Raw genomic sequence first — 115,343 nt, forward strand, 5'->3', positions numbered from 1 at the left:
TATTAATCGCAATTTATTTTGTCACAAATAATTTAGATATAAAATTAGTACATGAAGAAGCAGAAAATGTTATTTTAGAAATTGCAGAAATATTTTTCTTTTTGTTTGTTGCTATGACATATATTGAATCACTACTACATATGAGAGTTTTTGATAGGTTAAAATATAATCTTGTATCAAAAGGTTATAGTTATAGAAAACTTTTTTGGCTTACTGGGCTATTATCATTTTTTATATCACCCTTTGCTGACAACCTTACTACCGCTCTTATTTTATCAACTGTACTTTTTACAATTGAAAGAGATAAAAAAGAATTTTTAGTCCCAGGAGCTATTAATATAGTTGTTGCTGCAAATGCAGGTGGTGCGTGGAGCCCTTTTGGAGATATTACCACTCTTATGGTGTGGACATCAGGGAAAGGTGACTTTTTAGACTTTTTATACTTATTTCCTTCATCTATTTTAGGTTATTTAGCAACGGCATTTTTATTATCTTTAGTAGTTCCAAAAACAAAACCTGCTTTTGATAGCGAAGTTGAAATTCCCTTAATGAAAGAGGGTGCTAAAACAATTATTTTTTTAGGTGCTGTAACTATTGTCATGGCAGTTATTTCACACCAAGTGTTAGATTTTCCAGCAATGTGGGGTATGATGTTTGGTTTAGTATTATTAAAAGCATATTCATTTAAATTGCAAAAAAAATTTGGTAAAAATCACTTTGATGTATTTCATTCAATGGCAAGAATTGAAAATAATACTTTGATGTTCTTTTTTGGTATTTTATCAGCAGTTGGTGCTTTATATTTCTTAGGATGGTTAACTTTAGCTTCTATTGTGTACGAGCCAAATTATTTAGGACCTATTTATTCAAATATTGCTGTTGGATTCTTATCAGCGATTGTGGATAATGTTCCTGTAATGTCTGCAATATTAAAAGCAAATCCAAATATGGATTTATCAAATTGGTTATTAGTTACTCTAACTGCTGGTATTGGTGGTTCATTAATATCTTTTGGAAGTGCTGCTGGTGTTGGAGTAATGGGTAAACTAAAAGGTATATATACTTTTTCTAGCCATATGAAATATGCTTGGATGATATTAGTTGGTTATTTTATTTCTATAGTTATTTGGTATTTTCAATTTGAGATGTTAAAAATTTATTAATATATAAAAGCTTTCTATAAAAGAAAGCTTTTATTATATTGTATTTTGATATTTTGTAAATAAAAACAAACCTACCATAATAAATGAAAGTCCTACAATTGAAGTAAGATTTAATGATCCACTTCCTAAAAATATTATTCCCCCAATTAAAGCAAACACTACTTCACTAGCTTGAGTGGCATCAACTGCTGCTATTTCATTTGAATCTTTAGCTATGTTTCTAGTATATAAAAAAATTGAAGTAGCCAAAACACCAGAAAACAAAGCTACAAGTGCAGTATTAAAAATCTGAGAGTCACTTGGAGTAGCTGGTTGAATAATTGCTACTAATACAAACCATAAAGGTAAAGAACCAACAGATAGTAAAAAGACTTTATTAAAAGCATTATTTAATAACTTTGATTTTATTTGTGGTACATTTTTATGATTTCCGTTTTTTGCTTCCCAAACAAGCTGATTTCCAATAGGATAACAAAAAGAAGCAATTAGAATGGGAAACCCACCTAATAACAAAGCATTTAAATCAAAAGATTCCATATGCGATAGATTTACTAAACAAACACCCATAAATACAAGTGCAGAGAAAAACCAAATTTTTTTAGGAAATTTTTTGCCAAAAAACATTAATACAAAAAGTGTAGCCACAACTGTAAATTGCCAAGTTGCAGCTATAACCCAACCTGGAGAAAAATCAGCACTAAAACAAATTAAGGCATAAAAAAATCCAAAACCAATAGTCCCACTTATTGTCCAAAAGATATAATTAGATATATATAATTTACAAACATCAATAAGCCTTCGTATTCCACCTTGAAATAACAAAACTAAAACCAAAAATAAAATCATAAAAAAGTATCTAAGGCTTGCAGACCAAAGCCAATGTCCACCCGATACACTCATTAGCTCATTTAATACAAAAGTTGTACTAAAAAAAGCTCCTGCAATAATTCCTAAAACAATCAATTTAAACATAAACATATCCAAGAAAATAATTTTTATGAAGTCTAACACAATGTCACTTTATCTTTTTTGTGTTATAGTACTAAAAAATTTGATAATGGTTATAAAATGAAAACAATAGGCTTATTAGGTGGTATGAGTTGGGAAAGTACTGCTTTATACTATAAACAGATAAATGAAGAGATAAAAAATAGATTAGGCTCTTTACACTCAGCAAAAGTAATTATTTATAGTGTTGATTTTGATGAAATTGAGAAGTTACAACATACTGAACAGTGGAATAAAACAGCTGATATCTTAACTACTGCTGCCCAAAATATAGAAAAAGCAAGTGCAGATTTTCTTTTGATTTGTACAAATACTATGCATAAAGTTGTACCTCAAATTCAAACTAAGATAAATATACCAATAATTCATATTGCAGATGCAACAGCAAAAGTTTTACAAAAAGAAAATATAAAAAAAGTTGGCTTGCTAGGTACTGCTTTTACTATGAAAGAAGATTTTTACAAAAATAGAATAAGTGAAAACTTTGGTATAGAAGTTCTTGTACCAAATGAAGAAGATATAAAAATCATACATAAAGTTATATATGAAGAGTTGTGTCTTGGTATTATAAAAGAAGAATCAAGAAAAAAGTATCTAAAAATCATTGAGAAATTAGTATCAAATGGAGCAGAAGCTATTATCTTAGGTTGTACAGAAATATGCATGTTAATTTCATCAAATGATACTGATGTAAAACTTTATGATACTACAAAAATACATGCAATAGAAGCTGTGAATTTAGCTTTAGACTAAAATAAGGAGAAAAATATGAACAAAATATTATCAAAAATAATATCACTAAAAGTTGGAAAAGCAAAAGAGTTAATAAATAAAGAAAAAATAATGCAATCAGCTATAAATAAAACTACTGTAGAAGAATCATATCTTACAGATATAGGTTTTAAGGGCGACGATCAATTTAATAAAAAATACCATGGTGGACCAAATAAAGCAGTACTTTTTTACTCTTCTTTAACTTATAAAAAAGTAAATGAAGTATTAAATATAAATTTAGACTATAAAGATATTTCACCTTTGGGTGAAAATTTACTTGTATCAGATATTACTGAAGATGATATTTGTGTGGGAGATATTTTAAAGTTAGGCGAGGCTATAGTTCAAGTAACACAACCAAGAGAACCTTGCAATGTATTAAGTATAAATACAAAAAATAAAGAGATGTTAAAAACTGTAATGAAATATGGATATACAGGTTGGTATGCAAAAGTTTTAGAAGAGGGGATTGTAAAACAAACTGATAATGTAGAACTTGTTGAAAGATTATTCCCAAATCTAACAATATCAAAATTAAATAAAGCAAAATCAAATCCAAAAGATAATCTTGACTTTATACAAGAATCTATATCTTGTGAAGTATTAGGTGCACCTTTTAAAGAGGCTTTAGCAAAACATCTAAGATAAAATAGTATTAAACTATTTTATCTACTTCATAATGATAACATTCTTTTATATTGCTATATTCAAAATCTTTATATTCACTTGAAATTATCTCATAATTGAGTCTTGTTAGTTCATCATTTAGACTGATTTTTGAAAAGTCCATTGAAAGTAATTTGGGAAAATTCTCAATTATATTTCCAATAGTTGTAATACTATCAAAACTATTTGGGTCAAAAGGTGCTTTACTTTTTTTACTCATAAATATCCTTATTTGTAGTATATTTATTTAGTATGCATTTTTCATTCTTTTGATTTCAATCTAGCCTTTAATTCTTTTGATGCAAGAGCATAACCACCATTTGAACTATCCACAAAGTGAATATGTTTTCCATGTCTTTCAAAAATAAGACAAGTCATAAGAGCTGAGTTTGATTTATGAATACCATAAGCTAAGTTACCTATTTGATATTCTTGTTCTAAATACTCTTCAAGCTCTTTTGTTTGATCTTTATCTGTAGAGATAACCATTCTAAGCATATCATCAAACTTTTCAGTGTCAGTTGTTCTTATAACTCTATTTTTATAATCACTCCATTGTCCACTAGAATACTTCATAAGAAGAACTCCTAATAAATTTTCAATGAGTAATCGTAATATTAAAAAAAACCTAGAAAATATATTTGAAGAAAAAACTGAAGCTTCTGCATTTAAAACCATAGGATTAAAAGAAATAACAAGTTGATTTATCTCTTTTATAGGATTTCTTTGTGAATATGAACCTGCTATTTCATGTATTTTATTCAAAGTATTTTGGTAAATTTCATTTGATTTTTCAGGATTTGTACTTTTAATTAATAAGGAACTTGTTTCATCTTTTGGACTTTTTATATCTTCCCAGCGGCACTCTAATCCAACAAAATCAGGTGTATAATCATAAGTAAAGTTTTCATCTATCTTAAAATTTGTATACTCTTTTTTTAGTAAATTTTCTGCAAGTTCTAGACCATTTCCTCTAACTATTGCTTGCGTAAAATCTTTAGAAACTTTAAACTTGGTGATTTCTATAAAAGAGCCTCTTTTAACAATCTCTTTTATACTTATAACTCCCACTCTTAGGTCTAAATCAAATGATTCTTTTGCTTTTTTGGCAGTTTCTATTAAAACAACTTTTGACTTATCAAGTAAATGGGGAGGTATAATTAAACTTGCACCATCTCCTCCAAATATATATGGAAATTCTGAATTTTTATCAATATTTAATATACCAATAATAGTTAAAGCAGCCACAAAATTTACTTTTTTGTACATACCTTCTTCTATTGCTTTTGTAGAATCAACAATATCAGAGACTATTACAAACCAATCATCTGGAATTTTATGGTAATTATTATTATCCATAATTAAAGAGAAATCTTTTATCTCTTTAATCTCTTTATAAAAAGTTGTTGTGTTCATAGAGTCTATTTACAAAGATTTGTTTTGCATTGATCATCACTAGTTATCTCACCACATTCTTCAACATATGATATTCCCCATTTGTACATTTCTTCAAGTACTGGTTTTAATTTCTTTCCACATTCTGTTAAGCTATATACTACTTTTGGTGGAACTTCTGCATATACCTCTCTGTGAATAATCTTTTTCTCTTCTAGTTCTTTTAATTTTATAGTTAATGTTTTTTGAGTTATCTCACATACAGTTTCATGTAAATCTTTAAATCTCATGTCACCATCTAAGAGGTGCCAAATTATTCCTAATTTCCATCTGTCATTAAATATGTCAAGAGTAACCGAAACTGAACATTTATACTCTTTGTCATTTATATAATACATAATAAATCCTTTTATAAATTTCATTATATCATAAAGTTTATAAATTACCATTACTTTACTTTATGTAAGTAAGAGTGAATTAAGTTTATTGCATATATAATTCTCAAATATACTCAAGGAGAGAAAATGAAAAAAGTATTAATTTTAAATGGACATCAGCATTATGATGGAATAGCAGAAGGTAATTTAACTAATAGTTTTATAAATAAAGCAAATGAATTTTTTATTAAAAATGGATTTGAAGTAAAACAAACACATATTGAAAAAGGTTATGAAAAAGAAGAAGAGATAGAAAAGTTTGAATGGGCTGATTATATTTTATTTCAATATCCAGTTTATTGGATGGGCCTTCCTTGGATAGCAAAAAAATATATTGATGAGACATTTACTCATGGACGACATTATGCAAGTGATGGGAGAAGTAGAGAAGATGCTTCAAAATTATATGGAAGTGGTGGATTACTAACAGGCAAAAAATATATGCTATCTTTGACATATAATTGTCCTGAATCTGCATTTAATAATAAAAATAGTTTATTTGATGGAATGTCTTTAGACGAAGCTCATGTTGCAGTTCATAAAACTTTTCAATTTTGTGGATTAACACCTCTTGAAACTTATGCAGTGCATGATATTTTCAAAGGTGATTTAAATTTAGAGTTAGAGTTAGAAAAATTTGAAAAAGTTTTGACTAAAAACTTTTTATAAAAAGGAATTTTTTATGCCAATAGCTTTATTTGCATTAACTTTAAGTGCATTTGCAATAGGAACAACAGAATTTGTTACAGTTGGATTGGTTCCAACTATATCAAGTGATTTGAATATATCTGTTCCTTCAACTGGTCTTTTAGTAACAATGTATGCTTTAGGAGTAGCTATTGGTGCTCCTATTTTAACAGCATTAACAAGTAAATATAATAAAAAATATATTTTGATTTGTGCAATGGTTGTCTTTTCTTTGGGTCATGTTGTTGCTGCTCTTGCACCAAATTTTACTACTTTATTAATAGCAAGAATTGTTACAGGACTAACACATGGTTTATTTTTCTCTTTAGGTGCTACAATTGCAACAAGTTTAGTTTCAAAAGAAAAAGAAGCAAGTGCAATTGCTGTGATGTTTGGAGGTTTAACTGTTGCAATGGTGACAGGAGTTCCTTTAGGTACTTTTATTGGGCAAAACTTTGGTTGGAGAGAGACTTTTATGTTAATTTCTATTTTGGGAAGTGTTGCCTTTATTGGTATGGCATTTTTAATACCAAAAGAAGTTAGAACGACAACTCCTGCAAAATTTTTTCAACAATTAAAAATATTGGGAAATCCAAGATTATTAATTGCTTATTTAATCACAATTTTTGGATTTGGAGGAGCTTTTATAGCTTTTACTTTTTTAGTACCCATTTTACAAGATATTACAAAATTTTCACCTAGTATTATTTCTATAATTTTATTAGTTTTTGGTTTATCAACTGTTGTTGGAAATTTTATTGGTGGAAAACTTGCAGATGTATTTGGAGTAAATAAAGTTTTATTTGGAGCTTACTTTTGTTTAAGTATGGTTCTTTTATCTTTTAATTTTTTTGTTCAAAACCAATATATCACAATAGCAATTTTGATTTTATGGGGAATCTTTGCCTTTGGAAGTAGTCCTGCTCTTCAAGCAAATGTTGTAAAATTAGCCAAAATAAATGAACCTCATGCTGTAGATGTAGCATCAGGTTTTAATATATCTGCTTTTAATGTAGGTATTTCATTGTTTTCATTTTTAGGCGGTGCAATAGTTACAAACATGGGATTAGTACAAACAATTTTATTTTCATCGGGTGTTGTATTCTCATCTTTATTTTTAATCTGGATTGGATATATGATTAATAATAAAGTAGTATTATCACAAACAAATTAAAAAGGAGAATTTATGAACGAAATTATAAAACAATTAAGTAATAGAAAATCAATAAGACAATTTACAGGTGAAATTATAAGTGATGAAGACCTTGAACTTATCATAAAAACAGCACAAAGATGTCCTACTTCTATAAATGGGCAACAAATATCTTTAGTGTATACAAGAGATAAAAATAAAATTAAACAAATAGCAGAACTTTGTGGTGGACAACAACAAGTGGCAACAGCTGATGTATTTATTTTTATATGTGTTGACTTTAATAGAACTATTTTTGCAGTTGAGCAAACTGGAGAAGAACATCAAATTGATAAATCAGCTGAAGGTGTACTTGTGGGTGCCGTTGATGCTGGAATCATGTTAAATGCAATACAAATAAGTGCAGAATCACTTGGTCTTGGAACAACTGCAATTGGAGCTGTAAGAAACCAACCAGCTGCTATAATTGAGTTATTAGGACTTCCACCAAAAACATTTCCAATTGTTGGAACTACTATTGGAGTACCTACAAAAGAAGCAAAAGATGCTCCACTTAAACCTAGAATTCCAATTGAAAGCTTTGCTTTTGAAGATAAATATGATGATAAAAAAGTAAAAGATGGTGTTTTATTATATGAAAAACAAATGAAAAAATTCAGAGTTGATAATAATATGAACTATTTACAATCATATTGTGAGCAAACTGCAGGTTATTATAAAAATATCTATTTTAGAAAAATTGAAGAAAACTATACAAAACAAGGTTTTGTATTTAAAGATTAAAAAGGATATATCATGAAAAATATAGTAATCGTAGCTAACGTTAAAGTAAAATATGAATTTAAAGATGAAGTTTATAATGAACTTGTAAAATTACATGAAGCAACTCATAAAAATGATGAGGGTTGTATTCAATATGATTTACATAAAAACTTAGAGGATGAAAATAGTTTTACTTTTGTAGAAACTTGGCAAAATGCAAAACTTTTAGATGAGCATATGCAAAAAGAACATTTTTTAAAATTTGCCCAGTTTGTAGATGGAAAATTAGAAAGTATGGATATACAAAAATTAGAAAAAGTAGAAGCTTAATATGATTATTGCAATTGTAAAAGCAAAAATAAAAAATAATAAACATGATGAGCTAAGAAAAATAGCAAATATTTTGCAGTATGAATATGCAGTAAATGAAAAAGGTTGTGAACAATATGAGTCATTTATTGATGGTGATACTTTTATCACCATTGAAAGATGGAGTTCTCAAGAATTGCTTGATTTACACCTTGAAGCCCAGCATGTAAAAGTTTATGTACCTAAGTTAAGAGAGTGTGTTGTTGATGAAACATTTGATGTACAATTTATAAAAAGTGATGATGTTTCTTTCGTAAAAATATAAAAAGATTCAAAGGAAATTTATGAGTTTACTATTTACAGAAGGACAAATAGGAAATTTGAAATTAAAAAATAGAATAGTTATGCCTCCTATGTGTATGTATTCAAGTGATAATAGTGGTGAATTAAAAACTTTTCATAAAGGACATTACTTAGCAAGAGCCATTGGTGGTGTTGGTTTTATTATTGTTGAAGCAACAGCTATTGAGCCAAGGGGAAGAATATCTGCTAATGATTTAGGTCTTTGGGATGATTCTTTAATTGATGCTCATAAAAAACTAAATGAACAAATGCACTCATTTGGAGCAAAAACTGCTATTCAAATAACTCATGCTGGTAGAAAATGTACAGTAGAAGATGAAACTCCTATTGCACCAAGTGCTATTGCTTTTAGTGATAATAAACCTTTTAAAATGCCAAAAGCTGCAACACTTGAAGATATAAAAAATATAAAAGAGTTATTTGTTAAAACTGCACTTAGAGCTAAAGAAGCTGATTATGATGCAATTGAACTTCATGGTGCACATGGATACTTTTTATGTGAATTTTTATCACCATTAAGCAATTTAAGAGATGATATTTATGGTGGAAGTTTAGATAATAGATGTAGATTACTTTTAGAAACAGCAAAAGAGATTAAAGAAAAAGTTGATTTGCCTTTGATTGTAAGAATTAGTGCTGATGAATGGATGAATGAAGGTTGGAATATAGAAGACTCAATTTATCTATCAAAAGAGCTTGAAAAAGTAGGAGTTGATTCTATACATGTTTCATCTGGTGGAAATCAAGAAAAACCAAATAAACCAATAAAATTAAAACCTATGTATCAAGCTGATTTTGCAAAAGATATAAAAGAAGAAGTAAATATTCCTGTGATTGCTGTTGGACTAATTACAACAGCACAAGAGGGTGAAAAACTTTTAGAAGAAAGATATTGTGATTTTGTTGCATATGGTAGAGAATTATTGCGTTCTCCTAATTTTGCATTTCTTGCAGCAAATGAATTTAATGAAAAAGAGTTAATAAACTCTTCATATATGAGGGCATTTTAGTGCATAAAGAAGAAAATAAAACCAAATATTTTATTGGTATGTTGATAGCTATGTTACTTTGGGGAGTTGCATGGACTTCTGGAAAAGCAGCAGTTGAACACTCAAATATACAAGTGGCATCATTTTGGAGATATACTATTTCTTTTATTGGAATGATACCTGTTATGATTTATATGAAAAGATCTTTAAAAACTGACTTTCTAGGATATATTTATATGATTTTGGCAGCATTATTAAGTGCAGCTTTTAGTTATCTTTTTTTTGCAGGTCTTGCCCATGGAGAAGCTGGATATGGAGGGACTATGGTAACTTCATTGGTTCCTTTAATCACTTATTTTTTGTCTATACTTATATTTAGAACAAAAGTATCAGCTAAGCAAGTATTTGCCTTGGGTATTGGTGTATTTGGGGCTATTGTATTATTGAAAATTCCAATGGAGGGATTAGGCTTTTTAAATCTTGATAGTATATATTTTTTAGTCTGTGCTATTGTTTGGTCTTTTGTTACAGTTTTAACACAAAAGGCTTCAAAAAGAGTTGACCCTATGTTTTATACTTTAGTAATCTTTGGTGTAACTGCCTTTACAAATATGATTTTCGCCTTACCACATCATCCTTTTGAAATAGGGTTGTATGATTCTATATTCTGGTTAAATATATCATTTGTAGGATTATTCTCAGGAACTTTTGCAATGGCAATATTTTTTGCAAGTGCAAGCAGAATTGGTGCACATAATACTGGAGTATTTATGTTTATAGTTCCAGTTGGAGCTATTATATCTAGTTATTTTGCTTATGATGAAAAAATTGCTTTGTCTACTATTCTTGGTTGCTTGTTGTCTCTCGTAGCAGTAATTTTATTTAATAAAAAAAGTAAATTAGAAAAAATGAGATTAAAAGAAGAAGAACTAATTGTTTAATAATTGTTAAATAATTTAAGATAAAATAACATCTTTTAAAGATGTTTTAATTTAATATAAAAGGAAAAATATGGAAAAAACATTTATGGAAGCTATGGATTTTAGACATGCGTGTAAAATCTTTGATGAGACAAAAAAGATTAGTGATGAGGATATGCACTTTATATTAGAAGCTGGTAGAAAATCTCCATCTTCATTTGGTATGGAAGCTTGGAAATTTTTAGTTATAACAAATGAAGAATTAAAAGCAAAATTAAAACCTTTTTGTTGGGATCAAGCTCAAATTACAACTTGTTCTCATTTAGTAATTGTATTAGCAGGAATTGAAGGTGTTAAACCAGAAAGTGGAATTCCTGAAAAAAGATTTGCAAGAAGAGAAATGCCTAAAGAAAAATTGGATTTTTATTTAAATCTTTATGCAGAACATTTAAAAGAGACTTTAAGTAATGACAAAAATATCTACTCTTGGACAGCAAGACAATCATTTATTGCATTGGGTAATATGATGACAGCTGCTGCTATAAAAGGAATTGATTCTTGTCCTATTGAAGGTTTTGATAAAGAGGGGGTTGAAGGTGTATTAGGTCTTGATACTTCAAAATTCCAACTAACTTGTGTTCTTCCTTTTGGATATAGAATTAATGAACAATCAAAACAACAAAGAGAAAAATTCGAAGATATAGTTGAATTTATAAAATAAAAGGCTAGTTTTACTAGCTTTTTATTACAGGGAAGAAGAAAGTACTTTGAAAGAAAATAATTTAGAAAAAGAAGCATATAGATTAAGATTTGAATATTACAACCTATATGAAAATAAAGAATCAAAATGGCATGAAAAGTATAAAAATCATGAACTGTATAATATCGTAGTTGAAGGATTTAAATACAGATTTCACGAAATTGCACAAGAGATGCCAAAACTATTAAAAAATTTTTAATTAGTATAAAAAAATATCATAAGTGGTATATAAAATAAAGATACCAAGGTAGAAATAAATACTGCTAAAGACATCTTTTGGGGTTTTACATTTAATAAAGTAGCAACTGTTACAGTGTTCCCTGCCAGAGGTACAATAGAAAATAAAAACATAACCATATAAAATCCATCATTTAAAAAATGTATAAAGTTTTTGTCTATAAAAATAAATATCAAAATAAGTAGTGGCCAAAGTATGAATTTGATAGCCAAAGTATAAGTGATAAATTTTTTATCAAGAGAATTATCTGTTTTTATATTTTCCATCCCCATACCTAAAAGCATCATTCCTAAAATTGCATATGCACCTTTTAAATAGTTACTATAATCCACAAACATCAAAGGCATTTTAATATCAAGTAGATTAAATGTTATACCTAAAATAAAAGCATATATTACAGGTAGTTTTAGTGCCTTCTTTAAACTTTCTTTTGCACTAAAAGAGCCTTTTGCCGTTATATAATATCCAACAGAATTTTGATATAAGATAGAAGCTAAAACTGTGAAAATAAATACATCTACTAATTTTGGTTCTAAAAATAATATAGCAAGAGGAATACCAATATTTCCCGTATTTCCAGTAGCTGTACTAAAAGCTAATAAATTAGAGGTGTTATCACTCCACATATTTTTAAATATTGTCAATAAAACAAAAGCCATAATAGAACTTAAAATAAAAAAGAAAATAGGCATAAATAAAACTGAAGGGATAAGTTTTACATTTATTGTTGCATTAAATACTATCAAGGGAGCTAGAATAAAAAGTAAAATTTTAGCAACGGTATCTTTGTTACATTTTAAAATAGAAGTACTTAAAATACCTAGTATAATACTAAAGTATAAGGGTAAGATTTTTCCTAATAGGGTTAAAAATATGCTCAATTATTGACCTTCAATTGTGATGATAGATGCTATCAAATATACACTTGTAATACAGTTAAATTTTTCAAAATCAAAACTTATAATTGTAGTATCTACTTTTCCACTTAGTTTATTTATAATTAAATATTTTTTACTTAATCTACTTCTTATGTAATATTAATTTTCAATTATTATTCTTATGATATAATTGCGACTAATTAAAAATAAGGGTTTAACTAATAATGGAAATTTCTCCAATAAAGACGCAAAAATTTATAATAAAACTTTTTCCAGAAATAATGATAAAAGGAACATCAGCAAAAAGGCAGATGGTAGCTAGATTACATGGAAACTTACAAAGACTTTTTTCTCGAATTTCAGAAGATATTACAATTAGAAAATTTTTTGACAAAATAGAAGTAGTTTGTCCAATAGAATTTGTAACAGAAGTAAGAATTAAACTTTTGGATACTCCAGGTATTGAATTAGTTTTAGAAGCATTGCAGTTTGATAAAATAAATACAATAGATGAAATAAAAGAGATAGTAAATACACATATGGCAAAAGAGATAGTAAACAAGTCTTTTGTAATAAGAGTTAAGCGTTCAGGAACGCATGATTTTAAATCTATTGACATAGAACAAACTGTTGGTGGATACATGTTAAATGAAAATAGAGATTTAACTAAAGGTGTTGATTTAAGAAATGCTGAAGTTACTATAAATCTTGAACTTATAAATAATCAACTAAATATCATAACACTTAGACACAAAGGTCTTGGTGGATTTCCTTTAGGCTCTCAAGGTGAAATTTTATCTCTTATGTCAGGTGGATTTGACTCAACTGTTGCTTCTTATCTTACTATGAAAAGAGGAATTAAAACACACTTTGTATTTTTTAATCTTGGTGGAGTAGCACATGAAATTGGTGTAAAACAAGTGGCTTTATATCTATGGAATAAGTTTGGTTCTTCTCATAGGGTTACATTTACTTCTATTGCTTTTGATGATGTTGTTACTGAGATATTTAGATCAACACATGAAACATACATGGGTGTAACACTAAAAAGACTTATGCTAAAAGCAGCTGAGAAAATAGCAAATGATCTAAAAATAGATGCTCTTTTGACAGGTGAAAGTGTTGCTCAAGTTTCTAGTCAAACATTAAGGAATTTAGCTTTAATTGACCAATCAACAAATAAATTAGTTTTAAGACCGCTTGCTACTATGAATAAACCAGATATTATAAATATAGCGAATGAAATTGGTACAAAAAGATTTGCAGAAACTATGCCTGAATATTGTGGTGTGATTTCAAAAAATCCAACTATTCATGGCTCTTATGACAGAATGGAAAAAGAATCTAAAAAATTTGACTATTCAGTTTTAGACAAAGCAATTGAAAATGCTATTCAAATAAATGTTGATGAAATTAACGAAGATATAAAAGATATTGGAGAAATGGAGATTGTAAGCGATATTTCAAATGGAAAATATGTTATTATTGATATTCGACAAACACCTGAGTGTATAGAGACATCTTGTGAAACTTTAAAGATTCCTTTTTATAAATTAAAAACAGAGTTTGAAAAACTTCCACAAGATAAAGAATATTTGTTTTATTGTGAGAAAGGAATATTAAGTCAATTACATGCTCAGTATTTAAAAGATGCAAAGAATTTTAACAATATAAAAGTATATAGACCAATAAAATAATAAAAAATGTATAAAAGAATTAATTATATAATTAAGAATATTTAGATATAAATTCGTTTTTAAAAAGAAAAATAATAAAATAAGAAGAAGAAAGAAAGACAAGGTAAAGTATGAAAAATTCAGCTGATGTTGAAAAATGGCTAGAAAGACATTCAATTGGTAATTATTTTATTTCAAAAGATTTAAAAGTAACTGTTCATGGAAATGTGAACTTAAATGGCAAGATAAAAGAATTTAAATTACCAGTAAAGTTTGATGTTGTTGATGGATATTTTGATATTAGTCATAATACATTAACTTCATTAGAAGGGTGTCCAGAAAAAGTAACTGGAGACTTTAATTGTTCTTATAATAATATAGACTCTTTAAATGGTTCACCAATAGCAGTTGCTGATTTTAATTGTTCTCATAACAAATTAACAACACTGTCTTATTGTCCAAAAGAGATATTAGGATATATAGATTGCTCAAACAATGAAATTAGTTCAATAAAAGGAAGTCCTCGAACAGTAAGAGGGTATTTTAATTGTTCTGAAAACAAGATACACACCTTAAAAGGTGGGCCTAAATATGTAACTTTATATTTTGATTGTTCTCATAATATCTTAAGAGAATTAAAAGGTGGACCAATAACTGTTGGTGAAGATTATATATGTAATGGGAATGAAATACAAGATTTAGATGGTATTTCTGATGAAATTGGTTGGGATTTAATTACTGATGTTAGATTAAATCACTTAGTACATAGTTTTGATGAAATTACAACTACTTGGAGATACAAAGGTAAAGATGTTGTTGAGCATGTTTATAAACCAATTGTTTCATTACAAAACAAAGAAGATATTGCAAGATGGTTGCATAAGCATGACATAAAAGATTATAAAATATCAGATGATAATTCAGTTTCAGTAAATGGAAGAGTTAAATTAAATGATAGATTAGCAAACCTTTCAAGACTTCCATTGAAATTTAATGAAATAAATGGTGATTTTGATATAAGTGATAATGAATTAACTTCCTTAGAAGGATGCCCAAGTATTATAAAAGGTGATTTTTTAGCTTTTAAAAATGAAATTTATTCTTTAAAAGGTGGACCTAAAGAAGTTCATGGAAATTATGTTATTTTAAAAAATAATATTACAAATTTAAAATATGCACCAACAATTGTTAAAGATGATTTTATCTGTTCTCATAATCCAATAGATAGTTTAGAAGGATTAAATTTAGTTCAAGGTTCAATCTTCACTAATGTTTCACTTCCTGATTTAAAGTCACAAAAATTTGTTTATAATAAAATAACAACTTATAAATATTCTGGTGATTTGGTATGTGAATATTTAGATAGAATATATGTAACATTAACAGATGAAGAGAAGATTTTTGAAAATACAAGAAAAAAACTTCATAATGGAATCACAAGATTAATCAATACAAATGGATTAAAAAAAGAGATGGTAACAGATACTTTGCTTAAAAATTTAACAAAATATAATTTAAATGATTTAAGAGAAAAAGTGCTTTGTATCCGAAATCCAAGTGATACTGAAAAAGAAAAAGAACTATCAGAAAAAGAACTTTTAAAGTTAGCTTTTGATCAAGAGCTTTAATCGTTTTACTTTCGGTTTAGTTTACTTTAGTTAAAATCGCGAATTACTAAAACAACAAGTAGGGAAAATATATGGTTCAAACAGTCAATTTAAAAAAATCATTTGGTGCAAGAGTTTTATTTCAAGAAATAAATCTGAAACTAGATGCTGGTAAAAGATATGGGTTAATTGGTGCTAATGGTGCTGGAAAAACTACATTCTTGAAAATTTTATCTGGAGAAGAAGAAGCAACAGAAGGTGAAGTACAAGTTCAAAATGGTAAAAAAGTTGGAACTTTAAGTCAAAATCAATTTGCTTATGAAACATATAGTTTATTTGATACAGTTTTACTTGGAAATAGAAGATTATATGATGCTATTAAAGAAAAAGAAAAACTTTATATGGAAGAGTATACTGATGAAATTGGTGAAAAGCTAGGTGAACTAGAAATCATATGTTGTGAAGAAGACCCAACATATGAATATGATGTTAAAATTACTAAAATATTAGAAGAATTAGGTTTCCCTGCATCAACTCACAATGATTTAATGTCAACTCTTACTGGTGGAAATAAATTTAAAGTTTTACTAGCTCAAGTTTTATATCCAAAACCAGATGTGTTATTTTTAGATGAGCCCACAAATAACCTTGATATAGAAACAATTGGTTGGTTAGAAAATCAATTGCAACACCATGATGGTACAATGGTAGTTATTTCACATGATAGACACTTCTTAAATGCAGTATGTACTCATATCTTAGATGTGGATTATAAACAAATTAGAGAGTTTAGTGGTACTTATGATGATTGGTATATTGCTTCAACTTTAATGGCTAAACAACAACAAGCTGATGTAAACAAAAAACTTAAAGAAAAAGACGAGTTAGAAAAATTTATTGCTAGATTTAGTGCAAATGCATCAAAAGCTAGACAAGCAACATCAAGACAAAAACAACTTGATAAATTAGATGTTGGTTCTATTCAAGTCTCAAGTAGAAGAGACCCTTCTATTATTTTTAGACAAAAAAGAGAAGTGGGTAAAGAATTACTTACTGTTAAAAATATCTCTAAATCATATGATGGTGAACAAGTTTTAAATGATATCTCTTTTACTGTTGAAAAAGGTGATAAGATTGCACTTATTGGACCAAATGGTATTGGTAAAACAACTTTATGTGAAATCATGATGGAAAAAGTAAAACCAGATAGTGGTGAAGTTTTTTGGGGTGCTACAATTCAAAATGGATACTTTCCTCAAAATGCAACAGATATTATCAAAGGTGAAATGACATTATACGATTGGTTACGAGATTTTGATAGGGATGCAGATATCTCTGAAATAAGAAATTGTCTTGGTAGAATGTTATTTAATGGTCAAGAACAAGAGAAAAAAGTTAGTGCTTGTAGTGGTGGAGAAAAACATAGAATGTGGCTTTCTAAAATCATGCTAGAACAACCAAACTTTATGATATTAGATGAACCAACAAACCATTTAGACCTTGAAGCAATTATTGCATTAGGTGAAGGACTTTTAGAATATCCAGGTTCTGTAATTTGTGTATCACACGATAGGGAATTACTTGATGCTTATGCAAATAGAATTATTGCCATTCAAAATGATGGTTCTATTGTAGATTTTAAAGGTACTTACGAAGAGTATATTGAATCAAAAGAAGCCTAAGCTTCTTTTGTAAAAAAACTAATAAATAGTCTTTAATGCATGTTTTGAAGACATTCTTTGCTCTCTTCTTTTGATAGCATCGTTATATCTTCTTTTTTCATCTTCAGTTACTGGTTCTAATTTTGGAACTGGTAATGGCTCCCAATTTTCATTAACTGCTACCATTGTAAAATAACAAACATTTGTGTTTTTTATTGTATGGTCTTTTATATCTTCAGAAATGACTTTTATACCAATTTCCATTGAAGTTCTTCCAACATAATTTACTGATGCATGAAATGTAACTAGAGAACCAATTTTAATAGGGTCTTTAAATAAAACCATATCAACAGAAAGTGTTACAGCATATCCTCCTGAATATCTTGCAGCACATGCATATGCTACATGATCTAACATTTTTAAAATTTCTCCGCCATGTACATTTTTACCACTAAAATTTGCTTTATCTGGTGTCATCAACATCGTCATTGTAAGAGATTTTTCACCTTTTACTGTATTGCTCATATATAACCTTTGTAAAATATCTTTTAATTATAGACTAAATATATATAAATACATTATAAAAACTTATTTTAAAGGAGTGCAAAATTTGAAATTTATTAAAAAGTAACACTTGATAAATATTTTAAATCATTGCATTCATTTCATCTTCATTTATAGTTTTAACATTGAGTTCAACTGCTTTATCATATTTACTTCCAGCTTCTTCCCCATATATTACATAATCTGTCTTTTTAGATACACTAGAGCTAACTTTTGCTCCTAAAGTTTCAAGTTGTTTTTTTATCTCACCACGACTTACACTCATAGTTCCAGTTATTACTACAGTTTTGCCTTTAAAAGCATTTTCACTTACTTCTACTTTTTCTTCAACTGTTGGGTTTATAGTATCTATTAATTTTGTGACAAGTTCTTCATTTACTCTCATAAATTCAACAAATGAGTTTGCCATTTGTTCACCTATACCATCAAGAGCTACAAGAGAATCAAAATCTATTTTTAGTACATCAAGTCCAAACTCTAGACATATTTGTTTAGAGGCTACTTCTCCAATATGTTCAATTCCAAGTGCATTTATAACTCTATGAAGTGAACTGTTTTTTGTATTTGTTATTGCATTTAAAAGGTTATTTATCTTTTTGGCTTTAAATCCTTCAAGATTTTCTAAATCTTCATATTTAAGTGAATATAAGTCAAGTATGTCATATATCTTTTTTTCTCTTACTAAAGTCTCAACTATTTTATTTCCAAGTCCATCTATATTCATACAATTCTTACTTGCAAAATAGATTATTGAGTTTACAATAATTGAAGGGCAATCAAGATTTTGACACTTTATTAGTGTACCTTCATCTAAAAGTTCACTTTGACACTTTGGACATAAAGTAGGGCGACTTATCTGCTCTTGTGTTCCATCTCTTCTATCTGTAAAGACTTTTGTTATTTTAGGAATAATATCACCACTTTTTATAATAATAACTTGGTCATTTATTCTTAAATCAAGTCTTGCTATTTCATCATAGTTGTGTAAACTAGCTCTCTCAACAGTTGAACCATCTATAAGTGTAGGTTCAACAACTGCTACAGGAGTTATAACACCTGTTCTTCCAACTTGTTGGATGATATCTTTAATTGTAGTTGTTTTTTCGACAGCTGGAAACTTATATGCACAAGACCATCTAGGAAATTTTACTGTATATCCTAACTCCTCTTGTGTTTCTATATCATTGATCTTTATTACCATTCCATCAAGCATCATTTCAATACTATTTCTTGAAGCAATTATTTTATGATATAACTCTTCTATACCTTTGACTGTTGTAGTTTTTGTAGTCATTGGAGGATGAACAAATCCAAGGGAATAAATATATTCCATCATATCTGAGTATTTAGTAAAGTCTAAAGAGTTTTGTCCTACTCCCCAAACATTAAAAAATAGTTTTCTCTTTGCTGTAATACTTGGATCTAATTGCCTTAAACTCCCAGCTGCTGCATTTCTAGGGTTTGCAAATAGTTGTTCACCATTTTTTGCTCGCTCTTCATTAATCTTTTCAAAATCAGCTTTTTTGATAACTATTTCACCTCTTATTTCTATAAGAGATTGTTCTTTTATTTGTAGGGGAATAGAGTGTATTGTTTTTACATTATTCGTAACATCTTCTCCAATACTTCCATCACCTCTTGTTATTGCTTGTTTTAATACCCCGTTTTCATAGATTAAGTTTAAACTTGCCCCATCAAATTTTGGTTCACAATAAAACTCTAGATTTGTATTTACTTTATGTGCTCTTTTTATCCAATCTTCTAATTCAATTGTATTAAAAACATCTTCTTGTGACCACATACGTGAGAGGTGAGAAGCTTTTTCAAAGCCTTCTAAAACAAAACCACCAACTCTTTTATTTGGTGAGTTTGGATGGGAAAGAGTAGGGTTTTCTTGCTCATATGCTAAACACTCTCTTGATAATTTATCATACTCTTCATCACTAGCTTGGGGATTATCATCAACATAATAGGCTTTTGCCCACGATATTAAAATATTTATTTTTTCATTGTATTCGTTTTGTGTCATTATTCTCTTCTTAAATTTTTTGTAAAATATCAACCCTGAAAGGTTTTTTAAATGTTATTGGATTATTTTTTTGTGCATATTGATTAAATTTCTTTTCAACTTCTTTTTCAAGTTCTTTTGTGATATTGTAATTGTTAAAGGTTGCACTCATATGTCTTGATTTAAACTCTTCAAAATCTCTGTATGTATCCAATGAATAGAAAAATATCTCTTGGAATAGTTTAAATTCTTCATTTTCTACAGCTTTTTTTATTGCATTAAAAGCTTCACTTCGAACAAGTTCTTCATTATGAAACATTGCAATCATGTCACTTAATTCACCTGTAAAAAGAGGTTCAGATATATAAGCTAAACCATTTGGTTTTAGTACTCTTTTTATTTCACTTAGAGCTTTTGGCATAAGATTTATAGGTACATGGTGAAAAGATTTAAACATAAAAACCATATCCACACTTTCCTCTTCCAAATGAATATCCTCTGCACCACAGAGTTTAAATTCTATATTTTCATAAGATTTTTGAAGATTTTTTTGATGTTGTATTTTATCTACTTCACAAGCGATAATTTTCCTATCAAATCCATTTGTAGCAATATCAATAGTCTTTGATGCCTTGCCACAGCCTAATTCTAGTATTGTTTTATTGTTTAAATTCAGAGTTTCAATAAGATAATCTTCATTTAACTCTTGTTGTATATTTGATTGAATTAATTCCATAAGAAATTATATCATTTTAAACTAATATTTTTTTTGATATAATTCTGCACTATGGAGAAAATATGAGTTATTTAGATATTTGTATACTGGGTTGGAACTTAAATGCTTTAATGTTTGTCATTAATTTATTTCTTGCTATAAAAGTAATAAAAGCAACAGATGTTGAAGTAATACAAGAACAAACTAGATTATTAGAAGAATTAAAATTTGAATTTGATAAATATTACCCAAATCGAAAAGTTGAAGTGAGTATTTCATATATTGTTCCATTTACTGCATTTTTTAGAATGACTTTAAGAATTTTAGAAATGTTCTTCTTTTTCACAAGAAATAAAAATACTACAATGTATGATTTTATGGTTTATAAATATTCTTATGACATCCAAAAAGCTAAATCAAAATAATATTTAGCTATTATCTCATTCTTTAAAATGGTCGCATAGCTCAGTTGGTAGAGCACCACCTTGACATGGTGGTGGTCGTAGGTTCAAGTCCTATTGTGGCCACCATACAAATTAGTTATAAAATTTCTTAAAAGTCTTTTTTGCAAGTTTTATGACAGTCTTTCGTGCTATAATTTAATAATATATTTTCTTAAAGGATTTTTTATGATTTACAAAAAAATGTTTTTTCCTATTGGTGGTGGTGAAGAGTTAAAAGAGAGATTATTTGCAGCTTTATTAATTGCAAAGTATTTTGATGCAAATTTAGAAATTTTAAAATGTTTACATGATAGCGGTAAAAAAATGTATAAAAATTTGGGGATTTCTAGTCATATAATGAAAGAAATTGATGATGTAATTGCTCTAAAAGCAAAAGAAGAATCAATTGAATTTGAAAAATCTTTAAAAGAAATTGGAAAAATTGTTGGAATGGACGTTTCAACTACTCCAATTCCAAATAAAGTTCATGCTCTTTTAACTGTAAAAGAGGGAAATAGAAGCCTTTTAGTTGAAGAAGAATCTAAATTTTGTGATATAGTAATTGCTGCTGCTCCTCCATCTGGAATAGCAACTGCTACTTTTGAAACATCAGTTTTAAAAAGTGGAAAACCTGTTCTTATGTTTCCAAGAAAAATGAAAACTTTTAACACTAAATCAATACTTATTGGATGGAATAATACAGTTGAATCATCTCGAGCTATTACTTCATCTATAGAATTACTAAAACAAGCCCAAAGAGTACAAATAGTATCTTCGGATGAATATAGTGGTGATATGGTAAAAATTAATCAATTAATTGAGTATTTAAAATTTCATGGGATTGATGCTAGTTATAAAATTGTAGAAACAACAAGAATACCTGGGCAAGCGTTATTAAATGCTGCACTTGATGGAAACTTTGACTTAATAGTTGCAGGTGCTTATGGTCATAAAGGATTGAGAGAACTTATGTTTGGTGGTGCTACTAGATATTTATTAGAACATTCTACTTTACCAGTATTTATGTCTCACTAGATTAGTGTAAAATATTGCTATGAAGATATTATTACTTGAAGATAATAAAACATTAGCAAAAGGAATATTTAATAAATTAGTGCAACATGGTTATGTAGTAGACCTCTTCTATGATGGAGAAGAGGGTCTATACTCTTTAAATACTTCTACTTATGATCTTCTTATTTTAGACTTAGGGTTACCAAGTTTAGATGGAATTGATATTATAAAAGACTTAAGAAACTCTCAAAAAAATATTCCCATCTTAATCATTTCCGCTAGAGATAAACTTGACCAACGAATATTAGGATTAGATAGTGGAGCAGATGATTATTTGTGTAAGCCTTTTGAACTTGATGAAGTTATCGCTAGAGTTCAAGCATTATTAAGACGAAGTAAAAATCAAATCTCTAAGTTGATTAAGTATAAAGATTTAGAATATAATTCTTTATCAAAAACTTTAACTAAAGATGATATTGTTATAGAATTAAGTAAAAGAGAGATAAATATCTTTGAACATATGTTATTAAATTTAAATAATGTAGTTAGCAAAGAAAATATTGTAGAACATATTACATCTTTTGATGATGATTTTAACCCAACCGCTGTTGAAACTTATGTTTCCAGACTAAGAAAAAAGCTAAGTAATTCTATTAATTTAAAAACAGTTAGAGGCTTAGGGTATATACTTAATTCATAATGGCTAAAAATACACAATCTATTAGTTATCGTTTAGTCATTTGGCTAACCATTCCTTTAATTATATTTTCTATTTTATTATTTTCTGTTATATATTTTTTTGTAAATGAAAAAGTAAATAAATTTTATGATAATAATCTATATGCAACTGGTAAAAGTATGGAAGATAGTATTGGTATTAGAAATGGACATTTACTTGTTGACTTACCTTACTTTGCCATTGATTTATTATCTTCTAATAATGAAGGTTCAGTTTTTTACTCTATAGTAGATGAAAATAATAAATTGCTTGTTGGATATAAAGGTTTAGTTAATAAAAAAGTCTTAGAAAAAAAAGATAAAGTTTTTTATAATACATCATTTGCAGCTGCACAATTGAGAGCTGTATCTTTTAATGTATCTATTAATAATTTTGGTAAAAAACATAAAGCAATAATAACTGTTGCAGAAACTCTAGAAGGAAGAATTTCTGCAATTAATGATATTTTAATAGTATTACTTGTTTTAATTGGTGTAGTTATTATTTCTACACTAATCATATCTTTAATTGCAGTTAGAAAAGGACTTAGACCTTTATATAATTTACAAAAAATAATAAAAAAACGAGATTTAAAAGATTTATCTCCTATAAGTTTTAATGCACCAAAAGAAATTGAAGAAGTATTAAATAGTATTAATATTTTATTAGAAAGAAGTAGAGACAATATTAAGTACATAGAACACTTCAATTCAGATGTTTCTCATCAATTAAGAACTCCTTTAGCAGAATTAAAAGTTAAAATAGAAGTGTTATATAAAAAAGATGAAAAAGAATATATTACTTTCATGAAAATTATTGATTCTATGAGTCATATTACGGAACAACTTCTTTTATATGCTAAAACAAATCCAAATTCAATAAATATTAATAGATTTAAAAAAATAAATTTAACTCAAATGTGTAAGGATTATTGTCTTAAAACTGCGCCAAGAGTCTATGCAAAAGGTTTTGAATTTGCATATGAGAGTTTTGATAAAGATGTATTTATTAATGCTGATTCAATTTTACTAGAAAGTATGTTAGATAACATTATTAATAATGCCTTATATTATGCAGTTGATGAAAAAAATAATCCAATGGGAACTATAAGTGTAAATATAAAAAGACATAATAATACTATTTGGTTAAATGTAAAAGATGAGGGTTATGGTTTAAATACTAAAGATTTAAATCATATTTTTGATAGATTTTATAGAGTGGATTCAAATAAAAAAGGTAATGGATTAGGACTGAGCATTGTTAAACAAATTGCACAGTTACATAATGCAACTGTACAAGCTTCAAATGATGAAGGTTTGGTTATTTCTATAGTTTTCCCTATATAATTATTCTTTTACTAAATATGAATAAGATTTGAAAATATCATATGATTCTTGAATCAAATGATTTGATTCTTCTGGTCCTGTCCAAGTATAGCCAATGTCATTTGATTTTAAGAACTTTTGAACATCTTTTCTAGCTAAAGTTCTTTTTATTGCATTAGTCAATTTCTCATATCTCTCTGGATATTTTTCTTTAAATTCTTTTCTAACTGCAAAACCTCTTGTAGAACCAGTGAATACTGGAATTTGAAAGCCTAAAGGTTCAAGTGCTTCATTTAGTGTTGGAGCATCCCATTGTTTTACTCTCTTATCTTTTACGATTGCTAAAGGTTTTATAAATTCTTTAATATTTTCACTTCCTTGCGCCGAAATTGCTATTAAGTCAACTTGTCCACCAGCAACTGCTGTTCTAGCTTTTCCACCACTACTGTATGTAACAAGATTTAAATTTTCTTGAGGAATGTTATATTTTTCTAACAATAATTTTAAAATTAAATGTCCACCAGAACCTTGAACCACAGTAGCTTTTACTGTTTTTGGGTGTTCTTTAATTGCATTTAAAACTTCTACCATATTATTATATTTTGAATCTTTATTAACAGCAAATAATTCAAAATCAAGCCATTGTAAATTGATAAAATCAAAATCACTTATTTTATATTTAGCACCACCTGTTAAAATTGTATTAGCTAAATAAGGTGAAAAAGTTGAAGTAAATACCGTATAACCATCTGCAGGTCTATTTAATATATAATTTGCAGCAATTTGTGTACCCGCACCTTTTTTATTGATAACTTTTATGATACCACCTAACTCATCAGATAAAAATGTTGACATAGATCTAGCCATCCTATCCGCACTTCCCCCAATACCAAATCCAACTACTAAGTTTACTGGTTTAGATGGATATTCATTTGCTTGTAAACTTGTAGAAAATAAGTTTAGTCCGAATATTAAGATTATAGAAGATTTAATTACTGATTTTAGTATGATTTTATACATATAAGCCCTTTATTATTAGCAGCAAAAATTTTAACACACAAAGCTGTCATGAAACTTGCATATAAGGATAGTGTAATGAAAATAAAAAAGTAGAGGATTTTACACAGTTACATAATGTAACTATGTAAAATAATTGTATTGTTTATTTTTATTTGGCTTTCTTGGTTAATTTTTCAATTAATGAAGAACCAAATAAAGAGAAAATTAATAAAACTATAATAGCAATAGTAATTGGTCTTTGGAAAATATATGAAAAATCACCACCTGATATCTGTAAGGTTTGAACTAGTGAACCTTCTGCCATTTTTCCTAATAACATACCAATAACTGCTGCTGGTACAGAGAAATTATATCTTCTAAAAACCCAACCAAGCAGTGCAAATACTAAAACAGTAGCAGGACCGGACATATTTCCTGTCAATCCAAATGCCCCAGCTGTTGCTAAAATTAAAACAGATGGTACAAGATATGTCATCTTGACTTTAATGATTGATGCTAATATAGGTATTAATAAAAGTCCTAATATTATTAATAAAAATGCTTGTGCAAAGTTTGCAAATATAATTGCATATACAACATCCATTTGTTCTCTAATAAATTGTGGACCACCTGTAATATTATGCATAGCAAAGGCAGCTAACATAACAGCCGTTGCACCACCACCTGGAATACCAAGAGCTAAAAGTGTAGCCATAGAACCAGCTTCAGATGTGCTATTTGCAGATTCTGAAGCAATAACACCTTTTGGATTTCCTTTTCCATAACTATCTGGATCTTTATCTCTTCTTTTAGTTTCTATATAAGATAAAAGATTTGATACTGATGAACCAACACCTGGAACTGCACCGATAATTACACCAATTAAACTTCCTCTTATCAAAATAACAGGATAAGAAAATGCTTTTTTAAAGCCTTTTACTATGTATGAAATTCTTACTCTTCTTTGGCTTTCATCTTCAACTAAAAATTCAGATTTAACAAGTTTAAATAATTCAGAAGCTGCAAACATCCCCATCATTGCTGGAATAACAGGAATACCATCTGCTAAGATTTCTAAGCCCATTGTTCCTCTTAAAATACCATTATCACTAAATCCTATAGTACCAACTAATAAACCTACAAGTCCTGCAATAAGACCTTTTACAACATGTTTCCCTGTTAAACTGGCAATTAAAGTAAGACCCCACAAAATAACAATAAACATTTCAGAAGGACCTAATTTTAAAACAAAAAGAGACATTGGTTTTATTAAAAAGAAAAGTAAAACATATCCAAGTAATACACCAAAAGTAGAAGACCCAAGTGCTAGACCTAAAGCTTCATTATGTTCACCTTTTCTTGCCATTGGATAACCATCAAAAGATGTAGCAATAGCTGAGGAAGTTCCCGGTATATTCATCAATATAGCAGGAACACCAGCTCCAAACCCACTACCTGTAAATATTGCAGTTAAAAATAACATTGCTTGTAAAAAATCCATATACATTGTCATTGGCAAAAATATCGCCATTGCCATTGATGTTTGTAATCCAGGTGTTGCTCCAAAAAACAATCCAATGATAATACCAGGTATTACAACTAACCAGTATTGAGGTTCTGAAAAGAGTAGGGCAACTGCTTGTTGCGCTGAATCTAAATTAACTATATCCATTTTTCTTCCTAATAATCAGTTGGCAAAAATGTCATAGGCATTGGATAAGGAAGCATCATTGAAAAAAAGTATGCAATAACAAAACCATAAACCAAACTATAACCAATTACCCATGGTAATCTTTTCTCACCATGTATATATAAAGATACGGCTAAAAATAAAACTGTTCCAAGGTCAAAACCTAAGTATTCTAAAGTAAAAACATATATAGCAAATAGAACCATTATTGGAAGTACAGTAATAAAATCATCTTTTTTTTCTAAATCTTCCTTTTGAGTAAAAAACTCAAAAATGCATAAGCAAAGTGTAATAGCAGCAATAGGAAGAATAAGAATCATATTTTCTAAGCTACTAGATGCATTATGTGCATTTAATGCATACCATAGTACAAATGCAGCTAAGCATAGGATTACTATGCTATTAGCTATTTTTTCTTTTGATAAAGCCATCTCTTAACCTAGTCGTTCAATAAGTAACCGTATTGTTTAAAGAATTGATACGATTCATCTATTAATTTATTTGATTCTTCTGGTCCAGTCCAATCATAACCAATTTGATTTGATTTTAAGAATTTTTGAACATCTTTATTATCCAAAGTTCTTTTTATTGCATCAGTTAATTCTGTATATCTTTTTGGATATTTTTCCTTAAACTCTTTTTTAACAGCAAATCCTCTCATCGAACCACTAAATACTGGAACCTGGAATCCTAAAGGTTTAACCGCTTCATTTAATGTTGGAACATCCCATTGTTTTATTCTTTCATTTTTTAATATTGCAAGTGGCTTAATAAATTCTCTAATATTTTCACTTCCTTCTGCTGAAATTGCTATTAAGTCAACTTGTCCACCAGCAACTGCTGTTCTAGCTTTTCCACCACTACTGTATGTAACAAGATTTAAATTTTCTTGAGGAATGTTATATTTTTCTAACAATAATTTTAAAATTAAATGTCCACCAGAACCTTGAACCACAGCAGCTTTTACTGTTTTTGGGTGTTCTTTAATTGCATTTAAAACTTCTACCATATTATTGTATTTTGAATTTTTATTAACAGCAAATAATTCATAATCAAACCATTGAATATTAATAAAGTCAAAATCAGTCATTTTGTATTTAGCACCACCTGTTAAAATTGTATTAGCTAAATAAGGTGAAAAAGTTGAAGCAAATACCGTATAACCATCTGCAGGTCTATTTAATATATAATTTGCAGCAATTTGTGTACCCGCACCTTTTTTATTGATAACTTTTATGATACCACCTAACTCATCAGATAAAAATGTTGACATAGATCTAGCCATCCTATCCGCACTTCCCCCAATACCAAATCCAACTACTAAGTTTACTGGCTTAGATGGATATTCTTTTGCTTGTGAGCTTGTAGTTAAAAGCCCTAATCCTAATACTGAAATTGCAGCAATTTTTATTGCTGACTTCATAATACTTGTATACATGATTACTCCTTGTTTATTTATTTGAGCATCTTAACATACAAAGCTGTCATGAAACTTGCAATAAATACCAACTAGGATTAAGTAATTTGCCTGTATAATCATACTCTTAATTAATTTAACTACTGCTATCAGGATGATAATGTTTTATAAAAACGAAAAAAAATTAATAGATACAATCAAATATGCTCCAATAATTTTAATTATAATTTTATTTTTAATTACTACTTATTTTGTGGAAAAATCAAATACAAAACAATTTAATGATGAAACTAAAAGAATAACAAAATTTTATAGGGATTATAATAATAATGAAATTAAACAGATTGTACATAAAGTCAATGAGTACATTAAAACAGAAGATAAAAATGCTTTAGATAATTTAAAAAAATCTTTAAAACTACAAGTTTATGATGCTTATACAATAGCAACAAAAATTTATTCAGATAATAAAAATAGAAGAACAAAAAAAGAGATTCTTGAGTTAATAAAAATTACTCTAAAAAGTATAGGGAAAGGTCAATATTTTATTATTAAAGGAGAACATTTTTTACTACAAGCTTCAAATGAAAAAATAAAAGATACTCAAAGTCTTAAAATGATTTTAAACTCCATAAATGACAATAAAGAAGGAATTATTACTTATTCTAATTATAAAAATTCTAAAGAAACACCTTCTGAAAAAATAAGTTTTTATAAAAAATTTGAACCCTTGAATATCTATATTGGAAAAGGAGAGTACTTAGACACTTTTGAAAATAATTTAAAAAAAGAGATTATTAAATCTATACAAAATCATAATTTAAATATTAAAAAGTACATCTTTATAATAAATTCAAATGGTATTATTTTAGCGAGTAATGACGAAAAAAGAGTTGGAAAACAAGTTAATCTGGATTTAGCATTGAAATTAAAAGACATGTTTAATAAAGATGAAGGACTATTTAATTATGAAAAATATAACGAAGGAGAATCTTTTAAAAAAACTTCATTTATAAAAATATCTAAAAAATGGAATTGGATATTAGGAAGTGGATATGGAGATGATGAATTAAATAATTTAATTGAAGATGCAAATAAACAGTTACAAATAATGAATAAAAATAACTACTACAATATTTTATATTTTGGTATTTTTATTACAACTCTTTTATTAATTATTTCAATTTTTATTAGTAAATATATAGAAGACATTTTATTAAACTACAAATTAAAAATAAAAGATGAAGAAAAAGAGTTTAGAAATTTATTTGAAAATAGTAATATAGGTTTAGCAATAAGTAGTAGCACAGGTAAACTCTTAAATGTAAATTCAAAATTCTCAGAAATCTTAGGCTACAACTCTTCAGAAGAGATTGATAATAGATTCTGGCACGAATTGTCAAATATAAAGCAAGACGATAAAGAATTATATTTTTATAATAAGCTTTTAGAAGAAAAAATATCTAATTATAGTCTTGAAAAAGTTTTCACAAATAAAGCTGATGAACGAAAAATAGATATCTTGATTAATGCAAACTTATTTAAAGAAAACAATAAAATAAAATATATTTTATTTTCAATTACTGATATTACAGAAATAAAAGAAAAAGATAATTTGCTTTTTCAACAATCAAAAATGGCTTCAATGGGAGAAATGATAGCAAATATTGCACATCAATGGAGACAGCCTTTAAGTATGATTAGTACATTATCTTCTGGTCTTAAACTTCAAAAAGAACTTGATAACCTAAGTGATAGTTATTTTAACGATTCATTAGAATCAATTACAAAATCAACACAATATTTATCTCAAACAATTGATTATTTTAAAGATTTTTTTAAACCGAGTGAAAATAAGTCTAAATTTTACATAAAAGAAGTTGTGGATAAGACTTTAGTTCTTTTATCAGCAGAATTAAAAAATAAAGATATTGAAATTCTTCAAGATATTGAAGATGTTGAATTAACATCATATGAAAATGATATAATTCAATTATTTATTAATATAATTAATAATGCTAAAGATGCCTTTGAAAGTTCATCTGTTAAAAATAAAATCATAAGTTTAAGCACAACTTTTAATAAAGAAGAAAATATTCTTATAATTTGTATAAAAGATAGTGCAGGGGGAATTAATAGTAATATTATTGATAAAATATTTGAACCTTATTTTACAACAAAACATAGAAATATGGGTACGGGAATTGGATTATATATGGTTAGTCAAATTATAAACAAGCATTTAAAAGGTTTTATTGAGGTAAAAAATGTTAATTTTACACATCAAAATCTAGAATTAATTGGGGCAGAATTTATAATTACTATTCCTACAAATATTAAATAAGAGGACAAAATGTTATATATTGAAAAAAGTGAAAAAAGTGTACAAGAAGTAGTAGATAAAATACAAGAAATATGTTCAAATTATAAATTTGGAGTTCAACATATTCATAAATTAAAAGAGACTTTGATTTCAAAAGGAATAGATTTTAAGAATGATTGTCAAGTATTAGATGTATGTAATCCTAATGTTGCAAATGAGTTTTTAACTGCAGATATGAGTCTGAGTTCAATAATGCCTTGTAAAATTTCAATCTATAAAGAAGATGGACAAACTATAATTGCATTAAACTCTATTGTTCAATTAGTAGATGATATAAATCCAGATTTAATTGATCTAGCACAAAGTACTCAAAAAACTATTTTAGAACTTATTAAAGAGGCTAAATAACCTCTTTATTGCATTGTTTTATATAATGCTTCATATTTAGTAATTTCACCTTGAGGAGGCTTTCTTCTACATGACATAAAACACTGTTCTCCTTTTTCATTTTTATAGGGATAAATAGTGGCACAAACCCAATAAAATCCTCCAGATTTTGTTTTATTTTTAACAAAACCTTGCCAAACTTTATTATTTTTTACTGTTTCCCATAGGTCTTTAAATGCTGCTTTTGGCATATCATCATGTCGTATTATATTATGTGGTTTTCCAATTAAATCATTAAGTTCATACTCTGCAATACTACAAAACTCTTCATTTGCAAAAATAATGTTTCCTTTAGAGTCTGTTTCACTTACTAAAAAAGCATTATCTTTTAATACAGTTTCTTTATTTAAACCCATAATTAATCCCTTTTCTTAAATAAATTATCACAATGTATTTCTTTCATCTTATCCATTAATGTAAATACATCTTTCATAGATTCTTCTAAATTTTGTGCTACTGAAATGATTTGACCATTTTTATAATTTCCAGCATATAAATCAGCAGAATCTTGAACCATAACATGAACTTTTTTATGTTCTTCATATAAAGTTTGCCACTCTTTAGATTTTGCTAGTTGTGTCTCTTTTGTTGAATTCAACCATTTACCTAAATCACATTCATTATGATTTTTAACAATTATTCTCTCTCCACCAGAAATGCATTGGCTAAATGCATCATTTTTAAATGAAACATGATCAGTCTTGAGTTTATTTAGTTTAAATACAAAAGCTGTATCACAGACTCTTCTTTTTGCATTTGTATCAAAAGTTGTTGAATCAACTGCTTCTTGTAACTGTTTTGATAAAGATTTTGTATTAGCAGCCATTTCATTGATTTGATTAGCTAAAGATGCATTTTTTTGTGTTGCTTGATCAAGTGCATTAACCGTGTCATTTATTTGAATCATTGCAGACTCTTGCTCTTTTGTTGAAGTTGCTACTTCGTTAATTATTTTTTCAGATTGTGCAATATTTTCATTAAGATCTTTAAAACCAGTTATCATTTTAGAGGCAACTTCTTTACCTTCTTTTGATTTTGCATTAGCGCTTTCAACTAATCTTTTAATTTCATTTGCCGCTTCTGCACTTCTTGTTGCTAAATTTCGCACTTCTGCTGCAACAACAGCAAATCCTTTTCCAGCTTCACCAGCAGTTGCTGCTTCAACTGCTGCATTTAGACTCAAAATATTTGTTTGAAATGCTATTTGGTCAATTATTGTAATTGCTTCATTTATTGTAGTTACTTCTACACTAAGTTCTTCCATAGAATCAGAGGTCTTCTTAGCCAATTCAATACCTGCATTACTAGAATTAGCAACTTTAGCTGAATATTCAAGCATTTTAGAAGTATTTACATTCCCACTTTTTATTGTAGATGTTACCTCTTCAATTGCTGCAGCTGTTTCTTCTAAAGCAGCTGCTTGTTCATTTGAAGATCTACTTAATTCAAATGAAGCACTAGAAAGTTCATCTGCACTAAAGGCTAATCTTTTAGTTGAATTATCTATTATTGAGATAACTTCATTAATAGCTGTTTGTGTAATTTTTGTCCCACCAAATAATGATGAAACAAGACCTGTTATATTAGGAATTTCTGGTATTTTATAAGTATAATTTGCTTTTGATAATTCAATTAAGGAATCAGATAAAATAATCAGATTATTTTTTGTTGTTTCTATCATTCCATTAATTTCATCAATTAAATCATTTAACTCACTAGTTGCACCTTTTATTAATACTTTATCATTAAATAATCCAACATTAACTTTTCCAATAACATCTTTAACATTGTCTATGGCTAGCTTATCTTGGATTATATTTTGTTCAACTTTATTAATATAAAGATTAAAATTATTAGCGATATTGCCAAGTTCATCATTTGTGTGAAGTTCAATTTTTGTAATTTCATTACTATTTGCAAGTTTTTTAACTCCCAAATCAAGTTTTTGAATACTTCTTAATATATTATTAACAACAAAGAATAAATAGATAACAGAACTTATAAAAATAATTGATAGAAATATAGAAACTAATCGAAATGTATTAATTATTTCGATATCTTCCTCAATTGATTTTGTTAAATTATCTTTTTGCAAAGTTACAAGGTTTTCAAGATTTTCTTCAAGTGTTGTTGTAAAAGTATCAACATCTTCCATGTTTTTTTCAACATCAATTGAAAAGTTTATAAATTTAGTAAAAGTTTCTTTATCTTCTTGTGATATTTCATTTGTATTTGAAAAGTTTTTTATTAATATATCTCTATTTTCTACAGCTAATATACCATTTTGAGCCATTTTCTTTAATGAAAATACATAATTATCGAAAACCTTATCTATATTTTTTAAAAAAATATCATTTTTAGCATTTATATTTTTATTACTAATATTTTTTCTAATAAGTCTGTATTTCTTTACAATAATATCTATTTCTTTAAATCCATTTTTGTCACCCATAAGTGAAATATCTGTACTTAATTCTTGTATACTTTTTATTAAAAACTTCATTTCCTTAAATAATGAAGTTAGTTTTGTCCCTTCAATTAAATGTTTATTTGCATTCTCTATTTTTGACAAAGACACAAATAATCCAGCACCATTAAGAATAAGTACAATAGTAAATATCGTAATTAAAATATTAGATTTACTTCTAATTTTCATAAGTCCACCTTTTTTATAAAGTGACATTGTATTAGAAATAATATAAATATTTACATAATTATATTAATAAAAAAAATTTATTTTAAATTAATTTATAATTCGATAACTTCTTTTACAATTTGAAATAGATTATTAATAGAACTAATACTTACTTTTTCATCATATGAGTGTGGATTATAGATATTTGGTCCTATTGATGCAACTTTTAAATGCGGAAACTTCTCTTTAAAAATAGCACACTCTAATCCTGCATGAATAGCTCTAAATTCTGCTTTTTCATTATGTTTTTTATATATTTCATATACTGTTTGGGTAAATTCATTTTTATCTGGCTTCCATGCTGGATATTTACCTTTTGTTTCAACTTCAAAGTTATATTTTTCTAATGTTTCTTTTGTCTCTTTTTTTATAGTATATAATTTATCATTATCCATAGATCTAGCACTTAACTTGACAACTATTTCATTAAGTTGAGTTTTTGCAATTGCTAAGTTAATTGAAGTTTCTACTACATTTAGTTCAGGATTAAACTCTCTTACTCCATTTTCAAAATTATAAATGAAATCAATTATTTCATCACTATATATATTAAAGTGTTCAGGTACATCTTTTACTTCTGTTATGCTCATATTTTCATGGTTTATTAGTGGTGGAGTTTTAGCTGCAATTATTGCTTTTGCATTTGCAGGAATTGAATTAATTCTTTCCCCTCCATTTAAATCTAATAATTTACCACCACATTCTTTAATTGATTTTGCAATTAGTTTTAAGGCATTTGGTATATTTTCATGGATATTTACACCACTATGTCCACCTCTTAGTTTTGAAATAGTTATTTCATATATTTTTAACTTATCATTATTGGCAATCAATTTATGAGAAGAGTGTTTAGCTATTATATCAACACCTCCTGCACATCCTATGCAAATTTCTCCTTCTTCTTCTGAATCAATATTTAACATAAAAGGAGATTTGATTTCAAGATTTATATCATTTGCTCCAATTAAACCAATCTCTTCATCAGATGTAAAAAGATACTCTAAATCTTTATTTTCAGCCATAAGTGCTAGCATATAAGAACATCCAATACCATTATCTGCACCTAAAGTTGAATTCTCTGCCTTAAAAAAGCCATTGTCTTCTATTATTTTAGGAATAGTATTATCTATTAAACAAACAATATCATAGTGAGATTGTAAACAAATCTTAGATTTTGAGTTTTTCTTTTTACAAAGGATATTATTAACTTCATCAACAAAACACTCATAATCATATTCTAAAGCGTAATTTTTAACATAATTTATAAATTCATTGTGTGTACCACTGCATCTTGGTATGGTTGTTATTTCTTTAAATATATCTAATACTAAATTCAAAATAGACCTTTATTTTTTTATAATTATATCAAAAAGATTTAAATACATCATTATTATTTTATTTCTTTTTAAGATATAATAATTGTAAACATATAATTTTTAGGAATGACTATGAAACTATCATTAAAAACACTTCTTTTAATTTCTTTTTCTTTTATTATTGTTATATCAATGAGTATTATATCAATGATGTCATATTATTCTACAAAAGCCAATATGGCAGAACAATCATATAAGATAATGCAAAATATATCAGACTTTGCAGTTGATAAATCAAAAACATATATGAATGTTGCAACTGATGCTTCTAATTTGACGAGAAACTTAGAAAATAAACATGTAATAAATATGGATAATGAAAAAAAACTAGTTAGTTATTTCTTTGAACAAATGGCTATAAATCAATATTTTTCAGGACTTTATTACGCTTCTACTGATGGAAATTTTTTGATGCTTTTAAAAGATAAAAATGGATATTTAAAGAAAAAGATTTATTTTAACGATGAACAAAAAAGAGTAGTTACACTTTCCCATAATGATAAAAATATGAATTTAGAAAAAGAAGAAATACTTCCTAATGACAAATATGAACCAAGGCTTAGGGCTTGGTATATAAATGCGATTCAACATAAAAAATCAACTTGGACCGAGCCGTATATTTTTTATACTACAAAAAAAACTGGAATAACAATATCAACACCAATTTATAATAATAAAAATGTACTTTTAGGAGTAATAGGGATTGATATAGAAATAGAAAGTTTATCTACTTTTATTAATAATCTAAAGCTAGGAGATAATGGAAAAGTATTTTTAATAAATAAAGCCTTAAAAATATTATCATTGCCCACAGAAAAAAATAAGATTATTACAATGGATAGTTTAGAAAAAAATAGTATTATAAAACTTGCATATAATGAACTAAAAAAACAAACAGATGTTAAGTCTATAAAAAATAAACTTTTTTTAACACTTAAAAAAGGTGATGATACTTATCAAGCCATGTTTTTACCTTTTAAAATTGGGGAATTACAATGGACGGTTGGTATGTATGTTCTAGAAGATGATTTTTTAGGAATATTAAAAAATAACAATATTTTTAATATTTTATTTATAATAATTATTGGATTTATATCTTTATTTATTAGTCTTAAAATATCAAACTATATTTCAAGTCCAATATTAAAATTAAGAAATATGACTAAAAAAATTGAGGTACTAAATCTAAATCAATCAGATGTTCATCCAAATCCAATAAAAGAAATAAATGAGTTAATTACTTCATTTAATAAGATGAAAATAAATCTAAAAGAGTCATATTTAGATACTTTGTACAGATTAGCTGTAGCCTCTGAATATAAAGATAGTGATACAGCAGAACATATAAATAGAATTGGATTATATTCTGAAACAATAGCTAGAAGGCTTAGATTGTCTGAAGATGAAATATATATATTAAAACATGCTAGTGCCATGCATGATATAGGAAAGCTTGGTATTCCAGATAGAATATTGTTAAAACCAGGGAAATTAGATGAGCAAGAAAGAAAGATAGTTGAAACACATCCTGCAATAGGAGCTGCTATATTGAAGAATCCTACTTCTAATATTATGAAAATGGGAAGAGATATCTCTTTATATCACCATGAAAAATGGGATGGGACTGGTTATCCAAAAGGCTTAAAAGCAGAAGAAATACCATTATTTGCTAGAATTGTATCTATTGTAGATGTTTTTGATGCTTTGATGTCTAAACGATGTTATAAAGAGGCATTTAGTGAAAATAAATCTAAAGATATTATTTTAAAAGGAAAAGGTACATTCTTTGATCCAAAAATTGTAGATGCTTTTGAAGAGTGCTTTGAAGAGTTAGTTAAAATATCAAAAGAAAATTCATAAAAACCTAAGTAAAAACTTAGGCTTTTAGATTTCTATTTCTATATGCAGCTGCAATTGTAACTAATACAAAAGTTGTTACAACATAAACCCACATAGGGATTGGCACAGGATCTCCTGTCGCATATGAATGCATTCCAGATAAATAGAAGTTTACTCCAAAATATGTCATTAAAATCGTACTAAATGCTAAAACAGAAGCAGTTGTTAAAACAAATGGATTATTTAATGATTTAACAAATCTTAAGTGAATAACTATGGCATAAACAACTATTGATACATAAGCCCAAGTCTCTTTTGGATCCCAGCCCCAATATCTTCCCCAAGATTCATTTGCCCAAACTCCACCTAAGAAGTTTCCAATTGTAATTGCACTTAATCCAATGATTAAAGACATTTCATTTATATAAGTTATATGTTTAATTGTCTCATCTAAGTGAGGTCTATTTTTTCTAAATATAAAGAGTATAAGTGTCATAAATCCAATAATAGCACTTAATCCAAAGAAACCATAAGATGCTGTTAAAATTGAAACATGGATTGTTAACCAATATGATTTAAGTACTGGAACCAAATTTGTAATTTGTGGATCTATGCTTGTTAAGTGAGCTGTAAACATAAATATAGCAGCCACTATAACTGAGGCACTTAAAGCAAGTAATGATTTTCTAAAGAAAACTACACCTGCAAAAACACCAGACCATGATATATAAAGTAAAGATTCATATGTATTTGACCAAGGAGCATGCCCAGCAATTAACCATCTAAATCCCATTCCAAAAGTGTGAGTTGCAAATAATATTGCTAAAACAATAAATGCCACTAATGTAGTTTTCTTAGGTTTTATTTTAGGGTTAAATACAACAATAAATGATGTAATTAACATAATAAATCCTACAAATAAATAAGCTAGTGTTAGTTTTGGAAATATATCAATTTTATTAAATAATATTTCATTAGAGATTTCTCTTTCACTAGGAATAATTTTCTCACCAACTTTTCTTTGATAAGAGTTAATAAAATCTAAATATTTTCCTGCATTCTCCCAATCTTCAATAATTATTGTATTAATAAATCCTCTAACCATCGTTTCAACAGCTTTTTGAGCTCTTCCTTGAAAAGTTTGCATTGCATCTACTGGATTAAGCCATTTTGTTGACTTATTATCATCAGGGTTAGGGAACATGTTAAATAAGTTTGCATTATAAGTCATATAAGCGATATTTAATCTTTCATCAACTCTAATTACATCTTTTTCATATGTACCTCTATCAGAAGGTTTTGTTGTAATTGCTTTATTTATTTCGTTAGCTAAAATATATTTTCCATCTTTGAAAACTTCCGAAAATGCAATATATTTTCGTGAATTATCAATTCCTAAGAATTTTTTTAATCTTGGAGTAGTGATTTTTATCATTTTCACATCTCTCCAGATTTCTGGTCGAGAAATCATTCCTAGAACTATTTGATCAGCATTTAGATCAAACATACTTGTTTTTCCTGATAATTTTAAAAGTATTTCTCTATCTAATGTATCAATAGGTTTCATTCTTCCTGCATTACTTTGAACAGTGAGTAATCCAAATTTATTTGCCACAGAAGATGAATCTTTTTTAAGCATATTTATATATTCTTCAGGATTTTTGTACTCTTTTATTACTACTTGATGTTGAGATTGAGATGTTTGTTCTTCTTGTGTTTGTTGTTCTGCTGCATGTAGATTACAGGCCGTAAAAGACAAACTTAGAGCAACAACCAACGATGCAAAGTTTTTATTTTTTAATTTATTAGCAAGTATCCAAAATCTCGATTGTTTACTAAATAGGTTTAAAATAAGTCCTAAAGTTAAGAAAAAATATCCTGCATAAGTTGGCCATTTACCTGGATCATTGTTTACTGACAAAACTGTTCCTTTTTCATCTGGGTCATAAGAACTTTGGAAGAATAAAAAATTGCCTTGGTGAAGTGTTCTATTCATAAAAATTCTATAATCATATGATTTTCCATTTGCTTCATTAACTGTAACTTCTGAAGCATAAGAAGAAGGGGACATACTTCCTGGATATCTATCAAGTTGAAAGTCATTTAGTTTAATTGAAAAAGGTAATTTTAATAATTTAGAACCATATTCTAAAGTTACAATAGTATCACCAAAGTCTTCAATTTTTGGAAAACCTTTTTGTCCTCTTTTACCTGGTAGTCTAACTGTTTTAGTTACTCCATTTAAAGTTAAGTCAACAGATAAGATACCCATTTCTGATTTGCCTTTTTTACTTACAGTATAATCAATATAATTTAAATTCAAATCTTTATTGTTAAATTTTATGTCATAACTAAAATTATTTAACTTTTGGGCAAAATATTCAACTAAGCCTGTATTATAACCATCATCCATACCTTTTCTTAAAGTTGATGCTGCAAATTCTAATGGATATTCTTTGTAAAAAGAACTTCCATCTTTTTGTTTAATCTGTACTTGTAAGTATGGATTTAAAGAATACATTAAATCTTGAGTTTGACCTTCTCTTATTTGCATAATACCTTCATATCCTGCAAATCTTGTAACTGCGGCACCTATTAAAATCAAAACAAAAGATGAATGAAACAAAAATTTTGCTTTTTGTCTCCACATTTTTCTTCTGTATATAATTCCCATTAAATTAACTGTTGTAAGAACTAAAATAGCTTCGTACCACAAGTTATCATAAACTAAAACTCTAGCAGTTGAAGTTCCATAATCATTTTCAATAAATGTAGCTACAGCTGCACCAATTGCTAATAAAGCAAGCAGGGAAAGTGTAGTTTTAAATGAAAATAATATATCTAATATCTTATTCAAAATATAAGTCCTTTTGTATCTTTTTTCTGTTTCATTATAATGATGCATTATTAATAAAATATTAACTATTTCAAGTATAATAAGATTTTGTAATTATATCAAAAGATATTTAAGAAATTATGATTATAATTGCATTATGAATGAACAAAATAAACAATTAGAAGAATTACAAAAAAAGAGAATAGAGTGTCTTTCTTGGAAAAATATTAAACCATGGCATGAGCAACTTTTAAAAGCACAAGAAATCCAAAAAAGACCTTGTGAAGTTAAACTTGAAGATTGGCTTACTATTGGAAAAGAATCAGATTTAAATGATGAAGAAAAAGAGATTATTTTACAAACAGCAAAAACATTAATACCTTGGAGAAAAGGACCTTTTAATCTTTTTGGATTGGAAATTGATAGTGAATGGCAAAGTAATATAAAGTATAATCTTATTCGACCACATTTTAATTTAAAAGATAAAGTTGTCGCTGATATAGGTTGTAACAATGGTTATTATATGTTTAGAATGCTTGAGGATAAGCCTAAAAAACTTATAGGATTTGACCCAAGTCCACTTACTATGCTTCAATTTGAGTTTATTAATCATTTTATAAAAAGTGATATAGTTTATGAAAAACTTGGAGTTGAACATTTAGAAATATATAATCATAGTTTTGATTTTATTTTTATGTTAGGTGTTTTGTACCACAGAGCTGATCCTGTTGGGACATTAAAGCTTTTAAGAAACTCTTTAAATAAAGATGGTGAAGTTTTAATTGATACTTTTATGATAGATGGTGAAGATGAAGTTGCTTTAACTCCAAATGGACGATACTCAAAAATACCAAATATCTATTTTGTACCTACAATCCCAGCACTTAAAAATTGGTTAAATAGAGCAGGGTTCTGTGATATTGAAGTTCTTGCAGTCACAACTACTTCAAGTGAAGAGCAAAGAAAAACAAAATGGTCTTTTGATCAAAGTTTGGAAGACTTTTTAGACCCAAATGACAAAAATAAAACAGTGGAAGGTTATCCAGCACCTAAAAGGGTATATGTAAAAGCAAGAAGAAAGAATTAGAATAAATCTATATTATCTTCTTCTTTTATATCAGTAAAGGCTAAAAATGAACTTCTTCCTTTATTTTTAGCTTCATAAAGTGCTGTATCAGTATTTTTTATAATTTGATCTAGTGATGAATGTTTTGTATTAAACTTATCATAACCAATACATATTGTTTTTTTAAGAGTAGCTTTTTCATTTATTTGTATTTCAACATTTGCAAAGTCTTCAATAATCTTTTCGCATATAACTCTGATTTCATTTTCATTGTCACTACTTAAAATAGAAACTAAAAATTCATCTCCTGAAAGTCTTGCTACTAAATCAAATTCTGAGATATTTGTATGAATAACTTTCGCAAGTTCTATTAAAACCTTATCTCCAATATCATAATCAAATTCATCAATTACAGCTTTAAATCTATCTATTCCTATCATTAAAAAGAATATATCACTTGTATCAGTATGTGATAAGTTAATCAATTTATTAACATGTTCAGTTAGATATTGTCTATTATAAACATTTGTAACAGAATCAATTGAGTTTGATTGAACATAGTTTTTCTTTAAAATACCACTTTGGATAATAGGTGATATTTGAAAAAATGCTGACTCAATTGCATTATATTCAGCTTCTAGTACTGTAAAATGAGTTTTTGAAGTAGAAGAGAAAGATACTATAGCATTTTGAGAAGTGTGAGTATTAATTATAAAGAAAAAAGATTTATCATCATCTAAATAAAACTCTTCTCCTTTTACATAAATATTCTCTTTTCTATTGTTTTTCATATCAAATAAAGAAAATGTCACATTGTCGACATTATAATTTCTATTTAGCCACAAATAAATATCTTCTGCCATTTGTTTTAGGTTTGAAGAGTATTGTAGTTGTTCATATAATTCATAAATCTTTTCTAAAGAAGTAAAATCTTTTTCATGATTGCATGATGATTTAATCAAATTTAGTATAGAATTTTTTAACATGACTCTTCTTTCTCTAATTTTATATATATTATAAGTATTTTTTATTGAAAATAGGATTAAAACTTAATTTTAATCCTATTTATAAATAATTTAACCAACCTTTTAATGAATGATTTTCATCCCTTAATGTTGTACTTTCACCATGTCCTGGATGAATCTTAATATTTCTTTCCCAAGATAAAACTTTTTTAATACTATTTTTCATATCTTGAGGATTTGAAAAAGGAAAATCTACTCTTCCAATTGTGCCTTTAAATATAAAGTCACCACTAAAAAGATTACCTTCTATTTCTATAGCAGAACAACCAGGTGTATGTCCTGGAAAAAAATGATATTTTACAATTGTACCATCAAAATCAAACTCTTCATCTTCATTTACTAAAATATCTGGATGACTTGGTGTCATTCCAAATCCATATGGATCTTTTTCAAGTAAAAATGCATCATCTTTAGGACAATAAATTTTCAACCCAAATTCCTGACTAACTTCATAGTTTGACCACACATGATCAAAGTGTCCATGAGTATTTAATATAACAACAGGATTTGTAACATTTTGTTTTATCCATTCTATTGCATCAACACCTGGATCTATTATAAAGTCTTTATTATCAACTGTCGCAATATAACAATTTGTTTGATACTCACCCATTGGTTTTCTTTTTATATCCATTTTAAACCTTATTAGATAGAATCTATTTTATTTTTGTGATTATATCAATTTAGAGGTAATAAGTGAATTATTTTAGGGATTTAGAAGAGATTTTATTAACAGTTAATCCAAATGAAAAGTTTAGAAAATTTAATTTTTTTTACAAAGAATTTATAAATGAAGATGTAGATTTTAATGATAATTATAAAGTTGTTGAGTTAAATGAACCGTCGTATAAAGATTTTATGAAAATTGTTCTTCCAAAAAATGTAAAAATAAGAAAATATTTTAATACAGATGAAGGTAAAGCTAGTTTACTTCACACTATAGCTCATATTGAATATAGTGCTATTGATTTAGCTCTTGATGCTGCATTAAGGTTTAAAAACTTACCAAGAGAGTATTATAAAGATTGGTTAGAAGTTGCAAGTGATGAAATTAGACATTTTTTAATGATAGAAGAACTTATGGAAAAGATAGGGTATAAATATGGAGATTTTGAAGTGCATACAAATCTTTTTGAAGCTATGAAAAAAACTAATACATTAGTTGAAAGGATGGCAATTGTTCCACGATATTTAGAAGCAAATGGACTTGACCAAAATCCCAAAATTATGAAAAAACTAGAATCAAACCCTGATAAAATTAATAATGAGATTTTAAAAGCACTTAGTATTATATTAGAAGAAGAAGTTGATCATGTATATAAAGGTGATAAATGGTTTAAATATGCTTGTAAAAAAAATAATCTTGATACTGAAAATACATATTTGGAATTATTAGAAAAATATTATCCAGGAAGTACACAAGGAAAAAAACTAGATATGAATTTTGAAGCTAGAAAAAAAGCTGGATTTTCTTGTGATGAATTAAAAAGACTATCAAATAGAAATGAATGCAACTAATATTTTATATTAAATAATAAAAAGAAATATAATAATCACTTAATATTAAACTCTATATAATAATTTCAAATTTATATAAGTTAATCAAAATAATATAATGAATTTAGAAAAGGTCACTTATGAATAATAATTTTTTAAATAAAATAATAATATTAATTGTAGAAAATTCACAAATAGATAGAAAAATATTAGTTGATGCTCTTCTAAAATATTTTCCAAATATTTTAGAAGCTTCAAATGGCGAAGAAGGTTACGAAATTTACAAAGAGAATAAAAATATAGATATTATAATTTCAGATTTAAATGTAGAAAAATTATCTGGAATAAATTTTCTTAAGTTAATAAGAGCATCTAATTTAAATATTCCATTTATTGTTACAACTGCTAGAATTGAAGTAGATACAATGATTGAAGCTATAAATTTAAATGTTAGTTCTTATATTCCTAAGCCAATAGATATAGGAATTCTACTACAAAAAATAGATTCACTTTGTGAGAAGAAACACTTTGAATCAAGATTAGAAGAAAAGAGAAAAGAAATAGCTTATTTACTTGAAGCAGTGGATGTTGCAGCTCTTATTTTTAGAATGAATGCTAAAGGTGAAATTTCATACATGAATACTGCAATGTGTGAAGTTAGTGGATATGATAAAGAAGAAATTACATCATTAAATTTTGATGATATTATTCATCCTGAAATACCTAAAAAATATATTAATAGAACATGGGATGAATTGAAAAATGGAAAATTATGGAAAGGAAATACAAAATTTATAACAAAAGAGGGTGAAACTTTTTACCTAAATAACACTATTTTTAAGACAAATATGGAAGATTTTATTACTATAGCTTTTTTAACAACAAAAGAAAATTTAGAAAAAAGAGATTTTCAAAGAAAAGTAATATTGAAATTTCAAGAATCAAATAAAAGAGAATTTGAACTAAAGACTCAAAATAGTGAATTAGAAGAAAAATTTGAAAAATTAAAAAATTTGTATGAAGGCACATTAAATGCATTAAAAGTCCTTAAAGACAAAAACATATCAAATGTAAGACAATTAAATCATTATGAACTTCAAGGTGATAACTTAACTCAAAAATATGAAAAATTTATGAATTCAAAAAAAGAAGAAGTAGAAGTTTATATTAAAAGCTTAAATATTGAAAAGAAAAAAAATGAAAAATTAATATTTAAATATGATGAACTTTTAGAATTAGTAAATAATTTAAAAGAAAAAAACACTAATTTAGAAGAAGAGATAAAAAATAAAAATATTAAAATAAATGATTTAAATGAAATACTTCTAAATAAAGAAAATGAGAAATCAAAAAAAGGACTTTTTGATTTTAATAAGAAGTAGTTTACAAGTTCAATCTTCTAATTGGCTCAGCTAAAGGTTTTGCATAATAGTACCCTTGTATATAATCAACTCCAATTTCTTTTACGGTATTTAACTCTTCAATCGTTTCAACACCTTCTGCTAAAAGTTTTATTCCATTTTCATGTGATATTTGTCTAAGAGCTTTGTAAATAGATTGTTTCATAGTATCATTTTGTATATTGTCAATTATATTTCTATCTACTTTTAGAATATCTGGTTTTATATCGATAATCATATTTAAAGATGAATATCCTTCCCCTACATCATCTAATGCAATTAAAAAGCCTTTTTCTCGGTAAAAATTAAGTATTTTTTTCAAATGCTCTTTATCTTGTACTTTTTCTGTTTCAACTACTTCAAAAATGATATTTTTGGGATCATAATCTAATTGTTTTGCCCATTTAACTGTGGCTTGAAGACAAAATTCAGGATCGTATATAGAAGTTGGCAAGAAATTAATAAATATTTTTTTATTTATTCTTTTAGTTGCAGCTGTTTTAAGAGCTGTTTCTCTACATATTTGATCAAGTTTAAAGTTTGTATTATTTCTAGTTGATTTTTTAAAAATTTCATCTGGATACATTAGTGATCCATCTGGGTAAACACCTCTTATCAAAGCTTCATATCCAAAAATAGAGTTTTTTTTCATATCAATGATTGGTTGAAAATGTGAAGTAAAACTTTTACTATATAATATATCAAAAAAAGAAGCATCTTTTATAAAATTTAGATATAAGAAGAGTGGTTTTGACTTTAATACAGTATTTATAGTAAGTGGATGTCTATGATTTTCTATAAAAACTCTTATCTCTTTTTGTTCTTCTTCTGAGAACTTTTCAATTAATAAATTAGCATTTTCTTCAAAAAACAAATTTGGATTTAAAGAGATAAAAGAGCATATATTTTCATTTATATTTGTTTCTAGTCCTAATTCATTCACATACATCTGTGTTTTTTTTAATAACTCATCTATATTTGAAATAAAATGAACAGTTGATTCACTTCCACAAATATTAAACTCTTCTTTACACGAACATTGAATCATAGTATCTCCTTTATGGTGCTAATCTATTTATTTCCCAATTATTTTTCTCATTTAATTTATACTCAAATCTATCATGAAGCCTATCTTTACCACCTTGCCAAAACTCAAAAACTTTTGGTTTTATTATATATCCACCCCAAAAAGAGGGGAAAGGTATTTCTCCTTTTACAAATTTATTTTTTATTTCATCAAATTTTGCTTCAAGTAGACTTCTTGAAGTAATAATTTCACTTTGGTGAGAGACCCAAGCTCCTATTTGACTACCTTTAGGTCGAGAAAGAAAGTATTTTAAAGAATCAGTTTTACTAATCTTTTCAATTGTTCCTTCTATTTTAACTTGTCTTTCTAATCCTAACCAAGCAAAATGTGCAGCTGCATATGGATTTTCTTCTATTTGCCAAGCTTTTTTACTTTTGTAATTTGAAAAAAATACAAACCCATTTTCATCATATAATTTCAATAAAACTGTCCTAATAGATGGTTTCATGTCTTTTCCAACTGTTGCCAAACTCATAGCATTTGGTTCTAAAATTTCTGCACTTAATGCTTGTTCAAACCATACTTCAAACTGTTTGATTGGAGAGTTAAGTAAATCCTCTCTTCTTAAACCTTTTGTTGTATACTCTTGTCTTAATTTAGATAGGTCTTTCATTATAATTCTTTACTGTTTTATGATTGTAATAACTAACTCTCCAACCGTAAAACCAAACTTTTTCATTTTCGAATGATTTATTATTATACCATCTTCTTGTAAATGTAACCAATCTTTTACATTTATATCTATTGTTCCACTTCCATAAGGAACTCTCATAGTGTAGTCCATCATAACTGTATTTCCTAAGCTTCTTAAAACAGCATCACCAACTATATCAGAAGCAGTTCCTATGTAAGTACCATCTTTTTGGGGAGTTAAAGTCCAAATTCTTGTTTGTTTTGTACCATCACTATAAACAAATCTTTCATCTAAAGTTCCTACACCATTTTTATCCCAAGAACCATGCATATCAGCTTTGAAGCTTTTTATGATTTTTCCACCCATATCTTTTACTATTCCATAAGCTTTTAAATCTCCATTAAAATAATCTTTTGGAATAAACACTGGTTTTGTATCTTTAAAGTCACTCATTTTCATAGAAGTACATCCTGTAATTAATAAAGTTAAAACGATAAGTAAAGTGTATTTTATAAATCTCATGCTACTAATCCTTTGTTTAAATCTATATTTTGGTCTCTTGTTAATGTAACTTGTACTAAGTTTACATTTCTAGTTAAAAATGCAGCTTCGCAATAGTTAAGATACATCTCCCACATCCTTAAAAAATAGTCATCAAAACCAAGACTTTTTATCTCTTCTTTTTTATTTAAGAAGTTTTGATACCAGATATTCAAAGTCTTCGCATAATCTTCTGTAAACTCTTCCATATGAAGTAAGTTTAAATTGGTATGTTTTGTAGTTGTTTCTAGTATTTTAGAAACACTTGGTAAATGACCACCTGGGAAGATGTATTTTTGTATAAAATCTGTACTATTACTATAGTGCTTATATCTTTGGTCTGGCATGGTAATTATTTGTAACACTACCACTCCAGAAGGTTTTAATAAAGCTTCACATTTTTTGAAGAAGATATCAAAGTACTCTTTCCCTACTGCTTCAAACATCTCCACAGCAATAATTGCATCAAATTTACCTTCTAAATCCCTATAATCTTTTAACAAAATGTCTATGCTTTCTTCTACATTATTTTCTTTAAATTTTTGTTCACAAAGTCTTTTTTGTTCAGTACTAAGTGTTACTGTTGTTACTTTACATTGTTTTTCTTTTGCTAAATGTAAAGCCATAGAACCCCAACCTGAGCCAATTTCAAGTACATTATCACCTTTTTTTAGGTTTAATTTATTGGCAAGGTGTTCTATTTTTCTTTTTTGTGCTGTATATAAATCTTCATCTTTGTCTTTAAATATTGCAGCTGAATACATCATTGTATCATCCAAAAAAAGTTTATAAAAGTCATTTGATAAATCATAATGCTCTGAGATATTTTTTCTCGAATTCTTTTTTGAATTTTTTCTTAAGAGATGTTTTACTTTGTTAAAATGAGGAAGAAGATTTATTAAGAAATTTTTTGCATTATCTTCACTTTTTATTCCTATGTGTTTTGAATTTAATAAAGCTATTTTTATTAAATTTGTTAAATTACTTACAGAAAATTCTTTATTCATATAACTCTCTGCAAAGCCAATATCTCCATAAAAAAGAAGGTTTTTAAAGAAACTATAATCATGTATTTCTAAACAAATTTCTTCATCTAACTTATTCCCATAATATTTTATTTGACTATTTGGGTATATTACTTTTAAATTTCCTATTTGAATTTTTGATAATAAATTCTCACCAAATTTATGCCATAACTTTTTCACTAGTATCTCCTTATTTGATCTTCTTTTATAGGTTTTTTCCAAACTAGTCCCAATCTTTTTAGTTTTATTGATTGCCAGATTGTTCGGGTTACTACAAAAAAAGTTAAAAATGTATGTTTTAAGAATAGTTTTAATACATTCTTTGATGAAAACTCCAATGAGTTTCCATTAAAATATGCACAAAGTACTCGATTTTTATTTTCATACAAATCGATTTTTACTAACATCGATTTTTCAGCATACTTAAAAGTAAATTCATACTCTCCAACTCTACTAAAAAAAGGAGAGACATACATATCTTTTTTTACTATTGCTTTATATTTATTTCCTTTTGTTTCTTCTAAGTCAAGATTATAAATAACTCTACCACCATTGTAGTTATGTACTTCTGCTAAAAGTTTACTTGGTTTATTGTTTTCATCATTTATAATTAAAAGACTTATTGGATTAAAAACAAAATTCATTATTCTAGGAAGTGTTATAAAATGCATTCTTAAAGATTTTTCCACATTATGGGCTTTTAATAGATACTCCACATTATCTAAAAAACTTTTCTTTTGTCCAAAATGATCTTTTGATAAAAAAGAAAATAAATTAAATTTATTAGTCGAAAATAGGGTGTTTTTTAATGAATTTATATCGCTTAAATCAATGTCTAACATAAAAAATTTATACTTAAAAGTATGCTCAACTGGTAAAAATCTTTTATGATATATTATTCCATCAAAAAATTTATGACTCATAATCCACATCCTAAATCTTGAGCAATAGTATTAGCACTCCATAAACCATCTTCGTGGAAGCCATATCTCCAATAAGCACCTGCAAAATATGTATTGTTTACTCCATTTATTTCTTCTCTTCTTTTTTGCATATTTATTGCATTTATGTCAAAGTGAGGATGAGAATATTCAATTTTTTCAATAATATTTTCTACATTATCTATCTCATTTAAAGATACAAAATAATCCTTCTTGCTTTTTAAATTTTGCAATCTATTTATCCAATATGATAAAGTAACATTTGCATTTCCATTATTACTTTTATAGTTCCAAGCTGCATAGATTTTTTTATTTGGATATAAAACATTATTATCATTATGAAGTAGGGCACTATTATTTTTATATTTAAAAGTACCTAATATCTCTTCTTCAATAGAAGTTGTATCTTTTATTAACTCTAAAGCTTCAGGAGCATGCATTGCAAATATTACTTTGTCATAGATTGATTTTGTATTATTTGCATGATGTAAAACCACTTTATTATTCTCTCTAGTAACAGAGATAACATCAGAGTTTAATATTGTTTTTCCTGAGATTTTTTCAATGATTTTATTTACATAATTTATACTTCCATTTGATACAGTTAACCATTGATGATGACTATTTACTCCCAGTAATCCATGATTTTTGAAAAAGTTTATAAATGTATAAGCTGGAAAGTCATGCATTTTATCACTAGGCGTTGACCAAATAGCTGCCCCCATAGGAATTAGATATCTATTTTTAAATGCTTCTGAGTAGTTTTCTATATATTCACCTAATGCTTTGTTTAATTGTGGTGAATTTATTTCTAAATCAAAATTTGCTCTTTCATTAAAATTTAATATATCTTTTATCATTTTATAATGAGTTAGAGAAAATAGATTTTTCTTTTGAAAAAACATTCCTTTTAGTGATTCTCCATTGTAAGCTACATTTGATTTAGTATCCCAAAAGCCAAAACTCATATCTGAGTTTTCTATTTTTACATCAAGATCCTCAAATAGTTTTGTAAGAAGAGGGTAGGTTGCATGATTAAATACTAAAAATCCAGTATCAACTCCAAATTTCTTACCATCTTCTTCAACTTGTGTAGTTCTTGCATGTCCACCAAATCGATTATCTTTTTCATATAAATCAACTTCATGTTTACTACTTAATAAATAAGCGCTTCCAAGTCCACTTATTCCAGCACCTAATACAGCAATTTTCATATTTAATCCTTATGAATGTTTTGAGTAAATAAGTTTTGAGGTATCCATAAAGCTACCTAAAAAATCCAAAATCTTATTTAGTTCTTCTTTTTCTATATCTTTTGATTTACTCATTATCCAAATATTCTCAAAATCACTACTTGCCATTACGGCAGTTTGATAGTCATTTATATAAATAATTCTGTATTCACTTGTAAATATGAAAAAATATGTCATATCTATCTTTGACATAGAATCTTTTTCTTTTGCAACTGCTTTGCCTTCATACTGAATAATATTATTAGTATCATTTTTGTCATAACACCTATTAAATACTTTAAACGCATTGCTATCGACTAGTTTATATTCAACAGTAGGTGACAAACAATTTTTCTCAAAATAATTATATGTGCGTGCAATCTCAAACCAAGTGCCACTAAAAAGTTTAGGGTCAACAAAACTAACACTTTGTGGAGTTTTTGAATATAAATAAATGAAAAAAAATATTAATACAAAAACCATGCGCATATTAACTCCTAAAATTCTATTATTATGATTATATAAATAGAATAAATACTTTAATAGTTAGTTTTTGTCATTTCATAAATTATTATTGGTCTTTGTACTTTTTTATAAAGAATACTGCTAAAAGTTTAAATAATATGGGAAGAATAGAATAAAGCATTATAAGAGTATTTAAAGCTATGGTAGAGACATTATTTGCATCAAAACCAACTAATTCTAACACAATAAAAGTTATAAATACAGCTAAGGCTAAAGATAGTTTTGTAATCATATTCCAAAAACCAAAGAGTACACCTGATATTTGGTTGCCTAAGGTTTTTGATTTTTGAGCAATGTCAGATTGAATGGAAGCTGGTATTGCCATATCTGCACTTAGACTTATTCCTGTACAAAATGAGATTATTCCAAATAATATATAGTTTTGTTCTCCTAAAAATGGAACAAAAGAAAAAGATATAACTGCAAAAAGAATTGAACTTATCCAAACTTTTTGTTTATTGATTTTCTTAGATAAATATATCCAAAAAGGCAAAGCAATTACAGCTGATAAAAAATAAACTAATAAAAGAGCTCCTGTATATTCTGGTGTTTTAAGTACTAATTGCACATAAAATAAAAACAAAGTTGCAGGAATAGCATTTGCGAGATTATTTAATATAAAAGCTATAAAAATATTATTTGCTTTTGAAAAGTCTTTTTTAAACTTTTTCAAACTATCAAAAAAAGCTAAGGTTTCAATTTTATCTTTATCTTCTTTTATAGATAAAATAAAAATTAATATAACTATAGGAAAAACTATTACAGAACTTTTTAAAAGTAAATTCAAACTCTGCTTTGCATCTTCAGAAATACTATAAATGTAAGGTAATAGAAGTGCTATAACTACACCAACTATTGTAAAAACTTCCCTTGAAAATGATAGTTTTGTATTATCATAATAATCTTTTCCAAGTTCTGCATTTAAAGCAAGATAGGGAATATTTATAAAACTCCAAGAGATATAAGTTAAAGCAGAAAAAAGAAATAACCACCAAAAGGAGTTTGAACTTGCAGGATGAATAAGAAAATAAAAACTGAAAAGTAAAACTATACTTCCTCCTGCTATTAAATAGCTTTTTTTTATTTTTTTATCACTAATAAGTCCAATAAAAGGATCACTAATCATATCAAGTAATCTTGATAAAAAAAGTGCAATACCCACAAGTGCAATATTCAATCCTACTTCATTTACATAAAAATTTGGTAAATAAATATATATAGGTAGTCCCAAAAAAGCTACTGGAATAGCTAGTATTCCATAAGCAATCTTTTCAAATATTTTATTCATGCTTTTAGCTTATTTTTTATATATTTAATAATATATTTTAATAGCGGTATCTTTTCATAAATGTTTACTCCACTATCCCAATAATCAATATGTGAGATAACTTTACCTTTTGAAGAAAATTCAACTCTACTTACACCTATGAACAGTTCATATTCTTTACTTTCTCTTGAAGTTTTATATTTAAAAATCCATCTAAGATATGCAATATTATCTTTTGTAATTATTTCAGTAACATTAAAACTTGGTTCTTCTAATGTTTGATACATATGATTAAAGATTCTTATTAAAGAACTTAAATCATTTATTTTTTGAAAGGGATCTTCAAAATAGATATCTTCTGCAAATATAATTTTATAATCATTTATATCTAAATCTTTATTCAAATTTTCAAAAAATAAAGCGTAATTTTGGGCATGTTGTTTATAATTCATTTTAATAACTTCTTATTTATTGCAAGTGATATTTTATAAGGTAACATTGCCATTAATCTTAAAAATAAAGATATCTTAAAAGGAAATCTTATCTCAAAAAAGTATTTTTTATTTATTCCTTCATAAATATTCTTTGCAGCAACTTCACTAGTAATTAAATCAGGCATTTCAAAATCATTTTTTTTGGTTAATCTAGTTTTTACAAAACCATGATTGATAATTTGAACTTCAATATTTTTTACGATTAGTTCTGCTTGAATAGATTGGGCAAAGTTTACAAGAGCAGCTTTACTTGCACTATATCCTCCACCATAAGGAAGACCAAAATAACTTGATAAACTGGCATTAAAAACCAATCGTCCATATCCTTGTTTTTCATAAAAAGGTATAAGGGTTGTAGTTACTCTTAATGCTCCTAGATAATTGATATTTGTCATATTTTCATAATGTTTAATATTCCAATTTTCCATAGACATAACTTCATAAACAGCTGCATTAAAAATAGTAATATCAATTGTATCAAATATATTAAAAACTTTTTTTACAGATGATTCTACACTTTGTGTATTAGACACATCAATATTTAATAAATTTAATTTTTTTGGGTATTGTTTTTGTAAAGTTAGTAATTCTTTTGATGATTCTATTGTTCTAGAAGAGGCTATTATCTTGTAATCTAGTTTTAAATATATATTTAAAAGATCTAATCCAATGCCACTACTAGAACCTATTATCCAAATATTTTTCATAGTTAAACCTTTATTTGAGAAGTTTAACTGTGTTTTATATTTTTTTGTATGCTTTATATGTTAGTTAATAAATTATTGAAAATCACAAAGAGGGTAGTTCTCAATAACAAAATCGATATCTTTGTCTCCTCTACCGCTTAAATTAACTAATATTGTTTCGTCTTTACTTAAACTTGGTGCTAATTTCATAGCATATGCAACTGCATGAGCAGATTCTAATGCTGGAATTATTCCCTCTAGTTGAGATAATTTATAGAAGGCATTTACAGCTTCTTTATCATCGCATAATCCAACTTTTGTTCTTCCGCTATCCATTAAAAATGCATGTTCTGGTCCAACTGATGGATAATCAATTCCACTTCCTATAGAATAAACAGGTGCTGGTTCCCCATTTTTATCTTTTAACATAATAGAATTAAATCCATGCATAATTCCTTCACTTCCATATGTTAAACTAGCTGCATGTTCTCCTAAATTTTCACCTCTACCTAAAGGTTCAACTCCATATAAATTAACACCTTCATCATCAATAAAGCCAGAAAATATTCCCATGGCATTTGAACCACCACCAACACAGGCAATTACGTAATTAGGAAGTTTATTTTCATGACCCCAGAATTGTTCTCTAGCTTCAAATCCAATTATGCTTTGGAAATCTCTAACCATCATAGGAAAAGGGTGAGGACCTACAACTGAGCCTATACAATAAATAGAGTTTTCTGTATCTGATAAATATGCTTGAAAAGCTGAATCTACTGCTTCTTTTAGAGTTTTTAAGCCATGTGATACCGGTACTACTTTTGCACCAAGTATCTTCATTCTAAGTACATTTGGGTGTTCTTTTTTTATATCAACTTCGCCCATATGAATCTCACACTCTAATCCAAAATATGCTGCTGCTGTTGCAAGGGCAACACCATGTTGTCCCGCTCCTGTTTCTGCTATAACTTTTTTCTTACCTAAATGCTTAGCTAATATTACTTCAGCCATACAATGATTTAATTTATGGGCTCCTGTGTGGTTTAAGTCTTCTCTTTTTAAATATATTTTTGCACCACCACAAAATTGTGTTAAATTTTTAGCATATGAGACAGGAGTAGGTCTTCCTTGATAATGTCTTCTTACATATTTCAACTCTTTTATAAATTCTTCTGAGTTTTTAATTTCATTATATGCTTTAGTAATTTCTTCAAATGGTTTTATTAGTTGTTCAGGAATATAAGAACCACCAAATCTACCAAAATATCCTTTTTCATCAGGATATGAACTTAAATATGAATCTTTCATTTCTACCTCATTTTATTAATTACTGTGTGTATTATAAGTAAATAGGAGTTAAATAAAGATTATATTATTTAAGGGGTATTTCAATAGTTACTTTAGTAAAAGTACTTTTATAGTTTTCTATATCTATATTACCTTTTAAGTTTTGTGTTATGATTTTGTGGGTCATATATAAGCCAAGACCTGTTCCTTGTGATTTGTGTTTTGTAGTAAAGTATGGTTCAAAGACTTTATCTATAATTTTATTATCAATTCCTCCTGCATTATCTATTATTTCAATAATTGCATAATCAGTATTTTTAAGATAAGTATTAATTTCAATATTTTTATCTTCTATATTTTTTTCAACCAAAGCATCTTTTGCATTATTTAAGATATAAATTAAAGCTTGATTTAACTCATTCTCATTTGAAATAATTGTTAATTTATTTGTTGAATTATTTGTTATCTTTATTCTATTTTCAAGAAAGCTATCATTTAAAATATTTAGAACTTGGTTTATACATTTAGATAAATCAAATTCTTTAATAGTTTTTTCTCCATTTAAATAATTTTGAAAGTCATTAATGATTTTAGATAAATATTGTGTTTTATCTTCTATCTCATCTATTGTTTTAAAAAATAATTCTTCATCTAATTGATTATACTCTTTTTGAATCTTTAACCCAGTAACTGCAGTAGAAATAAAACTAAGTGGTTGTCTCCATTGGTGAGCAATATTACTTAACATTTCACTTAAACTTGCAATCTTAGATTGTTGTAGTAAAAGTCTTTCTCTTTGTTTTATTTCTGTCATATCAATAGTTGACAATATAATTGTATTATTATTTTCAAAAAGTATATTTTTTGATTTAAGCATAATTGGGAAAGTAACATTTTTAGAATTTATGGCATTTAGTTCAATTGAATTCTCTCTTGAGTCCTTTATTATAAGATCTATATCTTTATCCAAAATAAAAAGTTTTTCTATAGGAAAATAAAATAATTCTTCTTTAGTATATTGAAACATTTTTATAGCTTGATTATTTACAAAAATAATTTTTCTATCTTTTAAAATAAAAATTCCATCTACAGTAAAATCAAGTAAACTTTTAAAACTTTCTAATGAAAGTTCAAGTTCTGATTTAGCCAAATTTAACTCTTTTTGATATTTAGTTAATTGTCTATTTTTGTAAATAATTATAAAAAATATGATTACTATAGGAATTAAGATTTTAAACATAAGTTCATAATCAAAAGGTTTAACAAATTTTAAGTCTAACCATTTATTATAAATATTCTCTTTTTCTTCTAGTTTTTGGCTATCTAATGCTTTATTTATAATATCTTTTAAAATTACATAATCATCTCTTATCATTACTTGTAAGTTATAATCAATATTAGTGTTACCAGAAATTTTAAGATTGTGTAAACTATTTTTTTTAATATTATAAGCAAGTACAGGCATACTATCTACTACTGCAAACACTTTATTAGATGAAACAAGTTCTAATCCTTGTGTTATATTATCAACAAAGACAAAATTTAGATAAGGATAATTTTCATGAAGTAATTTGTAAGCAGTATAATTTCTTCCAACTGCAATTTCCTTTCCCTTCAAAGATTCCACATTTGGTACATAATTTTGATCTTTGGTTGTAACAATTCCAATAGGAATTTTAAAATAAACTTTTGAGAAAATTGCATATTTTTCTCTATCTTTTGTTTTTGAGGTTGTAACAATAACATCTTGAGTTTTATTTTTAATCTCATTTAAAGATTTATAAAATTTATCTTCAGTTTTATATTCAACTTTTAAATTTGTTTTTTTTACTATGTTATACCAAAAATCAAATCCTAGTCCATAAGCTTTTCCATTGTCAATAAAACTAATTGGTGCCCAATTGGTTGTAAAAGATACTCTTATTGTATGATTTTTAATAAATTCTTTCTCTTTTTTAGTTAAATATATTGCATCTTTATTTGATTCCCATTTTTCATTAAGATATTCAATTTCATCAGGAGTAATACTTTTAATTGCCTTATTTAATGTCTCAACTAAATCTGGACGGTTTTTTCTTACACCTAAAAATATATTTTCATTAAAGTCTTTTATTTTAGGTATTAGTGAAACTTTTAATGTATTTAAAAATGCATTATTAATATAGTGTTTTGCTGTAAGATTGTATTGAATTGTTCCATCAATTTTTTGATTTTTTATATCTGCAAATATATCATCCAATGAGTTATAAAATCTAATTTTTATTTCCGGATAATTTTTTAAAATTAAATTTGTATTAGCCCAGCCTCTAATCATTCCAATAGTTTTATTATTTAATGATTTTATGTCTTTAAGTTCTAATCTATTAATACTAGTAACTATGGCTAGTTTCTGTTTCAAAAACACATCTGTAAATAGTAAAAAGTCTTCTCTACTTTTTTTATATAAAACACCACTTAATACATCTGCTTTTTGGGATTTTAATTTTTCTATATTATTAGACCATTCATCAGGTAAAAATATAGGTTTAAAATTTCCTTTTTCGCCTAATAATTTAATATAATCGAGAATATAACCTTTGGCTACTTGGTTGTCATAAAAGCTGTAGGGAATCCAATTTAAATCAGAAGTAAAATATATATTTTCTTTTTTAATGTCTTTATTTATTGTATTTGCAAAAATATTAATTAAAAATAATAAAATAAATAATAAATATTTCATAATAAATCTTTTTATTAAAATTTAATAATTGTAACATAAAATATAAAATATAACTGAATAATATTTATTTAATTGTAAATATTAAAGTAAGGAGAGTTCCTTACTTTACTTAAACCACTTTTTTACTTTATCGAACATACTTTCAAAATTTCTTTCATGTGGTTTACTCTCAATTCCAAAACTTTCTTGAAGTTTTTCTAATAACTCTTTTTGTTCTTCATTTATGCTTTTAGGATATTTAATTTTTACTTGAACAATTAAATCACCTTTACCATATCCTTGAACAGATTTGATACCTTCACCTTTGAACTTAAATTGTTCTTTATCTTTTGTTCCCATTGGAATATCAAGAGATAATTTTCCTCTTAATCCAGGAATAGTAATATTATCACCAAGAGCTACTTGTGTGAAGAATAATGGAACTTCAATATAAATATCATCATCATGTCTTATAAAATGAGGATCTTCTTTTACATTTATTTGTAAATATAAATCACCTCTTGTACCATCTGGGGCAATATTTCCTTTATTTGATACTCTAATTCTATTCCCATCATTTACACCTTCCGGAATATCAACATTAAACTTCTCTTCATGAGTTTCATATCCTGTTCCAGAACATTTTTTACATTTCTTAGCTATTGATTCTCCACTTCCGTTACAAGTAGGACATGTTTGTGCAAAGGTCATAAAACCTTGTCTTGTATGAACTTGTCCTTGACCTGCACAAGTTTTACAAGTAGATAATTTACCATCTTCTGCTCCAGTTCCTTTACAAGGTTTACATGCAGTTTTGTATTTATATACAACTTCTTTTTTAGCACCAAAAGCTGCTTCATTAAATTCAACTTTTAATTCAACCCCAATATCTAAATTATAACTATATGTTTTTCTTTGTTGTCTTCTTTGACCACCGCCAAAACCTGATTGTCCAAACATCTCTTCAAAAATAGAACTTAAGTCGTCAAAACCACCACTAAAACCACCTCTACTTTGTCCTCGTCCTTCTAATCCAGCTTTTCCATATCTATCATATAAAGCTTTTTTTTCTTCATCACTTAAAACTTGATAAGCTTCATTAATTGCTTTAAATTTTTCTTCAGCCTCTTTATCATCTGGATTTTTATCAGGATGATATTTCATTGCCATTTGTCTATAAGCTTTTTTTATCGTACTTTTATCAGCGCTTTTTGTCACTTCTAATAATTCATAATAATCTATGTCTAACAAAGTATTTCTCCTCAAATTATTTTAAAAACTGCGCGATTTTATCTAATTAATCATAAATCTTTGATATAATCGCCAAATGAAACTTGGATTAAATAAATTTTACGACTTAGTAGAAGCATTTGAAAACTTACCTACAATAGGTAAAAAATCAGCACAAAGACTAGCTTATCATATTATTATGAATGATAATTATTGTGGGATTAAAATTGCACATAGCATAGAAAATGCATTAAAATCAATAAGAAAATGTTCAAAGTGTGGTTGCATGAGTGAACATGAAATTTGCGAAATTTGTTTAGATGATGAGAGAGAGTCTAGTTTTATTTGTGTTGTTCAATCTGCAAAAGATATTTTTACAATTGAAGAATCAAAACAATTTAATGGAAAATATTTTGTTATATCACATTTAGATGAAATAGTTCTTGACCAATTAATCTCATATGTAAAAACAAATAAAGTAAAAGATATTCTTTTTGCTATATCTCCTTCATTATCCAATGATGCTTTTATTTTATTTATTGAAGATAAATTAAAAGAATTTAATATAAATTTTACAAAAATAGCGCAAGGTGTCCCAACAGGGGTTAGTTTAGAAAATGTTGATATCTTATCATTAGCAAAAGCAATACAAAGTAAAGTGTTAATTTAAAATGGAAGAACGAATTATTTGTCAAAAGTGTGTTTACTATTATGTTACTTGGCAGGGTGGTAGAGCACATGGATGTAAAGCATATGGCTTTAAATCACAAACACTACCAAGCATAGTTGTAAAAAATTCTAGTAGATTAGACTGTAAGTTTTATCAAAAAAAACCAAATACTAAATAGGAAGTTTTATTGTCATTTAAGGAGCATATATTATATTTAGAAATTAACAAAATCAAAATTTTTAGATACATACTTGCTAATGAAGAAATCCTAAATATTCTTGATAAATATGAAATCAGTATTGATGATTTTATAAAAAAACTTTTAAGTAAGATTTTTGAGAATATAGTTTCATATTTAAATGAACAAACAAATGAATTATCTTTTTTATCTAAGATGAAATTTGATAAAAGTGAGTACTTTTATATTCTACGAAATCTAAAAAATTCTATACATTTGCATATGAAAAATAAGAAACTTGATGATTATCTTTTTAGAAAAACTACAGATGAAATCTTTGATTCTTTCTACTTATATTTACTAAATAAAAATGATGATAAAATAAAAGTAGAAGATGAAGAAAAAATAACTTATTTATTAACTCTTTTAGATGAGAATCTACCATTAGTTGATATATCACTTGATGGAAAAGTTATAGAATCAAGTAAAAGTTTTGATGAACTTTTTTTATACAAAGAAGAAAGCTCAAATCTTAATATTTTAGATTTAATTATTTATAAAAAAAATGCTATAAATTTTTTAAATAATATTTTAAAACATAACAACTTTGTTAGTGAAGTAGAAGTCCAAAAATGTGATAAAACAGTTTTTTGGGTAAATATAAGTTCTATTAGAAAAGAAGATACCCTCACACTAATTTTTAAAGATATAACTTATAAAAAAAACCTAGAAAAACATAAAAAAGCCTTTTTAGAACAATCAAAAACGGCAGCTATAGGTGAATTGATATCAATGATAGCTCATCAATGGAGACAACCATTACAGACTGTTTCAATATTAGCACAAAAATTAATCATAACTAAAACGACAGAAGGACATGTTAATAATGAGATATTAGAAAAATCGGTTAAAGAAATAGATACTCAAGTAAACTATATGTCTAGAACAATTGATGATTTTAGAAATTTCTTTAAACCAGAAAGTACTAGTGTTAACGCTAAACCTAGTACTATTATAGAAAAAGCTGTAAAATTTTTGCATTATGTATTAACTATTAATAATATTGATTTGGAGTTAGATATAAAAAAAGATTATGAAATCAGTATAATTGAAAATAATTTAATTCAAGTCTTAATTAATATTATTAAAAATTCTATTGATGTACTTGTAGAAAGAAATATCCAATCAAAGAAAATAATTATTAGATGTGATTTTAACGAAAATTATGTAATAATTGAAATCGAAGATAATGCAGGCGGAATACCTAAAGAAAATTTAAAAAAAGTTTTTGATTCATATTTTACAACTAAAAATGATGAAAAAGGTACCGGTCTTGGATTGTATATGAGTAAAATTATTATTGAAGACCATAGTTTAGGGAAACTAAGTGTAAAAAATGGTTCAGATGGTGCATTATTTAAAATTGAATTACCAAGGGAATAGGAGTTAATATTGTTATATGAGGATTTAAAAATTGCTACAAAATCTTTAGGATTTTATACTATTGAAGATTTTGCAAAATATATAGGTGTTACAACATCAGAAATTTTAAAATGGGAAGAGAAAGATGAAATACCATATACTATCTCTTTTATTATTCATTTATTAAAAGGTGAAGAAAAATTACCAGAAAGTACTAGTTTAGATACTTTAGTAGAAGAGTGTTTGCCTCTTGCAACACTATTAGAAGAAGCATCTAGTTTTCCACATAAATTAGAAGAGATGTTTTTATTACAAAAAGAATTAAATGACTCAACAAATGGTAAAAATTGGGAATTAGGAACTAATAAATATGGTAAAGAGATTAATTGGTTAAGATGTATTCACATGGAAGTTTCAGAACTAATTGAATCAACTCCTTGGAAACACTGGAAAAATATCAATGCAGCACCTGATATGAATAATATTCATGTAGAGTTAGTCGATATTTGGCACTTTTTAATGTCTTATATTTTACAAGAAACAAATATTCCAAAAGCCGTTTCATTGGTAAATACACATTGTATTTATGAAGCAAATAGTGAAGTAGATGTAAAACTTATGGTAAAAGAATCTGAAAAGCTTTCTTATATTTCACTAGCTATTCAAACTGGGAATATGCCATCTTTTTCAGGAATTGAGAGATTTATCGATCAATATTTTAGATGTTGTAAGATTTCTGGATTATCATTTACTTGGTTACAAAAACTTTATATTGGAAAAAACTGTTTAAATAAATTTAGACAAGACAATGGTTATAAAGAAGGAACATATATCAAAGAATGGAATGGAAAAGAAGATAATGTAATTATGGTATCAATATTAGAAGAGTATGAAAATATTGATTTTAACCTTTTATATACAAAACTAACTGAAGCTTATTCAAAACTGTAAAGAGATTTTCTCTTTACAGTGAATCTACATAATGATAAAATCAAAAGAATTTAAAACAGCCCTTAAAGTATCAATTCCCGTTATGATGGGTTATTGTGTACTTGGTTTTGCTTTTGGTTTATTAATTACTAGTTTAGATTATCCTTGGTATTTGGCACTTTTGATGTCAATATTTATTTATGCAGGTGCCTTACAGTTTTTGGCTATTGGTTTTTTTAGTTCAAAACTTGGCTTGATTGATATTTTTATTACCTCTATTTTTGTAAATATAAGACAATCTTTTTATGGCTTATCAATGCTTAAAAAGTTTAAAAAATCTGGAAAGCTCAAACCCTATTTAATTTTTGGACTTACCGATGAAACTTACGCCTTACTTACTAGTATAAAAGATGATGAACAATTAAAGAAAAAATATTATTACTTTTATTTATGTGGTCTTAATCAATTTTATTGGGTAATAGGGACACTTTTAGGAGCTATTTTTGGAACAAATATATCTTTTGACACAAAAGGTTTAGACTTTTCATTAACAGCATTATTTGTTATATTAGCAATTGAGCAATATAAAACAAATAAAAATATTACACCTTTTGTAATTGGAGCTGTTACTTCTATTTTGGCAATTATTCTAGTGCCAATAAACAATATGCTTATATTTGCTATTGTTTGTTCTTTATTAGGAATGTTTATTCTTAGAAAAAGGCTAAATAATGACAAATAATGAAATATATTTAGCAATAGCAGTAATGGCAATAGCAAACTATATTACAAGGGTATTCCCTTTTTTATTTTTTGTAAAGCATGAACCACCAGCTTGGGTTGTATTTATTGAGAAAAACTTTCCTCCAATAATTATGACTATTTTGATATTTTATACACTTACAAGTGTAGATTTTAAATCAGCTCCCTATGGATTAAAAGAACTTTTAGCTATAGGATTTACAGTATTTTTACACCTAAAATTTAATAATTATTTGGTGTCAATTATATTAGGAACTCTTTTTTATATGGGACTTGTGCAGTTTTTTATCTTTTAAGGTACTAATAAAACTGCACTATTGCACAAATCATCACTTTCAAAGTTTGTAATATCTCCAGCTTTTAATCCTGGAACTGGAAATAACCTTACAGTTAGTGGTTTATTTAATCTAAAAGCCATAGTACCAGTATCCCTACAAATATCAGCAATCTTTTCAATGCTAGTGTCTCCCTCAATTGGAACAGTATCAAGGCCTATTCCACAAACAGATGAATATGTAAGAAGTGAGCGTATCTCAAACTCATTATTTTTTGTGGCAAGTGCCAAGCCTTCATCTTCAACAACTGCTAACATTAGTCCAGAAAAACCAATAAGCTCACAGCCTTTTTGAGACTTAAATACTTTTGTTAAAAGTGCTGATGCTTCAATTGTACCAGAAGCTCCGAAATAGGGTACATCAAGAAGTTTATAAACATCTACCATCGAAGAGCAGTTTTTAGAAGGTGCTGCTGATGTATCAATTCCTGCAAATTTCTTTTTAAATTTGTGTTTAAAACTGTTTACTATATTTAAAACATCATTTATATGGTATTGTAAAGAGTTACTCATGATTTCATATGAATTTTGCCATTTTTTATTATGGTCTTTTTCTTCAGTTAGACTTTTTAAAGCCTCCACAAGTAAATCAGGAGTTTCTAATCCTAATGCAAAACAATCTTCATCACTACTATTATGATATGAAGCTGGGAAGTAAGGGATTAATGGCTTACAATTATAATTTATAGTAAAGTTAAAATTCCCTTCACCATTTGGAGTGATTTGAGCTATTTCTTTAACTACTTTTGCACACTCTAAAGTTTTAGAGGCATTTGGAACCCCTAATTCATCAACTTCTACATTAACACATACATTACACAAATCTCCAAATTTTTGTATTAATATTGGTAACATTTCTATTTCTTCTGAAGTTTTTGCTTCACCTATGGCAAATCGTATTCTAATATCTGGCATAGAATCACTCTTTAATAAATCAGATAAATATTGCATATCTTTTATGGCATTTTCTAAAGTTGATGTATCAAGATACTCTCCAAAAGCATTGGTAACTATTCTTATACTTTGAACTGTGTATCCATTTTGATTAAATTCTTTTGATAAATCTCCACCAAACAAAGAAGCTTCTTTGATCTTATCTTTCCAAGTGGATTTGTCTTTTGTAAGAGTTAAAAAAGAGGTAATAGTTCTTATCTTACATAAATCTTTATTTTTTAAATTTTTACTTATCATTATTTTTCCAAAACTCTTTTTGATGTATCAAAAACCATTTCATAGTATCTATTATTGTTAAATTCAAACTCTTGAATAACATCAAGTCCTAGTTTTCTTTTATGGGCTGCATAAGAACGATCATTGATTACATTTACAAACGTTACTAAAATAGGGTATCTTTTAGACATAGATTCCAAGGCAAAATCAAAAAGTTTTTCAAGTAATCCACTTCCTCTTACACTTTTATCAATACAAACAGGTCCGTATTGGTAAGAATTATCTACAGTTAAAGTTTGTCCTAAATAGTTTAATTTTGGTAAGTCTTTTATCATATGTACAAACATCGGCCATTTTGACCAAAATTGCCAAGAAGCTGACATAACATATCCTAAAACTGTGTCTGCTTCAACTGCTATAAATATTCCTTGTTCTTCTTCAATAATTGCAGTAAGTTCTTCTTTTGAAAATCCTGTGGTTACAAATCCATCTTTTTTATCTTCTTGGGCTATAGTTGCTAATTGGTATTTTGTATGTAGTTTTAATATATTATCTATATCTTTAAGTTCTGCGATTTTTAATTGCATTTTTTTCTCCGTAAAATTAATAGTGAAAGTATACAATCAAAAAAAAATATTTTCATTAACCTATGTTAATTTTTCATCTCTTTTCTAATTCTTGATAAAGCAACATCCGTAATGCCTAAATAAGAAGCAATATGATAGTTTGCAACTGCATTTTCAATCATAGAATAATCATTCAAAAACTTTTCATAACGCTCTCTTGCACTTAAAAGTAGAAAATCAGCCTCACGTCTCTCTTTTTTGATTACAAGATTTTCGTATATTCTTAAAAGTAAATCATTCCATTGTTTATATTGCATACCTAGTTCTAAAAGTTTTTTATAGGGTATGTGTAAAGTTATAAAGTCACTAAGAACTTCCACACTAAAAGGAGAGGGAATTCCTTGTGATACTGAAGAAATACTACTTAATAGATGTCCTTGTTTTTCTGCAAAAGATTTATTGAACTCTTTACCATCATCAGTAAGGTAATAATATCTAGCTAGTCCATTAATAAGAAAATAAAAATCATCAATATGGTCATCTACATAAAAAAGATGTTGACCTTTTTTTAATGTTTTTGTTTTAAAATATTTTTTTGCTATTTCCCAATTTTCATCTGAAAGGGGAGATATATTATTTAATATTGGATATAAAATATCAAACTGTTTATCTTTATTCATTATTTTCATTCTTAAATGTTTTAAGTTCCTCTTGTAAATTAGTCACTAAATCTACTAAAGATGCTATTCTTTTTTCATGATCTACTCTTTTTTTATCAAGAGCTTTTATTTGTTCTTCTTTGTATTGAATAATAGCTTTTAAATCTTCAAGTTCTTTTGTAATAGTTTTGTTATGATTTTTTATTATTAATAGTTGTTTTGTCATTATGTCAAATTGTTTCTTTTTATCTTGTTTCATCATTAAATCCATTTTATTGTATTCAATGTTTTGGGTTTCATAAATCTCCAGTTGTGATAAAAGATTTCGTATCTTATTTTCATAAGTAATAATTTTGTCTTTATAAAGTTTTGTATTATCATTACAACTAGTTGCTTTTGATAATATATCTTCTTTTTCTTTTTTATGGTTTGCAATCTCTTTTTTATATAAGGTCAATTGTTCTAAAAATTTTTTATTTTGTGCTCTTCTTTGGTTTTCTTCTTCTGTCACTAAAAACCGTATGCTAATAAATTGAGTAATTTCTTTACCTGCATCATCATAAATTGGAATTATTTTTGTATTTACAAAATATGTTTCATTGTCTTTAGATAGATGTTTTAGCGTTCCTTCCCATATTTTACCTTTTCTTGCTGTTTCCCATATCTCTTCGTATAAACTTGCTTGAACATCTGGATGTTTTAGAATACTATGATTTTTACCTAATATTTCATCTTCTAGATATCCTGATATATCAATAAAAGCATCATTTACAAAGGTGATATTTCCATCAAAATCAGTTTTTACAACTATTGCTTCTTTATTTAAAACAGATAAGTAAGCTTCCATTTCTTTCTTTTGTAATTCAAAATTCTTTTTATAATATATTTCTTTACAAATTTTTTCTACACTTTTATCAATTATTGAAAAATCTAATGGTTTTAATAAGTAGGAACTTACATTTAAGTTTATTGCTTTAATCATCTGTTCAGATTCACTTCTTGCTGTTGTAAAAATAAAAGGAATATCTTTATTTAATTCTCTTATTTTTTCAAGAAGTTCTATGCCATCGATTTTAGGCATATTAATATCGCTAATAATTAAATCAAAAGGTTCTTTATCATTTGTAGCTTTAATAAAGGCATCATAGGCTTCAAAACCATTGCTACATAAGATTGATGTATCAAATTTTTTATTTAAATATTTTCCAAAAATCATTCTTGCTTGGTCTTCATCTTCAACATATAAAACCTTTAATTTTTTGATAAAGTCTTTAATGTTTTCCATATAGATATCCTTTTGTAATATAAAAGTTATTAATTTTATTATTCTTAAACTAAAAACTTGCTAATTTAAAATAATAATAATAAAATATAATGTCTTGTATTATAATGTATTTTACTATTAAATTTAAAATGTGAGTCAATAATGTTAGAGTTCATAAAAAATTTTAAAAAAAGCATTGGGTATATTCTTATTAAAAAGGTATATCTTACATATTTTATTATCATGATAATTTTCATGTTTTATCAAATATTCTCAGAATATGATAATAATAAAAAAGAGGCTTATAAACAATTTTATAAAGTAGAAAAAGTTTACAAAGATTTATTCTCAAAATATCATATTGATAAAGATAATTTTGCATTTGATGAAATAACAAAAACTATTTTTAAAACTAGTAATATTTCTGGACTTGTAGCAATTGATAGTTCAAAAAACTTTAAGTTCTTTAAAGGAGCTATTGGTACATCATTTACAAAAGATGTAAATGAAAAAAATAAAGATGTAAGCTTTTATGAAGATAATTATTTTTTTAAACATAGAATAAAAATTGATGTTTATGATAAAAAAGATTTAGAATTAATTCTATTTATCAAAAAAACTGATATTTATAACCTTGTTTGGGATACAGTATTTCTTATTTTATTAAATATGATTTTTGGAATGATTATTCTTTGGGTACTTTTTTCTATTTTTACTGCAAAATATTTAATAAAACCTTTAAATACAATTATTGATGCTACAAATAAATTTGATATTGAAGAACATGAATTTATTGAAATAAACTTAGATGATTTACAAAATAATGAGTTTTATAAGCTTTCAAATGTATTTAATAAAATGTCAAAAAGAATCAATGAAGCTTATATCAATATGGAACAGTTATCCATGATAAAAGAGATTCAAAAAAATAAGCTAGAAGATCAAAAAGCAGAATTAATCCAAGCAAATAAATCAAAAGATGATTTTTTGGCAAATATGAGCCATGAACTAAAAACACCATTAAACTCAATAAATGTAATTAGTGATGTAATGATGAGAAATAAAACAGAGAATTTAGATGAGAAACAAATCAAAAATATAGGAATAATAAATAAATGTGGGAAAGATTTATTATACTTAATAAATGATGTATTAGATATTTCAAAACTAGAAGCAGGGCAAATAATACTTAATAATGATACGATAAATATAAAAGATTTGATAATGAGTATTTATGATATGTTTTATCCACAGACAAAAGCAAAAGAGATTGACTTTGTATTAAAAGTAGATGATAGTTTAGAGACAATGTATAGCGATGAAGATAGGATAAAACAGATAATAAAGAATTTATTGAGTAATGCATTGAAGTTTACTGAAAGTGGTAAAATAAGTTTAATAGTAAAAGATGAAGATAAAGATATAAAAGTAATAGTAAAAGATGAAGGAATAGGAATACCAGAAGATAAATTAGAAAATATTTTTGATAGATTTAAACAAGTAGATGGAAGTACTACAAGGAAGTATGGAGGTACAGGATTAGGACTTGCTATATGTAAGGAGTTAGCACATTTATTAAAAGGTGATATATCTGTTACAAGTGAACTTGGAAAAGGTTCTACTTTTGAACTTATTATTTGTAAAAATATTGATTTAATGAATACTTTAAACTTACTGGATATAAAAGATGAATCAACTCAAAGTACTAATTCAACATCAGTACTTAAAGAAATTGATGGAGAAAATATATTTATTAACTTTGATGATAGTGAAGATATAAAAAAAGAGTTAATTTTGGTTTATAATAATGAACCAATAAAATTCTTTAGTGTAATTATGGATTTAAATAAATTATATGAAGTGAAACAAAGTGCTAATTTGTCAGAAATAAAGGAACTTTATAATAAAAAAACATCAAAAGTTATAGTTGATATTAGTAGTTTAAATTCTTATGAAGTAGATAATATTGTACAGACTTTTGCAGAGAATTTAATTTTAATATATAAAAATGAAATTGATTTAGAATTAAGTAAAAAAGTATACAAAGTTATTCAAGAACCTTTGAATTATGAAAAAATCATTAATATAAAAAAGAGTTAAGATGAGTAAGGAGATTAAACTTCAAAAGATATTGTCATCACATTTTTTAAAATTTTCTTTGATTCCTATAATTATAGTTGAAGTTACTTTATTAATATTGTATTTTTCTATCAATCAATATATTTCGATAAAAAATACTAATCTACTTTTAAATGAAGCCCAATTTCATAGTCATGAACTTTTAAAAAATGAAGCAAATTTTATAAATGATAAATTGTTAGAAGTTTCAAGGTTAGCCCAAATATTGCAAAGAGAGCACGAAAAATTATTTCAAGATCCAAAAAAATTTATACTCCCAAATGGAGAACCTACTTTTGAAGTTGCTAGTAATGGAGTTTATTACAAAACAAACCATATTGGTGCTAGTTTATATTATTCATCTAAAACAAAAATGACTAAAGAAACAAAATATAAAGCACTATTTACAGAATCTATGGATACCTCTTTAGAAAGTATAGTTAATTTTAATCCTAATATTGTAGCAGCTTATTTTAATAGTTGGGATAATATGAATCGACTTTATCCTTTCATAAATAAAGTTTATGAACAATATGGTAATCATATACAAATGGAAGATTATAATTTTTATTATCTTGCAGATAATAAGCACAATCCTAGTCATAAACCTGTATGGACAACTCCTTATTTAGATCCAGCAGGTAATGGTTGGATGTTATCATGTATAGTTCCAATTTATAAAAATGATTTTTTAGAAGGAGTTACAGGATTAGATATAACAATTGATAGTTTTGTTAAGAACATATTAAATAGAAAGCTATCATATAATGCAAACTTGTTTTTGATGGATGAAAATGCAATGATAATAGCTATGTCAGAAAAAATAGAAAAACCTGAAGAATTTAATATACTTAAAAGTAAAAGTCCTTTTGCTGAACACTTTAAAAATCTTATTAAAAGTAATTTGAATAGCTCTACATTAAATATTAAAGATAAAGAATACTTAACCTTAAAACAAGATATTAAAGAGACTAATTGGAAACTAATGATTTTAATAGATAAAGATGAAATATTTAGTTCTATTGTCTATTTACAAAATTTATCTAATAAAATCGGATATATAACTATCATCATATTAGTGTTCTTATATATTATTTTCTTCTATTTTCTAATTAATAAAATAAATAAATTTTCATACACAATAACTAAGCCTATAAAAAAATTGTCAAATCAAACTTCTCAAATAAAAACAACAAGTGCCAAAGTCAATTTAATTAGTACTAATATATTGGAGATACAACAACTAAACAATAACTTTGAAAGAATGATGAATGAGTTAAAGGAAAGAACAAATAAATTATATGAATCAAAAATACTTGCAGAAGAGTTAGCCAAATCAAAAGATGATTTTTTGGCAAATATGAGCCATGAACTAAAAACACCATTAAACTCAATAAATGTAATTAGTGATGTAATGATGAGAAATAAAACAGAGAATTTAGATGAGAAACAAATCAAAAATATAGGAATAATAAATAAATGTGGGAAAGATTTATTATACTTAATAAATGATGTATTAGATATTTCAAAACTAGAAGCAGGGCAAATAATACTTAATAATGATACGATAAATATAAAAGATTTGATAATGAGTATTTATGATATGTTTTATCCACAGACAAAAGCAAAAGAGATTGACTTTGTATTAAAAGTAGATGATAGTTTAGAGACAATGTATAGCGATGAAGATAGGATAAAACAGATAATAAAGAATTTATTGAGTAATGCATTGAAGTTTACTGAAAGTGGTAAAATAAGTTTAATAGTAAAAGATGAAGATAAAGATATAAAAGTAATAGTAAAAGATGAAGGAATAGGAATACCAGAAGATAAATTAGAAAATATTTTTGATAGATTTAAACAAGTAGATGGAAGTACTACAAGGAAGTATGGAGGTACAGGATTAGGACTTGCTATATGTAAGGAGTTAGCACATTTATTAAAAGGTGATATTACTGTTACTAGTGAACTTGGTAAAGGTTCTACTTTTGAGCTTATTATTTGCAAAAATATTGATTTAATCCAAGGTTTAGAAGTTTTAAGTTTAAGTACAGAGACTTCTAATTCAATAAAAGACACTTCTCCCAATGAAGAAATTTATATTCTAAATAGTAATCCAATTTTATTTTTTAAAATTATAAGTCAAATATCTCCAAAATATAATATAATTTATATTAAAGATTTAAAAGAGATTGATTTAAGTAAGGATACAAAAATAATTTTGGAAGCATCTTCTTTAAAAGAAGAAGATATTATATATATAAAAGAGTATAAAATAAATAACTTAATTCTAATTACAGAAGGAAAGATAAATAAAGAGTTGGATGATTTAGTAATTTTGTCTATAGATAAATCGCTTGAAAATATTGATTACTCTTTAATTTAAATAAAAGGAAAACATGATGGAAAAATTTAGTATTCTTATATTAGATGATGTAGAAGAAAATATATATTCATTAAAACTTATGATAGAAGATAGCTTTGATACAGAAATTTATACTGCCTTAAATGCACAAGATGCAATTTCAATACTTATGAATAACAAAGTAGATCTTATACTAAGTGATATTCAAATGCCTGATGTAGATGGATTCCAATTTGTTGATTACATAAAAAGTTTAGAAATAACAAAAGATATTCCAGTTATTTTTATTACAGGAATTTATGATAAAGACTCATATCAAAAAAAAGGTTATGATTTAGGAGTTATTGAATATATTTCAAAACCAATTGATAATGATCTATTAACATCAAAGTTAAAAGTATTTATAAAGATATTTGAAGAAAAAAAGAGTTCAAAAGAAAAATTAGACCAAGCAAATAAACTTCTCGTTCATAATGCAAAAATGGCTAGTATGGGAGAAATGATTGGTGTTATATCACATCAATTAAAACAGCCTTTAAATATTATGTCTTTATATTGTAATGATATAAAATATTCATATGATACAGATGATTTAGATAGAGAAACAATAGATAAATTTGACAAAGATACAAAACAACAAATTAAACATATGACAAATACAATTGATAGTTTTCTAAACTTCTTTAACTCTGAAAAAAAACTTACTACAATTTCCATAAAAAAAGCAATTGTTACTTTTATTGACTTAATGAAAGCTCAAATTAGTAAAAGTGGTATAGACTTAAAAGTTGATATTGAAGATGCTTACATAGTAGGTGTAGAGATGGAACTAGCACAAGTTTTTATAAATATTATCACTAATTCAATTCAAGCATATAATGAAAGAGAGATAGAAAATAGGCCTATTGAAATAAAAGTATACAAAGAAAATGACAAAGTTATTTTGACAATTGGCGACTTTGCAGGTGGAATTGATGAAAATAATATGGAAAAACTTTTTGATCCATATTTTACTACAAAAAGTGATGGAACAGGGATTGGTCTTTATATGGTTAAATTAGTAATAATAAATAGCTTTAAAGGTGAATTAAAAGTTGAGAATAGTGATAAAGGGCTTAAATTTATTATGACTTTCCCTTCAGCGTGAGAGTAAGAATAAACTTACTCTATCTATAATCATTTTTATACTCAACATAATGAGCTGCATGTTTGATAAGCTTATCAACATCTTCTTTTGTTAACTCTTTAACTACTTTTGCAGGGCTACCCATAATTAAACTTCTTGGAGGAAAAACTTTTCCAGAAGTTACAAGAGAATTAGCTCCAACTATACTTCCTTCACCAATAACAGCATTATCTAAAATGGTTGCACTCATGCCAATTAGACAATTGTCTTCTATTTTACAACCATGAAGCATAACTTTATGACCAACTGTTACATTATCACCAATTATTGTTTTACTATTTGTATCTGTATGAATACATGACAAATCTTGTATATTTGTATTTCTACCTATTTTTACTTCATTTACATCTGATCTTATAACACATTGAAACCAAACAGATGAATCTTCTCCAATTTCAATATTACCGATTAAATCAGCACTAGGAGCAATCCATGCACTAGAGGCAATTTTTGGATAAAACTCTTTAAATTTTAATATCATTTTAATATCCTGTAGATAAATTTGAAATATTATATCTACACAAATTAAAAGCTAAATAAATTTTTATTTAGCTTTATATTCTAAAATAACTGGTTCTGAATAATTTGGAACATCATCATAAGTAAATATTGCATAATACTTATCAATATCAGTTGCACCAAAATCATCTAATGTATACTCATCAACCCCAGCATAAAGTTTTTGTCCATCTTGTGCAGATAAAGGTTTTCTAAAAGGATTTTTAATAACTTTTGCTCCTACAAAATCTGAATCTTTTGGATTATTCCAAGAGACTTTTATCTTTCCATTTTCCATTGTTAATTGAGCATTTGTTACTTTTTCAACAGGAAATCTTCTTTTTGGTATATATTCAAGAATAAGTTTTGGACATAAAGTGCTATTATTACTTGCTTCCCATGAAACAGTTTTATCTTTTAATACTCTAAAGGCAGATGTTGGTTTTAATACAAAAGAGATGTCTGATTTAGTTTTTAATTTTTCGTTTAAAGTGATTTCAGAAAAAGAATCAAACATAAAGTATTGGGTTTGATTATTTTTAAGTTCAGTTGCACTTACATCATAACCAATATTTTGAATAACTTCCCTAGATGTAATATTTCTATAACTTTTATTTATATCATCGTCTACAAACTCCAAATGGAACCTAATGTCATCTTTGATATAAATCTTTGTAGAGTTTAATTCAAAATAAGCTTTAGTAATCATTGTATCATTATAAGGAGGAAGAGATGAAAGATTAAATTGAAAGGTAGAATATATTTTATTTCCATTTTCATCAAAACCTGGAGCAATAACATCTTCTAATACTTCATTCTTACTTACTGTATAAATAGACTTTGGAAACAAAGCTATACTTGTAGGTTCAATAGTATAAGTTAATTCTAGTCTTGGTCTATATGTTAATCCAAAACCAAACTTTCCATACCCAATGTCCCATTGCATCATCTGTTTACTTCTCCCAACCCTTAACTCTTTTGGACCTTCAACTCTTAAGATAATAGTATCATCTTTTATAGATTTTTTTAAATCATCACACTCTAAACCTGATAAATGCCAATTTCTCCAAATACCTTGTGTAAGTTGATGAGACTCAGTAGGGCGACCAATATATCTGATTATCTCCATATTATTTACATCTTCAAAATTTGTAATATCACCCATTGTGTCTTGATTAACAAGTCCTACATTCCACTCACCATACTTTTCAATTGTAGTTGAAACTCTGTTTATAGGATATAGGTTAAATGAAGCTAATTTTATAAGTGCATTTTGAGGAAGTGATTTTACATTTATAGAAATAATAGCATATGAAATACCTTTGTTTTCATCAATTCCTACAAATAAAGAATTGACACCAAAATGTTTAGGATTATTGTTTAAATTCTCTGCTACATAACCAGTACCTTTTGCATTAGCATAATAAGTTCTACTATACTCATCATATTCAACTAATGTTCTAATCTTAATTTGAGGATAAAAAGGTGACTTTTGATTTGTTTTTTTATTTACAACTCTAATGTTGTAATAATAATCTTTATTTGAAGCTAGATTTATATCGCTAAATTCTAAAGCTTGGGTTTTTGCAATTAAGTTAGAAGAGTTACAAAACTGTTTATCTTTTTGGCTTCTAAATATTTCAAAATAGATATTCTTATTTAATTGATAATTCCATTTTAATGTTACATGATTTGAACCAATTTCACTAGCTTCAAAACTATCTACTCTTTTCATTAAAGATGCTTTATCATAATTATCTACTTCTTTTAAAGCATATATTAGTGCCGGAATATGTTCTCTTATATTTTCACTCATATCTTCCATATAATCACTAATATTTCTAGTTCCAACTTCCACAACTGAAGAGAGTATTCCTTGTGAATAATAAAATTCTCTTCCACTACCTGATATCAATTTTGCAGGTGGTTTACCTTGATGTATACCATATTCTCTCCCTGATATCTTTCTAATTTCTTCAGCCATATTTGCACATAAAGTATTCATATCAATTGTATCAATTGTATCTTCATGTCTAAAATCATGTGCGGGAAAGAAAACATTACCTTGACTGTGATAATCTAAGGCAATAGTAATATTAGGGTGAGATAAAACAAAGTCTCTTAAACTTTGAGTCTCCGGTTCACTAAAAGGTTCAGGACCTCCATATACATTTGAAGAGGTATTTGTAGATTTTACAAATCCAATAGGGAAGTTTCTATTTAAGTCAACTCCATATGTTCCATCTAAATTCTGTCTTCTATTCTTTCTCCAAAAAGAAAAATGCTTTCTTGAATATTCATAACCATCAGGATTGGCACAAGGTACCATATAAATAGTACTTTCATTTAAATATGTCTGTAAAGTCGGATCGGTTTCCAAGTTTTTTAATATATAAGATGCAAACTCTATAGCTAACTCATGTCCAATCCACTCTCTAGCGTGAATTGTTCCTGTATAAAATAGGGCAGGTTTACTATTTGCAGTTTCAATATTTTTTGATATTGTTATTAAATTAATATCCCTTTTTTCCCAAGTTTGACCAATGGATTCTATTTTGAAATATTCTGGATATTTTGCTTCTAATTCTTTAAAAATTGTTGTTGAAGCCTCGTATGATCTGTATAATCTTTTCAAAAAATCATTCTCCTATTTTTAATCTAGACTTCAATTGACTAAATTTATTTTTCCCAATACCTTCTAGCTCTTTTAATTCATTGATATCTTTTAAACTTGTCACTTTTTTTCTATAATCAAGAATAATTTTTGCAAGTTTTGGCCCAATTCCATTTATTTTTTTTAGAATCTCTATAGTAGCAGTATTAATATCTATTCTCATATCATCGATACTTTCATCCCAAGATTTTAACATCTGAGAATCTATTGATTCTAATTCAAGTAAATCAGAACTATCAGTGATAATATTTTCTTCTAAATACTCTTTTATTTCTATAGCCAAATCCTCTTCCATCCCATACAAAGACATTAAATCAGTTAAAGTAGCTTCATTTAAATTTATTCTTTTCTTTTCATATTCATCTTCAGTTTTTTTACTATTTTTAGATTGATTAGCATTTTTATCAGGTGCAATTGAATCTGGAACATCCCCATTATTACTTATTTCAGTCAAAGACATATCAAAATTATCTTTTGTATCATTTAGATAATATTCTCCATCAAAGCTTGGTTTATATTTACTAAATCCAATGTTTCTCATAGTTCGTAATAAAGAGGAATCAATTTTTCCTAATTCTTCCCATGAGAATAATGGAACATGAGGTTTTTTAAATCTTCCTTTTGAAAAATCCCACATCAAATATTGACAAATCCAATCTCTTATATAAGGAAATGCTGCAAATGCTGTCGCACACTCTAAAATATATGCTTTTCCAGTTTTTGCACTAATTGCAATATCGCAAGCCCAGTATTCTGCTTTTGCAGCTTTACTTGCTTTTACAGCAAGTTCTAGAGCATTCATAGGAATATTTTCATAAGACATCGAACCTCCTTGTGAAGTATTTGTTATCCATTGATTTTTACCTGAATATCTCCAAAATGCACAAATTGGCTTATGCCCAATAAGCATTACTCTTATATCTCCAGAATCCTTTAAATCAATAGCATTTTGAGTATAAATTGGGTTATATTTTTTTTCATCTAAAAGTTTTTTTGCATCTTTAAAACTATCTGCTTTATGGACAAAATAACCACCATAATTTGATGGGCCATAACTTCTTTTTATGATTTGAGGATAAGTTGCTTTATTTTTTAAATATTCATAACCTTCATCTTTATCATAAAAGATTTTTGTTTTAGGAATAGAAATTTTATACTTTTTACAAAAGAGGGTAACATTCTCTTTTGATCTATTTGAAAATTGTGTTTCAATTGAAGGTACAAATCTCAGATCAGGGAGTTCTTTTGATATTTGAACAAAAGTTTCATAAGCAGTTGCAGGAATATTACCAATTAATATCTTAATTTTTTTTCTTTTGATTTCTTTTATGAATCTTGCTTTATCATTTTTCCAATGATAAGTAACAGTTTCAATTTTATCAGGCCAGCCTTTAAAATTTGATTTATCAAAAAACCTCATTACATAATCAAGATATAATAATCCTATTTTTGGTAGCTTTTTCATTTTTTATCCCCTTTTTTAGTTTTTCTATCAATTAAATCTACAATCAAATCTATTTTTTTATCATTGAAATCTAACCCTAATTTTTCTTGTTCTGGTGTTGCAAAAGCAGGTATTCCATTTACTTCTAAAACAACAAATTCTTCTTTTTTTCTATCATAAATTATATCAACACCTGCAATATCAAGTCCTGTAACTTTAGCTGCTTTTAGTGCCAAATTGATTACATCATCATTTGCTTCCCTTAAAAATACACTTCCACCACTTGTGACATTTGTTCTCCAATCATTTCCACCTGCTTTTCTACCGTAACATCCTACAAATTGTCCATCAACAATATCAATTCTATAATCAGTATTATCATATTCAATAAACTTTTCAACATAAAAGTATCTTAAATCCATTTGATTTAAAAAAGGAATAAGCATATCTAATGTTTCTTCATTTTCTATTTTAGTAAGACCAACTCCACCCCAACCATCAGTTGGTTTATAGACCATTTTTGACCATTTCTTCATAATAGTATTTAAATGATGAGTATCATCCCTATGACAAAGTTTATAATCTGCAGTTTTTACACCATTTGTTCTTAGCCAAAATGCTGTATGAAACTTATCTTCTGTTAGTTCAAAAGAATCATAATTATTAATCATAGGAATAACTCTATTTAAAGCTTTATACAAATACATTTGATATTGAGTTTGTTCTCCTGCATTATAAGAAAAAAACAAGTCAAGTTTATCTAATTTCATTTTATCATAAACAATATGACCATTTTTTGCAATAGCATTTCGTAAATTTAAATTAGGAATTGTTTCAATATTTCTCTCTTTTAATTTTTCTATCATTTTTGTTTCTATAACATCTCCACCACCATTTTGATAAAGCCACATACCTATTTTTCTATCCATAATAATTCCTTTTAATCATTATTTTGAAAATGAGCTAAAATTTTAGTCATTAAATCAATTCTAGCTTGAAAACTACTTTTCAAGGCTCTTTCTTTTACTGTGTGATCACCATCTCCAAATGGACCAAATCCATCTAAGGTTGTAACTCCACAGGAGGCAACAATATTTGCATCACTTACTCCACCTCTTTTTTCAGTTAATATTTTACTATTGGTAATTTTTTCTATTTGAGTGATTAAATCTAATTGATTAGGATTTTCTTGCATAACATCTCTTTGGATTGAACCTGTTAATGTAGATATAGTCCCATTTATATAAGATTTATCTACTATTTTGTCTATACCCTTTAAAACTCTTTGTTTTTCATCATTTGAGGTGTATCTTATTTCTAAAGTAATTTCACATTTAGGGGATATTGTATTTGCTCCAATTCCACCATTAATCTTTCCAACATTTACAGTAGTTTCTAAATCAAGGTTTGTCAATTTAACTAAATCTTGTAATTTAAAACTAGCTTCTAAATTAGCATCAATACCTTTATCATAATGATTCCCAGCATGACTAGCTTTTCCCTCAATTGTTATTGTAAAAGTTCCTACACCTTTTCTTTGAGTAACAACTTCCATATTTTCACCAGCTGCTTCAAAAACAAAACATATATCATAATTTTTTGCAATATTTGAAGTTACAAGTTTAGAATCATCACTTCCAGACTCTTCATCTGATACAAGTAAAAAATCTATATTATGAATTTCTTTATTTGTAATAAAAATATTTCTAAGAGCTTGTAAAGCAACAATATTGCCACCTTTCATATCACAAGCACCAGGCCCATAAATCCAATCTTCATCTTCTGTAACAGATTCAAAAGTATCAGGAGGGAATACGGTATCATTATGTCCTAAAAGTAGAATTTTTGTGCCATTTCTTTTCTTTGATAAAAAAAGTAAGTGATCACCTATTAATTCACGAGAGTAGCTATTTTTTTGAAAGTTTAAATCTTCCAGCCATCTTGACATGTGTTTGCCAACTTTATCAACACCATCTTTATTTTTTGTATAAGAGTTTATACTCATTATAGTGATCAAATCGCTTAAATAGTTCATTTAATATCCTTAATATATAATTTTATTATAAGATAGTAGCATTTTAGTTACAAATAATCTAGAATTAAACTATTTAATAGAAAATCATAATCTTAAGTTATATAATAATTTTTATATAATTAATAATATAGATGATAGCACAGAATATATATTTGGGAAGGGGAGAGGTGGTTATTTTTTAACCACCTTAGTTAATTATTTTTTTTCTTTTGACCTGCGATGATAAATCTAAGAGCATTAAGTCTAATAAAACCTTCTGCATCTTTTTGATTATATACTTCGTCTTCTTCAAATGTAGAGTGAGCTTCTGAATATAAAGAGTTAACAGATTCTCTTCCTACAACCATAACATTACCTTTGTAAAGTTTTAATCTTACAGTACCTTCAACATTTACTTGAGTTGCATCAATTGCAGCTTGAAGCATTTCTCTCTCTGGAGAAAACCAATATCCTTGATAAATTAGTTTTGCATATTTAGGCATCATTTCATCTTTTAAATGAGCAGCTTCTCTATCTAAACATATAGATTCAATAGCTCTATGAGCTTTTAACATAATTGTTCCACCTGGAGTTTCATAACATCCTCTTGCTTTCATACCTACATATCTATTTTCTACAATATCAACTCTTCCAATTCCATGTTTATTACCATAATCATTTAATTTTTTAAGTAATGTTGCAGGAGATAATTCTTCCCCATTGATTGATATTGGATCACCATTTTTATACCCAATAGTAATGTATTCAGCTTCATCAGGAGCTTTTTCAGGAGAAGTTGTCCATAACCACATTGATTCTTCTGGTTCATTATTTGGATTTTCTAAATGTAAACCTTCATATGAAATATGTAAAAGATTTGCATCCATAGAATATGGGCTAATAGCTGGGTTTCCATCTTTATCAAGATGTTTTTTGTCTATTTCAATTCCATTTTTTTTAGCATAAGCTAATAATTTTTCTCTAGAATTTAAATCCCATTCTCTCCAAGGTGCAATAACAGTAATCTCAGAATCAAGTCCTAGATAGCCTAATTCAAATCTTACTTGGTCATTTCCTTTTCCTGTTGCCCCATGAGAAACAGCATCTGCACCCATTTTATGTGCAATTTCAATTTGTTTTTTTGCAATTAAAGGTCTTGCAATTGAAGTACCTAATAAATATTCACCTTCATAAATTGCATTTGCTCTAAACATAGGAAATACATAATCTTTTACAAACTCTTCTTTGATATCTAGTATAAATATATTTTCAGGTTTAATTCCACAAGCTAAAGCTTTAATTCTAGCTGGTTCAACTTCTTCACCTTGACCTAAATCAGCTGTGAATGTAATAACTTCAGCATTATATTCATCTTGAAGCCATTTTAGTATTGTAGATGTATCAAGTCCACCACTATAGGCTAATACTACTTTTTTTACTTCTTTTTTACTCATTTTTATATCCTATATCATAGTAATTTTAAGGAGTTATTTTATCTTATCTTAGCTATAATCTTGTTTATGAGAATAGATAAATTTTTAAACGCAGTTAATATAACAAAAAGAAGAGCAGTTGCTGAAGATATGCTGGAGCATAAAGTAGTTCATATAAATGGCATGCCAGTTAAAAAGGCAAAAGAAGTTAAGGTTGGAGATTTAATTGAAATTAAATATTTAGAGTATACAGAAGAGTATAAAGTACTACAAATTCCCCAAACAAAATCAACTCCAAAATCAAAACAAACAGAATACATAGAAAAAATAAAAGGAAAAGATGATGTTTAGTACTGATAAACTAAAATTTGATGATATTTTTGAAAATAGACTTCCTGTTGAAGAAGTAAGAGAGTATTTAATCAAATTATACGAAGATGGAGAAACAGCTGAACAAATAGCAGCAGCAGCTGATGCAATGAGAGATCACTTTATTCCTTTACCCGTTGATTATTCTTTAAAAGATGAATTAATTGACAATTGTGGAACTGGTGGAGATAAATCAAATAGTTTTAATATCTCAACAACTGTATCCTTACTGCTTGTTGCTTGTGGCTCAAAAGTGGCAAAACATGGTAATAGAAGTATTACAAGTAAATCAGGAAGTGCTGATATGCTAGAAGAGCTTGGTATAAATTTAAATTTGAGTATTGAGAATCAAGTAAAAATGCTAGAAAATACTGGATTTGTATTTATGTTTGCTCAAAATCATCATCCTTCTATGAAAAATATTATGCCTATACGAAAATCAATACCACATAGAACTATTTTTAATATTTTAGGACCTTTAAGTAATCCTGCAACAGTGTCAAAACAATTAATTGGTGTTTTTAGTGATGAATATATCCATAGAATGATTACAGCTCTAAGTCTTTTAGATACAAGAAGAGCTATGGTAGTTAGTTCAAAAGATGGAATGGATGAAATTTCAATTAGTGATGTTACTTATGCAACTACATTAATTGACCAAAGAACAAGTGATTTTATAATAGACCCTAGAGATTTTGGCCTAGGTATGTATTCAAAAGATGATATTTTAGGTGGTGATGCAAAAGAAAATGCCAAAATCACAAGAGATATCCTAGAAGGCAAAGTAACTGGTGCAAAACTTGATATTGTATTACTTAATGCTGGGGCTGCACTATTTATTGATAATAAAGCAAAAGATATAAAAGAAGGTATTGAAATAGCAAGAGAAGCTATTAAATCTGGAAAAGCAAAAGAAAAACTTGAACAAATCATTAATTTTTCTAAAAGTATGAAATAGGGTAGTTTTGGAAAAAATAGAATTAATATTAGAAGAAAATGATTTAATTAAAATCATTAATAAATTAGATAAAATAATTGATAAAAAAGAGTCAATTGTTTTATTAAGAGGTGATTTAGCAAGTGGTAAGACTACTTTAGTTAAAAACTATGTAAAGTTTTTGAAAATCGATGATTTAGTTACATCACCAACTTTTTCAATTCAAACAATTTATGGGGAAAATATTTACCATTATGATGTTTATAATAAGAGTTTAGAAGAGTTTATATCTTTAGGCTTATTAGAAGAGTTTGAAAAAGAAGGTATTCATTTTGTAGAGTGGGGGGATGATAGATTAAATGAACTTCTTAACTCTTATGGCTTCCATACTATTAAAATAGATATTGAAAAATTAGAAAATAAAAGGCGATATATAATTAATGCATAAATTAAGAATAGAAAACATAACCAAAAACATTAAAAAAACTCAAATTTTACATGGTATTTCACTTGAAGTTAAATCTGGAGAAATAGTTGGTTTATTAGGACCAAATGGAGCAGGTAAAACTACAACTTTTTATACAGTTTGTGGACTTGTAAAACCAAGTTCAGGTAAAGTTTTTCTTGATGAAACAGATATTACAAATCTACCTTTGCATAAAAGGGCATTGAGAGGAATTGGCTATTTACCACAAGAGTCATCTATTTTTAAAGACTTAAGTGTAGAAGATAATTTAATGCTTGCAGCACAAATTGTTACAAATGATAAGGCAGAACAATTTAAAAGAGTAGAAGAGTTACTTGAAGTTTTTAATATTGAACCTATTAGACAAAGAAAAGGAATTTCTTTATCAGGAGGGGAAAGAAGAAGAACAGAAATAGCAAGAGCTTTAGTATCAAAACCAGTTTTTTTATTGCTTGATGAACCTTTTGCAGGGGTTGATCCAATTGCGGTTAAAGATATTCAAGAGATTATCAATCAATTGACACTTAGAGGTATAGGCGTATTAATAACAGATCATAATGTAAGAGAAACCCTTCAAATATGTGATAGGGCATATGTTATGAAAAGTGGGACATTATTAGCTTCTGGAAATAGTGATGAGATTAGAAATGATGTAAGCGTAAGAGAACACTACCTAGGAGAAAGTTTTACTTTTTAGAAGTAAAAAATTCTCTCTTCTTCATTTTCTAGTGCTTTGTTTAAAGCAGAACTTAATCTTTGTAAAATAAGATCTTCATTATCATCATTTTTCAATTCAACGACTCCAAAAAAACTGTGTTGAGAAAGTTTTTTATTCATAAGCATTGTATTTAAAATATTTTCAAGTTTATAAGATACATTTAATGCACCATCTAAATCAGTTTCTGGAAGTAAAACTATAAAATGTGATTTTTCAGCTTTAAAACAAATATCATGTTCTCTAATATTATTTTTAATTAATTCACTAATATCATTTAAAAAGTCTTCATAAGAGATAATTTTTTCATCTATATTTTTTACGCTTAGTTTTATTAAAGATAAATCTTTTCTATATCTTCTAACTCTTTTTGATTCAATTGAAAAAATCTTGTGAAATTTATTTAGATTGTATAAGCCTGTTATTAAGTCATGGTTATATTTATATTCGAATAGATTTGATTTTTCATTTAAATTTGTAATATCAAATAAAGAGACTAGAAAATATATCTTTTCCTTTTCTATTTTTGTAACATTTAATTTAAAAGTTCTTGTAACATCAACTACTTTTATCTTTATTAAGACATTTTCATTATCTAAATTAGATATAAACTCATACCAAGGAGTAGTTTTCAACTCTTCTTTCGTAGAAAATTGTTCTTTGTCTAATAATATTTTTTCTAAATTTATATCAAATACTTTGAAGTTTTTTGAAAATATATCATTCTGTGCAACTATTTCCCCATCTTCTATAATAGTTACCAAACTATCTTGTTTATTTAGTAACTCAAGAATAGAGTCATCAAATTTATTGTTACTAGTATATATAATATTTTTTAAAAACTTGTGTTCTAAACATTTTGTAATATTTTTTATTAATTCATATAAGTCTAAAGGTTTTAAACAATATGAACTAATACCTAATTCAATAGATTTTTTATAAAAACTAGAATCAGTATGTGCTGTTGTTACGATACTAGGTATATTTGAATTAATTTCATTAATTCTTTTTATCATCTCTAACCCATTCATTTTAGGCATATTAATATCAGCAATAATTAAATCTATATCAGGATTATTTTTAAATGATTCAAGACCTTCTTCTCCATCGTTGCAGACAAACAATTTACCAATAATACTATTTAAAATATTAGAAGTGAAATTTCTTATTTCTTCTTGGTCTTCCACATAAAGTATATTTAGTTGTTTAAAAAAATCTTTATTCATAATACCTTCTATTTTATATTAAAATTTTGTTTGAGATTAATTTATTTTGCAAAAATATTAAGTGCATTTTTTAAATCTTCTTCTGTATCAATACCAAATGATTTAGACTCTACTTCAACCATCGCAATTTTCTTTTCATGATAAATTGCTCTTAATTGTTCAAGTTTTTCTATACTTTCAGTTTGTGCTGCAGGAAGTTTACAAAACTCATCTAAACTTTTGACAGTAAAACCATAAATTCCCAAATGTCCATTATATGTGGCATTCTCATAGTGGTCTCGGTAGTATGGAATTTTGCTTCTAGAAAAATATGTGGCATTTCCCTTGTCATTTAATAATACTTTTACATGATTTGGATCATCTGCTAATTGTGAAGATATCTTTTTATGGCAAGATACAATCATAATATCTTCTTTATTGTTTCTAACTTCTTTTACTCTACTAATAACAGCTTTTATCACATCAACTTCTATAAAAGGTTCATCAGCTTGAACATTAATAACGATATCATCTTCTTTTAAATTGAGTTTTTTGGCTGCTTCATTTATCCTATCCGTTCCACTTTGATGTTCATTTGAAGTGATAATAGCATTTATTCCATGTTCTTTTGCTAATCTTATTACATCCTCAGAATCTGTAGCGATTGTTACATCATCTAAACTACTTACTTGTTTTGCAGTTCTTATAACCATAGGTAAACCAAGTATATCAACTAAGATTTTATTTTGAAATCTACTAGAATTTAATCTTGCAGGTATTATTATCATATTTTGTTTCCTTTAAATTATTATAGGCAATTTTATTTTAATAGTTGTTTCATTTGAGACTGAGTTAACTTCTATTGTACCTTTTAAATGCATTTCGATAATACTTTTAACAATGTATAATCCTAATCCTACACCATGTTTCTCATCTTTTGTTGAAAAATATGGTTCGAATATTTTGGAAATATTATGTTTAGGGATTCCACCTGCATTATCGTGAAAGGATAATTCAACAAAATCGTTTATTTTTTTAACTTCTATAAATATCCTTTTATTATCTTCCATCATATTTTTTTGCATTGCTTCAATAGAATTTTGAACAAGATTATTAAATACAGTTACTAATCTATCTTGATAGGTTTCTAGTATTAAAGTTTCATCACATATTATTTCGAAGTTAACGACCCTTTTATATGGTTTGATTAAAGTTTCAAACAATTTTTTTAATTCTACTACCTCTTTTTGTCCCTCAAACTCTATTAGGGATTTAAACTCTTCTATTGTATTTGATAAAGTTTTTACACTTTCATTTATTTTTTTTAAGCCTTCATAAAAAGGTCCATTATCATCTATGTCAAGAGACAGTTTCTGAGCAATAATAGAAATTGTATTAAGTGGTTGTCTCCATTCATGAGAAATAGTTCTAATAGTATCTGTCATAATATTTAGCTTATTATCTTGAACTAATAGTTTTTCAGATTGTTCTAAAGTATGAGTAATATCAAACATAAGAGCTGTAAATCCAGTAATATCACCATATTTATTATAAATTGGTTTTATTTTAAGGTCTACCCAAAAAATGTCATTATTCTTTTTTACATTTTTGATTTTCCCTGTCCATTCTTTGCCACTTTTTATACTACTCCACAAATCTTCAAAAAGTTCTTTAGGAGAGTCTTCATGTTGAATAACTGCATGTGATCTTCCTAATAGTTCACTTTTTGAATAACCTGTTAATTTACAAAAAGCATCAGAGACTTCAGTAATAAAACCAAACTTATCTGTATGACTTGAGATAACATATTCATTTAAAATTTGGTCATCTGAGATTTGTTTTGTAATATCTTTAGTATTTAAAACAAAAAGCTTTTTATTTAACATAAGAGAAACAGTCACTTTAAGATAAATTGGTTTCTTATCTTTTCTTGTACAAACAAGATTCATATCTGTATCATATGAATTTATCATATTATTTTTTAAAAGTTGTAAAAACGAGATTTTGTATGATTCATTAACTAAATCAACAAAATTTAAAGATAGTAATTCTAAACTTGTATATCCAAGTATTGGACTTAGAGCATCATTTACATACAAGAATTTACTCTTAAAATCAATAATAGCAATTCCATCCCATGAGTTATTAATTATTTCTTTTAATTCATAGTTTGTATTTTTCAATTTTTCTAAATCTGAACCCATTAAAAACCTAAATAAACTTATTTTTATATCTTTTCATTATAATATAAAAACTTTAAAACTAGGGAAAATTTAATGGATAATGATAATTTAAGTGCAAAAAAAACGATAACTGTAATAGATACATTTGGCTTTTTATTTAGAAGTTTTTACGCACTACCACCTTTAAAATCAAAAGATGGCTTTCCAACAGGATTATTAACAGGATTTATGAATTTTATATCAAATGTTGGAAAAGATTTTCAAACTGATTATATTGTTTTTGCACTTGACTCAAAAGGTAATACTTTTAGAAATGAAATATACGATCAATATAAATCTCATAGACCAGATGTACCAGAAGACTTATTAAAACAACTTCCCATCGCAATCTCTTGGATAGAACAGATGGGATTTAAAACGGCAATTAAAAGTGGCTTTGAAGCCGATGATATTATTGCCTCAATTGCTCATGATGCAAGAGAAAAAAACCTTGAAGTTAGAATTGTAAGTCATGATAAAGATTTATACCAATTGATTGATGATGATACAGTTTATTTATTTGACCCTATAAAAAAAGTGATAATAAATGAGGAAAAATGTTATGAAAAATATGGTGTTCATCCTAAACAATTTACGGATTACCAATCACTTTTAGGCGATAGTGCAGATAATGTTCCAGGAGTAAAAGGAGTAGGTGCTAAAACAGCAGAAGCTTTAATAAAAGAGTTTGGAACTTTAGAAAATATTTATGAAAATATTGAAAGTGTACCAAAGCCTAGATGGAAAACACTTCTTTTAGAAAATAAAGAGATGGCGTTTATTTCAAAAGAATTGGTAACTTTAAAAAAAGATTGTCATTGCATAGATATTTTAGATGAATTTGAATTACCAAAAGAGAACCCAATCTTGATAATCCAGGATACTTTACTAAAATATGATTTAAATAAAATAGTTGAAAGAGTTCATCAAAATGGTCTTAACTATAAAACAGAACTTCCAAAAGTAAAAGAAAAAATAAATTATGATTTTATATTATTAGATACAAAAGAAAAACTAGAAGAGGTAATAAATGCTATTCCTAAAGATTCAATTGTAGCTTTTGATACAGAAACGACTAGTTTAGATACAAAAATAGCCAAAATAGTTGGTTTTTCTTTTTCTTATGAAGATAATAAAGCATACTATATCCCAATAGCTCACAAATACTTAGGTGTTCCAGAACAAGTTTCACTATCTGATGCTAAAAATGCTATTAATAAATTAAACAAGTTTAAATTAATTGTTCAAAACTTTAAATATGATTTTGACATTATAAAATTTAATTTTGATATTGAGTTAAAACTATTCGCTGATACTATTATCTTAGCTTGGTTATTAGATAGTAGTTCAAAAGTAGGACTTGATGCTTTAGCAAAAAACTATTTTGAATATATAATGATTGCCTTTAAAGATGTGGTTAAAAAAGGTGATGACTTTTCTACTGTTGATATTTCAAATGCTTGTAATTATGCAGCGGAAGATGCTTTAATGACATATAAAATATACTTTAAACTATTAGAAGAGTTTAAAAAACAAAATTGTGAACATCTTTTAAAAATAGCAGATGATTATGAGTTTAAATTTATTGATGTGTTAATAAATATGCAAAATAATGGTGTGAAAATAGATACGCAAATCTTAGAAAATCTTAAAATTCAAAATCAAGAGTATATTCAAGAGCTTACAAAAAAGATTCATGCACTTGCTGGAACTAAATTTAATATAAATTCTCCAAAACAATTAGGGGTAATACTTTTTGAAACATTAGGATTAACTGCTTCTAAAAAAGGGAAAACTGGATATAGCACAAATGAAGTTGTATTAAATAAATTAGTAGACTCACATGAAATTATTTCAGTAATATTAGATTATAGAGAAGCTTATAAACTACAATCTACATATATAGAACCCCTTTTAGAATTGGCTTCTAAAGATAAAGAAAATAAAATTTATACTTCTTTTTTACAAACAGGAACAGCAACAGGAAGACTTAGCTCAAAAAATCCAAACTTACAAAATATTCCAGTAAAAAGTAGTGCAGGTAGAGAGATAAGAAAAGCCTTTATTGCAAGAAATGGATATAAACTTGTAGGTATTGATTATTCTCAAATAGAATTAAGATTATTGGCTCACTTTAGTAAAGATAAAGCCTTAGTAGATGCTTTTAATAGTGATTTAGATATTCATAGTCAAACAGCTGTAAAAATATTTGGAGAAGAAGAAGCAAAGCAAAAAAGAAATATTGCAAAAACAATTAATTTTGGATTACTTTATGGAATGGGAAGTAAAAAACTAGCAGATACCCTTAAAATAACTCCCAAAGAGGCTAAAGTTTATATTGATTCTTATTTTGAAGCCTTTACAAATGTAAAAGAATATATGAAATCAATTGAAGATTTTGCTTTAGAAAATGGATATGTTGAAACTTTAATCAAAAGAAGAAGAATATTTGATTTTAACACAGCAAATACAATGCAAAGAATAGGTTATTTAAGAGAAGCAGTTAATACAAAATTTCAAGGAAGTGCAGCAGATTTGATAAAATTATCTATGATAAAAATCTTTGAAAAATATAAAAATAATGAAAATTTAAAAATGATTTTACAAATTCATGATGAACTTATTTTTGAAGTTAAAAATGAAAATTTGGATGAAATAACGAATGATTTGAAAAAAATAATGGAAAATATATTTACACTAGAGATACCTTTAAAAGTATCTGTGGCTATAGGTAATAGCTGGGGTGATTTAAAGTAAAATAAAAAAGTTTTTTATTAAAAAATAATTTTCTTTTGACAAGAAAAATAAATTTAGCTATAATAAAACTAAATAAATCAATTAAAGAGTAATGAATGATTAAAACATTAAAAAATATTAGAAAACTAAATAATGCAAAATTATTAGTTGTAAGTAGTGATTTAAATGTTAAAAAGTCTTTAGAGCAAGATTTAGATAATTATTTTAAAGAAGTTAGTTTTGTCTCAAATAATAAAGATGCATTAATCTTGTCAAGCCAAAGTACTTATGACCTTGTAATTATAGATACTCAATGTGATGGTATGATTTTCAAAGATTTTTGTTTTGAATTAGCTGAAATTGCACAAACTCTTCCTAAAATAATAATTTCTAGTGAGGATAATAGTGAAGATATAGTTACAGCTGTAAATTGTAATTCATACACATTTATTTCTAAACCCTTGCGATTACAAGATTTAAAACTAGCAATTATAATGTGCTTAAATCAGACAAAAAGAGGTGACAAAGTTGAATTCCAAAATGGAATTTATTTTGATGAATATAGAGATCAGTTCTTTAAATCTGGTGGAGCAGCAATTGATTTCACAAGACTTGAAAAAGGCTTTTTAAAACTCCTTATTACAAGAAGAGGAGAAATTACTGATTATGATACAATAAAAGAAATTGTATGGAAAGGTAAAAATATGTCTATTTATACAATGAGGAATATTGTAAACAAAATAAGACAAAAAACTTATTATGAAATAATTAGAAATCATTCTAATAAGGGATATGTAATTGACGAAACAGGTATGAAGAGATTCTAAATAATAAAGGGTGCCTAAATGGAAGAACTAATTTTGACAAAAGATGAATTAGTCGAGATGTTTGAAAATCATATTCTTGAAGACACTCAAAAAGGTTGGCTCTTTGATAAAAAAGTAGTAGAAATTATTGCTTTACATGAAGTTGAACCTAAATATCTACAAGATATTACAAATGCAAAATATTATAAAATAATCCCGAAAGGTAATTAATGTCACACTGTCCGTTCTGTAAAAAAAAGATTGCTATGAGCAAAGCATTTTGTTCAAGAAGTTGTAAAGAGAATTATTTTCAACTAATAGCAATACAAGTTCCAAAACCATTCTTAAAAAGAATATTTGTGTTTTGTGATCCTGAACAAAGAGAAGCAGAAATAGAAAACTTCGCTGATAGACATGGTTGGCGATTAGATTTATTAAAGAATAAAATTGATGAATTAGCTATAGAACATGGTTTCACCAACTGACTAGATTAAAAGAATAAAGAAGTTTCTAATTAACTACAAAATATCAGCATTTAAATCTTAAATAATCTAAAAATTATGATAATTTCTTTTTCATAATAAATAAAATTAAAACTGCTACAATTAATATACAAAATGATTGTAGCATACCCATTGTAAGCCATTCACCATATAAAAATCCTAATTGAACATCTGGTTGTCTAAAAAACTCAGCAGTTATTCTAGCAGTTGAATAACACAATGCATAAATAATAGCTAATTGTCCATCAAATTTTTTCCTATTTCTAAAATACACTAATATTAAAAAGATAACCAAACCTTCAAGGAATGCTTCATATATTTGAGAAGGATGTCTTAAAACACCATCGACATATATTCCCCAAGGTAAGTCTGTAACTCTTCCTACAAGCTCTTGATTAAAGAAGTTTCCAAATCTACCAAATATATATCCAAAACTAATTCCTAGAACTGCAATATCAGTTATAAACCAAAAAGAGATTTTATTTTTTTTACAAAAAAGAAGAGAAGCAATTAAAAAACCAATAAAAGCTCCATGATAACTCATTCCTGAAATTCCAACATATGTTCCATCAACAAAGGGATTAAATATTTGCCATGGATGAGTTAAATAATATTTAGTATGTGTATCATAAAATAAGACATATCCTATTCTTGCACCCAAAATTACTCCGATCTCTGCCCACCAAATATATGAATCAAAAATCTCTTGTTTGATATTTATTTTGTCATAGTTTATAAACCATTTAGCAACATAAATTGCACTTAATAATGCAAGAGCATACATAATCCCATACCAATGAACTGAAACAGGACCTAAATGAAATGCTATTGGGTTAAACTGAGAATAAATATTTTGCCAAAACTCCATTAATCTAATGCCTCAGCTATCAATTCAATTGGATTTTTAAATACAACATCAACATCTGCTTGATACAAAGAATTTGTAATTTGCATTCTACAGGCACTACATTCTGCACTTACAACTTGAGCTTTAGTCTCTTTTATCATTGCAGCTTTTGGAGCACCTGCTGCTTTTGCGAAGTCATATTTTTCTGTTTGCATAGTAACTCCTCCAAAACCACAACATCTATTTGAATCACTCATTTCTGTTAAAATATAATTTTGTTTTAATAAATCTCTTGGCTCTTTCCAAACATTTTGCATCTTTTTAGCATGACAGGGATCATGATAAGTTACTACATCATCAATTTTTTTACCAGAGTTTGCTAGTACTTCTTTTAATTTTGTATTATTCTCAAGCCATTTTGTAGCCATAAACACTTTTTTAGATAGTTTTACAGCTCTTGCTTTCCACTGGGGTTGATTGTATAAATAATGTTCCCAATCTTGATTTATCATTGCACTACAGGTAGCTTCAGGAATAATTATGGCATCAACATCATCAATCCAAGTTTCAAAATACTCTATATTTTTTTTAACTAAGTAATCAACAGTATCAAAATCACCTGTAAAATATGCAGGTGCACCACAGCATAATTGTTTTTTAGGAATAAAAATATCTATTTCTAATTTTTTTAAAATATCAACTAAACTATCACCAATATTTGTATAACTATAATTTCCCATACAACCAATAAAAATAGCAACTCTATTTTTGATATTAGTATCTTTATTTACAACATTTGCAGGTATATTTTCCGGATATTTATTTAAAAATGTTCTTTTATCTGCATAAGGTAAGGCTCTATCTTTTTTTACAATTGGTAAAGAAAATCTAGGAACAGCTGAACTACTTTTTTCTTCTATTTTTATAGCACATGTTTGAAACATCCATCCAAGTTTAGACATAAAGTCCATAATCTTTCTATGTCTTAACAAAAAGAAAAAAGCTCTTTTATACCAAGCTATTCCATATTTTTTGGCAATATCAGAACGAACTTGCTCAATAATCATATCTGTTGGTAAGTCATTTGGACAAACTTCAACACAGTTTGTACATAAAAAACAGCTTTCGAATATATCTTTTGCTGTTTTATCTAACTCTAATTCATTTCTCTCATATGCACCTAATAAATCAATAAATCCTCTTGGACTTGTTGCTTCATCTTGATTTATATTAAATATTGTACATACAGGTTTACATTTTCCACATTTAACACAATCATCGCTAATGCTTGTATAATCAAATTTATTAATTTCTTTCATTATATAGTTTTACTAAACCTTCTTTTATTTTCAGGAATTTTTTTCAAATAAGCATCAAAAGGCATACAAATGTTTCTTATTAGCATTGCACCTGTGGGGTTTACTTTTATAAACTCTTTATCTAATGTCATTAGTTCAGCTTCAATAAACTCATCTAAAGCATTCACATCTTCTTTGAAGTATTCAAAAAAATCAATATGGAACTTCTCTTCAACTCTTTTAATATTTAAAGAGAAATTACTCATAAGTTCCATAATTACGAATTGTCTTAGTTGGTCATCTGCACTTAATTTATAACCTTTAAATGTAGGTAGTTTACCATTATCTAAAGCCTCTTCATAATGTTTTAAATCTTTATAATTTTGTGCATAATAATCAACCCCATCACCAATTGATGTAACACCAATACCTATTAAATCAGCTCCACCTTTAGTAGTGTAACCTTGAAAATTTCGATGTAATTCCCCTTTTTCAATTGCTTTAAAAAGTTCATCATTTTCTTTTGCAAAATGATCCATACCTACCATTTTATAACCATTACTAGTAAAAAAATCAATAGTATCTTTTAAAATAAGTAGTTTTTCACTAGGTGGAGCAAAAGTAGTTTCATCAAACTTCCTCATAGTCTTCATAAGCCAAGGAACATGTGCATAATTAAATACTGCAAATCTATCTGCATCAAGTTTTACTATTTTACGAAGTGTTTCATTAAATGTTTCTCTATTTTGATGTGGTAAACCATAAATCAAATCTATATTTATAGATTTGATTCCAGCTTCCCTAGCTATATTCACAACATTTTGAGTTGTTTCATATGGTTGGATTCTATGAATTGTCTTTTGAACTTCTTCATCTAAATCTTGAACTCCAAAACTAAGTCTATTACAGCCACCTTTTTTAAGAACATCCATGTGCTCTTTTGTAAAATATCTTGGATCCACTTCACATGAGATTTCAGCATCACTACTAAAGTTTGGAAAACTTCTTTTTATCATAGTAAAAACTTCATCTAATTGTTCAGGAGAAAAATATGTTGGTGTTCCTCCACCAAAGTGCATTTGAGTCACTAATCTTGAGGTATCTAACTTCTTTTCTAGTAGTTTTAACTCTTTTTGCAAGTACTTTAAATATCTTACTTTTTTATCTTCTTTAGATGTGAAAATAACATTACATCCACAGAAATAACAGGCACTTCTACAAAATGGAAGATGAAGATACAATGAAAGATTTCTTGATGAATCTTGTTTTGAAAAAATATCTATTAAATCATCTTGTGAAAATTCTTCTGTAAACTCAGGAGCTGTTGGATATGAAGTATATCTAGGTCCTGGCTTTGAGTATTTTTCGAATTTTTTAAAATCAATCATTTCTTTTTCCATCTAACCAAACCATAACACCTTTTTGTGCATGTAGTCTATTTTCAGCTTCTTCAAATACTTTACTTTGAGGTCCTTCAAATACCTCTTCAGATACTTCATATTCTCTATATGCAGGTAAACAGTGTAAGAAAATAGCATCATTAGTTGCATAAGACATAAGCTTTGTATCTACAATATAACCTTCAAAATCTTTTACTCTTTTTTCTTTTTCATCTTCTTGTCCCATTGATACCCAAGTATCAGTTGTAACAACAGTTGCATCTTTTATAGCTTCAATTGGATCATTTCCAATTATTATTTTTGCACCTGATTCTTTTGCAAATTCTAAAGCTTTATTTAAAATCTCTTGTTTAACTTCATAACCTTTAGGAGTAGCAATTCTAAGTTCAAATCCAAGTTTTGATGCTAACATAAGCCATGAATGGGCTAAATTATTTCCATCTCCAACATATGCAGCAATCAAATCTTTATCTTTGCCTTCTTCCATAATTGTCATATAATCAGCCATAAGTTGTACTGGATGAAAATCATCAGTTAGTCCATTTATAACAGGTACTTTTGAATATTTTGTAAACTCTTCAAGCTTTGAGTGTTCAAAGGTTCTAATCATCACCATATCAACCATTCTTGAAATAACTCGTGAAGTATCACTCATTGGTTCACCTCGTCCTAGTTGTATATCATTTGATGATAAGAATAGTCCTATCCCACCTAATTGATAAATACCTGTCTCAAAAGATACTCTTGTTCTTGTTGAACTTTTTTCAAAAATCATTCCAAGTACTTGTTTAGGTAAATACTCTTTAAAATTTCTTTGTTTTGTTTCAGCTTTTATTTGCTTTGATAGTTCTAGAATTTCTAATAATTCTTCTTTACTAAAATCTGCAATTGTTAAGAAATGTCTCATTCTAATCCCTTGTTTTTATAAAAGCAAATATTATATTAGAATTGGCTTTATTTTAAACTTAATTATTAATATAGTTTACTTAAAAAATATAAATAAATTTCTTGTGAAAAGACCTTAAAATGACACTTTAGTGACTTTTTAAGTAATGACAAATTAAGACAATATTACTTAAACTTTGCTTATTAGATTTAAGGGAAGAAAATGGATAAATATATATTCAAAAGGGATAAAGAAAAAGAGGAATACCAATCTTATAAAATAAAAGATGCAATTAAAAAGGCATTTAAAAGTGTACAAGTAAATTATGATGAAAGAGTATTTTTTAATGTTGTTAATAAATTAGGATTAATTGAAGAATTATTTGTAGAAGATATTCAAGATATTATAGAAAAAGAACTTTATAATTTTAATTATTATGAAGTAATGAAGTCATTTATGGTATATAGACATACTCATAAACTTCAAAGAGAGCATGTTTTAGGATTAAGTGAAGATACAACTTTTATAAACTCAACACAAACTGTGGAAGAGTATATTTTAAAAAGTGATTGGAGAGTAAATGCTAATTCTAATACTGGATATTCACATGCTGGTCTTATAAATAATAGTGCAGGTAAAATAATTGCAAATTATTGGCTTGATAAAATATACTCTAAAAAAGAGGGATATGCACATAGAAATGCTGATTATCATATCCATGATTTGGATTGTTTAAGTGGATATTGTGCAGGTTGGAGTTTAAGAATTTTACTTGATGAAGGATTTAATCAGGTTAGAGGAAGAGTAGAAAGCACTGCTCCAAATCATTTTAGAGAAGCTTTAGGACAAATGGCAAATTTCTTAGGAATATTACAAAGTGAGTGGGCAGGAGCTCAAGCTTTTAGTAGCTTTGATACTTATTTAGCTCCTTATGTATTTAAAGATAACTTAGAATATAAAGAGATAAAAAAAGCTATTCGAAGTTTTATTTATAATCTAAATGTTCCAGCGCGTTGGGGACAAAGCCCTTTTACAAATGTCACTATTGATTGGACTGTTCCAAATGATTTAAAAGATCAAATTCCAACACGAAATCAGAAACATCTTTTTAAAGACTTTGAAGATGAAATTCTTTTAAAAAAACTAAGAATTAAAGGTTATACCTCATTTGAAGAGTTAACCTACAAAGATTTTCAAAATGAGATGAATCTTATAAATAAAGCCTATTATGAAATAATGACAGAAGGGGATAAAACAGGTCAACCTTTTACTTTTCCTATTCCTACTGTAAATATCACTGAAGATTTTGATTGGTATGGTGAAAATACAGATTTATTATTTGAAAATACAGCAAAGATTGGAAGTTCATATTTTCAAAACTTTGTGGGTAGCCAATATGTCAAAGATGAAAATGGAAATTTAATTCCAAATGAAAAAGCTTATAAACCAGGTCATGTTAGAAGTATGTGTTGTAGATTACAACTTGACTTAAGAGAACTTCTTAAAAGAGGAGGTGGTTTATTTGGAAGTGCTGAAATGACAGGAAGTATTGGTGTCGTTACTATCAATATGGCTAGGCTGGGATACTTGTATAAAGGAGATATAAATAGTCTACTTAAAAAACTAGAAGAGTTAATGGACTTAGCAAAATCTACATTAGAGAAAAAAAGAGTTTTTATTCAAGATATGTATGAAAGGGGTCTTTTCCCATATACAAAAAGGTATCTAAAAGGATTTAATAATCACTTTTCAACTATTGGTGTAAATGGTATGAATGAAATGTTAAAAAACTATTTTTCTAATAAAGTTGATATGTCTTCAGATATTGGAAATGATTTTTGTATCCAAATATTAGATTTTATGAGAGATAAAATGATTCAATATCAAGAAGAGACTGGTAATCTATATAATCTTGAAGCAACACCAGCTGAGGGTACAACTTATAGATTTGCAAAAGAAGATAAAAAAAGATTTAAAGATATCATTCAAGCTGGATTTGATAAAAATATCTACTATACAAACTCTTCTCAACTTCCAGCAAATTATACTGATGACCCTTTTGAAGCATTAACTCTACAAGATGACCTTCAATGTAAATATACAGGTGGAACAGTTTTACACTTATACATGAATGAAAAAATTTCATCTGTTGAAGCTTGTAGAAAATTTGTAAAAAATGTACTTACAAACTTTAGGCTTCCATATATAACAGTTACTCCCTTATTCTCTATTTGTGAAAAACATGGTTATATAAGTGGAGAACATGAATTTTGTCCAAAATGTGATGAAGAAATTTTAAAACAGGAGATTAAAGATGAATTATCAAGAATTGCTTAAAAAAAATAGTGAAAAAAGAACAAAATGTATAGTTTATACTAGAGTTATGGGTTATCATAGACCAGTTGAAAGCTTTAATATAGGTAAAAAAGGTGAACATAAAGAAAGACTCAAATTTGTTGAATCAAAAAATTGTTTATGATTTTACAAAATTTACAACTACAGATTACACAGGATATTTATCTTGTGTAATCTGGTTTAAAGGGTGTAATATGAGATGTCAGTATTGTTATAATGATGATATTGTATTTTCTAAAAATGGTAATTACACTTTAAATGATATTTTAACTTTTTTGAAAAATAGAGTAGGGATGCTTGATGCTGTTGTTTTATCAGGAGGAGAAGCTACACTTTATGATTTAAGTGATTTTTGCAAAAAAATAAAAGAATTAGGATTTAAAATAAAATTAGATACAAATGGCACAAATTTTACATTAATAGAAAAACTCACAAAAGAAAAACTTATAGATTATATGGCAATTGATTTTAAAGCACCAAAATATAAATACAAAACAATAACAGGTATAAATGCATACACTAAGTTTATTAATATAATAAAATATTTAATAACTATTAATTTCACTTTTGAACTTAGAACTACAGTTAATTCAAGCTTGTTAGATGAAAATGATCTAAACAATATGATAAATATACTTACTAATTTGGGATATCAAAATACATACTATTTACAAAATTTTTTACAAACTAGTTCAAATATTGGAAATATTCAAAAACAAAGAGATATAAATAAAGAAGAACTTATACAAAATAGTTTAACTATTCAATGGAGAAATTAAATATCCTTGACCTAAGACATTTTCAATAATATCTTTAGACATTTTTAATCTTAATCTTTTTATAAAAGTTCTAAGTCTCTCATCACTTACTTCATCACTCCAAAGTGTAGATTTGATTTCTTCAGGACTTACAATAGTATTTTGATTCTTGATTAATAAATATAGAAAATCCTTTTCTCGCTTTGTAATATTTACAATTTTTCCATTTTCATACAAAGTCATAGTATTATTATCAAAGGTAAAATTCTCTTTTAATCGTACTCTTTTTTGTTTATTTATCTTAGGTGCTATTTTCCTAATATGCTCGATAAGTTCTTCTGGATCAAAAGGTTTAATTAAATATTTATTTATTCCTATATCAATAGCTTTTAATAACTTGTCTTTATCAGAATGAGCACTTAATACAATAATAGGAATTGATTCATCAAACTCTTTTATTTTTTGTGTCATTTCCAAACCATCACAAAGTGGCATCATAATATCAGTTATTATAATATCAGGCTTAAATGATTTAAACTTTTTTAAACCTTCTTTACCATCTTTAGCAATAATTACAGAGAAAAAATAATCATTTATAGCATCTTTTAAAAGTTGAGCTAATCTTTTTTCATCTTCAACTATTAGTATTTTTAAATATTTTAATAACTTATCTTTCATATTCTTCCTAATTATTTAAGGGGATAAAAATTGTAAAATTAGAACCATTTTCAAAGTTTTTATGAATTAGCTCACCTTCTAAACTTTTTTCAATAATCATTTTTGACATAAACAATCCCAATCCTGTACCTTGACTTTTATGTTTTGTTGTAAAATAAGGGTCAAATATTTTATCTAAGTTATCTTTACTAATTCCACCTGCATTATCTATTATTTCTAGCTTTGCATATTTTTTGCCTAAAAATTTTTCTTCACTTAACTTTATTTGTATAATTTTTTTATCTGTATGGTTAAGTATAAAGGCATCTTTTGAGTTTTGAATTAGATTAATAATCACTTGAGTAAGTTCATTTAATACACCTAAAACTTGATAATTTAATGGTACATCTATATTTAAGTTTATATCTTTTATAACTTTCTTCAAAATTAAAATAGCTTCATCAACTGCTTTTTTTATCTCAAAACTTTTTTTATCTTTTTGTGGATTAAAAAAGTTTGAAAAATCATCTATTGTAGAAGACATACTAGATATCAAATTTTTGCTCTCAATATAAAGCTCATCTAGTTTCTCTTTTTCATTTGTATTAAAGAACTTTTTCATATTAAAAAGTGTAAGATTAAGCTCAGTTAAAGGTTGTCTCCATTGGTGAGCAATATTTCCTAACATTTGACCTAAACTTGCCATTCTTGATTGTAGAAATAGAAGTTTTTGTTTCTCTTCATTCTTTATAATTTCTTCTTTTACTCTATGTTCCAAAGTTTTATTTAATTCTTTTAACTCTTTTGTTTTATAAAAAACTCTATTTTCTAAATCTTTATTTAATTCTTCTAACTCTATTTCTTTTTTTTCTAATCTTTTTTTTAATTCAACTTCTTCTGTTACATCATATCTTATAGCAATAAACTCTTTTATTTCATCATTTTCATCTAAAATAGGAGTAATCGTAGTATTTAAATAAACAGTTTTCCCATCTTTTGTGAGATTTTTAACTGTAGCTTTGTATGGTTTTTTATTTAAAATAGTATCCCAAAGTAGAGTAAAGTTACTCTTTGGGATATTGGGATGTCTTACAATATTATGATTTGAACCAATTAATTCTTCATATTTATATCCAGAAATTTTGCAAAACTCATCATTGACAAAAGTTATTATTCCATTAATATCAGTTTTTGATACTATATTTGAATTTTCAATTGCCTCTTGATAAGTTTGGCTCATTTTATTTTCTATTTAAAAGCTCACAAGCTTCTTTTGCATGATATGAAATAATAATATCAGCACCCGCTCTTTTAAAAGACACTAAAGTTTCCATCATAGTTCTTTCATAATCAATTAACCCAGCAATTCCTGCATTTTTAAGTAAGGCATATTCTCCACTTACATTATAAACTGCTAATGGTAGATTTGAACTATTTCTAATATCTCTTACAATATCCAAATATGCTAATGCTGGTTTTACCATAAGTATATCTGCACCTTGATTTTCATCTTGAATTGATTCTTCAATAGCTTCTCTTCTATTTGCTGGATTCATTTGATAAGATCTTCTATCACCAAAAGATGGAGTTGAATCAGCAACATCTCTAAATGGACCATAATAAGCACTTGCAAATTTAGTAGAATATGCCATGATGGGTAAATCAGTAAATCCATTTTCATCTAAAGCAGTTCTTAAAGTTTCAATAATACCATCCATCATTCCACTAGGAGCTATCATATCAGCACCAGCACGTGCATGAACAAGAGCTTGTTGGGCAGATATTTCTAATGTTTTATCATTATCAACTGTTTGAGTTTTGGGGTCAAGTATTCCACAATGTCCATGGTCTGTATATTCACAAAAACACAAATCAGTAGATACAAACATAGTAGGGAACTTCTCTTTTACAGCTCTTATTGTTCTTGCTATTATACTTTCATCACACAAACATTCACTTCCTACAGAGTCTTTAACATCTGGAATACCAAATAAAATAATTGAATTTAAACCTATACTTTGAATATATTCACACTCTTTTAAAATCTCATCAATACTCATTTGAAAAACACCTGGCATAGATGCAACTTCAGTTTTAATACCATTTCCTTCAACTACAAATAGTGGATATATAAAATCATTTGGGCTTAGGTTTGTTTCTTGCACTAGTGCTCTTAAATTTTCATTAATTCTTAATCTTCTTAATCTTTTAAACATTCTATTTACCTCTTTTAGATATAATCTGCACCATTTTAACAGTTTAAGGTTTAAAAAGATATGAATATCGAAGAATCAAATATTGCAAATTTACCAACAACACATGGTAATTTTCAAATACAATCTTTTAAAGAACATCACAAAGAACATTTAGTAATTTTTTCAAAAAATTTAGGTGATGTTGTAAATGTAAGAGTACATTCAGAATGCTTAACAGGAGATGCAATTGGCTCATTAAAGTGTGATTGCCAAGCCCAATTAAATTTCTCATTAGATTATATAAATAAAAATAGTGGTATGGTTATATACTTAAGACAAGAAGGAAGAAATATAGGTTTACTTAATAAAGTAAATGCTTATGCCCTACAAGATAAGGGATTTAATACAATTGAAGCAAATCATCAATTAGGTTTTCAAGCTGATGAAAGAACTTATGAAATAGTAGAATATATTTTAAATAAATTTAATATCAAAAAAATAAATTTAATAACAAATAATCCGCATAAAATTGAAAGTTTAGCTAATATAGAAATTGTAAAAAGAATTCCCGTAGTTGTGGGAGAAAATGAGAATAATAAAGACTATTTAAAAGTCAAAAAAGAAGAAATGGGGCATTTGCTATAGTGAAAATAAATAATTTAAAAGAGTTAAATTTAGAAGAAGATTTTTTACCAAAATGTGAAGAGTTTAAAAAGACTTTACAGCATTGGGGCAAAGTACATAATCTTTCAGCTGAATTAGAAGATGAGAAAATAGAAAAGAATATATATGATTCTATTTATGTTTTAAAATTTATAAAAGAGTATAAAACTGTTGCAGATATAGGAACAGGAGCTGGTTATCCTGGGCTTATTTTAGCAATGGCAAGACCTAATATTAAATTTTATTTAATAGAACCTAGAGCAAAAAGAGTTGCTTTTTTAAATTTTATTAAAAACTCACTAAAATTGGATAATGTAGAGATATTATGCAATAGAGTAGAGTATGTAAAAGATATTAAAGTTGATTTAATCACTTCAAGAGCAGTTACGAATACTTCTTTATTATTAGACTTAACAAAAGATATTTCAAGTGAAAATACATCTTATTTATTTTATAAAGGTAGTATGCTTGAATCAGAACTTGAAGAAGCAAAAATACATAACTATGAAATAATCAAAAAAGATGAAAAAAGAAATTACTTATATATAAATAAAGGAAACAAGTAATGGTATTTAAAGCATTAGCAGTACTTATTATTTTATTTATTGTTTATATTCTATTTTTTAAAAAAAGAAGAGAGAGTGAAATCGGCAATAAAAAGACAAAAAGAGAAGAATCTATCTCAGATATAATGGAAGAGTGTCCCACTTGCAAAACTTATGTCTCAAAAAAAGAAGCCATATTAAGTAATGGGAAATACTACTGTTCAAAGGAGTGTCTACAATGATAATACTTGGCGATGCTTTAGTACCATATGAAGAGACTTCATTTATAAATAAACTTGAAAATATAACAAATACAAAAGCAAATTCTACTATTTTATTTGATTTTAATGAAAATTATCTAAAATATTCTTATGAAAATAACTTGTTTATAGGAGTTATTGTTCATACATTAAAAGAAGCACTTTATGCAAATGCTTTACATGCTAAGTATATTATATGTAATAAACCTCTAGATAAAACTATTCAAGATATTGCTGAAAATTATATGTTTGATTCTAAAATATTAACAATAATTGAATCTAGTGATGAACTTGAAATAGTAGCCATGAATAAAATTGATGGTGCAATATATAAAAATTTGTTAGGATAAACATGAAAGATATACTTGATATAATAGTTATTATAGCTTTTGTAATAATAGTTTTTGGATTTATTAGAGGCTTCAATAAACAACAAATTGGAAAACATACAAAAAAATTAGAAGAAATCGAGAAAAGGGAAAAAGAGAAAAATGAATAAACCATTATTAATTGAAATAGGTGTTGAAGAACTGCCTGCTATACCATTTTTAAAAGAGTTACCAAATATTGAAAAAAAATGGAGTGATATTTTAGAAAAATTTAAATTATCAACTGATTTTGACTTTTTTTATACTCCAAGAAGGTTGGTTCTTTGGCATAGAGAATTTAATTTAACGCAAGAAGATACAACTATTGAACAATATGGAGCTCCTGTTACAATTGCATATAAAGATGGAAAACCAACAGGTGCAGCAATTGGTTTTGCAAAAAAATGTGGAATAGATGTAGATGATATCAAAACAATAAATAATGGAAAAGATGAAGTTTTATACTTTAAAAAAGAAGAAAAAGGTAAATCTTCTAAAGATTTATTAAATGACATGATAAATGAATTTATAAATGCCCTTGACTTTGGAAAATCTATGAGATGGGCAAGTAGAACTGATAGCTTTATAAGACCTATTAGAAGTCTTATTCTTATGTTGGGTGAAGAAGTAGTTGAAGGTGAACTTTATGGTGTAAAAAGTTCAAATAAATCATTTGCTCATAGAATGGTGTCTTATGAACCATTTAGTTTTGATTTTGCAGGAGATTACTTTTGTAAGTTAGATAAAAATGGAGTAATTTTATATCCAGAAGATAGAAAAAAGATTATTTTAGATCAAATGAAAGATATAGAATCACAAAACAATTTAAAAATAGATATAGATCCTGAACTATTAGAAGAAATTGTTGCAATAACAGAATACCCAACAGCTCTATTGGGTAGTTTTGATGAAGAGTTTTTAGAGTTACCAGAAGAAGTAATTGTAACTTCAATGAAAGAACACCAAAGATACTTTGCAGTTTATAAAGATGGAAAACTATCAAATAACTTTATTGTTGTATCAAACTCTAAAACAGAAGATTTCTCTTTTATAGTTGCTGGAAATGAAAAAGTTTTAAGACCAAGATTATCAGATGCTATGTTCTTTTATAAAAATGATTTAAATAATGGATTATCAAATGAAGGTTTGAAAAATCTAGTTTTCGTAGATGGACTAGGTTCTATGTATAAAAAATGTGAAAGAGAAGTAAAAATAGCTTCATATTTAGCCCAAATATTTGAAGTAAAAGAAAAAGAGTTATTAACTAAAGCAGTGATGCTTTCAAAAGCTGATTTGATGTCTGAAATGGTTTATGAGTTTACTGAATTACAAGGACTTATGGGATATTACTATGCAAAAGCTGCAGGTGAAGATGAGTTAGTTTTTACAGCTTTAAAAGAACAATATTTACCTGATGGTGAAGACTCAGACTTACCATCAAATAAATTTTCAGCAATAGTGGCACTTTCTTATAAACTTGATAATCTTATGGGGCTTTTCAGTGTTGGTAAGATTCCAACTGGTTCAAAAGATCCATTTGGACTAAGACGAGCAGCAGCTGGTATTGTAAAAATTGCTATGGAACACAAAGTTGAAGTAAATCTTTCAAATATAATTGATAATTTATTAGATACTTACAATGGATTAAAAAAAGAAAAATTAATTGAATTTTTCAATGAAAGATTATTTAAAATATTTGATGTAAACCCATCTGTAATAAAAGCCGTATTAGGGAGTAGAGAAGGGGATATTTATAAAATTTCTCAAAAAATTTGTGCTCTTAATCCAATAGTATTAAGCGATGATTTTAAAGAATCATCAACGACCTTTAAAAGAGTAGCAAATATCATTAAAGATATTAATATAAATAGTTTATTAAGTGTTGATGAATCTTTATTTGAACAAGAAGAAGAAAAAAATTTATATGAAACTTATACTCTGTTAATAAATAAAAAATATAATTCTTATGAAGAAGAACTTGATGCCCTATTTTCTTTAAAGCCAAAATTAGATAAATTTTTCGATAATGTTTTTGTAAATCATGAAAATGAAAACATAAAAACAAATAGAAAAAATCTAATAGGACTTGTTTATCAGGCTTTTAGAAATATTGCAGATATTAAAGAGATTACAATATAAGGATTACAAATGAAAAAATTTTTAGCTCTTATCACATTGGTAACATTTATTGTTGTATTAAGTGGATGTGCTACATGGAATGGTGTTAAAAAAGACACTTCTGATGCCTATGATGCGACAAAAGAAGCTATTCATGATGCAACAAAGTAGTTAGTTTACTTTGTTGTTTTACTATTAAAAGTATGGTAAATAAATTTTATAGTCTTTATTTATTTTAAATAAAATATTTAAAGACATTTTTTGAAGTAGAGTAAATTTTTTATATAAAACAATATATTTATTTGGTAAAAAATCAAACTTGATATTATTTTTTGTTAAAGTGTAAGTTATTTTTATTAATTCTCTTTTAGCTAATTCGTATTCATTATCATAATCAAATTTTAAAACCTTATTTTCATTGTCAAATTCATAGTAGGCTAAGTTAAGTGAATCGATTTGTGTTTTTATATCTTTCATGTTATTACTTTATTTAAATTTGTTATTTTATTATTTTATTATCCATTAGTTAACAGAAGATTAACAAACTAATCTTTTTTTAAGAAAGTATGAGTGATTTTTTTAAAATAGAGTGAAAATTCACTCTATTTTATTATTTACAAGCAGAAAATGAGATTTTATCTTCATTTTTTTCTAAAAGAGCTTTTCCTATACCTTTTATATTTAGAAGGTCATCTTTATTTTTAAAACATTTATGTTGAGTTCTATATTGAACAATAGATTCAGCTTTTTTATCTCCAATCCCATTTAGAGTTTTTAATTCCTCAACAGAAGCTTTATTTATGTCAATTGCAAATAAAGCCAAACAAAACAGCGTTAGCATCAAAATGATTTTCATTTTTTCTCCTTAATTTAAATAATATATTATTATAAAATTTAAATTAATTAATGCTTTAATAGAAACTAATATGCAACTAAATAGTTTAAAATATGTTTACTTATTATTTATATACTTTAAAACATCCTCAAAATCACCAAATATAATCTTCTCTACACTACATGCAATCATTAAATTTATAGAATAATCAAAATCTTCAATAATCATATTGTCATTATCTACATATGCACTATTATGAAGATATTTTTCATTTTCATTAAAACTATCCAAATAACTTTGATTGTTTTGCATATAACCGTAAACATCTTTTCCTAAAGCTTTTGCATAACCACATTCCCAAATTGTTCCAGAGTCAGCCTCTTTGCCACGGAATTGATTCAAATTTGCAATAACGATATCTGATTGATGTATTAATTCAACATTTGCTTTATAAATATCTTGTGCTATTTTTTGTTTGCTTTGGTTAAAATCAACAACATTATCTAAGGGATATAATCCTTCATAATCATATTTTTTGCAAAGAATAGAATAAGTTTTACCTATTTGTATAGAGTTTTGTTTAAAAACATCAAATCCAGCAATATATATTTTTTTCATATTAATTTAGTCCTATTTTGTTGTATTTATAAAAGTATTGCTTTTTTTATACAAGAGCTCAAAGAAGCCTTATCTGAAAGTATTGGTTTTATATCAGAGGGAAAATACTTTAATGTTGTTTCTCCAATTGATATTGCTTTAAAGCTGTGATGCCATTTAAATGTCTTAAAAAAGTATTCTACTGTAGAAGGAGAAGAGAATATAATCTTTGAGTTCTTAGGCAAAACCTCTTTTACCAAAGGCTCTATGTAATTGTTCTCATAGAGAATTACTTCTTCTGATAAAATACCATTTTTATTTAAATCATCTGATATATTTGATGTAATTTTATTACCTCTTACATACAAAACTTTTTTATTTTTTAATTCACATACTAATTCATTTGTAAATTCATAAGTATTACTTTTATTTGCAATAAAATTAATATATCCGCCTAATTCTTTAACTTTTTTTGCACTTTCTTTGCCAATAACATAAGAAGGGATATTTTTCCAATCACTATTAACTTTATCAATACCCATAACACCATGTTTTGAGCTAAATACTAAAGCATCAAATTTTGTAAGATTTATATCTTTTTTTAAATATTTTATTTCAAATAAAGGAATGTTTTTTGCCCATTTTCTCTTTTGATTATTCAATAGATAGATATTTTCTTTTGAATTATTATAATCTTCAATTTTATTTTTTATTTTATTTTTAATTCTGTCAAAAATAGAAAACCTTTTATTAATTACTATCATATTATTATTTTCGAGAATATCAAATCTTATATTATTTTTTGAAAGTACATAAGTAATTTTAAAAAATTCTTTTTTTATATTCTCATTAATATAATCTACTTCATTTAAAAATATGTTTTTTTTATAATCATAGTCAAAATAAATAAGTTTAAGTGTTGGAATAATTTGTTCAATTTTTTTCATTTAAATACTCTTTTATATTTTATTTAGATGATAATACATTTTAATTAATAAAGAGTTAATAAGAAGTTTTTTTTAGTAATAATTGGTTGCGGAAGCAGGATTTGAACCTACGACCTTCGGGTTATGAGCCCGACGAGCTACCGGACTGCTCTATTCCGCGCCAATAAAATTTTGGATGGGGTAGCAGGATTCGAACCTGCGAATATCGGCACCAAAAGCCGAGGCCTTACCGCTTGGCGATACCCCAATTTTTTGAGATGGGAATTATAGTAAATTTTTACATTTTTGTCAAGATAATTAATATTTATTTTTATATATTTTGATATAATCACTTATATATAAAAAACAATTAAAAGAGATTTAAAATGTCAGCAATTAAAAGAGTACAAGAAGCTATTGAAGAGATAAGAAAAGGTAACATGGTAATCATGTTAGACGATGAAGATAGAGAGAATGAAGGTGATTTAGTTTATGCAGCAGCATTATCTACTCCACAAAAAGTAAATTTCATGGCAAGTCATGCGAAAGGTCTTGTTTGCGTATCTATTACTAAAAATACAGCAAATAGATTAGAACTAAATCCAATGGTTGCAGCAAATACTTCATCTTATGAAACTGCTTTTACAGTTTCAGTTGATGCAGCAAGTGCAAGTACTGGTATTAGTGCAGGTGAGAGAGATGATACTATTAAAATATTAGCAAATCCAGTAAGTAATACAAAAGAATTAGTAAAACCTGGACATATTTTTCCTCTAATTGCAAAAGATGGGGGAGTTCTTGTTAGAACAGGTCACACAGAAGGTTCTATAGATTTATGTAAACTAGCAGGGTTTAATGGTGAAGCTGTTATTTGTGAGATTATGAAAGATGATGGAACAATGGCAAGAAGAGATGATTTAGATATTTTTGCTCAAAAACATAATCTAAAACAAATCTATATCTCTGATCTAGTAGAGTATAGATTATCACATGAAATATTAGTAGAAGAAGTTTCTTCCACAAATATAAACTTTTTTGGAAAAGAAGTTATAAAAAAAGAATTCAAGGATCATTTAAATAATGTACATACTGCAATTATATTTGGAGATTTTGAAGATACAACACATGTTAAATTTCATTCAGTAATTCCAGATATTCAACTATTTTTAAATGATGATAAATTGAATTCTATGATTAAAACAATAAATTTCTTACAAGCAAAGAATGGTATTTTAATTTTTCTTAATGAATTTATGAATCATCCAGAATCAAAAAAAGATTATGGAATAGGTGCTCAAATACTTAACTTGTTTGATATCAAAAATATAAAACTACTAACAAGTGGTGGGAAGCACTCATTTGTAGGTCTAACAGGCTTTGGTTTAGAAATTGTTGAAGAGATTCAAATAGAGGGCTAAAAAGTTGTAGTAGGGAGACTTATTTTATCCCTGCTACTGTTTTAACCACTTCAAGTGATTTTTTTATCTTTATAATATCTTCACTTAATTCTTTTTCATTTTCTTTATAATATGTAGAAGATTCAATTATATTTATCTTATTTTCAAGTTTTAATATAGAACTAGCTCTTGTATCTTCATCTTCAATATTCATATAACTTAATGGATTTTGGCTAGAAAGTTTTTTTAACCTAAATAAAAAAAGATACTCATTATCAGGCGTCTCTTCAAAAAAACTACAAATTTCATTATAAACTTCCTCTTTTGATGAATCAAATTTATTATATATTACATTTACATAATCATTTAAAAAAATTTCATAATTCTCATAATCAATAAAAAAATCTTTTAAAGAGATACTTTCTATATCTTTATTATTAAACTTCTCATCAATCATATGAACAGCACATAAGTATGCTACTTTAGAACATTTTCTCTCAATATCTTTTAAAATACTTTTAAATTCCATTATTTTATCCTTAAATAAAAAAAGGGAGATGATAAAGTCATCTCCCTTTTTTAATAAAAATTACAAATTTTTATAATTGTGGACCAGCTGCTGTAAAATCATAATCACTTTCTAATGTCAAATATTTTTTGAAATTTTTAACATACATTCCTGCAAGTTTTTTTGACATTTCATCATAAGCTTCTGTATCTTCCCAAGTATGTCTAGGATTTAATACTCTTGTTTCAACACCATCAAGTGTTTTTGGAACAGCTAAATTAAATACTGGAAGTGTTTCAAAATCACTTTCAGTTATAGAACCATCTAAAATAGCATTTATACAAGCTCTTGTATTTTTAATACTCATTCTTGTACCAATACCATAAGGACCACCAGTCCATCCTGTATTTACTAAATAAACATTTACTTTATGTTCATCAATTTTTTTACCTAAAAGTGCCGCATAAATAGTTGGATTTAAAGGTAAAAATGCTTCACCAAAACATGAACTAAAAGTAGCAACTGGTTCTGTAATACCTCTTTCTGTTCCTGCAACTTTTGCAGTATATCCACTTAGAAAATAGTACATTGCTTGTTGTTTGGTAAGTTTTGCAACAGGAGGTAAAACACCGAATGCATCAGCGCATAAGAAAATAATATTTTTGGGATGTCCACCCTTCATATCAGGTGTATGATTTTCGATATGACTTAAAGGATAAGAAACTCTTGTATTTTCAGTTTTACTTCCATCAGTAAAATCTACAACACCTTTTTCATCAGCAACAACATTTTCTAATATTGCACCTTTTTTAATAGCTCCATAAATCTCTGGCTCATGTTCTGCAGATAGGTTAATAACTTTAGCATAACAACCACCTTCAAAATTGAAAACTCCATTATCATCCCAACCATGCTCATCATCACCGATTAAAGCTCTTTTAGGGTCAGTTGATAATGTTGTTTTCCCAGTACCAGAAAGTCCAAAGAATAAAGCTGTATCACCATCTTCGCCAATATTTGCAGAACAATGCATTGGTAATTTTCCCTCTAAAGGAAGCCAATAGTTCATCATAGAAAAAAGACCTTTTTTCATCTCACCAGCATACCAAGTACCACCAATGATTGCAATATTTTCTTCCACATTAAATACCACAAAAACTTCAGAGTGAAGACCATGGCTCATATATGATTTATCTATTGTTTTACACGCATTATATACTGTAAATTGAGGAGCGAACCCATCTAAGTCTGATTCGTCAGGCATTATAAACATATTTTGTATAAAATTTGCTTGCCAAGCTATTTCTGTAATAAATCTAGCTGATCTTCTTGAATCAATAGAAGCACCACAAAATACATCAGTAACAAATAAATCTTTATTGCTTAACTGCTTTTTTGCAGTTAATAATAAATCATCGTAAACATCTTTTGTTACAGCACTATTTATATCACCCCAAGCTATATATTTGTTTGAAGGATCTTGATTTACAAAAAATTTATCTTTTGGACTTCTACCAGTAAAAATACCAGTATCAATCATTAAAGCGCCAGTTGAAGATATTTGCGCACCTTCATTTTTTACTGCATGATTAATTAATAAATCTACATCACTGTTTCTATATACAGTTTGAACGTTTTCTAAACCTAATTGGCTTCTAATATCAGACATTATTCTTTTTTTCCTAATAAATTAAAATATTGATAATAATACACCCGCCGCTACTGCAGAACCAATAACACCGGCAACATTTGGACCCATCGCATGCATCAATAACACATTTGATCTGTCATATTCCTGACCAACTTTACTAACAACTCTCGCTGCCATTGGTACAGCACTAACACCTGCTGCTCCAATTAATGGATTAATTTGATTATCTTCAGAACTAAATTTATTCATAAGTTTAGCCATAAGTACACCAGCTGCAGTACCTGCAGAAAATGCCAATAATCCAATAACCATAATCCCTAATGTATCTAACACTAGAAATTTATCCGCTGCTAATTTTGAACCAACTCCTAAACCTAAGAAGATAGTTACAATATTAATTAAAGAATTTTGCATTGTATCGGAAAGTCGCTCAACAACTCCTGATTGTTTTAAGAAATTTCCAAATGCAAATGCACCAATTAAAGGAGTTGATTCTGGAAGTACTAAAACAGCGAGCATTAAAATCAAAATAGGTAAAAAAAGTTTTTCTAATTTATGTACTTTTCTTAATTTTGGCATTTTAATTCTTCTCTCAGCATCAGTTGTAAGAGCTTTCATAATAGGAGGTTGAATAACAGGAACTAATGCCATATAAGAATATGCAGCAACAGCAATTGCACCTAACATCTCAGGAGCAAGTCTATTTGCAATAAAAATTGATGTAGGACCATCAGCTCCACCAATAATAGAAATAGCAGATGCAGTTTGTAAGTCAAATCCTATCATAACTGCACCAACAAGTGATCCAAAAATACCAAATTGTGCGGCACCACCAAGTAGGGCAGCTTTTGGATTAGCTAAAAGTGGTGAGAAGTCTGTCATTGCTCCAACACCCATAAAAATCAATAGTGGGAAAAATTCATTTGCTATTCCCATATTATAAATAATTCCTAACATCCCATGTTCACCACCCATGTGGGCCAAAGGAATATTCGCTAATAATCCACCAAAAGCAATAGGAAGAAGTAATAAAGGTTCAAACCCTTTTGCAATTGCTAGATAAAATAGTACAAAACAAATGATAAACATTATAATTCTACCAAATGATTGTTCAAAAAATGTCATGGGTCTTTCATGAGCAGAATTTGGCTCTGAAGTCATAACATCATCACTTGGATTAATTAAAGCATTAATACCTGTAGTATTAAAAAAAGAAACTACTAGTTGCCCAATAGTTTTAGAGTGATACTCTTTAGTTTTTGTTTGAGTTTCTGTCCCACTTTGGGTATCAGAAGCAAATGCATTTATGCTAAATATACACATAAGTGAAATTAACAAAGAAGCGATTAATTTTTTATTCATAAATTTTCTCCAATTTGTTTATTAACCAATAATGGCAATAACTTGACCTTCTTCAACAGCTTCACTTTGAGTAACTAAGAAAGATTTTATTGTACCATCAACTGGCGCTTCAACATCAATTTCCATTTTCATAGCTTCTAAAATCGCAACAACTTCACCTTTTGCAACTTTATCACCTACATTTTTAGTTATCTTCCAAACATTACCACTAACAGTAGCACCTACTTCTACACCATCACCACTTGATACTGGTGCTGCAGCAGTTTGAGTCGTTGTTGTATTTTGCACAGGTGTTACTTGAATATCTGCATTTCCTTCTGCAACAGTTACATTAAATTTTTGTCCATCTACTACTACAGTATAGTTTCCAGTTGAATTACCCATAACTTTATTTTCTCCTAATTTACAATCTTTATCATCTTCACATATATCTAAACTATTTTTTCTAACACTTAAAGGACTATTTCCTTTTAAAAATGAAATTCCTTTTTCATCACAAGCAGCTGCTATAAAGATATTTTCTTCAGTAGTTTCAATATTTTCTTCAACAAGTCTATTTTCCCAATATTTCATAGTTTTCTTTTCATCTCTATCTGAAATATCTAATGGATTTTCTTTTGTTGGTTTTAATTTTAATTTTTCTGCTGCTAATGCTACAACCTCGGCATCTGGTTCAACAGGAGTTTTACCAAAGTATCCAAGTACCATTTTCCCATAACCAGGTGCTATTTGTTTCCATGGACCAAACATTACATTTGCATATGCTTGTTGCCAATAAAATTGAGAAACAGGAGTTACAGAAGTACCGTATCCACCTTTTTCAACAACTTCTCTCATAGCTTTTATAACTTCAGGAAATTTGTGTAAAGTACCATTATCTCTCATCATTTGAGTATTTGCAGTCAATGCACCACCTGGCATTGGTGAGAAAGGAATCAAAGGAGAAACTTGAGTAGCTTCTGGTGGCATAAAGTAATCTTTTAAACAATCATTTAAAACTTCTTCATATTTTAGAATTTTTTCTATTTCTAAACCACCAAGATCATAATTCATTCCTTTAACTGCATGCATCATAGTTAAAATATCAGGTTGGCTAGTACCACCTGAAACTGGATTTGCAGCTAAATCAATACCATCAGCACCAGCATCAAGTGCAGCTAAATAACAAGATACACTAACCCCTGCTGTTTCATGAGTATGTAGTCTAATATGAGTATCTTCACCCACTAACTTTCTAGCCATTTTGATTGTATCAAAGATTTTTTGAGGAGAAGAAGTTCCTGAGGCATCTTTAAAACAAATAGAATCATAAGGAACACCACTATCTAATATTTTTCTTAATGTTTTTTCGTAAAAAGGAACATCATGTGCACCAACACATCCTGGAGGTAAATCCATAAGTGTTACAACAACTTCATGGTTCAATCCATATTTTTTGATACATTCTGCTGAGTATTCAAGATTTTGAACGTCATTTAAAGCATCAAAATTTCTGATTGTTGTAGTCCCATGTTTAGCAAACATTTTGGCATGTAAATCAATAAGATCTCTTGATCCTGTATCTAACATAACAGTATTAATTCCACGAGCTAGAGTTTGTAAGTTTGCATCGGGGCCAACTATTTCTCTAAATTTATCCATCATTTCAAATGCATTTTCTTGTAAATAGAAGAATAAAGATTGAAATCTTGCTCCTCCACCAAACTCAAAATGATTTATACCTGCCTCTTTTGCAGCTTCAACAGCTGGAAAAAAGTCATTCATTAAAACTCGCCCACCAAAAACTGATTGGAAACCATCCCTAAAAGTGGTATCCATTATATCAATATATTTTTTTGACATTAAAATTAACCTTTTTGATTATTGTGATGTTGAATAGCTGCAGTAATAGCAGCAATCTTTTTTGCAGTAGTATCAGATGTTGCAACACTAGGTTGAACTTTTCTAGCAGGTTTTATATTTTCTTTTTCAGGAAAATACTTTTTTATAAGCCCTGCTTGAGCTTTCAAAGCTAAAACCATAATTATAAGGAAAGAAAAAACTATTCCCATTCCTAAAACCATAAATTTTAATGCTTCCATGACTAAATTTGTTTCCATATATTTCTCCGTCAAAACACCGAATTCAAATTAAATTCTATAGTAATTAACCTTTGTTAAAATTAATTTTTTGGAAAATATATGTAAAATTTTAAAATTTACATTATTTATACATATTTACAATATTTTGTTACCATATTTGTATAATAAATAGTCTATTCTTTTTATAGCTCTTGAAATTGATGATTTTGTATCTAAAATGATTGTTTGCATGTTATTCTCCTATAAATATTTCAAATTTTAATATATTTTCATAAAACTATTGAAAAATCTTTCATTTTGTAATATAATTTCAAAAAAGGAGACAAAATGTTATTAGTAAATGAAATAATTGAAAGACTAAAAGATGTTTTAAGTACTGATGGTATCAAAGGGAAAATCTTTGACAAAGATGTTGCGGATGCACTAAGTTTATCACAAGCTAATTTTGCAACTATGAAAAATAGAAGTAGAATACCTTTTTCAAATATACTAGACTTTTGTGCAATAAAAAAGATTTCGATAAATTGGCTTTTATATAATCAAAATCCTGGATCACTTGTGGACTCAACAGATAAATACTGGATAAAATATTTTCCGGAAATTTCAGTTAGTGCAGGGGGAGGGGCATATGATAGTGATGAAAATTATGAGAATATTGAAGTTCCACCATATTTTGTAGATACTTTAGGTGGAGAGCAAAACTTAAAAAATATCGAAGCTATAAATGTAATTGGTGACTCAATGGAGCCTACATTAAATTCAAATAATATTATCTTTGTAGATAAATCAATAAAAAGTGGATTTAGAGATGGGATCTATGCTTTTACAACTACTCATGGACTTTTTGTAAAAAGAATACAAAAAAGAGTTGATGGAAAACTTGATATTATTTCAGATAATAAAGACTATCCTGCTCAAGTTATGAAAATCGATGAATTAGAGGTTTTAGGTAAAGTTGTTGGCTCTTTTGGAATGGTATTCTAAAAGAGTTCTGCACTTTCATGCAAAGATAGCTTTAAAGTCTCTTCGACTTTAAACTTATCATATCCCATTATATAAATTGCATTGAAATTTTCTTTTTTAATAACTTGTTTTAAATTATCTAAATTTTCTAAGACAATTTGGGCTTCATCTAAACCTTCAATATAAATAGGACTTATGAATATAGTTTTACCATATTTATATTTTTTTTCTAAATATTTAATTTCATCTACCAGTAATTCTAAGTTTTTTTGACAAACAATGAACTTATTGCTCTTACCAAAATCTATTACATTTAAATATTTATCCACAAAAATAGGTTTAAAGTGCGTTAATTTCATTAGTTTATGAAAATCAATATCTATATTTAAAAAATTGTAAACATCTAAAAATTGATTTATATAAAGTGATGGGATTTTTAGTTTGTTAAAATATTTTTCTTCATATGAAAATGATGTTTCAAATAACGAGTGTTCGATAAGATTATCAATTTTGTACTCTTTTGTAGAAAAAACTTTAT

At 26.9% G+C, this 115,343-nt stretch carries 115 protein-coding genes and 3 tRNA genes (2 of these 118 running past the window's edge); 55 read left to right on the plus strand and 63 right to left on the minus strand.

Features of this window, described 5'->3' with window-relative positions:
• Window positions 1–1,163, plus strand: the 3' portion of a protein-coding gene (nhaD, locus tag ACNI3D_RS08375) for a sodium:proton antiporter NhaD (RefSeq protein ID WP_419768967.1). It extends 205 nt beyond the left edge of the window; 1,163 of the gene's 1,368 nt are visible here — the last part of the coding sequence; its start codon lies off the left edge, out of view; its stop codon occupies window positions 1,161–1,163.
• A gap of 33 nt (window positions 1,164–1,196) precedes the next feature.
• Here nhaD and ACNI3D_RS08380 read toward each other — a convergent pair whose 3' ends face one another.
• Entirely contained in the window at window positions 1,197–2,135 is a 939-nt protein-coding gene (locus ACNI3D_RS08380; RefSeq protein ID WP_419768968.1) for a DMT family transporter, read from the minus strand.
• A gap of 96 nt (window positions 2,136–2,231) precedes the next feature.
• Here ACNI3D_RS08380 and ACNI3D_RS08385 point away from each other — a divergent pair, with 96 nt between their 5' ends.
• The gene (locus ACNI3D_RS08385) at window positions 2,232–2,924 is read left to right on the plus strand and encodes an aspartate/glutamate racemase family protein (protein ID WP_419768969.1); all 693 of its coding nucleotides are present in this window, start codon (window positions 2,232–2,234) and stop codon (window positions 2,922–2,924) included.
• Between the two features lie 15 nt (window positions 2,925–2,939).
• On the plus strand, window positions 2,940–3,593 hold the full coding sequence (locus ACNI3D_RS08390; protein WP_419768970.1) for an MOSC domain-containing protein: 654 nt from the start codon (window positions 2,940–2,942) through the stop codon (window positions 3,591–3,593).
• A 7-nt stretch (window positions 3,594–3,600) separates the two neighbouring features.
• Here the strand turns inward: ACNI3D_RS08390 and ACNI3D_RS08395 are convergent, their stop codons facing one another.
• From ACNI3D_RS08395 to ACNI3D_RS08405, 3 genes are read right to left on the minus strand one after another with little or no spacing between them, the layout of a single operon-like run.
• Window positions 3,601–3,831 (minus strand): hypothetical protein, encoded by a 231-nt coding sequence (locus ACNI3D_RS08395; RefSeq protein ID WP_419768971.1) that lies wholly within the window; start codon window positions 3,829–3,831, stop codon window positions 3,601–3,603.
• Window positions 3,832–3,872: 41 nt separating this feature from the next.
• Window positions 3,873–5,027, minus strand: coding sequence for a DUF3095 domain-containing protein (locus ACNI3D_RS08400; RefSeq protein ID WP_419768972.1), 1,155 nt, complete (start codon window positions 5,025–5,027; stop codon window positions 3,873–3,875).
• Window positions 5,028–5,032: 5 nt separating this feature from the next.
• The gene (locus ACNI3D_RS08405) at window positions 5,033–5,404 is read right to left on the minus strand and encodes a winged helix-turn-helix transcriptional regulator (protein ID WP_129099152.1); all 372 of its coding nucleotides are present in this window, start codon (window positions 5,402–5,404) and stop codon (window positions 5,033–5,035) included.
• A gap of 126 nt (window positions 5,405–5,530) precedes the next feature.
• Here ACNI3D_RS08405 and ACNI3D_RS08410 point away from each other — a divergent pair, with 126 nt between their 5' ends.
• The 9 genes from ACNI3D_RS08410 (at window position 5,531) to ACNI3D_RS08450 (ending at window position 11,585) form a co-directional block, all read left to right on the plus strand.
• Window positions 5,531–6,112, plus strand: coding sequence for an NAD(P)H-dependent oxidoreductase (locus ACNI3D_RS08410; RefSeq protein ID WP_419768973.1), 582 nt, complete (start codon window positions 5,531–5,533; stop codon window positions 6,110–6,112).
• A gap of 13 nt (window positions 6,113–6,125) precedes the next feature.
• Window positions 6,126–7,304, plus strand: a complete 1,179-nt coding sequence (locus ACNI3D_RS08415) for an MFS transporter (protein ID WP_419768974.1) — start codon at window positions 6,126–6,128, stop codon at window positions 7,302–7,304.
• Between the two features lie 12 nt (window positions 7,305–7,316).
• Window positions 7,317–8,066 carry a nitroreductase family protein gene (locus tag ACNI3D_RS08420; RefSeq protein WP_129099155.1) on the plus strand — a complete coding sequence of 250 codons (750 nt, stop codon included), beginning with the start codon at window positions 7,317–7,319 and terminating at the stop codon, window positions 8,064–8,066.
• A gap of 12 nt (window positions 8,067–8,078) precedes the next feature.
• On the plus strand, window positions 8,079–8,375 hold the full coding sequence (locus tag ACNI3D_RS08425; RefSeq protein WP_129099156.1) for a putative quinol monooxygenase: 297 nt from the start codon (window positions 8,079–8,081) through the stop codon (window positions 8,373–8,375).
• Window position 8,376: 1 nt separating this feature from the next.
• Complete coding sequence (locus ACNI3D_RS08430; protein WP_419768975.1) at window positions 8,377–8,679, plus strand: putative quinol monooxygenase; 303 nt, start codon at window positions 8,377–8,379, stop codon at window positions 8,677–8,679.
• 19 nt (window positions 8,680–8,698) lie between these two features.
• Window positions 8,699–9,727, plus strand: coding sequence for an NADH:flavin oxidoreductase/NADH oxidase (locus tag ACNI3D_RS08435; RefSeq protein ID WP_419766690.1), 1,029 nt, complete (start codon window positions 8,699–8,701; stop codon window positions 9,725–9,727).
• A complete protein-coding gene (locus ACNI3D_RS08440; RefSeq protein ID WP_419766691.1) occupies window positions 9,727–10,647 on the plus strand; it encodes a DMT family transporter in 921 nt (306 codons plus the stop codon). Before ACNI3D_RS08435 ends, ACNI3D_RS08440 begins: the two co-directional genes overlap by 1 nt.
• Window positions 10,648–10,717: 70 nt before the next feature.
• Window positions 10,718–11,347, plus strand: coding sequence for an NAD(P)H-dependent oxidoreductase (locus ACNI3D_RS08445; RefSeq protein WP_129099159.1), 630 nt, complete (start codon window positions 10,718–10,720; stop codon window positions 11,345–11,347).
• A gap of 46 nt (window positions 11,348–11,393) precedes the next feature.
• Window positions 11,394–11,585, plus strand: coding sequence for a hypothetical protein (locus ACNI3D_RS08450; RefSeq protein ID WP_129099160.1), 192 nt, complete (start codon window positions 11,394–11,396; stop codon window positions 11,583–11,585).
• On the opposite strand, the gene ACNI3D_RS08455 is transcribed toward ACNI3D_RS08450, so the two are convergent.
• On the minus strand, window positions 11,582–12,505 hold the full coding sequence (locus tag ACNI3D_RS08455; RefSeq protein WP_419766692.1) for an AEC family transporter: 924 nt from the start codon (window positions 12,503–12,505) through the stop codon (window positions 11,582–11,584). The genes ACNI3D_RS08450 and ACNI3D_RS08455 overlap by 4 nt on opposite strands.
• Window positions 12,506–12,726: 221 nt before the next feature.
• Here ACNI3D_RS08455 and thiI point away from each other — a divergent pair, with 221 nt between their 5' ends.
• The 3 genes from thiI (at window position 12,727) to ACNI3D_RS08470 (ending at window position 17,467) form a co-directional block, all read left to right on the plus strand.
• Window positions 12,727–14,199: a tRNA uracil 4-sulfurtransferase ThiI gene (gene thiI / locus ACNI3D_RS08460; protein ID WP_419766693.1), complete on the plus strand. Its 1,473-nt coding sequence runs from the start codon at window positions 12,727–12,729 to the stop codon at window positions 14,197–14,199.
• Window positions 14,200–14,309: 110 nt separating this feature from the next.
• Window positions 14,310–15,806, plus strand: coding sequence for a hypothetical protein (locus ACNI3D_RS08465; protein WP_129099163.1), 1,497 nt, complete (start codon window positions 14,310–14,312; stop codon window positions 15,804–15,806).
• Between the two features lie 71 nt (window positions 15,807–15,877).
• Entirely contained in the window at window positions 15,878–17,467 is a 1,590-nt protein-coding gene (locus tag ACNI3D_RS08470; protein ID WP_129099164.1) for an ABC-F family ATP-binding cassette domain-containing protein, read from the plus strand.
• Window positions 17,468–17,485: 18 nt separating this feature from the next.
• Here ACNI3D_RS08470 and ACNI3D_RS08475 read toward each other — a convergent pair whose 3' ends face one another.
• From ACNI3D_RS08475 to ACNI3D_RS08485, 3 genes are all read right to left on the minus strand, one after another.
• Window positions 17,486–17,971, minus strand: coding sequence for an acyl-CoA thioesterase (locus ACNI3D_RS08475; RefSeq protein WP_129099165.1), 486 nt, complete (start codon window positions 17,969–17,971; stop codon window positions 17,486–17,488).
• Window positions 17,972–18,092: 121 nt separating this feature from the next.
• The gene (gene ligA, locus ACNI3D_RS08480) at window positions 18,093–20,039 is read right to left on the minus strand and encodes an NAD-dependent DNA ligase LigA (RefSeq protein ID WP_129099166.1); all 1,947 of its coding nucleotides are present in this window, start codon (window positions 20,037–20,039) and stop codon (window positions 18,093–18,095) included.
• A 10-nt stretch (window positions 20,040–20,049) separates the two neighbouring features.
• Window positions 20,050–20,754: a class I SAM-dependent methyltransferase gene (locus tag ACNI3D_RS08485; protein ID WP_129099167.1), complete on the minus strand. Its 705-nt coding sequence runs from the start codon at window positions 20,752–20,754 to the stop codon at window positions 20,050–20,052.
• A gap of 62 nt (window positions 20,755–20,816) precedes the next feature.
• Between ACNI3D_RS08485 and ACNI3D_RS08490 the strand changes: the two genes are divergently transcribed.
• The 5 genes from ACNI3D_RS08490 to ACNI3D_RS08510 all read left to right on the plus strand — a co-directional run bounded on the left by ACNI3D_RS08490 (window position 20,817) and on the right by ACNI3D_RS08510 (window position 24,254).
• Window positions 20,817–21,158 (plus strand): hypothetical protein, encoded by a 342-nt coding sequence (locus ACNI3D_RS08490; RefSeq protein WP_129099168.1) that lies wholly within the window; start codon window positions 20,817–20,819, stop codon window positions 21,156–21,158.
• Between the two features lie 29 nt (window positions 21,159–21,187).
• Window positions 21,188–21,263 (plus strand) — tRNA-Val (locus tag ACNI3D_RS08495).
• Window positions 21,264–21,362: 99 nt separating this feature from the next.
• On the plus strand, window positions 21,363–22,211 hold the full coding sequence (locus ACNI3D_RS08500) for a universal stress protein (RefSeq protein WP_419766694.1): 849 nt from the start codon (window positions 21,363–21,365) through the stop codon (window positions 22,209–22,211).
• 19 nt (window positions 22,212–22,230) lie between these two features.
• Window positions 22,231–22,890, plus strand: a complete 660-nt coding sequence (locus tag ACNI3D_RS08505; RefSeq protein ID WP_419766695.1) for a response regulator transcription factor — start codon at window positions 22,231–22,233, stop codon at window positions 22,888–22,890.
• Complete coding sequence (locus tag ACNI3D_RS08510; protein ID WP_419766696.1) at window positions 22,890–24,254, plus strand: sensor histidine kinase; 1,365 nt, start codon at window positions 22,890–22,892, stop codon at window positions 24,252–24,254. The genes ACNI3D_RS08505 and ACNI3D_RS08510 overlap by 1 nt, the downstream gene beginning before the upstream one ends.
• Here ACNI3D_RS08510 and ACNI3D_RS08515 read toward each other — a convergent pair whose 3' ends face one another.
• From ACNI3D_RS08515 to ACNI3D_RS08530, 4 genes are all read right to left on the minus strand, one after another.
• Window positions 24,255–25,253, minus strand: coding sequence for a tripartite tricarboxylate transporter substrate binding protein (locus ACNI3D_RS08515; protein WP_419766697.1), 999 nt, complete (start codon window positions 25,251–25,253; stop codon window positions 24,255–24,257).
• 148 nt (window positions 25,254–25,401) lie between these two features.
• Window positions 25,402–26,904, minus strand: a complete 1,503-nt coding sequence (locus tag ACNI3D_RS08520) for a tripartite tricarboxylate transporter permease (RefSeq protein WP_129099173.1) — start codon at window positions 26,902–26,904, stop codon at window positions 25,402–25,404.
• Window positions 26,905–26,912: 8 nt separating this feature from the next.
• Window positions 26,913–27,353 carry a tripartite tricarboxylate transporter TctB family protein gene (locus ACNI3D_RS08525; protein ID WP_129099174.1) on the minus strand — a complete coding sequence of 147 codons (441 nt, stop codon included), beginning with the start codon at window positions 27,351–27,353 and terminating at the stop codon, window positions 26,913–26,915.
• Between the two features lie 8 nt (window positions 27,354–27,361).
• A complete protein-coding gene (locus tag ACNI3D_RS08530; RefSeq protein WP_129099175.1) occupies window positions 27,362–28,360 on the minus strand; it encodes a Bug family tripartite tricarboxylate transporter substrate binding protein in 999 nt (332 codons plus the stop codon).
• A gap of 139 nt (window positions 28,361–28,499) precedes the next feature.
• Here ACNI3D_RS08530 and ACNI3D_RS08535 point away from each other — a divergent pair, with 139 nt between their 5' ends.
• Entirely contained in the window at window positions 28,500–30,683 is a 2,184-nt protein-coding gene (locus ACNI3D_RS08535) for a cache domain-containing protein (RefSeq protein WP_419766698.1), read from the plus strand.
• A 9-nt stretch (window positions 30,684–30,692) separates the two neighbouring features.
• Complete coding sequence (locus ACNI3D_RS08540; protein ID WP_419766699.1) at window positions 30,693–31,070, plus strand: DUF302 domain-containing protein; 378 nt, start codon at window positions 30,693–30,695, stop codon at window positions 31,068–31,070.
• A 5-nt stretch (window positions 31,071–31,075) separates the two neighbouring features.
• Here the strand turns inward: ACNI3D_RS08540 and ACNI3D_RS08545 are convergent, their stop codons facing one another.
• The 3 genes from ACNI3D_RS08545 to ACNI3D_RS08555 form a co-directional block, all read right to left on the minus strand.
• Window positions 31,076–31,465, minus strand: a complete 390-nt coding sequence (locus ACNI3D_RS08545; RefSeq protein ID WP_129099178.1) for a PAS domain-containing protein — start codon at window positions 31,463–31,465, stop codon at window positions 31,076–31,078.
• Between the two features lie 2 nt (window positions 31,466–31,467).
• Window positions 31,468–33,765 carry a methyl-accepting chemotaxis protein gene (locus ACNI3D_RS08550; RefSeq protein ID WP_419766700.1) on the minus strand — a complete coding sequence of 766 codons (2,298 nt, stop codon included), beginning with the start codon at window positions 33,763–33,765 and terminating at the stop codon, window positions 31,468–31,470.
• Between the two features lie 92 nt (window positions 33,766–33,857).
• The gene (locus ACNI3D_RS08555) at window positions 33,858–35,141 is read right to left on the minus strand and encodes a M20/M25/M40 family metallo-hydrolase (protein ID WP_419766701.1); all 1,284 of its coding nucleotides are present in this window, start codon (window positions 35,139–35,141) and stop codon (window positions 33,858–33,860) included.
• Between the two features lie 111 nt (window positions 35,142–35,252).
• Here ACNI3D_RS08555 and ACNI3D_RS08560 point away from each other — a divergent pair, with 111 nt between their 5' ends.
• Window positions 35,253–37,040 carry an HD domain-containing phosphohydrolase gene (locus ACNI3D_RS08560; RefSeq protein ID WP_419766702.1) on the plus strand — a complete coding sequence of 596 codons (1,788 nt, stop codon included), beginning with the start codon at window positions 35,253–35,255 and terminating at the stop codon, window positions 37,038–37,040.
• Between the two features lie 16 nt (window positions 37,041–37,056).
• Here the strand turns inward: ACNI3D_RS08560 and ccsA are convergent, their stop codons facing one another.
• Window positions 37,057–39,876: a cytochrome c biogenesis protein CcsA gene (gene ccsA, locus ACNI3D_RS08565; RefSeq protein ID WP_419766703.1), complete on the minus strand. Its 2,820-nt coding sequence runs from the start codon at window positions 39,874–39,876 to the stop codon at window positions 37,057–37,059.
• Window positions 39,877–40,012: 136 nt separating this feature from the next.
• Here ccsA and cmoB point away from each other — a divergent pair, with 136 nt between their 5' ends.
• Window positions 40,013–40,942 (plus strand): tRNA 5-methoxyuridine(34)/uridine 5-oxyacetic acid(34) synthase CmoB, encoded by a 930-nt coding sequence (gene cmoB / locus ACNI3D_RS08570; RefSeq protein WP_129099183.1) that lies wholly within the window; start codon window positions 40,013–40,015, stop codon window positions 40,940–40,942.
• On the opposite strand, the gene ACNI3D_RS08575 is transcribed toward cmoB, so the two are convergent.
• Together ACNI3D_RS08575 and ACNI3D_RS08580 are read right to left on the minus strand one after the other, a co-directional pair.
• Complete coding sequence (locus ACNI3D_RS08575; protein ID WP_419766704.1) at window positions 40,939–41,907, minus strand: GGDEF domain-containing protein; 969 nt, start codon at window positions 41,905–41,907, stop codon at window positions 40,939–40,941. The two genes, cmoB and ACNI3D_RS08575, sit on opposite strands and share 4 nt — an antisense overlap.
• Window positions 41,908–41,986: 79 nt before the next feature.
• A complete protein-coding gene (locus ACNI3D_RS08580) occupies window positions 41,987–42,580 on the minus strand; it encodes an MBL fold metallo-hydrolase (RefSeq protein ID WP_419766705.1) in 594 nt (197 codons plus the stop codon).
• A gap of 62 nt (window positions 42,581–42,642) precedes the next feature.
• Between ACNI3D_RS08580 and ACNI3D_RS08585 the strand changes: the two genes are divergently transcribed.
• The gene (locus tag ACNI3D_RS08585) at window positions 42,643–43,464 is read left to right on the plus strand and encodes a ferritin-like domain-containing protein (RefSeq protein WP_129099186.1); all 822 of its coding nucleotides are present in this window, start codon (window positions 42,643–42,645) and stop codon (window positions 43,462–43,464) included.
• A 119-nt stretch (window positions 43,465–43,583) separates the two neighbouring features.
• Window positions 43,584–44,825, plus strand: a complete 1,242-nt coding sequence (locus ACNI3D_RS08590; protein ID WP_419766706.1) for a response regulator — start codon at window positions 43,584–43,586, stop codon at window positions 44,823–44,825.
• Between the two features lies 1 nt (window position 44,826).
• Here ACNI3D_RS08590 and ACNI3D_RS08595 read toward each other — a convergent pair whose 3' ends face one another.
• From ACNI3D_RS08595 to dnaJ, 13 genes are all read right to left on the minus strand, one after another.
• Window positions 44,827–45,891: an EAL domain-containing protein gene (locus ACNI3D_RS08595; RefSeq protein WP_419766707.1), complete on the minus strand. Its 1,065-nt coding sequence runs from the start codon at window positions 45,889–45,891 to the stop codon at window positions 44,827–44,829.
• Window positions 45,892–45,901: 10 nt separating this feature from the next.
• Window positions 45,902–46,543, minus strand: coding sequence for a pyridoxamine 5'-phosphate oxidase (pdxH, locus tag ACNI3D_RS08600; RefSeq protein ID WP_419766708.1), 642 nt, complete (start codon window positions 46,541–46,543; stop codon window positions 45,902–45,904).
• 9 nt (window positions 46,544–46,552) lie between these two features.
• On the minus strand, window positions 46,553–47,086 hold the full coding sequence (locus tag ACNI3D_RS08605; protein ID WP_129099190.1) for a DUF3833 domain-containing protein: 534 nt from the start codon (window positions 47,084–47,086) through the stop codon (window positions 46,553–46,555).
• On the minus strand, window positions 47,083–48,309 hold the full coding sequence (locus ACNI3D_RS08610; RefSeq protein ID WP_419766709.1) for a class I SAM-dependent methyltransferase: 1,227 nt from the start codon (window positions 48,307–48,309) through the stop codon (window positions 47,083–47,085). Before ACNI3D_RS08610 ends, ACNI3D_RS08605 begins: the two co-directional genes overlap by 4 nt.
• Window positions 48,309–49,052: a DUF1365 domain-containing protein gene (locus ACNI3D_RS08615; protein WP_129099192.1), complete on the minus strand. Its 744-nt coding sequence runs from the start codon at window positions 49,050–49,052 to the stop codon at window positions 48,309–48,311. Before ACNI3D_RS08615 ends, ACNI3D_RS08610 begins: the two co-directional genes overlap by 1 nt.
• Complete coding sequence (locus ACNI3D_RS08620) at window positions 49,049–50,284, minus strand: NAD(P)/FAD-dependent oxidoreductase (RefSeq protein WP_419766710.1); 1,236 nt, start codon at window positions 50,282–50,284, stop codon at window positions 49,049–49,051. The genes ACNI3D_RS08615 and ACNI3D_RS08620 overlap by 4 nt, the downstream gene beginning before the upstream one ends.
• 9 nt (window positions 50,285–50,293) lie before the next feature.
• Window positions 50,294–50,785: a lipocalin family protein gene (locus tag ACNI3D_RS08625; protein ID WP_419766711.1), complete on the minus strand. Its 492-nt coding sequence runs from the start codon at window positions 50,783–50,785 to the stop codon at window positions 50,294–50,296.
• An 88-nt stretch (window positions 50,786–50,873) separates the two neighbouring features.
• On the minus strand, window positions 50,874–52,115 hold the full coding sequence (locus ACNI3D_RS08630; protein ID WP_129099195.1) for an MFS transporter: 1,242 nt from the start codon (window positions 52,113–52,115) through the stop codon (window positions 50,874–50,876).
• Window positions 52,112–52,546: a nuclear transport factor 2 family protein gene (locus ACNI3D_RS08635; RefSeq protein ID WP_129099196.1), complete on the minus strand. Its 435-nt coding sequence runs from the start codon at window positions 52,544–52,546 to the stop codon at window positions 52,112–52,114. The genes ACNI3D_RS08630 and ACNI3D_RS08635 overlap by 4 nt, the downstream gene beginning before the upstream one ends.
• A complete protein-coding gene (locus tag ACNI3D_RS08640) occupies window positions 52,543–53,295 on the minus strand; it encodes an SDR family NAD(P)-dependent oxidoreductase (protein ID WP_419766712.1) in 753 nt (250 codons plus the stop codon). The genes ACNI3D_RS08635 and ACNI3D_RS08640 overlap by 4 nt, the downstream gene beginning before the upstream one ends.
• A gap of 72 nt (window positions 53,296–53,367) precedes the next feature.
• Window positions 53,368–54,582 (minus strand): tryptophan synthase subunit beta, encoded by a 1,215-nt coding sequence (trpB, locus tag ACNI3D_RS08645; protein ID WP_419766713.1) that lies wholly within the window; start codon window positions 54,580–54,582, stop codon window positions 53,368–53,370.
• A 64-nt stretch (window positions 54,583–54,646) separates the two neighbouring features.
• Window positions 54,647–57,280: a transporter substrate-binding domain-containing protein gene (locus ACNI3D_RS08650; protein ID WP_419766714.1), complete on the minus strand. Its 2,634-nt coding sequence runs from the start codon at window positions 57,278–57,280 to the stop codon at window positions 54,647–54,649.
• Between the two features lie 105 nt (window positions 57,281–57,385).
• Complete coding sequence (gene dnaJ, locus ACNI3D_RS08655; protein WP_129099200.1) at window positions 57,386–58,510, minus strand: molecular chaperone DnaJ; 1,125 nt, start codon at window positions 58,508–58,510, stop codon at window positions 57,386–57,388.
• Between the two features lie 76 nt (window positions 58,511–58,586).
• On the opposite strand from dnaJ, the gene recR reads away from it, so the two are divergent.
• From recR to ACNI3D_RS08685, 6 genes are read left to right on the plus strand one after another with little or no spacing between them, the layout of a single operon-like run.
• A complete protein-coding gene (gene recR, locus ACNI3D_RS08660; RefSeq protein ID WP_129099201.1) occupies window positions 58,587–59,159 on the plus strand; it encodes a recombination mediator RecR in 573 nt (190 codons plus the stop codon).
• Window position 59,160: 1 nt separating this feature from the next.
• Window positions 59,161–59,337: a uracil-DNA glycosylase gene (locus ACNI3D_RS08665; RefSeq protein WP_129099202.1), complete on the plus strand. Its 177-nt coding sequence runs from the start codon at window positions 59,161–59,163 to the stop codon at window positions 59,335–59,337.
• A 9-nt stretch (window positions 59,338–59,346) separates the two neighbouring features.
• Window positions 59,347–60,780 (plus strand): sensor histidine kinase, encoded by a 1,434-nt coding sequence (locus ACNI3D_RS08670; protein WP_419766715.1) that lies wholly within the window; start codon window positions 59,347–59,349, stop codon window positions 60,778–60,780.
• 9 nt (window positions 60,781–60,789) lie between these two features.
• A complete protein-coding gene (locus tag ACNI3D_RS08675) occupies window positions 60,790–61,710 on the plus strand; it encodes a dUTP diphosphatase (RefSeq protein WP_129099204.1) in 921 nt (306 codons plus the stop codon).
• A gap of 31 nt (window positions 61,711–61,741) precedes the next feature.
• Window positions 61,742–62,431 (plus strand): AzlC family ABC transporter permease, encoded by a 690-nt coding sequence (locus ACNI3D_RS08680; protein WP_419766716.1) that lies wholly within the window; start codon window positions 61,742–61,744, stop codon window positions 62,429–62,431.
• Window positions 62,421–62,747 carry a branched-chain amino acid transporter permease gene (locus ACNI3D_RS08685; RefSeq protein WP_419766717.1) on the plus strand — a complete coding sequence of 109 codons (327 nt, stop codon included), beginning with the start codon at window positions 62,421–62,423 and terminating at the stop codon, window positions 62,745–62,747. The genes ACNI3D_RS08680 and ACNI3D_RS08685 overlap by 11 nt, the downstream gene beginning before the upstream one ends.
• On the opposite strand, the gene ACNI3D_RS08690 is transcribed toward ACNI3D_RS08685, so the two are convergent.
• From ACNI3D_RS08690 to ACNI3D_RS08705, 4 genes are all read right to left on the minus strand, one after another.
• Window positions 62,744–63,976, minus strand: coding sequence for a DUF711 family protein (locus ACNI3D_RS08690; RefSeq protein ID WP_419766718.1), 1,233 nt, complete (start codon window positions 63,974–63,976; stop codon window positions 62,744–62,746). The genes ACNI3D_RS08685 and ACNI3D_RS08690 overlap by 4 nt on opposite strands.
• Entirely contained in the window at window positions 63,976–64,542 is a 567-nt protein-coding gene (locus ACNI3D_RS08695) for a GNAT family N-acetyltransferase (protein ID WP_419766719.1), read from the minus strand. The genes ACNI3D_RS08690 and ACNI3D_RS08695 overlap by 1 nt, the downstream gene beginning before the upstream one ends.
• Before the next feature lie 65 nt (window positions 64,543–64,607).
• Window positions 64,608–65,201, minus strand: coding sequence for a Crp/Fnr family transcriptional regulator (locus tag ACNI3D_RS08700; protein ID WP_129099209.1), 594 nt, complete (start codon window positions 65,199–65,201; stop codon window positions 64,608–64,610).
• Complete coding sequence (locus ACNI3D_RS08705; protein ID WP_419766720.1) at window positions 65,194–66,465, minus strand: response regulator; 1,272 nt, start codon at window positions 66,463–66,465, stop codon at window positions 65,194–65,196. Before ACNI3D_RS08705 ends, ACNI3D_RS08700 begins: the two co-directional genes overlap by 8 nt.
• 234 nt (window positions 66,466–66,699) lie before the next feature.
• Between ACNI3D_RS08705 and ACNI3D_RS08710 the strand changes: the two genes are divergently transcribed.
• Genes ACNI3D_RS08710 through ACNI3D_RS08720 form a run of 3 tightly spaced genes read left to right on the plus strand, consistent with a single transcriptional unit; the run spans window position 66,700 to window position 72,074 of the window.
• Complete coding sequence (locus tag ACNI3D_RS08710; RefSeq protein ID WP_419766721.1) at window positions 66,700–68,544, plus strand: sensor histidine kinase; 1,845 nt, start codon at window positions 66,700–66,702, stop codon at window positions 68,542–68,544.
• 1 nt (window position 68,545) lies between these two features.
• Window positions 68,546–70,948, plus strand: a complete 2,403-nt coding sequence (locus ACNI3D_RS08715) for a sensor histidine kinase (RefSeq protein WP_419766722.1) — start codon at window positions 68,546–68,548, stop codon at window positions 70,946–70,948.
• 16 nt (window positions 70,949–70,964) lie between these two features.
• Window positions 70,965–72,074, plus strand: coding sequence for a response regulator (locus tag ACNI3D_RS08720; RefSeq protein WP_419766723.1), 1,110 nt, complete (start codon window positions 70,965–70,967; stop codon window positions 72,072–72,074).
• 19 nt (window positions 72,075–72,093) lie between these two features.
• Here ACNI3D_RS08720 and ACNI3D_RS08725 read toward each other — a convergent pair whose 3' ends face one another.
• From ACNI3D_RS08725 to ACNI3D_RS08750, 6 genes are all read right to left on the minus strand, one after another.
• Complete coding sequence (locus ACNI3D_RS08725; protein ID WP_419766724.1) at window positions 72,094–72,594, minus strand: gamma carbonic anhydrase family protein; 501 nt, start codon at window positions 72,592–72,594, stop codon at window positions 72,094–72,096.
• A gap of 63 nt (window positions 72,595–72,657) precedes the next feature.
• Window positions 72,658–75,246 (minus strand): M14 family zinc carboxypeptidase, encoded by a 2,589-nt coding sequence (locus ACNI3D_RS08730; protein ID WP_419766725.1) that lies wholly within the window; start codon window positions 75,244–75,246, stop codon window positions 72,658–72,660.
• Window positions 75,247–75,250: 4 nt separating this feature from the next.
• Window positions 75,251–76,750 carry a helix-hairpin-helix domain-containing protein gene (locus ACNI3D_RS08735; RefSeq protein WP_419766726.1) on the minus strand — a complete coding sequence of 500 codons (1,500 nt, stop codon included), beginning with the start codon at window positions 76,748–76,750 and terminating at the stop codon, window positions 75,251–75,253.
• Window positions 76,747–77,661, minus strand: coding sequence for an ATP-grasp domain-containing protein (locus ACNI3D_RS08740; protein ID WP_419768985.1), 915 nt, complete (start codon window positions 77,659–77,661; stop codon window positions 76,747–76,749). Before ACNI3D_RS08740 ends, ACNI3D_RS08735 begins: the two co-directional genes overlap by 4 nt.
• Window positions 77,662–77,669: 8 nt before the next feature.
• Window positions 77,670–78,764, minus strand: coding sequence for a M20 family metallopeptidase (locus ACNI3D_RS08745; protein ID WP_419766727.1), 1,095 nt, complete (start codon window positions 78,762–78,764; stop codon window positions 77,670–77,672).
• A 191-nt stretch (window positions 78,765–78,955) separates the two neighbouring features.
• On the minus strand, window positions 78,956–80,197 hold the full coding sequence (locus ACNI3D_RS08750) for an argininosuccinate synthase (protein WP_129099219.1): 1,242 nt from the start codon (window positions 80,195–80,197) through the stop codon (window positions 78,956–78,958).
• 66 nt (window positions 80,198–80,263) lie between these two features.
• Between ACNI3D_RS08750 and ACNI3D_RS08755 the strand changes: the two genes are divergently transcribed.
• From ACNI3D_RS08755 to lptB, 4 genes are read left to right on the plus strand one after another with little or no spacing between them, the layout of a single operon-like run.
• Window positions 80,264–80,527 carry a S4 domain-containing protein gene (locus ACNI3D_RS08755; protein WP_419766728.1) on the plus strand — a complete coding sequence of 88 codons (264 nt, stop codon included), beginning with the start codon at window positions 80,264–80,266 and terminating at the stop codon, window positions 80,525–80,527.
• Entirely contained in the window at window positions 80,520–81,503 is a 984-nt protein-coding gene (gene trpD / locus ACNI3D_RS08760) for an anthranilate phosphoribosyltransferase (RefSeq protein ID WP_419766729.1), read from the plus strand. The genes ACNI3D_RS08755 and trpD overlap by 8 nt, the downstream gene beginning before the upstream one ends.
• 7 nt (window positions 81,504–81,510) lie before the next feature.
• Complete coding sequence (tsaE, locus tag ACNI3D_RS08765) at window positions 81,511–81,930, plus strand: tRNA (adenosine(37)-N6)-threonylcarbamoyltransferase complex ATPase subunit type 1 TsaE (RefSeq protein WP_419766730.1); 420 nt, start codon at window positions 81,511–81,513, stop codon at window positions 81,928–81,930.
• Window positions 81,923–82,645: an LPS export ABC transporter ATP-binding protein gene (gene lptB / locus ACNI3D_RS08770; RefSeq protein WP_129099223.1), complete on the plus strand. Its 723-nt coding sequence runs from the start codon at window positions 81,923–81,925 to the stop codon at window positions 82,643–82,645. Before tsaE ends, lptB begins: the two co-directional genes overlap by 8 nt.
• Here the strand turns inward: lptB and ACNI3D_RS08775 are convergent.
• Genes ACNI3D_RS08775 through ACNI3D_RS08785 form a run of 3 tightly spaced genes read right to left on the minus strand, consistent with a single transcriptional unit; the run spans window position 82,642 to window position 86,072 of the window.
• Window positions 82,642–83,889, minus strand: a complete 1,248-nt coding sequence (locus ACNI3D_RS08775; protein ID WP_419766731.1) for a GGDEF domain-containing response regulator — start codon at window positions 83,887–83,889, stop codon at window positions 82,642–82,644. The genes lptB and ACNI3D_RS08775 overlap by 4 nt on opposite strands.
• A gap of 41 nt (window positions 83,890–83,930) precedes the next feature.
• Window positions 83,931–84,656, minus strand: coding sequence for a 3-deoxy-manno-octulosonate cytidylyltransferase (gene kdsB / locus ACNI3D_RS08780; RefSeq protein ID WP_419766732.1), 726 nt, complete (start codon window positions 84,654–84,656; stop codon window positions 83,931–83,933).
• A 12-nt stretch (window positions 84,657–84,668) separates the two neighbouring features.
• Entirely contained in the window at window positions 84,669–86,072 is a 1,404-nt protein-coding gene (locus ACNI3D_RS08785) for a PAS domain S-box protein (RefSeq protein WP_419766733.1), read from the minus strand.
• Between the two features lie 72 nt (window positions 86,073–86,144).
• Between ACNI3D_RS08785 and polA the strand changes: the two genes are divergently transcribed.
• From polA to ACNI3D_RS08805, 4 genes are all read left to right on the plus strand, one after another.
• A complete protein-coding gene (gene polA / locus ACNI3D_RS08790) occupies window positions 86,145–88,847 on the plus strand; it encodes a DNA polymerase I (protein WP_419766734.1) in 2,703 nt (900 codons plus the stop codon).
• Between the two features lie 95 nt (window positions 88,848–88,942).
• Entirely contained in the window at window positions 88,943–89,653 is a 711-nt protein-coding gene (locus tag ACNI3D_RS08795; protein WP_129099228.1) for a response regulator transcription factor, read from the plus strand.
• Between the two features lie 18 nt (window positions 89,654–89,671).
• Window positions 89,672–89,863, plus strand: a complete 192-nt coding sequence (locus ACNI3D_RS08800) for a hypothetical protein (RefSeq protein ID WP_129099229.1) — start codon at window positions 89,672–89,674, stop codon at window positions 89,861–89,863.
• A gap of 35 nt (window positions 89,864–89,898) precedes the next feature.
• Window positions 89,899–90,117, plus strand: a complete 219-nt coding sequence (locus tag ACNI3D_RS08805) for a hypothetical protein (protein ID WP_419766735.1) — start codon at window positions 89,899–89,901, stop codon at window positions 90,115–90,117.
• A 73-nt stretch (window positions 90,118–90,190) separates the two neighbouring features.
• Here the strand turns inward: ACNI3D_RS08805 and lgt are convergent, their stop codons facing one another.
• The 4 genes from lgt to argF are packed head-to-tail and all read right to left on the minus strand — an operon-like array spanning window position 90,191 to window position 94,587.
• Window positions 90,191–91,003 (minus strand): prolipoprotein diacylglyceryl transferase, encoded by an 813-nt coding sequence (lgt, locus tag ACNI3D_RS08810; RefSeq protein ID WP_419766736.1) that lies wholly within the window; start codon window positions 91,001–91,003, stop codon window positions 90,191–90,193.
• The gene (locus ACNI3D_RS08815) at window positions 91,003–92,301 is read right to left on the minus strand and encodes a (Fe-S)-binding protein (protein WP_419766737.1); all 1,299 of its coding nucleotides are present in this window, start codon (window positions 92,299–92,301) and stop codon (window positions 91,003–91,005) included. Before ACNI3D_RS08815 ends, lgt begins: the two co-directional genes overlap by 1 nt.
• Window positions 92,301–93,668 (minus strand): oxygen-independent coproporphyrinogen III oxidase, encoded by a 1,368-nt coding sequence (gene hemN, locus ACNI3D_RS08820; protein ID WP_419766738.1) that lies wholly within the window; start codon window positions 93,666–93,668, stop codon window positions 92,301–92,303. Before hemN ends, ACNI3D_RS08815 begins: the two co-directional genes overlap by 1 nt.
• On the minus strand, window positions 93,661–94,587 hold the full coding sequence (argF, locus tag ACNI3D_RS08825) for an ornithine carbamoyltransferase (RefSeq protein ID WP_129099233.1): 927 nt from the start codon (window positions 94,585–94,587) through the stop codon (window positions 93,661–93,663). The genes hemN and argF overlap by 8 nt, the downstream gene beginning before the upstream one ends.
• A 201-nt stretch (window positions 94,588–94,788) precedes the next feature.
• Between argF and ACNI3D_RS08830 the strand changes: the two genes are divergently transcribed.
• From ACNI3D_RS08830 to ACNI3D_RS08840, 3 genes are read left to right on the plus strand one after another with little or no spacing between them, the layout of a single operon-like run.
• Complete coding sequence (locus ACNI3D_RS08830; RefSeq protein ID WP_129099234.1) at window positions 94,789–96,903, plus strand: ribonucleoside triphosphate reductase; 2,115 nt, start codon at window positions 94,789–94,791, stop codon at window positions 96,901–96,903.
• Window positions 96,881–97,045 (plus strand): anaerobic ribonucleoside-triphosphate reductase, encoded by a 165-nt coding sequence (gene nrdD / locus ACNI3D_RS08835; protein WP_129099235.1) that lies wholly within the window; start codon window positions 96,881–96,883, stop codon window positions 97,043–97,045. The genes ACNI3D_RS08830 and nrdD overlap by 23 nt, the downstream gene beginning before the upstream one ends.
• Window positions 97,023–97,700: an anaerobic ribonucleoside-triphosphate reductase activating protein gene (locus ACNI3D_RS08840; protein ID WP_129099236.1), complete on the plus strand. Its 678-nt coding sequence runs from the start codon at window positions 97,023–97,025 to the stop codon at window positions 97,698–97,700. The genes nrdD and ACNI3D_RS08840 overlap by 23 nt, the downstream gene beginning before the upstream one ends.
• Here ACNI3D_RS08840 and ACNI3D_RS08845 read toward each other — a convergent pair.
• Genes ACNI3D_RS08845 through hemB form a run of 3 tightly spaced genes read right to left on the minus strand, consistent with a single transcriptional unit; the run spans window position 97,677 to window position 100,552 of the window.
• Window positions 97,677–98,357 carry a response regulator transcription factor gene (locus tag ACNI3D_RS08845; RefSeq protein ID WP_419766739.1) on the minus strand — a complete coding sequence of 227 codons (681 nt, stop codon included), beginning with the start codon at window positions 98,355–98,357 and terminating at the stop codon, window positions 97,677–97,679. The genes ACNI3D_RS08840 and ACNI3D_RS08845 overlap by 24 nt on opposite strands.
• Before the next feature lie 7 nt (window positions 98,358–98,364).
• Window positions 98,365–99,576, minus strand: a complete 1,212-nt coding sequence (locus ACNI3D_RS08850) for a PAS domain-containing sensor histidine kinase (RefSeq protein ID WP_419766740.1) — start codon at window positions 99,574–99,576, stop codon at window positions 98,365–98,367.
• Window position 99,577: 1 nt separating this feature from the next.
• Complete coding sequence (gene hemB, locus ACNI3D_RS08855) at window positions 99,578–100,552, minus strand: porphobilinogen synthase (protein ID WP_129099239.1); 975 nt, start codon at window positions 100,550–100,552, stop codon at window positions 99,578–99,580.
• A gap of 60 nt (window positions 100,553–100,612) precedes the next feature.
• On the opposite strand from hemB, the gene ribA reads away from it, so the two are divergent.
• The 7 genes from ribA to ACNI3D_RS08890 are packed head-to-tail and all read left to right on the plus strand — an operon-like array spanning window position 100,613 to window position 104,656.
• Window positions 100,613–101,176 carry a GTP cyclohydrolase II gene (ribA, locus tag ACNI3D_RS08860; RefSeq protein WP_419766741.1) on the plus strand — a complete coding sequence of 188 codons (564 nt, stop codon included), beginning with the start codon at window positions 100,613–100,615 and terminating at the stop codon, window positions 101,174–101,176.
• Window positions 101,176–101,760 carry a 16S rRNA (guanine(527)-N(7))-methyltransferase RsmG gene (rsmG, locus tag ACNI3D_RS08865; protein WP_129099241.1) on the plus strand — a complete coding sequence of 195 codons (585 nt, stop codon included), beginning with the start codon at window positions 101,176–101,178 and terminating at the stop codon, window positions 101,758–101,760. The genes ribA and rsmG overlap by 1 nt, the downstream gene beginning before the upstream one ends.
• Window positions 101,760–101,981, plus strand: a complete 222-nt coding sequence (locus ACNI3D_RS08870; RefSeq protein WP_129099242.1) for a PP0621 family protein — start codon at window positions 101,760–101,762, stop codon at window positions 101,979–101,981. Before rsmG ends, ACNI3D_RS08870 begins: the two co-directional genes overlap by 1 nt.
• Window positions 101,978–102,349, plus strand: coding sequence for a hypothetical protein (locus ACNI3D_RS08875; RefSeq protein WP_419766742.1), 372 nt, complete (start codon window positions 101,978–101,980; stop codon window positions 102,347–102,349). The genes ACNI3D_RS08870 and ACNI3D_RS08875 overlap by 4 nt, the downstream gene beginning before the upstream one ends.
• A gap of 2 nt (window positions 102,350–102,351) precedes the next feature.
• On the plus strand, window positions 102,352–102,498 hold the full coding sequence (locus ACNI3D_RS08880) for a hypothetical protein (RefSeq protein WP_419766743.1): 147 nt from the start codon (window positions 102,352–102,354) through the stop codon (window positions 102,496–102,498).
• A complete protein-coding gene (gene glyS / locus ACNI3D_RS08885) occupies window positions 102,491–104,506 on the plus strand; it encodes a glycine--tRNA ligase subunit beta (protein WP_419766744.1) in 2,016 nt (671 codons plus the stop codon). Before ACNI3D_RS08880 ends, glyS begins: the two co-directional genes overlap by 8 nt.
• A gap of 9 nt (window positions 104,507–104,515) precedes the next feature.
• Entirely contained in the window at window positions 104,516–104,656 is a 141-nt protein-coding gene (locus ACNI3D_RS08890) for an entericidin EcnAB (protein WP_129099245.1), read from the plus strand.
• 24 nt (window positions 104,657–104,680) lie between these two features.
• Here the strand turns inward: ACNI3D_RS08890 and ACNI3D_RS08895 are convergent, their stop codons facing one another.
• From ACNI3D_RS08895 to ACNI3D_RS08920, 6 genes are all read right to left on the minus strand, one after another.
• Window positions 104,681–104,962 (minus strand): hypothetical protein, encoded by a 282-nt coding sequence (locus ACNI3D_RS08895; protein WP_129099246.1) that lies wholly within the window; start codon window positions 104,960–104,962, stop codon window positions 104,681–104,683.
• 133 nt (window positions 104,963–105,095) lie between these two features.
• Window positions 105,096–105,341 (minus strand): ComEA family DNA-binding protein, encoded by a 246-nt coding sequence (locus ACNI3D_RS08900; protein ID WP_419766745.1) that lies wholly within the window; start codon window positions 105,339–105,341, stop codon window positions 105,096–105,098.
• Window positions 105,342–105,437: 96 nt separating this feature from the next.
• Window positions 105,438–105,938 carry a nucleoside 2-deoxyribosyltransferase gene (locus ACNI3D_RS08905; protein WP_419766746.1) on the minus strand — a complete coding sequence of 167 codons (501 nt, stop codon included), beginning with the start codon at window positions 105,936–105,938 and terminating at the stop codon, window positions 105,438–105,440.
• Window positions 105,939–105,964: 26 nt separating this feature from the next.
• A complete protein-coding gene (locus tag ACNI3D_RS08910) occupies window positions 105,965–106,864 on the minus strand; it encodes a uroporphyrinogen-III synthase (protein ID WP_419766747.1) in 900 nt (299 codons plus the stop codon).
• Between the two features lie 83 nt (window positions 106,865–106,947).
• Window positions 106,948–107,024 (minus strand) — tRNA-Met (locus ACNI3D_RS08915).
• 12 nt (window positions 107,025–107,036) lie between these two features.
• A tRNA-Gln gene (locus ACNI3D_RS08920) sits at window positions 107,037–107,111 on the minus strand.
• Between the two features lie 118 nt (window positions 107,112–107,229).
• Here ACNI3D_RS08920 and ACNI3D_RS08925 point away from each other — a divergent pair.
• Window positions 107,230–108,261, plus strand: coding sequence for a bifunctional 3,4-dihydroxy-2-butanone 4-phosphate synthase/GTP cyclohydrolase II (locus ACNI3D_RS08925; protein ID WP_419766748.1), 1,032 nt, complete (start codon window positions 107,230–107,232; stop codon window positions 108,259–108,261).
• 19 nt (window positions 108,262–108,280) lie between these two features.
• Here ACNI3D_RS08925 and ACNI3D_RS08930 read toward each other — a convergent pair whose 3' ends face one another.
• The 5 genes from ACNI3D_RS08930 to ACNI3D_RS08950 form a co-directional block, all read right to left on the minus strand.
• Window positions 108,281–108,769, minus strand: coding sequence for a hypothetical protein (locus ACNI3D_RS08930; protein WP_129099271.1), 489 nt, complete (start codon window positions 108,767–108,769; stop codon window positions 108,281–108,283).
• 70 nt (window positions 108,770–108,839) lie between these two features.
• Complete coding sequence (gene pckA / locus ACNI3D_RS08935) at window positions 108,840–110,417, minus strand: phosphoenolpyruvate carboxykinase (ATP) (RefSeq protein ID WP_419766749.1); 1,578 nt, start codon at window positions 110,415–110,417, stop codon at window positions 108,840–108,842.
• A 21-nt stretch (window positions 110,418–110,438) separates the two neighbouring features.
• Entirely contained in the window at window positions 110,439–111,761 is a 1,323-nt protein-coding gene (locus ACNI3D_RS08940) for a sodium ion-translocating decarboxylase subunit beta (protein WP_129099273.1), read from the minus strand.
• Between the two features lie 21 nt (window positions 111,762–111,782).
• A complete protein-coding gene (locus ACNI3D_RS08945) occupies window positions 111,783–113,603 on the minus strand; it encodes a biotin/lipoyl-containing protein (RefSeq protein WP_419766750.1) in 1,821 nt (606 codons plus the stop codon).
• Between the two features lie 5 nt (window positions 113,604–113,608).
• Window positions 113,609–113,860 (minus strand): OadG family protein, encoded by a 252-nt coding sequence (locus ACNI3D_RS08950; RefSeq protein WP_129099275.1) that lies wholly within the window; start codon window positions 113,858–113,860, stop codon window positions 113,609–113,611.
• 309 nt (window positions 113,861–114,169) lie between these two features.
• Between ACNI3D_RS08950 and ACNI3D_RS08955 the strand changes: the two genes are divergently transcribed.
• Window positions 114,170–114,826, plus strand: a complete 657-nt coding sequence (locus ACNI3D_RS08955) for a S24 family peptidase (protein WP_375723792.1) — start codon at window positions 114,170–114,172, stop codon at window positions 114,824–114,826.
• On the opposite strand, the gene ACNI3D_RS08960 is transcribed toward ACNI3D_RS08955, so the two are convergent.
• Window positions 114,823–115,343, minus strand: partial view of a peptidoglycan synthetase gene (locus tag ACNI3D_RS08960; RefSeq protein WP_375723793.1) — the 3' portion only. The gene runs 469 nt beyond the window's last position; 521 of the gene's 990 nt are visible here — the last part of the coding sequence; its start codon lies beyond the right edge, outside the window; its stop codon occupies window positions 114,823–114,825. The two genes, ACNI3D_RS08955 and ACNI3D_RS08960, sit on opposite strands and share 4 nt — an antisense overlap.

This window comes from Arcobacter siniprincipis (SeqCode), assembly GCF_048571125.1.
Classification (GTDB): domain Bacteria; phylum Campylobacterota; class Campylobacteria; order Campylobacterales; family Arcobacteraceae; genus Arcobacter; species Arcobacter siniprincipis.

Excerpts from the sequence above, each read along its gene's own strand:
- ACNI3D_RS08775 (WP_419766731.1), bottom strand. The coding sequence starts at position 83,889 with ATGAATAAAGATTTTTTTAAACAACTAAATATACTTTATGTGGAAGAC.
- ACNI3D_RS08880 (WP_419766743.1), top strand. The coding sequence starts at position 102,352 with ATGAAAGATATACTTGATATAATAGTTATTATAGCTTTTGTAATAATA.
- ACNI3D_RS08560 (WP_419766702.1), top strand. The coding sequence starts at position 35,253 with ATGAAACTATCATTAAAAACACTTCTTTTAATTTCTTTTTCTTTTATT.
- ACNI3D_RS08425 (WP_129099156.1), top strand. The coding sequence starts at position 8,079 with ATGAAAAATATAGTAATCGTAGCTAACGTTAAAGTAAAATATGAATTT.
- ACNI3D_RS08525 (WP_129099174.1), bottom strand. The coding sequence starts at position 27,353 with ATGGCTTTATCAAAAGAAAAAATAGCTAATAGCATAGTAATCCTATGC.
- ACNI3D_RS08520 (WP_129099173.1), bottom strand. The coding sequence starts at position 26,904 with ATGGATATAGTTAATTTAGATTCAGCGCAACAAGCAGTTGCCCTACTC.
- ACNI3D_RS08595 (WP_419766707.1), bottom strand. The coding sequence starts at position 45,891 with ATGATTCAATGTTCGTGTAAAGAAGAGTTTAATATTTGTGGAAGTGAA.
- ACNI3D_RS08475 (WP_129099165.1), bottom strand. The coding sequence starts at position 17,971 with ATGAGCAATACAGTAAAAGGTGAAAAATCTCTTACAATGACGATGTTG.
- ACNI3D_RS08725 (WP_419766724.1), bottom strand. The coding sequence starts at position 72,594 with ATGATATTAAAATTTAAAGAGTTTTATCCAAAAATTGCCTCTAGTGCA.
- ribA (WP_419766741.1), top strand. The coding sequence starts at position 100,613 with ATGAATATCGAAGAATCAAATATTGCAAATTTACCAACAACACATGGT.
- ACNI3D_RS08850 (WP_419766740.1), bottom strand. The coding sequence starts at position 99,576 with ATGAGCCAAACTTATCAAGAGGCAATTGAAAATTCAAATATAGTATCA.
- pdxH (WP_419766708.1), bottom strand. The coding sequence starts at position 46,543 with ATGAAAGACCTATCTAAATTAAGACAAGAGTATACAACAAAAGGTTTA.
- pckA (WP_419766749.1), bottom strand. The coding sequence starts at position 110,417 with ATGTCTGATATTAGAAGCCAATTAGGTTTAGAAAACGTTCAAACTGTA.
- ACNI3D_RS08465 (WP_129099163.1), top strand. The coding sequence starts at position 14,310 with ATGAAAAATTCAGCTGATGTTGAAAAATGGCTAGAAAGACATTCAATT.
- ACNI3D_RS08940 (WP_129099273.1), bottom strand. The coding sequence starts at position 111,761 with ATGAATAAAAAATTAATCGCTTCTTTGTTAATTTCACTTATGTGTATA.
- thiI (WP_419766693.1), top strand. The coding sequence starts at position 12,727 with ATGGAAATTTCTCCAATAAAGACGCAAAAATTTATAATAAAACTTTTT.
- ACNI3D_RS08415 (WP_419768974.1), top strand. The coding sequence starts at position 6,126 with ATGCCAATAGCTTTATTTGCATTAACTTTAAGTGCATTTGCAATAGGA.
- ACNI3D_RS08890 (WP_129099245.1), top strand. The coding sequence starts at position 104,516 with ATGAAAAAATTTTTAGCTCTTATCACATTGGTAACATTTATTGTTGTA.
- ACNI3D_RS08945 (WP_419766750.1), bottom strand. The coding sequence starts at position 113,603 with ATGTCAAAAAAATATATTGATATAATGGATACCACTTTTAGGGATGGT.
- ACNI3D_RS08800 (WP_129099229.1), top strand. The coding sequence starts at position 89,672 with ATGGAAGAACTAATTTTGACAAAAGATGAATTAGTCGAGATGTTTGAA.
- ACNI3D_RS08435 (WP_419766690.1), top strand. The coding sequence starts at position 8,699 with ATGAGTTTACTATTTACAGAAGGACAAATAGGAAATTTGAAATTAAAA.
- ACNI3D_RS08615 (WP_129099192.1), bottom strand. The coding sequence starts at position 49,052 with ATGAGTCATAAATTTTTTGATGGAATAATATATCATAAAAGATTTTTA.
- ACNI3D_RS08710 (WP_419766721.1), top strand. The coding sequence starts at position 66,700 with ATGTTTTATCAAATATTCTCAGAATATGATAATAATAAAAAAGAGGCT.
- ACNI3D_RS08950 (WP_129099275.1), bottom strand. The coding sequence starts at position 113,860 with ATGGAAACAAATTTAGTCATGGAAGCATTAAAATTTATGGTTTTAGGA.
- ACNI3D_RS08650 (WP_419766714.1), bottom strand. The coding sequence starts at position 57,280 with ATGAAATATTTATTATTTATTTTATTATTTTTAATTAATATTTTTGCA.
- ACNI3D_RS08535 (WP_419766698.1), top strand. The coding sequence starts at position 28,500 with ATGTTTTATAAAAACGAAAAAAAATTAATAGATACAATCAAATATGCT.
- trpD (WP_419766729.1), top strand. The coding sequence starts at position 80,520 with ATGTTTAGTACTGATAAACTAAAATTTGATGATATTTTTGAAAATAGA.
- ACNI3D_RS08395 (WP_419768971.1), bottom strand. The coding sequence starts at position 3,831 with ATGAGTAAAAAAAGTAAAGCACCTTTTGACCCAAATAGTTTTGATAGT.
- hemN (WP_419766738.1), bottom strand. The coding sequence starts at position 93,668 with ATGATTGATTTTAAAAAATTCGAAAAATACTCAAAGCCAGGACCTAGA.
- ACNI3D_RS08715 (WP_419766722.1), top strand. The coding sequence starts at position 68,546 with ATGAGTAAGGAGATTAAACTTCAAAAGATATTGTCATCACATTTTTTA.
- trpB (WP_419766713.1), bottom strand. The coding sequence starts at position 54,582 with ATGAAAGATTCATATTTAAGTTCATATCCTGATGAAAAAGGATATTTT.
- ACNI3D_RS08505 (WP_419766695.1), top strand. The coding sequence starts at position 22,231 with ATGAAGATATTATTACTTGAAGATAATAAAACATTAGCAAAAGGAATA.
- ACNI3D_RS08795 (WP_129099228.1), top strand. The coding sequence starts at position 88,943 with ATGATTAAAACATTAAAAAATATTAGAAAACTAAATAATGCAAAATTA.
- ACNI3D_RS08420 (WP_129099155.1), top strand. The coding sequence starts at position 7,317 with ATGAACGAAATTATAAAACAATTAAGTAATAGAAAATCAATAAGACAA.
- ACNI3D_RS08430 (WP_419768975.1), top strand. The coding sequence starts at position 8,377 with ATGATTATTGCAATTGTAAAAGCAAAAATAAAAAATAATAAACATGAT.
- ACNI3D_RS08410 (WP_419768973.1), top strand. The coding sequence starts at position 5,531 with ATGAAAAAAGTATTAATTTTAAATGGACATCAGCATTATGATGGAATA.
- nrdD (WP_129099235.1), top strand. The coding sequence starts at position 96,881 with ATGAATTATCAAGAATTGCTTAAAAAAAATAGTGAAAAAAGAACAAAA.
- ACNI3D_RS08490 (WP_129099168.1), top strand. The coding sequence starts at position 20,817 with ATGAGTTATTTAGATATTTGTATACTGGGTTGGAACTTAAATGCTTTA.
- ACNI3D_RS08695 (WP_419766719.1), bottom strand. The coding sequence starts at position 64,542 with ATGCAATTAAAAATCGCAGAACTTAAAGATATAGATAATATATTAAAA.
- ACNI3D_RS08530 (WP_129099175.1), bottom strand. The coding sequence starts at position 28,360 with ATGTATACAAGTATTATGAAGTCAGCAATAAAAATTGCTGCAATTTCA.
- cmoB (WP_129099183.1), top strand. The coding sequence starts at position 40,013 with ATGAATGAACAAAATAAACAATTAGAAGAATTACAAAAAAAGAGAATA.
- ACNI3D_RS08700 (WP_129099209.1), bottom strand. The coding sequence starts at position 65,201 with ATGAATAAAGATAAACAGTTTGATATTTTATATCCAATATTAAATAAT.
- ACNI3D_RS08510 (WP_419766696.1), top strand. The coding sequence starts at position 22,890 with ATGGCTAAAAATACACAATCTATTAGTTATCGTTTAGTCATTTGGCTA.
- ACNI3D_RS08895 (WP_129099246.1), bottom strand. The coding sequence starts at position 104,962 with ATGAAAGATATAAAAACACAAATCGATTCACTTAACTTAGCCTACTAT.
- ACNI3D_RS08925 (WP_419766748.1), top strand. The coding sequence starts at position 107,230 with ATGTCAGCAATTAAAAGAGTACAAGAAGCTATTGAAGAGATAAGAAAA.
- ACNI3D_RS08545 (WP_129099178.1), bottom strand. The coding sequence starts at position 31,465 with ATGGGTTTAAATAAAGAAACTGTATTAAAAGATAATGCTTTTTTAGTA.
- ACNI3D_RS08735 (WP_419766726.1), bottom strand. The coding sequence starts at position 76,750 with ATGAAAAAGCTACCAAAAATAGGATTATTATATCTTGATTATGTAATG.
- ACNI3D_RS08385 (WP_419768969.1), top strand. The coding sequence starts at position 2,232 with ATGAAAACAATAGGCTTATTAGGTGGTATGAGTTGGGAAAGTACTGCT.
- lgt (WP_419766736.1), bottom strand. The coding sequence starts at position 91,003 with ATGGAGTTTTGGCAAAATATTTATTCTCAGTTTAACCCAATAGCATTT.
- ACNI3D_RS08540 (WP_419766699.1), top strand. The coding sequence starts at position 30,693 with ATGTTATATATTGAAAAAAGTGAAAAAAGTGTACAAGAAGTAGTAGAT.
- ACNI3D_RS08550 (WP_419766700.1), bottom strand. The coding sequence starts at position 33,765 with ATGAAAATTAGAAGTAAATCTAATATTTTAATTACGATATTTACTATT.
- ACNI3D_RS08845 (WP_419766739.1), bottom strand. The coding sequence starts at position 98,357 with ATGAAAGATAAGTTATTAAAATATTTAAAAATACTAATAGTTGAAGAT.
- ACNI3D_RS08785 (WP_419766733.1), bottom strand. The coding sequence starts at position 86,072 with ATGGGTTCAGATTTAGAAAAATTGAAAAATACAAACTATGAATTAAAA.
- ACNI3D_RS08625 (WP_419766711.1), bottom strand. The coding sequence starts at position 50,785 with ATGGTTTTTGTATTAATATTTTTTTTCATTTATTTATATTCAAAAACT.
- ACNI3D_RS08815 (WP_419766737.1), bottom strand. The coding sequence starts at position 92,301 with ATGAAAGAAATTAATAAATTTGATTATACAAGCATTAGCGATGATTGT.
- ACNI3D_RS08470 (WP_129099164.1), top strand. The coding sequence starts at position 15,878 with ATGGTTCAAACAGTCAATTTAAAAAAATCATTTGGTGCAAGAGTTTTA.
- lptB (WP_129099223.1), top strand. The coding sequence starts at position 81,923 with ATGCATAAATTAAGAATAGAAAACATAACCAAAAACATTAAAAAAACT.
- ACNI3D_RS08590 (WP_419766706.1), top strand. The coding sequence starts at position 43,584 with ATGAATAATAATTTTTTAAATAAAATAATAATATTAATTGTAGAAAAT.
- ACNI3D_RS08805 (WP_419766735.1), top strand. The coding sequence starts at position 89,899 with ATGAGCAAAGCATTTTGTTCAAGAAGTTGTAAAGAGAATTATTTTCAA.
- ACNI3D_RS08870 (WP_129099242.1), top strand. The coding sequence starts at position 101,760 with ATGGTATTTAAAGCATTAGCAGTACTTATTATTTTATTTATTGTTTAT.
- ACNI3D_RS08400 (WP_419768972.1), bottom strand. The coding sequence starts at position 5,027 with ATGAACACAACAACTTTTTATAAAGAGATTAAAGAGATAAAAGATTTC.
- recR (WP_129099201.1), top strand. The coding sequence starts at position 58,587 with ATGAAACTTGGATTAAATAAATTTTACGACTTAGTAGAAGCATTTGAA.
- polA (WP_419766734.1), top strand. The coding sequence starts at position 86,145 with ATGGATAATGATAATTTAAGTGCAAAAAAAACGATAACTGTAATAGAT.
- ACNI3D_RS08390 (WP_419768970.1), top strand. The coding sequence starts at position 2,940 with ATGAACAAAATATTATCAAAAATAATATCACTAAAAGTTGGAAAAGCA.
- kdsB (WP_419766732.1), bottom strand. The coding sequence starts at position 84,656 with ATGATAATAATACCTGCAAGATTAAATTCTAGTAGATTTCAAAATAAA.
- ACNI3D_RS08405 (WP_129099152.1), bottom strand. The coding sequence starts at position 5,404 with ATGTATTATATAAATGACAAAGAGTATAAATGTTCAGTTTCGGTTACT.
- ACNI3D_RS08905 (WP_419766746.1), bottom strand. The coding sequence starts at position 105,938 with ATGAAAAAAATATATATTGCTGGATTTGATGTTTTTAAACAAAACTCT.
- ACNI3D_RS08930 (WP_129099271.1), bottom strand. The coding sequence starts at position 108,769 with ATGGAATTTAAAAGTATTTTAAAAGATATTGAGAGAAAATGTTCTAAA.
- ligA (WP_129099166.1), bottom strand. The coding sequence starts at position 20,039 with ATGACACAAAACGAATACAATGAAAAAATAAATATTTTAATATCGTGG.
- ACNI3D_RS08665 (WP_129099202.1), top strand. The coding sequence starts at position 59,161 with ATGGAAGAACGAATTATTTGTCAAAAGTGTGTTTACTATTATGTTACT.
- ACNI3D_RS08900 (WP_419766745.1), bottom strand. The coding sequence starts at position 105,341 with ATGAAAATCATTTTGATGCTAACGCTGTTTTGTTTGGCTTTATTTGCA.
- ACNI3D_RS08910 (WP_419766747.1), bottom strand. The coding sequence starts at position 106,864 with ATGAAAAAAATTGAACAAATTATTCCAACACTTAAACTTATTTATTTT.
- ACNI3D_RS08685 (WP_419766717.1), top strand. The coding sequence starts at position 62,421 with ATGACAAATAATGAAATATATTTAGCAATAGCAGTAATGGCAATAGCA.
- ACNI3D_RS08720 (WP_419766723.1), top strand. The coding sequence starts at position 70,965 with ATGGAAAAATTTAGTATTCTTATATTAGATGATGTAGAAGAAAATATA.
- ACNI3D_RS08745 (WP_419766727.1), bottom strand. The coding sequence starts at position 78,764 with ATGAACTATTTAAGCGATTTGATCACTATAATGAGTATAAACTCTTAT.
- ACNI3D_RS08500 (WP_419766694.1), top strand. The coding sequence starts at position 21,363 with ATGATTTACAAAAAAATGTTTTTTCCTATTGGTGGTGGTGAAGAGTTA.
- ACNI3D_RS08705 (WP_419766720.1), bottom strand. The coding sequence starts at position 66,465 with ATGGAAAACATTAAAGACTTTATCAAAAAATTAAAGGTTTTATATGTT.
- ACNI3D_RS08755 (WP_419766728.1), top strand. The coding sequence starts at position 80,264 with ATGAGAATAGATAAATTTTTAAACGCAGTTAATATAACAAAAAGAAGA.
- ACNI3D_RS08620 (WP_419766710.1), bottom strand. The coding sequence starts at position 50,284 with ATGAAAATTGCTGTATTAGGTGCTGGAATAAGTGGACTTGGAAGCGCT.
- ACNI3D_RS08515 (WP_419766697.1), bottom strand. The coding sequence starts at position 25,253 with ATGTATAAAATCATACTAAAATCAGTAATTAAATCTTCTATAATCTTA.
- argF (WP_129099233.1), bottom strand. The coding sequence starts at position 94,587 with ATGAGACATTTCTTAACAATTGCAGATTTTAGTAAAGAAGAATTATTA.
- ACNI3D_RS08485 (WP_129099167.1), bottom strand. The coding sequence starts at position 20,754 with ATGGAATTAATTCAATCAAATATACAACAAGAGTTAAATGAAGATTAT.
- ACNI3D_RS08640 (WP_419766712.1), bottom strand. The coding sequence starts at position 53,295 with ATGAAAAATATTTGGATAATAGGTTCTAGTAGTGGCATTGGATTAGAT.
- hemB (WP_129099239.1), bottom strand. The coding sequence starts at position 100,552 with ATGTTTAAAAGATTAAGAAGATTAAGAATTAATGAAAATTTAAGAGCA.
- ACNI3D_RS08690 (WP_419766718.1), bottom strand. The coding sequence starts at position 63,976 with ATGATAAGTAAAAATTTAAAAAATAAAGATTTATGTAAGATAAGAACT.
- ACNI3D_RS08680 (WP_419766716.1), top strand. The coding sequence starts at position 61,742 with ATGATAAAATCAAAAGAATTTAAAACAGCCCTTAAAGTATCAATTCCC.
- ACNI3D_RS08445 (WP_129099159.1), top strand. The coding sequence starts at position 10,718 with ATGGAAAAAACATTTATGGAAGCTATGGATTTTAGACATGCGTGTAAA.
- glyS (WP_419766744.1), top strand. The coding sequence starts at position 102,491 with ATGAATAAACCATTATTAATTGAAATAGGTGTTGAAGAACTGCCTGCT.
- ACNI3D_RS08605 (WP_129099190.1), bottom strand. The coding sequence starts at position 47,086 with ATGAGATTTATAAAATACACTTTACTTATCGTTTTAACTTTATTAATT.
- ACNI3D_RS08830 (WP_129099234.1), top strand. The coding sequence starts at position 94,789 with ATGGATAAATATATATTCAAAAGGGATAAAGAAAAAGAGGAATACCAA.
- ACNI3D_RS08575 (WP_419766704.1), bottom strand. The coding sequence starts at position 41,907 with ATGTTAAAAAATTCTATACTAAATTTGATTAAATCATCATGCAATCAT.
- ACNI3D_RS08630 (WP_129099195.1), bottom strand. The coding sequence starts at position 52,115 with ATGAATAAAATATTTGAAAAGATTGCTTATGGAATACTAGCTATTCCA.
- ACNI3D_RS08875 (WP_419766742.1), top strand. The coding sequence starts at position 101,978 with ATGATAATACTTGGCGATGCTTTAGTACCATATGAAGAGACTTCATTT.
- ACNI3D_RS08580 (WP_419766705.1), bottom strand. The coding sequence starts at position 42,580 with ATGGATATAAAAAGAAAACCAATGGGTGAGTATCAAACAAATTGTTAT.
- ACNI3D_RS08955 (WP_375723792.1), top strand. The coding sequence starts at position 114,170 with ATGTTATTAGTAAATGAAATAATTGAAAGACTAAAAGATGTTTTAAGT.
- ACNI3D_RS08750 (WP_129099219.1), bottom strand. The coding sequence starts at position 80,197 with ATGAGTAAAAAAGAAGTAAAAAAAGTAGTATTAGCCTATAGTGGTGGA.
- ACNI3D_RS08635 (WP_129099196.1), bottom strand. The coding sequence starts at position 52,546 with ATGAATTATAAACAACATGCCCAAAATTACGCTTTATTTTTTGAAAAT.
- ACNI3D_RS08380 (WP_419768968.1), bottom strand. The coding sequence starts at position 2,135 with ATGTTTAAATTGATTGTTTTAGGAATTATTGCAGGAGCTTTTTTTAGT.